Origin of the sequence: Rhizobium sp. X9 (assembly GCF_018873185.1) — a bacterium.
In the GTDB taxonomy this organism is placed as follows: Bacteria; Pseudomonadota; Alphaproteobacteria; order Rhizobiales; family Rhizobiaceae; genus Agrobacterium; species Agrobacterium oryzihabitans.
The window spans coordinates 1,916,182-2,031,524 of sequence record NZ_CP071311.1 but is presented as its reverse complement, the minus strand read 5'-3'; the positions used below and the strand labels follow the sequence as shown (position 1 = coordinate 2,031,524).

Genomic DNA, 115,343 nt, shown 5'->3' with positions numbered 1-115,343 from the left:
TTGTCGGCGCGAGTTCCGGTTTTGCCAGCACGTAACCCTGCATCAAGAGCACGCCGAGTTCTTCGCACAGTTCAACCTGCCAGCTGGTTTCCAGCCCTTCGAAGACTGGCTCTATGCCATCGTTGCGGAACTGGCTGACGATGACGCGCAGAAGGGCGGCGCCCGCCGAATTCTGCATGAAATCGCGCACCCAGCCTGCCTCGAATTTCACGTAGTCCGGCTTGATGAGTTTTACCCGGTCAATGTCGGAATCGCCGGCGCCATAGTCGTCCAGCGCCACGCGAAAGCCGATATCATGCATGTGGTAGGCGAAGTCCGCGACCATCTGGGTGTCGGACGCCTTTTTCTCGGAGATTTCGCAGACGATGCGGTCCGCCGTCATGCCGGCTTCGTGGGCGGCGAGCCGCATGCGTTCCACCTCCTGCCGCATCTTGGCCGGGGTCTGGAACAGGCCCGGATGGAAATTGACGAAGATGCGGGCGCGGGACCGGTTGAGCCTGCCGGTATTGAGGATGTGGATGGTGCGCAGAATGCTGTCGATATTTTCGATATCGTCAGGCGCCACCAGCGAGAAGAATTCACCCGGCGTCACCGGCTCGCCGTTGCGGTGGGGTCGCACCAGACCTTCGAAGGAATCGATGTCGAGCGCGCCACTTGTCGTTCGGCGAAAAATGGGCTGCAGGGCCGATTTCAGGTTGAAGGGGCTATAGGCCGTGGACCATGTGCCATCGACCTCGCGGACAAGACTGGAAAAGATGCTTTTGGGCGCCATTTTTCAACCAGCTCTAGAGACACGTCCTCTAAGCTCGCGATTGTAGAGCATTAAGCGTTACTTCCGGGTTAAGCAGGGTTTAAATTCTCCGCTATGTCACATATGCCGCTTTTGGCCTTGAAAGAGCGTCTGTCTTTCGACATAGAAAATGCCGCAGAAGATGCGGATTTTCTGCCTCTGCCGATGTCAACCACAACAGGACCGATTAAAAATGGCCTTCCTTGCCGACATTCTCTCCCGCGTAAAGCCATCCGCCACCATCGCTGTTACCCAGAAAGCCCGTGAGCTTAAAGCGAAGGGCCGTGATGTAATCAGCCTTGGCGCGGGCGAGCCGGATTTCGATACGCCCGAAAACATCAAGGAAGCGGCCATTGAGGCCATCAAGCGCGGCGAAACGAAATACACGCCTGTTTCCGGTATTCCGGAACTGCGCAAGGCGATTGCCGAAAAGTTCAAGCGCGAAAACGGTCTGGACTACAAGCCGGAGCAGACGATTGTCGGCACGGGCGGCAAGCAGATCCTTTTCAACGCCTTCATGGCCACGCTCAACCCGGGTGATGAAGTCGTCATTCCCGCGCCTTACTGGGTCAGCTATCCGGAAATGGTGGCGATCTGCGGCGGTACACCCGTATTCGTCGACACCACGCTTGAAGACAATTTCAAGCTGAAGCCGGAAGCGCTTGAAAAGGCGATCACGCCGAAGACCAAGTGGTTCGTGTTCAACTCTCCGTCCAACCCCTCTGGTGCTGCCTATTCGCATGACGAGCTGAAGGCGCTGACGGACGTGCTGGTCAAGCATCCGCATGTCTGGGTGCTGACCGACGACATGTATGAGCACCTGACCTATGGCGATTTCAAATTCGTCACGCCGGTCGAAGTGGAGCCTTCGCTCTATGACCGCACGCTGACGATGAACGGCGTCTCCAAGGCCTATGCCATGACCGGCTGGCGTATCGGCTATGCGGCCGGCCCGCTGCCGCTGATCAAGGCCATGGACATGATCCAGGGCCAGCAGACCTCGGGCGCCAGCTCCATCGCGCAATGGGCGGCTGTCGAAGCGCTGAACGGCACGCAGGATTTCATTCCGACCAACAAGAAGATCTTCGAAGGCCGTCGTGACCTCGTCGTCTCCATGCTCAACCAGGCCAAGGGCATCAATTGCCCGGCACCGGAAGGCGCGTTCTACGTCTATCCGTCCTGCGCCGGCATGATCGGTAAGACCGCGCCGTCGGGCAAGGTCATCGAGTCGGACGTGGATTTCGTCTCCGAGCTTCTGGAAGCCGAAGGCGTTGCCGTCGTGCAGGGATCGGCCTTCGGCCTTGGCCCGAACTTCCGCATTTCCTACGCCACGTCGGAAGCGCTGCTGGAAGAGGCCTGCAAGCGCATCCAGCGCTTCTGCGCCGATTGCCGCTGATCGGTCATTGCGATCTTGAAGGAAGCCCGGCAGCGATGCCGGGCTTTTTTGTTTAATAACTAGCGTTTTTGCATTTTACAAAACTATAAATTAGAGCAATTTTGTAATAATCTTAAATAATTACCGATTTTATTTATTGCGGCTACTTATTATTATTTTGTTTATAGTTAAATAATATCGTATTTGTATTTCAATTTTTCTAAAAAAGAGTATTTTGTGATGCTTAACGAGTTAGTTGTTGATGGGCTGCCTGAGAGAGAATTCTGTAAGGAAATTGAAGATTTACTCAGAGGAGACGAAGCGGATGTGGCTGCCGATCGCCTCAAGTTACTGCTTAGCGCAGTTTGCGGCCCAGGCCGCCCGCTTCCTTCACGCTTTCTAAGCGTCAGCCCAAAAAGCATTGAGTTGATCGGGTGGTCAAATTTGCCAGCGCGCATCACGGACTGCGATCGTGGTGACAACAAGATTAGTGCGATCGGAATCGATCTAAGCTGGCCAGGGCATATAGGGCTAGAGCCGAACGACGACGGATTGCTTGATCCCGTCATCGAGACGAACTTCTATTCAGACGACGCATGGCCTTTCTCTACTTCCGACCGCGCCGGCCTTCTTTCGGGATTCGATCAATACTCATGCGCTTGGCAAGGGGGATTTGAGGAGATTGACGACACAGTCCAGATCAATGGCATTTCCGACCTCTATGGCGCCGTTTATTTATTGAAGGGGATCACCGAACCGGAATCGCAAACCGCAAGAGTGTTGGGGGCGTGCTATATCGTCGTTTTGATATATTTGGCATTGCGGGATTGTGCGCCTCGCGATGTACTGCCGCGTCCAGTCGCCGTCATTTTGGGGAGCAATGAGGACTACCCGTATTTTAATGCGCCAGTCTTCGCCGCAAGATAGGTGAGCATGTATCATCGCTGGCCAGTCGAAAACGTCAAAGCTTCGCGGCTGATATTTTTCGATGCCTTTGCTGCTCGCATATCGACCGGTGATCAGACTCTAAAGCCCAAGAAACAGCAGCATGATGAAGGTGGCGAAGAGGATGAAATGGGTCATTCCCTCGATCGCGTTGGTTTCGCCGTCATTGAGATTGATGGCGGCGGCGATGAGGGTGATGAAGACCATGACGGTCTGAACCGGCGTCATCGCCATGATGAAGGGTTGGCCGGTGTAAAGCGCGATGCCTTCCATGACCGGGACGGTGAGGATGACCGTCGACAGTGACGCGCCCATGGCGATATTGACGACGGCCTGCATGCGGTTGCGCAATGCGGAGCGGAGTGCGGTCAGGATTTCCGGTGAGGCGGAGATTGTCGCTACCACAACCGCCATCAATGCCGGTGGCGCGCTCGTGCCTTCGAGGCTCTGGCTCAAGAAGGCCGCCATGAATTCCGCCAGAACACCGATCAGCACCACGCCGGCGATGATGAGGCCGATGGAGAGGGAGACGCTGCCTTCTTCCTCCTCATCCGCATGGCTGTCGGACGGTTGGCCGGTCGGGTGCGCCTTGCGGGGATAGGCGTAGCTGAAGAAATAGCTGTGCGGGCCGACCTGCATTTTCAGGAACAGTGCATAAAGCGCGATCATGGCGACGATGGTGAAGGCGGAATAGACATGCCAGCTTTCGTCGGGAATGAACTCCGGCACGATCATCGAAATACCCATGGCAGTCAGGATCATGACGCCGTAGGTCTTGCCGGAATCGTCATTATAGGGCTGCTCGCCGTGGCGCAGGCCCCCGAGCAGGGCGGCGAGGCCCAGAATGCCGTTGATGTCGATCATCACGGCGGAATAGATCGTGTCGCGCACAAGGGTCGGCGAGCTGGATTCGCTCATGATGATGGCGAGGATCAGCACCTCCACCGCCACCGCCGACAACGTCAGGATCATGGTGCCATAGGGATCGCCGACCTTGGCGGCAAGGATTTCGGCGTGATGGGCAACCCGCATCGACACCAGAATGATCATCCCGATCAGGGCGATCGCAGCAATGAGAGACGCCGTTTTGCCGGCCTCGAATATTGCATGTTCGGCCATATAGGCGACGATCGCCGCCGGTATTGCCAGGAGCAGCATGCGCTCCTGTTTCAGAATAGAACCCGCCATCGATTTCCCTTCCCCGTGCCAGTCCCAGGCTGTGACGTATCGTCTTTCAGATCAAGCAGGATTTGCGCTTGAGTGCTTTTGGTAGGATAGTGGTGTTGCAGGACATGCTGCTCATGCCGTGGTGTCCCCGTCGGATGCAATGCTTGAAACGCGGTTGTGGTTGCCATGTCACCTACCAAAACAGGAGGAACATGCATGACCAAAGTGGTCTATGAAATCGTTGAGCATGACGGAGGCTTCGCCTACCGCATGAATGGCGCTTATTCAGAAACCTTCCCTTCTTATGCCGATGCCGTCGAGGCGGCGCGCATCGTCGCTGCCGAGCAGCAGGTGGGGGGCGATGACGAGGAAATCAGCTATCAGGACGAGCGTGGCCACTGGCATGAGGAATACAGCCAGGGCGGCGACCGGCCGGAAGCAGAAGTGGTCGACAAGACTTCACCCCCCGCCAGACCGTTTTGATGCGTGGAACGGTGCTAGCGCCGTTGCGGCGGAGCGCCCGGATCGGTTTCCTTGAGATGGGCCTTGAGGCCATCGACAAGGGCGCTGAACACGGCACGGCATCGCGGCGAGGTCTTGAGATTTTCGTGCATCGCGACCCAGGTGTGCAGTGGAATGTCGATTTTCGGAAGGACCTGGACGAGACGTGGGTCCTTGCGTGCCAGACCGATCTGACAGACGCCAATGCCTGCGCTGGCGCGGATCATGGCAAGCTGGGCGAGATTGCTGTCGGCGCGGATTTCGAAGGAAATCTCTTCAATATCAGGTATTTCCGGATCGAGCGAACGCATCCGCTGAATAGCCGCCCGGATAAAGGGCGTCTTGCGGTCGAAACCGACCATTCGGTGGTGGTTGAGGTCTTCCATGCTTTCCGGGGCGCCGGCTTTTGCCAGATAATCGCGCGTCGCATGAAATCCCAGGCGAAAATTGCCGATGTAGCGCATGACGATCGCATCCTGCTGCGGTTCGGTCATACGAATGGCTATATCGGCCTCACGCCGTAAAAGGTCTTCCAGCGTATCGGAGAGCGAAAGCTCGATTTCAAGACGCGGATGAACTTCCTGCATGGCTGCGATGATCGGCGGCAGCATTTCCACACCGATAATATCCGATGCGCTGATACGCACGGTGCCTTCGATCTTGCCGACCTCACCCGAGGCCGCGCGCATGAGCGCTGCGGTCGTCGCGGCCAGATTTTCCGCATAGGGCCGGAGAGCAAGGGCCGCCTCGGTGGGCATCAGGCCGTGCGGCGAGCGGATGAAGAGCGGAAAGCCGACAGCCTCTTCCAGCGCGCCGATATGGCGTCCCGCCGTCGGCTGGGTGATGCCGAGTTCGCGGGCGGCGGCGGAAAGTGAACCGTCGCTTAGCACGCTGAGGAAGGTGCGATAGAAATCCCAGCTGATGTCACGGCTTCTGGTCATAATATTTTGTATAGCCGCTCCACTGATTTCGATAATTTCGTATACCGCGGAACGGGACGATACTCCAGCCCATAACAAGGAGTACGGCGATGATATATGAAAACCAGGCAAATGCGGCTGAGAATGCCACGCCACTGGCCCTGATCGTCGGGGCGAATGGCGGTGTCGGCAGCCAGATTTCGAAGATGCTGCTGCAGCGCGGCTGGCGGGTGAGGGCGATGACACGTCAGCCGGCACAGACTGCTGCGGCGGACGGTGTGGAGCGCGTGACTGGCGATGCCATGAACAGGCAGGACGTGGTGGGGGCCGCAAAGGACGCGAAGCTTATCGTCCATGCGGTCAATCCTCCCGGATATCGCAACTGGGACAGGCAGGTGCTGCCAATGCTCGACAATACCATTGCCGCCGCCGAGGCCAGCGGTGCGAGGATCGTATTTCCGGGCAGCGTCTATAATTTCGGTCCGGACGCCTTTCCGCTTCTGACGGAAGACAGCCCGCAAAAGCCGTTTACCCGCAAGGGCACCTTACGTGTCGAAATGGAGCGGCGGCTGAAAATGGCGTCAATGCGCGGCATTCCCGTTCTGATCGTCCGCGCGGGTGATTTTTTCGGCCCGGACGCGAAAAACAACTGGTTTTCGCAGATGCTGGTGCGGCCGGGCAAGCCGGTTCGCAGCGTCCAGAATCCCGCAGCGCCCCATGCCGGGCATCAATGGGCCTATCTGCCTGATGTGGCCGAGACGATCGGGCGGTTGCTTGACCGGGCAGACGAGCTTTCGACCTTTGCGGTCTATCACATGGAGGGTTTCTGGGATTTCGACGGGATGCAATTGACCGGTGCGATCGAACGGGCCGTTGGCCATCCGGTCAAGCGGCGGCGACTATCCTGGTTGGGCATAAAGCTGGCGGCGCCCTTCGTTCCCCTGTTCCGGGAGGTGCTGGAAATGCAATATCTCTGGCAGATGCCGATCCGGATGAGCAACCGTAAGCTTACGGATTTTCTCGGAACGGAACCGAAAACACCCATCGATATAGCGGTATCCACGACATTGGCGAGCCTCGGCTGCCTTGAAGAGGCGCCGAAAGCGGCGGGCCTTCACCATCCGGTCGATGCCGGGGGCAGGGTGTGATGGCGACCGCAGTGAACGGGATGTCCGCTCGGCGCCGGCTATTCGCCGTGATTTCGACGATCGTGCCGGTGCTGATTTTTGCGCAGGTGCTGCTGGCCGGACTGTCGATCTATTATGACGGATCGCTGATTTCGCTGCACAAGGGGCTTGGCATGTTGATCGCCATTCCCATCATGTCGCTGGTGGTCCTTGCCCTGCGTTACGACGAGGTGCGGCCGAACCTTGCCCGTGCGGTCGCGCTGCTGGCTCTCTACTGCCTCCAGGTGGCACTGATGAGCATCGGGCGGGAAACCGGAAATGGCCTGCTGCAGGCGCTGCATGTGGCCAACGCCTTCGTCATGGGGGCGTTTTCTGATTTTGCCGCGCGGCAGGCGCGCAGCCTGTCCTGAAACGGCAAACGCCGCACTGCTTTGAAACAGTGCGGCGTTTTGGATTTGTCGATGATTATCAGCCAAGAGCCGGATAGTCGGTATAGCCTTCAGCCCCGCCACCATAGAAGGTCGGCTGGTTAGGCTCGTTCAGTGGCGCATCATCCTTCAGACGGCGCACGAGATCCGGATTGGCAATAAAGGCCTTGCCGAAGGCCACGGCATCGACCCTGCCGCTTTCCACCGCCTCGATGGCGCTCTGGCGGTCGTAGCCGTTGTTGGCGATCCAGAGGCCCTTGCCGCCGGCATTGCGATAGGCACCCTTGAATGCGGCGTAATCGAAGGGTTTGTCGCCCTGCTTGAAGTCGCGGGGACCACCGGTTGCACCTTCAACGACATGGATGAAGGCGAGGCCCCGCTTGCCAAGCTCTTCCGCCACATAGTTATAAAGCGGCTGCGGATCGGCCTCGAAAATGTCGTTGGCCGGGGTGACGGGAGAAAGGCGGATGCCGGTGCGGCCAGCGCCAATCTCTTCCGCTACCGCGTCGACGACTTCGAGCAGGAAACGGGCGCGATTTTCGATCGAACCGCCATATTCGTCGGTGCGCTGGTTGGTGCTGGATTTCAGGAACTGCTCGATCAGATAACCGTTGGCGGCATGGATTTCGACGCCGTCAAAACCGGCCTCAAGTGCTGCGCGCGCGCCGGTGCGGTAATCTTCAAGGATAAGGCCGATATCGTCGATGGTCAGTGCACGCGGCTCGGAGGTTTCCGCAAAGGCGCCGGTGCCGTCATCATTGATGATATAGGTCTTCGATTTGGCGGGGATGGCCGAAGGGGCGACAGGCTGGCCGCCATGCGGCTGGAGCGACGTGTGGGAAATGCGCCCCACGTGCCATATCTGCGCGACGATCTTACCACCTGCCGAATGGACACCTTCCGTGATCTTTTTCCAGCCTTCGACCGCTTCCTGCTTGTAGAGGCCCGGAACATCCGCATAGCCCTGACCCTGCTGGGAAATCGGCGTGCCTTCCGTAACGATCAGCCCGGCCGTTGCACGCTGCTCGTAATAGGTGGCGTTGAGGTTGTTGGGAATTGCCCCCGGCGAACGGTTGCGGGTAAGGGGAGCCATGACGATACGGTTGGCGAGTGCGATATCGCCGGCCTGTGCCGGTTCGAAAAGACTTGTCATGCGACTTCACTTTCTTGTCGGTTGACGAATTGCGCGGGGGACGCGCTCTCTATTTGGTGCGGGCATCGAACCTTTAGAAAACCGAATGACAGTTTTCGGTTCGATGCCCAGGTCTTGAAGCTTGGGAGGCTCAAAGATTGGCTTGCAGATAATTGCGGAAGGCGTCGATGGTTTCCTCGTTACGTTCGAAAAACACCCATTGCCCAACTTTCTTCGACCTTATCAGGCCAGCCGCCTGCAGAACCGCCAGATGCGACGACACGGTCGATTGCGACAGGCCGCTGATCTGAAACTGGTTGGCGCATACACCCATGCTGAGCGGATGATCCTGGCAGAAGTGATTTTCCGGACACTTCAGCCATTCAAGGAACTTCAGCCTTGCAGGGTGGGAAAGGGCTTTGAGGATTTCCTCCGGGTTCATCTACGCTTCTCTAATATCTGGTGTGATCGATATGTATATCGATGTTTTTCGATATACAATTCACGTATCCGTGAAGGCCGGTCTGTCGCCGCCTTGCGGCTTCCAAAAAAGAAGGCCGCTGGATTTCTCCGCGGCCTGACAAGTTTGAAGGTCAAAACCTCCAGAGGGGAACAGCTGTCGCGTGCATAGGCAAGCGTGACAGCTGATTGAAATATGGGAGTAGCAATAATGCAAAACAAGGTTGCATCATGCGATATTTCGCCAAATTGGGGAAAATTCTTGCGGGTAAAAAAAGAGGGCCGCCGGATAGATCCAGGGCCCTTTAAGTGTGAAGGTCAAAAACCTCCAGAGGGGAACAGCTGATGCGGTGGAACTGGGAGGAAAAGCCACCGTGTGCATCAGCTGAGTGCGATATGGTGCTTTTTTGTGCACGAAACAACTCTTTTTTGTGCAGGTCAGGCATGCGCACCGCGCAGGTCTGCATATTTCCGGTATATTTTCTGTGCAAAGCTGGCGTGGAGCGCGCCCGGCGCATGGCTGCGCCAGACAGGCCAACTCCATGAATTAGTATGATGTTTTGTGGCGTTGGCCTATTTAAACGTCAGAAATTCCAGTTTCGTGCTTTTGCCACGACGAAGTCCCTGAAGGCTTTCAGTTTCGCTGCGTTTTTCATCTCGTCCGGGTAACAGAAGTAGGTATCGAACGAGGGAATATCTGCGGCGAGGGACAACTGAATCAATCCCGGATCGCGCCCGACGATGTAATCCGGCAAACAGGCGATACCGATTCCCAGCAGGCAGGCGCGTTTGATCGACGTCTGGCTGTTGATCTGCAGATGCGGCGTGCGCGTATTGTCGGAGGAACGTCCGGCATTTTCCAGCCAGTTGACATCCAGCAGATAGTTGGGCGCGGGTTCACCGAAAGAGATGATGCGGTGGTTGTCCAGATCCTCGATCGACTGCGGCTCGCCATGGCGGTTGATGTAGGACGGTGCGGCATAGACGTGCATGTGCACCGTGAACAGCTTGCGCTGGATGAGGTCCGACTGTTGCGGCTGGCGCAGGCGGATGGCGCAATCGGCGTGCCGCATGTTCACGTCCAGCTCCTCGTTGTCGAGGATGAGCTGGATCGACATTTCCGGATAGAGTTGCAGGAATTCCTGCACCTTATCCGTGAGCCAGCCCTGGCCGAGACCAACGGTCGTCGTTACGCGCAGCTTGCCGCTCGGCTTCTCCGTCGTCTCCGTCAGTTGCATCTTGACGGTTTCGAGCTTCAGCAGCACGTCATGGGCGGTGCGATACAGCAGTTCGCCCTGCTCGGTGAGGATGAGACCTCTGGCGTGGCGGTGAAACAGCTTCACACCGACATCCTGTTCCAGCGCGCTGACCTGGCGGCTGATGGCCGACTGGGACAAATGCAGCTTGTCGGCAGCGTGGGTAAAAGACCCCGCTTCGGCTGCGGCATGAAAAATGCGCAGTTTATCCCAGTCCAATGGCATTGCCATGCCTATCCTGCCTTTCGGTTATTCCGCTGCGACCGCGAGCGGTTGTTGCGCGGTGAGATAACGTTCGGCCTCCAGGGCGGCCATGCAGCCCATGCCGGCGGCGGTGATCGCCTGACGGTAAATGTCGTCGGTGACGTCGCCGGCCGCGAAGATGCCTTCCACGTCGGTTGCCGTGGAATCGGGGGCGGTCCACATGTAGCCGTTGTCTTTCAGCTTCACCTTGCCCTTGAACAGTTCGACAGCCGGAGCATGGCCGATGGCGATAAAGACGCCGTCGATGGGCGTATCGCTGATCACACCGGTCTTGGTGTCACGCAGCCGCACACCCGAGACGGAGGGCGGCATCGGCGGCTTGGCCGGAGCGCCGGTGATTTCGGCGATTTCCGTGTTCCAGAGGATCTTGACGTTTTCCTTGGCGAAAAGCCGTTCCTGGAGGATCTTCTCCGAGCGGAAGCTGTCGCGGCGGTGCACGACGGTCACGGACTTGGCGATATGGGCGAGATAGAGCGCTTCCTCCACGGCGGAGTTTCCACCGCCGACCACGATCACATCCTTGTTGCGATAGAAGAAACCGTCGCAGGTAGCGCAGGCCGAAACGCCGAAGCCCTGGAAATGTTGTTCGCTCTCGATGCCGAGCCATTTCGCCTTGGCGCCAGTGGCGATGATCAGCGTGTCGGCAGTCCAGACCTCACCGGAATCGGTCTTGACCACGAAAGGCCGTACATCGGTCTCAACTTCGGTGACGAGGTCACTGACGATTTCCGCGCCCACATGGGTCGCCTGCTTCAGCATCTGGTCCATCAGCCACGGACCCTGGATGGGATCGGCGAAACCGGGGTAATTTTCGACATCGGTGGTGATCATCAGCTGGCCGCCCTGTTCCATGCCGGCGATCAGCACGGGTTTCAGCATTGCGCGGGCCGCGTAGATCGCCGCGGTATAACCGGCGGGACCAGAGCCTATGATCAATACCTTCGTATGGCGGGCAGACATGGAAACATTCCTTTCAACAGCGGGGACTTTACGTAACGGTGCCTTTCGGCACCAGGCCTTCCAGCCGCAAGACGGCGGACAGGCCACAACCCCTTCATTGCCCGGTATTTAAGGTTGTCTAGTGTCTTTATTCAAGGGCAGCCTTGCGTTACCAACAAGGCAGTTGTGGATGCGCGCGCAATTTTGTGACCGGCCGGCGGCATATTGTTGCGAATCCTGCGCCGAATAGTACAAGGAAGTTCCCCAGCTTAACGAGGAACGTCTACGTGACCAGCGTCGAACTCGATGCCATCGATCTGAAAATCCTGCGCGAATTGCAGCGCGACGGGCGTATGACCAATGTGGAGCTGGCCGAAAGGGTCGGAATTTCGGCTCCGCCGTGCCTCAGGCGCGTCCGCAAGCTGGAAGAAGCCGGCGTGATCGAGGGTTATCACGCCATGTTGAACGCGCCGAAGCTCGGTTTTGATCTCGTAGCCTTCTGCATGGTCGGCCTCAAGCGCCAGTCGGACAGCAATCTGAAGGCGTTTGCGGCGGCGACAGCCGGGTGGTCGCTGGTGCGTCAGGCCTGGATGGTATCAGGCGAAAGCGATTTCCTGCTGCATTGCGTTGCGAGAAACCTGACCGAGTTCCAGGATTTTGTGATCGAGGTTCTGACGGCCGACGAGAATGTCGATACAGTGCGCACCATGCTCACCATCCGCCAGGTCAAGCGCGTCGGCCTCGTGGAAATCTGACCCTTCCGTCATTCCGGCCTTGAGCCGGAATCCAGCCAGCCCAAGTCCTCGGGCTGAAAAGACTCTCTCCGCCGCGCAGACGCGCGTCGGCTGGATTCCGGCTCAAGGCCGGAATGACGGAAGGAGGGAGATGCCTGCATATGGAATTTTGTTAGGTATCGTGGCGCTCAAAAGCGCGCACGGCGTTTTATCCGCGCCGCAGCGCTTCGTAGACTTCGCCAAGGCTTGTCGCCTCTTTCTCCAGGGGAAAAGTGCTGCGCACATGCACAAGTCCGGCATTTGCGTGGCTTTTGGCCAGAGCCGGATTGGCAAGATAGGTCTTTATCGCATCCCGCAGGGACGTGTAGTCACCGGCTTCGACGACCGCGCCGGTCTCGCCTTGAACGATCATTTCCTCGTATGCGCCGGCATTGCTGGCAACGACGGCGGTTTCGGACGCCATGGCTTCAAGCGGCGTCAATCCGAAACCCTCGTTGCGCGACGGTGCCACATAAAGCGTCAACCGCCGATACCACGGCTTGATGTCGTCGACTTCGCCCTGAAACACGATCCGGTCCGAAAGGCCGGCCGCCGCAACATCGGCGATGAGCTTGTCGGCGAAAGCCTTGTGCTCCGCTGTCACGCGGCCCGAAACGACTGCTGTCCATTCGGGATAGTCGGGCAAAAGCTCGATCATGGCCCGCACGAAGAGGTCAGTGCCCTTCTGGTGGCGTACTCGGCCGAAGCAGCCGATCAGATATTGCCCCGGCAGCCCGGTCGAAGCGATCGTATCCTCGGGGCCGGTTGCCGGATGAAACAGGTCGGTGTCGACGCCATGCATGACGACGCGATGGGGAACCTGCAGAAACGAGCCGGAGCGGCCGTTTGTCGCGACAACCGCATCCATCTTCGAAATCAGAAAGCGGGTATAGGCGGAATGCCGCCTCTGTGCTGCCGAAGTAAACAGCAGCTTGATCTTCATGCGCAGCACGTCACGCATGAGAATGCCGGGCAACATTTCAAGATTGCGACGGGCGTGCCAGATGCGGGGGGTGCCCAGAGGGCCGTTTTGCCAGAGTTGCCACAGATCACCGAAGCGCACATGTGGCAGGTGCTGCGGCAGGCCGGGCCCGATGACCGCCACCTTCTGGCCCAGCCGGTTCTGCACCGGAATAAGCTGCACGATGGTGGAGGTGACGCCGGAAAGCCTGCGCTTGAAGTTCGGCGCAAGCACCTGCACATCTTTCAGACTGGCATGGGGCAAGATGGGCTTCCGTCTTTACGGCTGGAGCGTGATTTGGAAATTCAACACGTCAGAAAGCAATGCGCCCGCAAGGGCGCACCGCATGTCAGGGCAATCAGCCCCACTGTACCGCGAGAATTTCATAGCCCTTTGCGCCGCCCGGCGCGTTGACTTCGATGCTGTCGCCAACTTCCTTGCCGATGAGGGCACGGGCGATGGGTGAGGAAATGGAAATGCGGCCTGCCTTCACATCGGCCTCCTGGTCGCCGACGATCTGGTAGGTCTTTTCCTCGTCGCTATCCTCATCGATCAGCTTTACCGTGGCGCCGAACTTGATCTTGGAACCGGACATCTTGGAAAGGTCGATGACTTCCGCGCGCGCGGTCAGGTCTTCGAGCTCGGTGATGCGGCCTTCATTATGGCTCTGAGCTTCCTTGGCAGCGTGGTATTCGGCGTTTTCCGAAAGGTCGCCATGGGCGCGCGCTTCGGCAATCGCCTCGATGATACGGGGACGTTCCTCCTGCTGGCGAAAGCGCAGCTCCTCCTGCAGCTTGACGAATCCACCCTGAGTCATCGGTACTTTTTCTACCATTTTTTTATCCTTCGCATTCCGGTCGCTTTACTTGCAGACACAAAAAGAAACAGGTTCCGGAGAGGAACTCCGGAACCATGCCAAAATCAGAACTGAGCCGACTATATCAGAAGACGACAGCGAAATGCCAGCAAATTTGAGACGGGCATATTTCTCCATTCATTCAGGGCTTTAACCGATAAGATTGACATTTTTCAATAGAACATATAGTGAACATTGCCATGAAGAAGTCAATCAGGCAACGGCTGGCCATTCTCTCCGATGCGGCCAAATACGATGCGTCCTGTGCCTCCAGCGGCACGACGAAACGCAGCTCTGCCGCATCAGGCGGACTTGGGTCCACAGAGGGGTCCGGCATCTGCCATGCCTATGCACCGGATGGGCGCTGCATTTCGCTCTTGAAGATACTGCTCACCAATTTCTGCATCTATGATTGCGCCTATTGCATCAACCGTTCCTCCAGCAATGTCGAGCGGGCGCGGTTTACCGCCGAGGAGGTGGTGTGGCTGACGCTGGAGTTCTACCGGCGCAATTATATCGAAGGGCTGTTTCTCTCCTCCGGCATCATCCGCTCGTCTGATCACACAATGGAAGAGATGGTGCGGGTGGCGCGGGAACTGCGTGTCACGCATGGTTTTCGCGGCTATATTCATCTGAAATCCATTCCGGAAGCATCGCCAAAGCTGATTGAGGAAGCGGGGCTTTACGCCGACCGGCTGTCGATCAACATCGAATTGCCGACCGATAGCGGCGTCAGCCGTTTTGCGCCGGAAAAGCAACCCGCCAATATTCGCCGCTCGATGGCCGATATCCGCTTGAAGATCGAGGAGGCGGGAGAACCGACTGTCAGGACCCGAAAGACCAAACGCTTTGCGCCTGCCGGACAGAGTACGCAGATGATCGTGGGGGCGGATGGGGCTGATGACAGCACCATTCTTTCCACCAGCGCCCGGCTTTATGGAAGCTATGGTTTGCGGCGTGTCTATTATTCGGCGTTCAGCCCCATTCCGGATTCCTCCAAAAACCTGCCGCTTATCAAGCCGCCCTTGATGCGCGAGCACAGGCTTTATCAGGCGGACTGGCTCTATCGTTTTTACGGCTTCGACATTGGTGAAATAACCGCGATCGGCGGAGACGGCATGCTGGATCTCGATATCGACCCGAAGCTTGCCTGGGCGCTCAAAAATCGCGACCGTTTTCCGATGGACGTCAATGCGGCGGATCGCGAAATGTTGCTGCGCGTGCCCGGCTTCGGCACCAAGACGGTCGCTTCAGTCCTGTCATCGCGCCGGTTTCGGCGGTTGCGGCTGGAGGATATCGCCCGCTTCGGTGTCTCGCTGAAAAAGGTGAAGGCCTTCATTGTTGCCGAAGGCTGGACGCCGGTCAAACTGACCGAGCGCCCGGATCTGCGGGCGATGTTTGCCCCGCAGCCCGAACAATTATCGCTGTTGTGATGTATGGTCCGGTTCTGGAAGGGCGGGGTGATTTCAGCGAGTGGCGTGATGCGGCACGTGCCGCGCTCGCTGCGGATGTGCCGCCGGAAGCGATTGACTGGCGGCTGCGGGATGAGGGGGCCGGGTTTCTCGATTTTGCCGGAGAGCCGTTGCCCGTGTCCGGTGCAGGGGGCGCGCAGGTTTCCGTTCCGGCCTCTTTCGTGGCTTTGGCGCAAGCCATTATCTGTCACAGTGATCCAGGCCGTTTCGCACTGCTTTACCGGCTGCTGTGGCGGCTGAAGCGGGATCGTGCGCTCTTGCAGTTCAAGTCCGATGCGGATGTTTCCGAAGCCCGGCGGCTTGAAAAATCCGTTCGCCGCGATTGTCACAAGATGACGGCCTTCGTTCGCTTCAAGGAAATACCCTTGCCGCAGGGGCAGGGCGGGCGGCGGCGCTTCGTCGCATGGTTTGAGCCGGATCACTTCATCGTCGAGCGCACAGCGCCGTTTTTCCAGCGCCGGTTTACAGATATGGACTGGCTGATCGCCACACCGAACGGCTCCGCGCAGTGGGACGGACACGTGCTGAAGACATCGCGGCAGGCGGCGCCGAAGCCTGAACTGACGGATGAGACGGACGAGCTCTGGCGGACCTATTATGCCAACATATTCAATCCGGCGCGTCTTAAGATAAAGGCGATGACGGCGGAGATGCCGAAGAAATACTGGAAGAACCTGCCCGAAGCCGACCTTATTCCGGGTCTCGTTCTGGGGGCCGAGGCGCGGGTGCTGGAAATGGCGGCAAAGGCGGCAAGCCAGCCGCAACCGTTTCACCACCGCCTGCAGGCCGCAGCCTCTGCGCGGGAAGAGCCGCAACCGGTGCCGGACGGCACGCTCGCCTCTCTGGCGCGGGAGGCTGGCCAATGCACGCGGTGCGCCTTGCATTGCAAGGCAACGCAGACGGTCTTCGGTCAGGGGCCGGAGAATGCGAAGGTCATGATCGTCGGCGAACAGCCGGGGGATCACGAGGATCTGGCCGGACAACCTTTCGTCGGTCCCGCCGGCCAGCTGTTCAACCGGACGCTGGCTGAAACCGGCATTGACCGCAAAAAGCTTTATGTCACCAATGCCGTCAAACACTTCAAATATGAGGCCCGCGGCAAACGGCGCATTCACCAGCGGCCGGATGCGGGCGAAGTGCAGCAATGTCGCTGGTGGCTTAACCAGGAAATTGCGCTGGTGCGACCGAAGCTCATCGTTGCCATGGGCGCCACGGCGCTTTACGCGCTGACCGGCGGCAAGGAAAAGGTCTCTGATGTCCGGGGCCGCCCGATACCGATGCAGGAGGAGCGGACGCTCTTTGTCACGGTGCACCCATCCTATCTTCTTCGCCTTCCCGATTCACAGCAAAAGGATGCGGAAATGCAGAATTTCAGGAAAGAAATTGAGTTTATAAGGTTATTTGAATAGATTATTTTGTATGTTCGTATATTATTATAGATGATCATTTTAATTTGCGTGAATGTAATTTACTTTTTGTTTATTGGTTATTTTTATTGAAATTTTATACTTAATACTATAATTGCATCCGTTCTATTTATTTATTGTGTGGGCGTATGATGCTTGGCGAACTGGATCTTGCAACAGTGATACTGATGCAAAAGTGTTCTTACATTGTTGGGATGCTGAGTTTTATATATCTGAAGATCACAAACCGCGGTTTGCGCGGTCCGACGGCGCTTGCTGCGGGTTTTGCAGCCATGGCGATCGGCTCCACGCTCGCCGGTTACGGTGAGTGGGGCATCATGTCGCCGGCCTTGTGGCAACTCGGCAGCATCATCTTCGGTATTTTGGGTTATGCACTGATCTGGCTCGGCCTTAAAATCCTGAGTAACGGACGCTCTGCCGGCAGGAGGACCATATTTGTCGTCGGCCTCATTGCCCTGCTGGCGATTGTCCTTGCGCAGCAGGTGGCTGACAACAACACATATCGTGCGGCCCTGTTCAACGGTTGTGCCGCTCTGGCCTATCTTGCCGGGGCGGGCGGGCTTTTCGCAAGGTGGCGCAAGGAGCCGCTCCTGTCCCGTCTGGCGCTTGGTGCGATCACCGGTGTTTCGGGCCTGATTTCGCTGTCGGTGGTGAAGAGCGTGCTTTTCCCCGATTACGCCACCATCAATCTGGTCGATGCGTTTTTCTTCATCATCATGTTGAACTTCGCGATCGCCCTGTTCGTGATGATGCTGGTGGCTGAGCGGTCCGAGCGGAAATTGCTGGTTCTCGCCAACACCGATCCGCTGACGGGCGTGAAGAACCGCCGCTTCTTCTTCCAGGCCATGCCGGCGGTGCCCGATCCCACCGATGCGGCCATGTTGCTCGACGTCGATCACTTCAAGTCGATCAACGATCGCTTCGGACACGCCGTCGGCGACAGCGTTCTTCAGGAAGTGGCAAAGCGCATTGGCGGCAGCATTCGCGGCGGCGATGTGCTGGCGCGTTATGGCGGCGAGGAATTCATCATCTTCCTGCCCGGTGCGGGCGTCCAGAAGGCCTGCATGATCGGCGAACGCATTCGCGATGCGGTGTCTGTAACCGACGTCGATTGCGGTGGTTTGCGTGTGGGCGTGACCATCAGCATCGGCGTCGCAACCACCGGCGAAATGCGCTGCGATCTCCAGACATTGGCGGAGATGGCGGATCGCGCGCTTTATCGGGCAAAGACCGAGGGGCGCAATTGCGTTCGCGAGGCGCTCGCGGCCTAGCACAAGCTGCAGCGGCGCATCGCATACACCGGCGTCTCCTCAGCCGCTGGCAGCTCCGTCAGGTCGGGTTGGCGGATCGTTCACTTCATTCGCCGTGGCGCGCTGGCAGAGGGCTTCTTTCAGCAGAATCTCGATCAGCGCGTTGATACTGCGCAATTCATCGCTCGCCGCGTGCCTGATCCTGTTCAATAGAGCGGGTTCGATCCGCAGCGGAAAGGCCACCCGCTCCGGTCCCGGGGGACGCCCTGCCATCGCTCAACTCCGCCGAGCGATGTTGACCACCGACGGAGCGTTCCCGTCGCCCATTGGCATGATCAGCAGGTCCGAGATCACGGTGGTGTCTGGCCGCGGCAGCACGGCGCCGGTGATTTCGCGCACATCGCCATGGCTGCCAATGGCTGAGGGCGGTTTGTCGGCAATGGATAAGGACATCATGGGTCTCGCTGAAGGATGATGTCTTTTTGCTAACGGACCGGGATTGCAGCCCCATTACGCAAAACCAAAACGCCGCAGGCATTTGAATGACCTGCGGCGTTTGTTTTGTTCTCTTGCGATCAGCTTACTGGAAGTAGCTCTGCAGCGGCTTCACTTCCAGATTGCCGGCCTTCAGGGCCTTGATGGCAAGGGCTGCAGCTTCCGCACCGGCCATCGTGGTGTAGTAGGGCACCTTCTGCATCAGCGTTGCGCGGCGAAGCGACTTCGAGTCGGAAATCGCCTTGTTGCTGTCGGTGGTGTTGATGACGAGCTGGACCTGACGGTTACGGATGGCGTCCTCAATATGCGGACGGCCTTCCTGCACCTTGTTGATCTTTTCGGCGTTGATGCCCTGTTCAGCGAGGAAACGCTGGGTGCCGCCGGTTGCCAGCACCTTGAAGCCGCTTTCCACAAGAATGCGGATGGCCGGCAGCACGCCTTCCTTGTCGTCGTCACGCACGGAGACGAAGACCGTGCCGGAGCGCGGCAGGTCGACGCCGGCGCCAAGCTGGCTCTTGGCGAAGGCCAGCGCGAAATCCGTGTCGAGGCCGATGACTTCGCCGGTCGAGCGCATTTCCGGTCCGAGCAGAATGTCGACGCCGGGGAAGCGGGCGAAGGGGAAGACCGCTTCCTTGACGGCGATGTGCTTCAGGTTGCGCGGATCGGGCTTCTGGCCATAGGCGGCAATCGCCGGCTCAAGCTTCTCGCCGGCCATGACGCGCGCGGCGATCTTGGCAATCGGCGCGCCGATGGTCTTCGCCACGAAAGGCACGGTACGCGAGGCGCGCGGATTGACTTCGAGAACGTAGATGGTGCCGTCCTTGATGGCGTATTGAACGTTCATCAGGCCGCCGACATTGAGAGCCTTGGCCAGCGCCGTCGTCTGGCGCTCCAGCTCGTCGAGGGTTTCCTTGCTGAGCGAACGCGACGGCAGAGAGCAGGCCGAGTCGCCCGAATGGATGCCGGCCTCTTCGATATGTTCCATGATGCCGGAGACGAAGACGTTTTCGCCGTCGCACAGCGCATCGACGTCCACTTCGACGGCGTTGGTCAGGTAGCTGTCGAACAGCAGCGGGTTCTTGCCGAGCAGGGTGTTGATCTGGCCGGTCTTGTCGTTCGGATAACGCTGCTTAATGTCCTCGGGCACCAGGCCCGGAACCGTGTCGAGCAGGTAGGTCTGGAGCTGGCCTTCCGAATGGATGATCTGCATGGCGCGGCCACCCAGAACGTAGGAAGGACGCACGACCAGCGGGAAGCCGATTTCGGAGGCGACGAGGCGTGCCTGCTCGACCGAATAGGCGATGCCGTTGTTCGGCTGGGCTAGGTCCAGCTTCATCAGCAGCTTCTGGAAGCGGTCGCGGTCTTCGGCAAGGTCGATCATGTCAGGCGCGGTGCCGAGGATCGGGATACCGTTCTTTTCCAGCGCTTCGGCGAGCTTCAGCGGGGTCTGGCCGCCAAACTGCACGATGACGCCGACCAGTTCGCCCTTTTCCTGCTCGGCGCGCATGATCTCGATCACGTCTTCGGCAGTCAGAGGTTCGAAATAGAGGCGGTCGGAGGTGTCGTAGTCGGTGGAGACGGTTTCCGGGTTGCAGTTGATCATGATCGCTTCGAAGCCGGCATCCTTCAGCGCGAAAGCGGCGTGGCAGCAGCAATAATCGAACTCGATGCCCTGGCCAATACGGTTCGGACCGCCGCCGAGGATGACGACCTTCTTGCGGTCGGAAACCTGCGCTTCAGAGCGGGCAGCACCGACGAAGGGAATTTCGTAGGTCGAATACATGTAGGCGGTCGGCGAAGCGAATTCGGCTGCGCAGGTGTCGATGCGCTTGAAGACCGGACGGACGTTCAGGCTGTTGCGCAGTTCGGCCACTTCCTTAGGGCGCTTGCCGGTGAGGCTTGCGAGGCGGGCATCCGAGAAGCCCATGGCTTTCAGCATACGCAGGTTTTCGGCATCCTTCGGCAGGCCATGTTCGCGGATGCGGGCTTCCGTATCCACGATGGCCTTGAACTGGTCAATGAACCAGGGGTCGATCTTGCTGTTTTCGTGAACTTCTTCCGCCGTCATGCCCATGCGCAGAGCCTGTGCGACCATGCGCAGGCGATCCGGGGTCGGCGTGCCGATGGCGGCGCGGATGGCGTTCTTGGAGCCTTCGCCTTCCTCAAAGCCGGGAATCTCGATTTCATCGAGACCGGTGAGGCCGGTTTCCATGCCGCGCAGGGCCTTCTGCAGCGATTCCGCGAAGGTGCGGCCGATGGCCATGACTTCACCGACCGACTTCATGGCGGTGGTGAGGATCGGCGAGGCGCCGGGGAATTTCTCGAAGGCAAAACGCGGGATCTTGGTGACGACGTAGTCGATCGACGGTTCGAACGAGGCAGGTGTCGCGCCGCCGGTGATGTCGTTTTCCAGCTCGTCCAGCGTGTAGCCGATGGCAAGCTTGGCGGCGATCTTGGCGATAGGGAAGCCGGTTGCCTTGGAGGCGAGAGCAGAGGAGCGCGAGACGCGCGGGTTCATTTCGATGACGACAAGACGGCCGTCCTTCGGGTTGACGGCGAACTGCACGTTCGAGCCGCCGGTTTCCACGCCGATCTCGCGCAGCACCGCGATGGAGGCGTTGCGCATGATCTGGTATTCCTTGTCGGTCAGCGTCAGCGCTGGCGCAACCGTGATCGAGTCGCCGGTGTGGACGCCCATCGGATCGATGTTTTCGATGGAGCAGATGATGATGCAATTGTCCGCCTTGTCGCGGACGACTTCCATCTCATATTCCTTCCAGCCGAGAACCGATTCTTCGACCAGAACTTCCGTCGTCGGCGAGGCGTCGAGGCCGCCCGACACGATATCGAAGAATTCAGAGCGGTTATAGGCAATGCCGCCGCCGGTGCCGCCAAGCGTAAACGACGGGCGGATGATGGCGGGCAGGCCGACATGATCGATGGCCTGGGCGGCAATCGCCATGGCATGCGCCATGTAACGCTGCTTGCGGTCGGTTTCGCCGAGGTTCCACTGGTTTTCGAGGTCGTCCAGCGCCTTGTCGAGATCGGGGCCGGAAAGCTTGCCCTTCAGTTCGGTGCGGGCAGCTTCGTGCTTCTTGCGGTCGGCGTCCTTGATCTCGGTGGCGTTGGCCAGCATCGATTTCGGCGTTTCGAGGCCGATGCGCGCCATGGCTTCGCGGAAGAGCGCGCGGTCTTCGGCCATGTCGATGGCTTCGGGCTTTGCGCCGATCATTTCCACGTTGTAACGGTCGAGAACGCCCATGCGCTTGAGAGAAAGCGCGGTGTTGAGCGCGGTCTGGCCGCCCATGGTCGGCAGAAGCGCGTCCGGACGCTCCTTGGCGATGATCTTGGCGACGACTTCAGGCGTGATCGGCTCGACGTAAGTTGCGTCGGCAAGGCCCGGATCGGTCATGATGGTCGCCGGGTTGGAGTTGACCAGGATGACCCGGTAACCCTCTTCCTTCAGCGCCTTGCAGGCCTGCGTGCCGGAATAATCGAATTCACATGCCTGACCGATGACGATCGGTCCCGCGCCGATGATGAGGATGGACTTGATATCTTGGCGCTTCGGCATGGCTCTCTCGTTCCGCGTTTTGGTTGCGCAAAACACCAGCCAGGGTGGAAGATCACCGGCCGGGGCGCGCAATTCAAATGTTTTCAGGCTAGAAGCGGCTTATAGGCAAATGTTTTTGAGAACGGAACCCCATAAATTCCGGAATCGACAGAAACTCTTAACCGGCAGGGGCATGCGCGGCGAAACGGGCCTGCACTGCCGCATTATGGGAGCGGCTGACGGGGATTTCCGTGCCGTCTCGGGTCATCACATGCAGGCGACCAGCCTGCTTGCGCAGTGAGACGACGTCGGCATCGGCAATCCAGTGCGACCGGTGCACCTGCAAGCCCTGCGTATCGCCAATTTCGTTCATCGCATCGGCAAAACGTAACAGAACCAGCTGACGTCCCCGCGTCGTCACCACCTCGGTGTAGTGATCCCGCACGGAAAGACGCAGCAGATTTCCGCGCCGTTCCGGCCCGAGGCGATCAAGAATGGCGGGACGCTCCTTTTCAGACGGCGGTGGCGCGGTTTCCGCTTCCACCTCTCTTGTCGCGCCGGCCGTGTTTGCGGCGCCGGCTGTCAGGCAACTGAGGAAACAGAATATAAGGCAAAGCGGCAGAGCAGCCTGCGCATCTTCCCCAACCGAGGCGATATCGGAGGATTGTCCGAGGAATAGATGGTTGGCGAGAGTTATCATGGCGCCGACCGGCAGTGCGGCGACGATCGCCCCCACCATTGCCCGCGCAAGCGAGCTTGAAAGTGTCCGTGTCAGCGCGGCATTGGCGAAGGCCGAAAAACTGGTTGTGATGATCCAGCCCGTGGCAAGCAGTAGCGTCCAATAGGCAGCCCTTGGCCAGAAGGTCATTTTCTGGCCCGTGCCATAGGGACCGGTCACGATGAACAGAACGACGATGGCGACGAACATGCTCCACAGCGAGCGGGAGCGTCCCAAGGCTTGCAATTGGCGAAGCGTGGATTGCACGACAGTGCCGTTCACGAAATTCTCCCGCTGTTTGCGCCATTCCGGTTGAGCCGCGTCATGTTTCGCTGAAATTGCCGCCGAGTTCAACCGGGTGAGAAAAATGTCCCTTCAACCTCTTCTTGATGCGCCCTTCGCCGTTCAGCTGCATGTGGCGACAGTCATTCCCGCCGCCATCATCGGCGCGGTGGTTTTGTTTTTTCCGAAAGGGACGCCTCTTCACCGGTTGCTGGGCAAGATCTGGGTGGCGCTGATGGTTGTCACGTCGTTCTCGACATTCTTCATACATGAGCTGAATGTTTTCTACGGCCTCAGCCCGATCCACCTTATGTCGCTTTTCACCATATATGGCTGTCTGCAATCCGTGTATTTCGCACGCCGGGGTGACATCAAGCGCCATATGCGGATTATGCAGGGTGTCTATCTCGGTGGCATCGTCATTGCCGGCGGTTTTACCTTCCTTCCCGGGCGCATCATGAATGGCGTTGTTTTCGGCAATGGCGGGCAGGATTTTCTGACGCTGTCAGTCGGGGGGCTGCTGTTTGTTTTCCTGTTCGTTGTGGTTTTCAGGCAAAGGCGGCGCGCCGCCTGAGACAGGCCAAGCTTTCTTCCGGAACAAGATGTATTATAGTGCCGTTATAAGGCAGCTTGTTGAGGCGACGTTCGCCGGGAGAAAAGTATGGAATGGAGAGGGCGTCGCCAGTCGGACAATATCGAGGACCGGCGCGGCATGTCAGCGGGATCGGGCTCATCGGGTAACGATCCTTTTTCCCGTGGCGGGATGCGTGTGCCGATCGGGCGTCGCGGTGGCGGCATTGGCATCGGTGGTATTCTGGTCATTCTGGTGATCAGCTGGGTGCTTGGCATCAATCCGCTGACGCTGCTTTCCGGCGGCGATATTTCACTGGATGGCGGCGGCACGACGCAGCAATCCGGCACCCAGCAATCCGGTACGCGCCCGCAGGGTCAATCGACCGATGAGACGACGGCGTTCGTGCGGACCGTGCTGGCTGAGACCGAAGATACCTGGAGCGGCATTTTCCAGTCCGCCGGTGAGACCTATCAGAAACCGACGCTGGTGCTGTTTTCGGGCCAGGTATCTTCCGCCTGCGGTTATGCTTCGGCCGCCAGCGGTCCGTTCTATTGCCCGGGTGACCGCAAGGTCTATCTCGACACCAGCTTCTTCAAGGAATTGGACCAGCGTTTCGGCGCGGCCGGCGATTTTGCCCAGGCTTACGTGATTGCGCATGAGGTTGGCCACCACATCCAGAACCTGACCGGCGTTCTGCCGGAGTTCAACCGCCGCCGCCAGTCGATGAGCCAGGTGGATGCCAACAAGATGTCGGTGCGTGTGGAGCTTCAGGCGGATTGTTATGCCGGCATCTGGGGCAAGTTCACCGAACAGAAGGGTATTCTGGAAACCGGCGACCTCGAGGAAGCGCTGAACGCCGCTCACCAGATCGGCGACGACACCCTGCAGAAGCAGACCCAAGGATATGTGGTGCCTGACAGTTTCAACCACGGTACCTCGGCGCAGCGCATGGAATGGTTCAAGCGCGGCTTCCAGAACGGCCGTGTCGAGGATTGCGACACCTTCTCGGCGAATATCTGAGCATACAAAAAGGGGGCTTTTCAGCCCCCTTATTTGTTCAGCGCATCAGCAACGCCACGGCATACATGCCGAGCGCGAAGATCGTGTGTGCAACGAGGTTGAGAATACGAACCTTGGTGGGATTGGGCGTTTTCGACGCTGCCCAGCCGATGCCGAGACCCGGCTGCAGCAGGAACCAGCCCGCGCCGACCGTCACGATGCCGACGATCCATGGCTGAATGAAGGATGGTTCGGCAAACCATGCGGCCGGCACTATCAGTGCCAGAACGATGCCGTAGAGAATGCCGACGGCATAATGCGAAATCCAGCCGAGCGCCAGTTCATGCTCGTAAGGTGTGGCTGTCGCGATGCTGTCGTGAAATATCCTGCCCTTCGGTACGTGCCAGAACCAGCGACCGACCGGCGCCCAGTTGGGCGCAGACTGGCCGAAAAAGCGGTGCAGCACGATTGCCCATATATCCATAAACACGGTGCCGCCAATGCCCATGGCAATGCCGCGCCAAATCAGTTCCAGCATAGATCCCTCCGAAAATCATGATCGATCAAGCTCTATCGGATCGAGCCGGTAGAGAGAACCGCGTATTGTTCGCGCGGCAAATAAAAATGGCCGGATCGCTCCGGCCATAAGAGAGGTTGAAACCTCTCCTCCGTCATCCTCGGGCGTGACCCGAGGATCCATCTCCCGGCGCACTCTGGATCCTCGGGTCAAGCCCGAGGATGACGTCGAGTGTGTAGAGACCTAGCCGATACAGAGATGGTCGGATCGCTCCCGGCCATCTCTGTCCTTGCTATCAAGCAGCACGCCCATATTCCGCCTGCCGGCGCGTTGCCGTGGCGAGCTGGAATTGCGCAAGCAGATCATTAAGCGCCGCCGCTTCCGAGGCGAGGCCATGGCTTGCCGCCGTCTGTTCCTCGACCATGGCGGCATTCTGCTGTGTGCCCTGATCGATGGTGTTGATGGCGGTGTTGATTTCCTGAAGGCCGGTCGACTGTTCGCGCGACGATGTCACAATGGCGTCGATGTGGCGGTTGATCTCCTGGACTTCGCGAACGATGGTTTCCAGCGCCTTGCCGGCATTTCCGACGAGATCGACGCCGGACTGCACCTGCGATGTCGAGGCGTTGATCAGCGTCTTGATCTCCTTCGCCGCATTGGCGGAGCGCTGTGCAAGTTCGCGCACTTCCTGTGCGACGACGGCAAAACCCTTGCCCGCTTCACCGGCGCGCGCGGCCTCCACACCGGCGTTCAGCGCCAGAAGGTTGGTCTGGAAAGCGATTTCATCGATGACGCCGATGATGTTGCTGATCTCGGACGATGATTTTTCGATACCTTCCATCGCGCGGACGGCGTCTCCAACGATGACGCCCGACTGTTCCGCATTGTTTCGCGTGCGATCAACGAGACGGCCGACTTCCTCGGCCCGGCGGGCGGAGTCCTTCACAGTCGTGGTGATTTCCTCAAGTGCCGCCGCAGTCTCCTCCACCGAGGCTGCCTGTTGTTCGGTGCGCCGAGCGAGATCGTCGGCGGACTGGCGGATTTCTCCAGCGCCGGCATCGATTGCCCGCGCATTCTGGCCGACGGTGCTCAAGGCCGCATTCAGCTTGGCGACGGAATTGTTGAAATCGTCGCGCAGCCGGTCGATACGGGCCACAAAAGGTGTGTCGATGCGGTAATTCAGATCGCCATTCGAAAGATGTGTCAGTCCCTTGGCGAGCGAATCCACCGCGAACTGGATGTCTGCCGCATCTTTCGCAGCCAGTCTTTCGCGGTCGTTGCGCTCCTGTTCGGAAAGCGTGCGGTTCTGTTCGGCGTCCCCTTCGAGGCGCAGGCGTTCCACGGCGTTCGACCTGAAAACAGCAACTGCCGCCGCCATCGAGCCGATCTGATCGCTGCGTTCCTGGCCCGGAATGGCAACATTGAGATTGCCGGCGGCCAGACCTTCCATGGCGGCGGTCATCTGCGTGACGGGGCGAACGATGAAACGGCTGAGAACGGTCGCGAGCAGGCCGATCATGATCGCAGCGGCGAGAATCGTGGCGATGGTTGCTGCAAGGCGAAATTGGCCGATTGCGCTATAGGCAATATCGGAATCGACGACGAAACCGAGATACCAGTCGACTGAAGGCAGGCCGGCGACGGGGATGAAACTGGTGATCTTGCCCTTGCCGTCGATCTCGGTTTGCGAAATCGCGGAGGAAATCGCCGGCGGGTTGACCTTGAAGAGATCGGTGAGCGGCTTGTCGACGAATTTCGGATCGGGGTGAATGAGGATCTTGCCGTCCTTGCTGACGAGGAAGGCATATCCGTCCGTGCCGGCATCCACGGCCTTGATCATGGTTACCAGCGAATCCAGCGAAAAGTCGCTCCCCGTCACGCCGGCCAGCTTGCCGTCGACGGAAACGGGAATGGCGGCGGTGATGATGAGGCCGCCGGTCGAGGCGTCGCTATAGGGCTCGGTCAGCACCGGCTTTCCGGCCTTGACGGCATCCAGATACCAGGGGCGCTTGCGCGGATCATAACCTTCCGGCAACGGCAATTTCGGGAAGGTCGTAAAGCTGCCGCTTTCGGCATTGCCGAAATAGGTGGACATGAATTGCGCCGTCAGAACATCGTTCTGCAGGAACTGCACCTTGGCATCGTCGTCGGAAAGCTTGGCAAATGTCTTCGCCACCGTGTCTGTCAGCATGATACGGCCGTTCAGCCAGTTGGCGATGCTCTGCGCCGCCTGCTTGCCAGACGAATCGATGTTTTCCGCCACGGCTTCCGTCGTTACCCGGTGCTGAAGACTGTCGATGTAGAAGGAAAAACCTGCAAAGGCGGCGACGACGAGCGATGACGCCGCAAACAGGATGCGCGTCATGAGATTGGTTTTTTTGGGCAAGCTACACGTCCTTGGGGCCAGATGCGCCCATTCGGCTCATCTTGGAAAATGGTGGGAAAGACATGCCTCAATGGCGGGAATATTCTGCGTCATGCAGCTTATGGTTTGAAAGAACTTCGCGATATTCTAATGGGTAAAGTGAAATGGTAAAATTCGGCTAAATTTGTTTTATGTCATGTCATTTCAGCTGATCTTGAGCCGATGGCGGGCTCAAGGTTCCGGTTTGCGTAAATTTTGATCATTGATCCGCAAAGGTTGCGTGCAGGAAGGGAATATTTTATTCATCAGCCTGCTGCCGTTGCGCAATTCGCGGGCAACGGCCAAAATTCAGGTGAATTACAATGTCTTCGTCGGTTGTTGCAGAAACCGTTCCCTCCGGATCGGGGTCGTGGCTTTCGCATTTCAAGGCTACGCTTGCTCTTGGAATTCCGCTTATCGGTGCGCAGCTCGCGCAGCTTGGCATCCATACCACTGACATGGTCATCGTCGGCCAGCTGGGGGCGGAAAAACTGGCGGCCATGGTGCTGGCCGGGCAGTTCTTCTTCGTCGTTTTCATTTTCGGCTCCGGCTTTTCCGTGGCCGTCGTGCCGATGGTGGCGCAGGCTTACGGGCAGGGGGATGCGACGGCGGCCCGCCGTTCGCTGCGCATGGGCATGTGGGTGGCAATCGCCTACTGGGTCCTTGCTCTGCCGATATTCTTCAATGCCGAGCGCATCCTGATCTATCTCGGGCAGAACCCCAATGTGGCGGCGTTGACCGGCCACTATCTCGCCATCGCCAAATTCGGCCTGCTGCCGGCGCTGCTCTTTTACGTGCTGCGCGGCCTTGTCAGCGCCATCGGGCGTGCGGGCATCATTCTTTATGTCACCATCATCATGCTGGTGATGAACGGCATCTTGGCCTATGCGCTGGTGTTCGGTCATTTCGGATTGCCGGCGATGGGCATGAATGGTGCTGCCGTCGTTGCCGTCATCGTCAATGCTTTCAGCTTCATCTTCATTGTCGCTTATGTGCAGACGCGTGAGGAAACGAAGAAATACGAGTTGTTCGTGCGCTTCTGGCGGCCGGACTGGCATGCGCTTTTCGAAGTGCTGCGCCTTGGCCTGCCTATCGGCATCACGATCCTCGCTGAAGTGACGCTGTTTGCCGCCGCCTCCATCCTGATGGGGCAGATCGGCACCGTGCAGCTGGCGGCACACGGTATCGCGCTCCAGCTTGCGTCCATTGCCTTCATGATCCCGCTTGGTCTCGCCCAGGCGGCAACCGTTCGCGTGGGCATAGCGCGCGGCCAGGGGGATTTCAAAAACCTCATTCGCGCCTCCATCATGATTTACGCGATTGCCTGCGGCATCGCGATCTGCGGCGGCATCCTGTTTGCGGCCATTCCGGAATTTCTGGCGAGCTGGTTTCTGGATGCGAAATTGCCGGAAGCGGCGGAAGTGCTCGCCTATGCCAGCAGCCTCGTTGTCATTGCCGGCATATTCCAGCTGGTTGACGGCATTCAGGCCGTGACGGCAGGCTTGCTCCGCGGATTGAAGGATGCGCGCATTCCCGCGATGCTGGCGCTGATTTCCTACTGGCCGATCGGGCTGGCGCTCGCCTGGACCATGGCCTTTCCGCTCGGGTTTGGCGGGCGCGGCGTCTGGTTCGGCTTTGTAATCGGACTTTCCACGGCGGCGGTTCTGTTGACCGTGCGCTTCGTCATTCTGGTGAAGCGTGAAATGAAAACGGCCCGCTTTTAGCGGGCCGTTATCGTTCTGGTATGTAACTCTGTGTCGTCATCCTCGCCTTTGAGGCGAGGATCCATTCCACCAGATCCCGATGATGGACCCTCGGGTCGAGCCCGAGGATGACGCGGAGTATGGGGATGGTCTATCAGCGCTCGGCGAGCGCTGCCTCGCCTTGTCTCTCGCGCAGCAGGTTGACGAAGCGGCGGAAGAGGTAGTGGCTGTCCTGCGGGCCGGGCGATGCTTCCGGGTGATGCTGGACGGAGAAGACCGGCTTACCGACGATGCGCAGACCGCAATTCGTGCCGTCGAACAGCGAGATGTGGGTTTCCTCGACGCCATCAGGCAGCGACTTGGTGTCGACTGCAAAGCCGTGGTTCATCGAGACGATTTCCACCTTGCCGGTGGTGAAGTCCTTGACCGGATGGTTGGCGCCGTGGTGGCCCTGGTGCATCTTTTCGGTCTTTGCGCCGACGGCGAGGCCGAGCATCTGGTGGCCGAGGCAGATGCCGAAGATCGGCAATTCGCTCTCGATGAGGTTCTTGATGACCGGAACGGCGTATTCGCCTGTCGCGGCCGGGTCGCCCGGGCCGTTGGAGAGGAACACGCCATCCGGCTTCAGCGCCAGAATGTCTTCGGCCGAAGTCTGGGCCGGAACCACCGTCACCTTGCAGTCGAGACCGGCAAACAGGCGCAGGATGTTGCGCTTGACGCCGAAATCCACGCAGACGACGTGATATTTCGCATCGGCTTCGCCGAGCGTGCCGTAACCCTTGTTCCACACCCACGGTGTTTCCGTCCAGGTGGAGGACTGACCGGAGGTCGCTTCAATGGCGAGGTCGAGGCCGACGAGGCCGCTCCATGCCTTTGCTTCCGCCTTCAGCGCCTCGATGTCGAAGACGCCGTTCGGGTCATGGGCGATCACCGCGTTCGGCGCGCCGTTTTCGCGGATCCATGCCGTAAGCGCGCGCGTGTCGATGCCACAAAGGCCGATGACGCCGCGGGCCTTCAACCAGGCGTCCAGATGCTTGACGGCGCGGAAGTTCGAAGGGTCGGTGATGTCGGCCTTGAAGATGACGCCGACGGCGCCGCGGCGGGCTGCGGGCGTCAGGTCTTCGATGTCTTCTTCATTGGTGCCGACATTGCCGATGTGGGGGAAGGTGAAGGTGACGATCTGGCCGAGATAGGAGGGATCGGTCAGGATTTCCTCATAGCCGGTGAGCGCCGTGTTGAAGCAGACTTCGGCCTGTACCTTGCCGGTTGCGCCGATACCTGTTCCCTCGATCACTGTGCCATCGGCAAGAACAAGCATTGCGGTCGGTTTGCGGGTAGTCCAGGGCGCTGTCTCGGTCATCTCGTTCCGTTTCTGCCGCTTCGCACCCCGCCTCTTGAAAGGCAGGGGGTAAGGGGCCATTTTTGTCGCAGGCTTCGTGACATAAAGGGGCGCGCGATAAAGCTCGCGTTCCGACCCTTCGTTAAAATCTCGTGCAGGTGCCGGAAAATAACGAAAGCTGCTTTGGCGGTCAACCGCAGGCTCAAGATTTACGCGGAATTAAACCTTCGTACATTCAAGGGCTTATGCATTTGATTTGCTTGAGCGGGTTTGCTCGGATATGTCGTTTCGAAAAATAAGGTGGAAAGTTTCCGTATCAAGAAGCTGCGGAACGTGCTTTCCCAAGGAGAAGAAGAAATGCTGCGCGACGTGTTCGCTAATACTTTGAAGGAATCGCTGAAGGCTCGTGATGCGCGCCGCACATCGACTGTGCGCCTCATCCAGACGGCCATCAAGGACCGTGACATTGCCAATCGCGGCGTGGGCAAGGATCCCGTCAGCGATGAGGATATCATGCAGATCCTGACCAAGATGGTGAAGCAGCGGGAAGAGTCCGCCAGCATCTATGACGGCGCCGGCCGGCCCGAGCTTGCCGCTCAGGAACGCGAGGAAATCGTCATCATCAAGGAATTCATGCCGGAAGAGATTCCGGCCGAGAAGGTGCGCGAACTGTGCCAGGCCGTCATCAGCGAGACCGGCGCGTCCGGCCTGCGTGACATGGGCAAATGCATGAATGCGCTGAAGGAACGCTATCCCGGCCAGATCGACTTCGCGAAGGCCTCCGGCGTCGTCAAGGATCTGTTGAAGTAAGGATTTGCTGAAGCGGGCTTTTGCCATTCAGAAGAATTAAAGGCGGGGCAGCCACAGGTGCCCCGCCTTTTTTGTGCTGACGACGATATATCGCGGCAGATCAAATGCTGTCATGCGCAGGTATCAAGGGCCGCGTAGAACCCGGTCCGGACGCGTCAAAGGGGCATCGCGATAGCGCCTTCTGCCTGTCACATCCCGTAAGGCCTCCTCGGCGCAGGACATCAATAACGGAGCACTTTTTTTGAATTTCAGCCTCGATGTAGCATCGCCAGCCGATGCATCCGTTTTCCAAAACCTGATGCAGTTATATACGCATGATTTTTCCCAGTTCTGGGCGGGGACGCCGCGTGGGGAACTTGAGCAAAATGGCCGATTTCCCGACTATCCACTCGATGCTTATTTCGATCGTCCTCACTGGTCGGCCTTCTTGTTAAAGGCAGATGAAAGACCTGTTGGCTTTGCACTCATAAATGACGCGAGCCATTCGACGTTGCCTACCGACTATTCCGTCGCCGAGTTCTTCATCGTGCGTAAGTATCGTGGTCAGGGATTTGGGCTGATTGCGGCGCAAAGACTTTTTCAACAGCATCCGGGAGCCTGGGAGGTCGCTGCCGCCAGAAAGAACGTTGCTGCACTGAGATTCTGGCAAGGTGCGATCCGCAAAAGTGCGGTTGAAAACAGCATGTCCGAGTTGGACTGGGATCGTCCCGAATGGAATGGCGCCATCATCCGATTTCATGTCGCGGCATAGGACGGAGCATTGCTAGTCTGGCACCGAAGGACTGCAAACGGATGCTTCCGCATGTTGAGAAAAGTAAAGGCAGGGTAGCCATGGCTACCCTGCCTTTTTTCTGCCGACGAAAGCGCATTCCGGCGGATCAAAATGCGGTCCTTCACAGGCTTTTTTCGGGGGACGTGCCTGCGGGCGTCGGCAGATTTATGCGGAGATCAAGCACTGCCTTCAGGTATGTTTTTACATTGCCGCAGCGGGCGGCTCAAATTACAAAAACATAATTTTTAGTGATGGTGCGCTGCCACAAATTTGCCGAAAGCGGCGGCAATGGCGGCTAGGGTTTCATCGTCATGGCCTGTGAATATCGGGTATTGTCTTTCTTTGGGTTGGTGCTCACGCCTTTCTGCGCTTATATGAAAGACTGGCCTCGAACAGGTAACCCATGCGCTTTTCCAATTCTTTTCTCGATGAGATACGCGACCGCGTGAACATCTCCGATGTGATCGGCCGACGTGTGTCCTGGGACAAGAAGAAGACCAACACGCCGCGGGGCGATTATTGGGCCTGCTGCCCGTTCCATGGCGAGAAGAGCCCGAGCTTTCACTGTGAGGACCGCAAGGGGCGCTACCATTGCTTCGGCTGTGGCGTTTCCGGGGATCATTTCCGGTTTTTGACTGATCTTGAGGGCCTGAGTTTTCCAGAAGCCGTTCAGCAGATCGCCGATATGGCCGGCATCTCCATGCCGCAGCCCGATCCGCAGGCCGAAAAGCGAGAACGCGAACGCACGTCCTTGCAGGATGTCATGGAAATGGCGACGCTGTTCTTTCAGGACCAGTTGCAGACGGCGCTTGGCGCGCGGGCGCGTGCCTATCTGCGCGATCGCGGGCTGACCGGGCGCACCATCGAAACATTCCGGCTCGGCTTTGCACCTGATAGCCGCAACGCTCTCAAAGAACATCTGGCGAGCAAGGGTGTGGCGCGCGAACAGATGGAAGCCTGCGGACTGGTGGTGCATGAGAACGTGCCGGTCTCCTACGACCGGTTTCGTGACCGCATCATGTTTCCGATCCTGTCGTCACGCGAAAAGGTGATCGCTTTCGGCGGCCGCGCCATGGCGGCGGATGCGGTGGCCAAATATCTGAACTCCAACGAGACCGAGCTTTTTCACAAGGGCAACGTCCTTTATAATTTCGCCCGGGCGCGGCGTGCCTCGCAGGCCGCTGGCGGCACGGTCATCGCCGTTGAAGGCTATATGGATGTCATCGCGCTTTATCAGGCGGGCGTTGAAAATGCCGTTGCGCCGCTCGGTACGGCGCTGACGGAAAGCCAGCTCGATCTCCTCTGGAAAATGTCGCCGCAGCCGATCCTCTGCTTTGATGGCGACGGTGCCGGCATTCGCGCCGCCAATCGCGCGGCGGATCTCGCCCTGCCGCATATCAAGCCTGATCGCTCCGTCAGCTTCGCGCTTCTGCCTGATGGCAAGGACCCGGACGATCTCGTGCGGCTGGAAGGCCGCGCGCCTTTCGACAGAGTGCTTTCCGAGGCAAAGCCGCTCGCCGCGATGATCTGGAGCCGCGAGACCTCCGGTGTCAGCTTCGATACGCCGGAGAAACGCGCCCAGCTTGAAAGCCGCCTGCGGCAGATCGTGGCCGTGATCGGCGATGAGGCCGTGCGGCGGTTTTACCAGCAGGATATGCGCGACAGGCTGAATGGTTTCTTCCAGCCGCGTTTCCAGTCATCCGGGTCGCAGGGTGGAAATTTCCGCCGCGATAGCGCTCAGGGAGCCGGTCGCGGTTTTCAGCGCAACACGTCTGGCAGGGGTGGGGCGATGGCCGCGCCGGCGAGCAGCATCTCGGACCGGCTGGCGCAGTCTGGTCTCGTCAAGGGACATCAGACCAAACCCTCGCTCAGGGAAAGCGTTCTCGCCATCACCATTGTCAATCACCCCGAGCTGCTGCTCGAGGAATATGACGAGATCGCCGCGATCGATTACGAAAACCGCGATTTGCAGCGGCTGTGGTCCACGGTGCTGACCTTTGCGGCGGAAAGTGCGGCCGACATATCGCGGGCAGGCCTGATCGAACGCCTGTCGCTGCAGGGTTTCGAGGTGCTTTTGAAGACCATGGATCAGCAGGTGCGCAATGCCCGCCTTTGGACGGCCACCGAACAGGCCGCAATGGAGGATGCGCGGGAAGGATATGTGCAGGCGCTTTCGCTGCATAAAAGGACGAAATCCCTGCTCTGGCAAAAACGGGAGCTGGAACGGGAAATCGCCGAGGCGACGGATGACGAACGCGGTACACTTCTGGTGCGGGCGCTGGCCGAAGTTCAGCTTGAAATCGGCCGTATGGAAAATCAGGAGGCGATCATCGACGGTTTCGGGGTCATGTCCGGGCGGGTAAAGGGGCCTGCATTCGGCCACGGGTAGGTGCGGTCGGGAATAATTGAAAGACGTGTGGGGTTGCCTTTTGCGGCAGGCGTCCTAAATAGGGGGTAGTCTGGTGATAACCCGCAAAATGCGGCCTTTTTTACGAATTTCCGTGGCTGTCTCGCCCGCAAAGGCTTGACGCGACGGGAAATAGCGGGAATCACCATTTCAGGAAAAGTAAGGTGGAATGGGCCTTGGCGGATAGAAATTGCATGAGCAAGCATTTCCGGGTGCACTGTCTTTGCATTCTGCCTGAGGCTGCCGTGGTTAATCGGCAATTAAAGATCACTCCGTTAGGTGTCTGACAGTGATTCGCGGCAATCCGCCGGATGCTCAAGGGGCGGACGGCGATGCGGCGGAACAGGTGTTAGCGTCAGGGAAAGCGACGAGATAGATGGCAACCAAAGTCAAAGAAAACGAAGAAGCAGAAAACGAACGCGACGGTGCGACGGACGGTCCGCTTCTCGATCTTTCGGATGACGCGGTCAAGAAAATGATCAAGGCCGCCAAGAAGCGCGGCTATGTGACGATGGACGAGCTGAATTCCGTTCTTCCGTCCGAAGAGGTGACGTCCGAGCAGATCGAAGACACGATGGCGATGCTGTCCGATATGGGCATCAATGTCATCGAGGACGAGGATGCCGAGGAAGCAACCGCCAGCGACGACGACAGCGATTCCGACGGCGAAGAGTCCGAAGGCGGCGAACTGGCCCCCTCCGGCGGCACAGCACTTGCGACCGCAAAGAAGAAAGAACCGACCGACCGTACCGATGACCCGGTGCGCATGTATCTGCGCGAAATGGGGTCCGTCGAGCTTCTGTCGCGCGAAGGCGAAATCGCCATCGCCAAGCGCATCGAGGCCGGCCGCGAAACGATGATTTCGGGCCTGTGCGAAAGCCCGCTGACGTTCCAGGCGCTGATCATCTGGCGCGACGAACTCAACGAAGGCACGACGCTGCTGCGCGAGATCATCGATCTCGAAACCACCTATTCCGGCCCGGAAGCGAAGGCTGCGCCGCAGTTCCAGAGCCCGGAAAAGATCGAGGCGGATCGCAAGGCTGCCGAAGAAAAGGAAAAGACCCGCAAGCTTCGCGCGCCGACCGGCGACGAGGATGTGACTGACGTGGGCGGTGATGGCCTTCCGCCGGAAGAGGAAGAAGAGGACGACGACGAGTCCAATCTTTCGCTTGCCGCGATGGAAGCCGAACTGCGTCCGCAGGTCATGGAAACACTCGACACCATTGCCGACACCTACAAGAAGCTGCGCAAGCTTCAGGACCAGCAGGTTGAGGCGCGCCTTGCCTGCACCGGTACCCTGTCTTCCGGCCAGGAGCGTCGTTACAAGGAACTGAAGGATCAGCTGATCACGGCCGTCAAGTCGCTGTCGCTGAACCAGAACCGTATCGACAGCCTTGTCGAGCAGCTCTACGACATTTCCAAGCGTCTGATGCAGAACGAAGGCCGTCTGCTGCGCCTTGCCGAATCCTATGGCGTCAAGCGCGACAGCTTCCTGGAGCAATATCACGGTGCGGAACTCGATCCGAACTGGATGAAGTCCATCGCCAATCTGGCCGCGCGCGGCTGGAGGGAATTCGCTCGCGAAGAAAGCAACACGATCCGCGAAATCCGCCAGGAAATCCAGAATCTCTCCACGGAAACCGGCATTTCCATCGCCGAATTCCGCCGCATCGTGTCGATGGTGCAGAAGGGTGAGCGCGAAGCGCGTATCGCCAAGAAGGAGATGGTCGAGGCCAACCTGCGTCTGGTGATCTCGATTGCGAAGAAATACACCAACCGTGGTCTGCAGTTCCTCGATCTCATTCAGGAAGGCAATATCGGCCTGATGAAGGCGGTGGACAAGTTCGAATATCGCCGCGGTTACAAGTTCTCGACCTATGCGACCTGGTGGATCAGGCAGGCGATTACCCGCTCGATCGCCGACCAGGCCCGCACGATCCGTATTCCGGTGCACATGATCGAAACGATCAACAAGATCGTTCGCACTTCGCGCCAGATGCTGCACGAGATCGGCCGTGAGCCGACCCCGGAAGAACTGGCGGAAAAGCTGGCCATGCCGCTTGAAAAGGTGCGCAAGGTTCTGAAAATTGCCAAGGAGCCGATTTCGCTCGAAACCCCCGTGGGTGACGAAGAGGATTCGCATCTCGGTGACTTCATCGAGGACAAGAACGCGCTGTTGCCGATCGACGCCGCCATTCAGGCGAACCTGCGCGAAACGACGACCCGCGTTCTGGCCTCGCTGACGCCGCGTGAAGAGCGCGTTCTGCGCATGCGTTTCGGCATCGGCATGAACACCGACCATACGCTGGAAGAAGTCGGCCAGCAGTTCTCGGTTACGCGCGAACGTATCCGTCAGATCGAGGCGAAGGCGCTGCGCAAGCTGAAGCATCCGAGCCGGTCGAGAAAGCTTCGCAGCTTCCTCGACAGCTAAGCTTTTGCTTCCTTTAAAATCGAACCCGGTCAGTCACCTCTGGCCGGGTTTTTCGTTTCACGCACTGGCGAACTCTGCGACAAGCCTTATGTGTGAAAACAGGCATTCCGCTTTTATCGGAAATGCTCCGGTTCGATTTGGTTCGATGAGATGCAACAGGTGTCTGTAAGTAGATGGCGTGGGAAAGGATGGGCAGTGCCCGTCTCCGTGCTGCTGCATCTTGCCGTTGTTGCGATTTTCCTTTTCGAACTGCCCGAGCGGATAGCCGAGCCGCAGGAGCCGGAAAGCATCAGCGTCGATCTGGTGCCGCCGCCCGAGGAGAAGAAAGCGGAGCAATCTCCGCCGGGCGCAGAGAAAGCGAAAGAGGAAAAGCCACAACCTCCGCCACCACCGCCCGCTCCTCCGGCAGAGGAGGCGAAACCTTTGCCGCCCATGCCGGCGACGCTGCCCGCTATCGCCATGAGGCCTGAGCAGACGCAGGCCGACCCCGAGGATAAGCCGGGCAAGGTGGAGGAAGCGGAAAAGACGGAGCCCTCCGAGCAACCCGAAAGTCAGCCTGAAAAAACGGCCGAGGAGAAGCCAGCGCCGGCTGCCGCCAATAGCGACCTTCAGGCTTCCGCCGAGCAGGGGGAAATAGCGGTCTCACCGGTCAAGGAGGAGACTGATTCAGATCGGGCGCCCGTGCCGCAGGCGAAGCCGACTGAGGAAAAACCTGCAGAAGCGGCGGAGGAAAAACCTGCGAAACTTCCGGCCGCTAAAAATCTCCTGTCCTCAACGGTTCTTTCACCGGCACAGAGACGGCAGATGTTTGGTGATCTGCCGCCGCGTCGCCGCATCGTTCAGCTTTGCAGCACGGAAGCCCTGGCCCAAATTCAGGGGGCGGGCTTTGCCGCCAGAGGGATGATTCCCTATTCGGACACGGGGGGCAGGATTTCGGGAAATTCGATCGATGCGTCCGGCGGCGCGTTCAATACGGGCAATGGCTGGCATGACGTCTCGTTCCAGTGTGAGGTCGATCTGGAAAATTATACGGTGACGGAATTCCGGTTTAAAATCGGCAACGCCATATCGCCTGAAGATGCAAAAAAGCGCGGCTTCACGAGATTTCAGTGAGGGTGGTTCTCAATTCGTCCAAGCCATCGATGAAGTCGTCCAACCTCTCCATTGTCATCCTCGGGCTAGACCCGAGGATCCACAACCCGGCGCAAGATGGATCCTCGGGTCAAGCCCGAGGATGACGTCGAGTGCGGGGAGGCGTTCGGCGAAAGTTACCGACGCCCGCGCGCCTTTATACCCGCTCCGTATCGCCCACCAGCAACCCAATGCCCGCCATCAGCGCATCCTCATCATAGGGCTTCCTGATAACCGGCACGTTGCCGAATTCATCCGGCACCATGCTGCCATCCGCATAACCGGTGGCGAAGAGGAAGGGGATGCCGCGGCGGTGGAGCTCGCGGGCAACGGGAATGGAGGTGTCGGAACCGAGATTGATGTCGAGGATGGCCACATCCGGCACGTAGTTCTTCAGTTTTTCAATGGCCATGGCGGAGGAGGTTGCCGTTTCGATCGTCTTGATGCCGTTGTCTTCCAGCATGTTCTCGACATCCATGGCGATCAGCATCTGGTCTTCGACAAGTAATATTTTCAAACTTTCCTCCCGGTTGTAGCGTCTGGGCTGCGGCGCGGTTTCATCCTCGGTTTTCGCGTCGGAGGCTGTCATCGTTGCCGAAACGTGGCGGGATGGCAGGAGAATTTCCGCCTCCAGCCCATCCGGCAGATATCGCATCGTGCTGCGCCCGCCGAGATCGTAAGGGATGCTGCGGCTGATGAGTGCGGTGCCGAAACCGGCGCGCGACGGTGTCGGGAGTTTGGTGGGCAGAATTTCGCGCCATTGCATGGTGCAGTCGCGGTTCTCGTTGATTTCCCAGTGCACATGCAATTGTCCGCCGGTCTGCGCCAGCGCGCCGTATTTGGCCGCATTCGTCGCCAGCTCATGCAGGACCAGAGCCATGACGGAAAATGCGCGCGAATCGAGCGTTACCTGCGGTCCGGCAAGCTTCACCACGGTTTCGGGCGAACGATGCGGCGACAGTTCGGCATCCAGCAGATCGCGCAGCGAGCCGCCGCCTTCACCGCGAATGATCTGGTCATGGGCAAAGGACAATGCCTGAATGCGGCCCTTCAGCGCACCGACATACTCCTGCAGGGTCTTGCCTTCCTGCGAGGGATTGCCGACCAGCGACTTGATGATGGCGAGAACATTCTTGACGCGGTGGTTGAGTTCCTCGTTCAGCATGCGCTGGCGTACTTCCGCACGCTCCCTTTCGCCGGCCATCAGCTCGCTATGATGGAACGCGACCTCGACGAGCGCAATTCTCGCCGCTTCGGCTATTTCCCGGTCCGCTTCCGACCATGGCTGCGCCTGCAGGCGAACGGTTTCCTTCCAGATCGCAAAACTCTTGCGCGGGGTGAGACGATCGCCCATCGGTCCGGTCTCATATGATTTTTCCGGATTTCCGGCCCAGTTCAGATTTTGCACGATCTCCTTGCGGAAAAACAGGAGATAGTCGTTCTTCACCTGCGATAGCGGAATGGCGAGCATTCCGGCCGCGGTATCCGCATAGATTTCCGCTTCAGGAATGGCTTGCGACAGCGCATGGGTGGCCCAGACCTTTCCTTCCGAAGCCGAGGCGACAAAGCGCGCCAGTCTTGGAATTGCCTCATGCGGGGGCGTCGCGCCGTGGCTGTGCCAATTGTTGCCAACCCAGAGCCCAACACCGTCGCACGGCATCAGATCGGCAAAGTCCTGGAAACTGTCGACGAGCAGTTCTTCTATGTGGGAATGATGCGCGGCAAGCCGCAGAAAACGGTCCAGCGCGGCATGAGCCTGGTTAACCGTATCGAGCCTGCGTTTCTGTTTCAGCACCTGCAAATGCATGGAGAAGAACTCTCCAAACATTTCGGCGGCGATCCTGACCGGCATTGTCAGAACGCGCGGTGAATAGTGGTGGCAGGCGATGAGGCCCCAGAGCGCTCCATCGACAATCACCGAAATCGACATGGAGGCGCCCACGCCCATATTGCGCAGATATTCGCAATGGATGGGCGAGACGCTGCGCAGATGCGCGAAGGACAGATCGAGCGGTTCACCGGATGCATCGAGGGCGGGCAACACCGGAACCCGGGCCCCGCTGGCGTCTGAGATGATGCGCAGCGTATTCTTGAGATAGAGCGCGCGGGCCTGCTGCGGTATGTCGCTGGCGGGAAAATATTGCCCGAGAAAGCTTTCCAGTTCCGGCTGCTTCGCCTCCGACACCACCTTGCCGGCGCCGTCTTCCTCGAAACGGTAGATCATCACCCGGTCGTAACCTAAGGTTGCCTTTATCAGCCGGGTCGTTCTCGAAATCAGGCTTTCGACGCTGTCCGCCTCGCGGATGCGGTCCACCATTTTGCGTGCCGTGCCGAGCGGTTGCGTCTCGCTGCGGGATGGTTCGAATTCGATGATCGTGGTGGATTTGTAGCGGTGGAGGGAAATATCAAAATTGCGCCCATCGCGCATTTCCATGTTCGGCAACATGGCGGGACGCGTGGTCCTGCCTGTCACCGTGAGGGCGTTGCGAAGATCATGGACGACGTCTTTGCCGAGCACCTCTTCGGCGGTCTTGCCGTTGATATCGCCATCGAAGCCTAAAAGATCGAGGCAGTTTTCCGAATGCCGCACGATCATGCGCAAGGCGTTATCACACGCGATCAGACAGCCATGCGGCTGGATATAGCCTGGAATATGAATGGGTTCGCGGTCGCAATTCGTCAGGTCGACATTATAGTCAGTGGGTGCCATGAATCAGTCTTTCGCACCCTGTGCCTGTCTTGCGATGGATATTTCGTGTCCGCGGAAAGATGAACAAGCCTGAATAATTCATTATGATATTGCCAACCCTTCCCCGTTTCTTGCAACCGTGACGTCGGTTTTCCGTTCTGCTGTTATAGGCCGCAGTCATTTGATTGTCGTATTCCTATCGTCATCGGACACAATTTGACATGGCACAACGTTCTCAGTGACGATTTTGTTCCAAATTATTTGAAGGAAAAAATGTGCCGCAGAAGAAAATGACCATCGCCACGCAAGGGCAGGGCCTCTACGAATTTACAGCCGAAGCCAGTCGTTTCGTAAGGGACACCGGTATGGATGAAGGCTTGCTCACCATCTTTGTCCGCCACACATCCTGCTCCCTGCTTATCCAGGAAAATGCCGATCCGGATGTAAGGCGCGATCTCACAATGTTTTTCTCCCGCCTCGTGCCGCCATCGGATGATGCCTCCATGCGCTGGGTGATCCATACGCTTGAGGGTCCCGACGATATGCCCGCCCATATTAAATCGGCGCTCACGGCGGTTTCCATCGGCGTGCCGATCAGCGAGGGCAGGCTCACACTCGGTACCTGGCAGGGTCTTTATCTTTTCGAACACCGCGACCAGCCGCATCGTCGTGAAATCGTGCTGCATATCTCCGCCTGATTTCCCGTTAACATCCATGAACGTATGCTGAATATGCGGTTCGGTCCGTGTTCAGGCGGGCGGGTCTAGGGTCTCATCAATCGCCGGGGGACGTTCCCTGCCGACGCAGAAACAAACGGAGTGAGTTCATGTTCAGCACCTTTGCAAAAGCCGGCCTGGCTGCCCTCATCGCCCTTGGTGGAATTTCGGTCACGGCTCCCGCCGCATCAGCCGGCTCGGATGTTCAGTTCAGAGTTCAGGTTCAGGATGGATATGGCCACGGCCACCGTCCCGGCTGGGGACGCCCGGATCGCCCGCGTTTCGGTTGCTCGCCGCGGTTTGCGGAAGAAAAGGCAAGCCGCATGGGTCTTCGCCGTGCGCGCGTGGTTGACGTATCGCCGCGCCGTGTCGTGGTAGCGGGTTTCGACCGTCACGGCCGTGACCGCATCGTTTTCGCCAATGAGCGCGGCTGCCCGGTAATCCGCCGCTAAAAACGGCCGATATTGATCCGCCGAAATCCCCCGCCCTTCGGGCGGATCAAAAAAATGCCCCTCGCTCGTCCGGAAGGACAGGCGAGGGGCGTTTCTTTTTGTGCATTGCCCACGGCAGCTTTACGCCACCTTGGCGGCAAATGGCGGGCGACGGGTAATGCCGCCGCCCGCTGCGATTTATTCGCCGAGCGCGAAGGTGACGTTAACGACCACGCTGTAGCTGTTCTCGCCCGAAGCGATTGGAACGCTGTCGGCTTCCTTCGCCATTGCGGCGCGCATCATGCCCTGCGGCACCGGCATCGGGCGCTGCATGTTCTCGCTGATCTGGATGACGCGGCCAAGCTTCACGCCTGCTGCTTCCGTCAGCGTTTTCGCCTTGGCCAGCGCATCGGCCACGGCCTGCTTGCGGGCTTCGGTGACGGTTGCTTCCGGCTTGTCATTGGTGAAGCTGATATCGCCGCCCTGGTTGATTCCGAGCTTGACGGATGTATCGAGGATCGTGCCGAGCTTCTTCAGGTCGCGCACGCGCACGGTCAGGCCGTTGGAAACCTGGTAGCCGGTGATCTCAGGCGCGACATAGACACCGTCCTTGGGCTCATAATGCTTGTAAAGCGGCTGCACGGAGAAATTGCTGGTCTGCAGGTCCCGATCTTCGATGGCCGCTTCTTTCAGCGCCTTCAGAACATCGGCAAGCGCCTTGGAATTTTCAGTCAGAGCCGCAGCCGCCGTTTCCGCCTGCTTGACGACGCTGAAGGACAGGATCGCCATATCCGGAGCGATGGCCGCCTGGCCTTCACCGGTAACGCTGATGGTGGCTTCGCGCGGGTTGGCGTCCTGCGCAAGCACCTGGCCGGAGAGCGGTATCATTGCTGCTGCGGCCAAAGCTGTGAGTGCGAAAAGGCGGGCCTGTTTTGTCTTCATGGTGTTTCCTCGTTGATTGTGTCCCTTTAGAGGGTATTGCCTTAGATTGTGTAGCTAATACGGCAGCGCCCACTCGCGATAGCATCAATGGCTTGTCGGGCTCAAAAAATTACGTTAGAGCGTGACCCACCGGATTCGAACCATTGCGAAGCCGGTATTTCGGATCACCTTGTTCCGATAAGGGCCTGTAGCTCAATGGTTAGAGCCGGCGGCTCATAACCGCTTGGTTGGGAGTTCGAGTCTCTCCGGGCCCACCATTTTCCTCATATTTCGAGTGAATTAAGCCGATTCGGCACGGCAAGCCGGTGCTCTTCGGGATTTCTCTCTCGCGCATCCCACAAAAAAATCCGACCAGTCATTCAGACTGATCGGATCATCCATTTCGAATTTTCAGCTATGCGGTCAGTTGCAGACCCGCATGCTTTCGGTGTGCCAGCCGCCGTCATAGGAATTGGGAACGCGGCGGTCTTCGAACCAGCAGCGCGGGCGGGGCGGTGGTGGCGGTTCGTAGTAGCGGGGGCCGTTATTGCTGTTGGCGATGGCGCCGCCGATCAGGCCGCCGATGACGCCTGCGGCGAGGCCGCCGGCAATCGCTGCGCCATCATTGTGGCGGCGATGTTCGCGGTAGGGCGGCGGGGGTGGGCCGCCACGGTCGTAACCACGGTCATAGCGCGGACGATAGGGATAGTCCTGAGCCGAGGCTGTGCCGTAGGATGCGAAGACGCTGCCGGTGGCGACCAGCGCGGCAATGGTGGAAAGAATTATCTTTTTCATCGAGGGCTACTCCATAAGCCTGCCTTGGGAATAGAGGCTCATTATGCCCGCATGATGGCATGGGCCTGCTGAACGGTCCGTGAATGTTTCATTTCTGCGGGGTTCATATTTTTCGTCCCGCTAAAATCAATATGTCTGAAACAATACGAGCTTCCAGGCGTGAAAAAGCCCGGCGAATGGCCGGGCTTTTGGGGATGATATTGCTTGGTCGGGATCAAAATTTCACGCCGAGACCCACCTTGACGGTATGCTGGTCGAAATCGGTGTTGACGCCGAAGATGTCCTTGTCGCCATAGTCATTGTAGCGATATTCCAGCCTGCCGAACACATTGTCGGTGAAGGCATAGTCCAGACCCGCGCCGACCGTATAGCCGTTGAACGTGGTGCTGTCCTTGCCGGCGCCGGGCGTTTCGATGAAACCGCGCGTGGCTGTCCAGCCGGCTGTGCCATAGAGCAGCGCACGGTCGAAGGCATAGCCAACGCGGCCGCGAACGGAGCCCTGCCAGTCGGTGCCGATCTGCACGCCGGCATAGTCATTGTCGTTCCAGTTATAATCGACGTCGCCCTCGATACCGAGGACCAGATTATTGTCGAACTGGTAATTGTAACCGGCAAAGGCGCCCAGAACGCCGCCGTCGAAACTATCCGACGCGACGGGGCCGCCCGCCGAAAAATCGCCATTCGCCCAGCCCGCGCCGCCCTGGATACCAAGATAGGGACCAGACCAGGTGAAGACCGGCAGGGTTTCCTGCGCAACCGGCGGAGCCGGCGTTTCGTAGACGGCATCCGCAGCCATTGCGGTGCTGGCCGAAAGGGCCAAGAGTGACGTTACGATCAGCGTTTTCATTGTGTTTCTCCCTGAGCTGATTGACCTTCATAGCATATATTAGGTGCATTTAATATGGGTTGGGGTTCAGCGGTTCCAAGAGGTGTCCTGTCCTCGTTGAATGCCGGCCAATCCCGCCTTGATCGCGGCGTTTTTTATCGCCCCGCCATGGTGTTCTGATGCGGCGAACGTGTTGAGCGGTGTTTGGTTCCCTTTGCGGTTTCGCCGAATATCCGTCGGCGTGGTGAGTTGGTGTCACGCTTGGTTGTCTTGACAGAGGGGGGCACGACCATAGAGTTGTGCACGTCTGCCGCGATGCGGTTGCTTCGGCGCGGCAATTGCGCCGTACCCGAAACGGCATTTTGCCGGGCAGACGCGCAAGGGAGGACAGGATCGCATGAGGGTTAGTTTTTACCGGGGAGGGACGACGTGATCGTCGGAGCCGTTCTCAGTGCCATTCTTCTTCTTACTCTCATCGCATTTCCGCGGCATCTCAAACCCGTCGTCATCTGCCTGCTGCTGATCTGGGCGACCACGGCCGCTTTCGTCATTTATGACTGGTGGCGCGGCAGCCAGCGGCTCGATCATGTCGTTGCAACAGCCAGTTTCGATGCGGCTTGCCCGGATGCGGCGTTGCCCATTCGCGTCAGCTTTCGCAATGACAATGATGTCGCCGTGCAGCGCCTGACTTACACGCTGGAAGGGTTCGAACCGGCCTTCCGCGCTTCCGTCGCCTTCGATCCCTATCAGGTAAGCGAAAGGCGGATCGAGGCTGGCGAAACATTTGCCGCATGCCGTGCATTCCGGCTGCGCAACAATGAAAGGGTGGAACCGCAACGTCTGGAATGGCGCGTCACCGTCATTTCCGCCGAGTTCGACTGAGCGGGGCCACCCGGCGTCCGGCCATCACGGTATTTTGAGAATTTCCGCGCTATCGCGCACCTTTCTGATAAGCCCTGCAATGCAAAGGTTTCATGCGGCAGGCGGGTCTCCCGTCTGCCGCATCAGGGCGGTGGTGGCCGCTGCCTGACTTGTTTTCGCCCGTTTGCGATGCCATCTGCCACCCCGTCCGATGAATATCGCGGGTTGACGTTTTGCGTATTGTTCTGAAGTTTTTGAAAATCACGGCCATCGGCCTTGTCGCCCTGCCGGTTCTGGCCGGCGCGCATATGGGCATCGGTCAGCTGACCGGAAATTTTCACGAAGTCATACCCGGTGAGCTCTACCGTTCGGCTCAGCCGAGCGGCAAGGACATCACGGCCTATGCCAAGGCCTATGGCATCAAGACCATCATCAATCTGCGCGATGAGAAACGCGAAGGCTGGTATGACGCTGAAAGCCAGGCGGCAAAGAATAACGGCATCCGGCTGGTGGATTATCCGCTGAGTTCAAGCGAAAAGGTCTCGGTGGAAGATTCCGAAACGCTGGCGGCCGTGCTGCGCAACGCGGAAAAGCCGATCCTCATTCACTGCGAACACGGCGCCAACCGCACCGGACTTGCGTCGGCGATCTATGTGGGTGCCGTTGCCGGAAAGAGCGAGGCCGCCGCCGAGTTTCAGCTTTCGCCCTATTACGGGCATGTGCCGATCCCCGGCATCGGGCGTTATGAAATGTACCAGTCGTGGGACGATTTCGAGGAAACCATCGGTTTTTGAGGGTTTTGCGATACGCCTGCTTACCCCGTCACCCTGGACTTGATCCGGGGTCCAGCGTGATCAAGTCTTTGATCACGTAAGGCTTTTTTTCACGGCGCAGACGCGCCGTGGCTGGATGCCGGATCAAGTCCGGCATGACGGAGGCGTCAGGCGCTTCAATAAGCCCCGCCACTTTCCTTGATCACCTTCGTCAGACTTCCCGTTGCCGGGAAAAGCGGGATAAGGCACGCCTGAAGCGCGTGGTAGATATCGCCCTTGCCGGGGAACAGCGTATGGGCGGGAACCAGATCTTCCGTCAGTTCCTCATGCCACCCGCCATTGTCGTGATCGATGAAGTTGTTGGCGATCGTGCTCCAGATACGGCGGTAGCTGTCTTCGTAGAATTCGTCCGCCGGCAGGTTTTCGTTGAGGAAGTGGGCTGCACCCGCCGCCTCGCACATGGGCCACCAGAGCTTTGCCGTCTTGTCCGGATTGTCGTTCCAGTCGAGCGTGTAAAAGAAGCCGCCCTTTTCCCGGTCCCAGCCGAGCGTCATTGATTGCACGAAGAGCGATTTGGCCGCCACCGGCATCCAGTCGTGGCGACGTTCACCCAGCATCCATAATTGCAGGATGAGACGCGCCCATTCCAGCCAGTGGCCGGGGGTGGAGCCGGAGGGGCGGAACATTTCGTTGCCGCGATAGTCCTTGTCGAGCGTCCAGTTTTCGTCGAAGTGCTCCGGCACGCGGAAATCCAACTCACCGGCGCGGCGGCGGATGACGAGGTCGGCGATGCGTTCGGCCTTGGTCAGATAATTGCTGTCGCCCGTCGCCTCATAGGCGGCCATCAGCGCCTCTGTCAGGTGCATGTTGGAGTTCTGGCCGCGATAATTGTCGATGGGCGACCAGTCGCGATTGAATTCCTCGGCAATCGCGCCGTGTTTTTCTTCCCAGAAACGGGTTTCGAGCACCTCGGTAATGTCGGCCAGCATCTTGTCGGCAAGGGGGTGGCCGACGGTCTTGGCGGAAGAGGCGGCCAGAAGCACGAAGGCGTGGCCGTAACCCTGCTTGGTGGAATCGAACGGGCCGCCATCATTGACCTGCCAGAAATAGCCGCCGTGCTCGCTGTCGCGATGTTTGTTCCAGAGATAGGTCATGCCATGGTCGACAATATCGCCGCAGCCGGGCCGGCCGAGCAGGTGGCCGATGGAGAAGCAGTGCACCATGCGCGCCGAGGCGTGGATGCCGCGCACGGGATCTTTTCTCTGCAACGGTGCGCCCCTGGCGTCGAGATCGAAGAAGCCGCCGGCGGCATTAACGGCGCGGTACTGGAAGAAATCGAAAAGGCCCTCGGCCTGTTTGACCAGCCATTGGCGATGCCACGGCAGGGCATTCCAGTTCCGGTTGTTATGGTCGTCCTCGGGCATTTCGTCCTCCATACGGTTTGCTGCTTCGGCTTATATCCTTGCCGTATAAACCTGTCATCTGTCAGTGAAATTTCGTAGTCTGCCGCAACGACGCAAAGCCATGTCTGTCCCTTGAAGATATATTGACATAAACATATCTTTATGTGACTTGACGGTTTGCGATCTTGCAAATCGAAATGAGGAGTGTGCCCGTGTTTGACGATCTGTTTGGTCCCGAAGGGGCAAAGCGCGACGGCGCGGAAATTTTCAAGGCGCTGCGCGATGCCGCGAGCGAACGCATCCTCATTCTCGACGGTGCCATGGGCACGCAGATCCAGGGTCTCGGTTTTGACGAAGACCATTTTCGTGGCGATCGTTTTATCGGCTGCGCCTGTCACCAGAAGGGCAATAACGACCTTCTGATCCTGACCCAGCCGGACGCTATCGAGGATATCCATTACCGCTACGCTATGGCGGGTGCGGATATTCTCGAAACCAACACGTTTTCGTCGACGCGTATCGCGCAGGCCGATTACGAGATGGAGAATGCCGTCTACGACCTCAACCGCGAGGGCGCGGCGATTGTTCGCCGGGCGGCCCAGCGCGCCGAGCGGGAAGATGGCCGCCGCCGTTTCGTGGCGGGCGCCATCGGCCCGACCAATCGCACGGCCTCCATTTCGCCTGACGTCAACAATCCCGGTTATCGAGCCGTCACCTTTGACGATCTGCGTATCGCTTATGGCGAGCAGATCGACGGCCTGATCGACGGCGGCGCCGATATCATCCTGATCGAGACGATCTTCGATACGCTGAACGCCAAGGCGGCGATCTTCGCCTGCGAGGAGCGTTTCGAGGCCAAGGGCATCCGCCTGCCGGTGATGATCTCGGGCACGATTACCGATCTTTCCGGCCGCACGCTTTCCGGCCAGACGCCGTCTGCTTTCTGGAACTCGGTGCGCCACGCCAATCCCTTCACCATCGGCCTGAACTGCGCGCTGGGTGCCGACGCCATGCGTCCGCATCTTCAGGAACTGTCTGACGTGGCTGATACCTTCGTCTGCGCCTATCCGAATGCCGGCCTGCCGAATGAATTCGGCCAATATGACGAAACGCCGGAGATGATGGCGCGTCAGGTGCAGGGTTTTGTCCGCGATGGGCTCGTCAACATCGTCGGTGGCTGCTGCGGCTCCACGCCGGAGCATATCCGGGCGATTGCGGAGGCTGTCAAAGGCTACAAGCCGCGCGAAATTCCCGAGCACAAGCCCTTCATGTCGCTTTCGGGCCTCGAGCCTTTCGTGCTGACCAAGGACATTCCCTTCGTCAACGTGGGCGAACGTACCAACGTCACCGGCTCGGCCCGCTTCCGCAAGCTCATCACCGCCGGCGATTACACGGCGGCGCTGGCTGTTGCCCGCGATCAGGTGGAAAACGGCGCGCAGATTATCGACATCAACATGGATGAGGGCCTGATCGATTCGCAAAAGGCGATGGTCGAGTTCCTGAACCTCATCGCCGCCGAGCCGGATATTGCCCGCGTGCCTGTGATGATCGACTCATCCAAGTTCGAGATCATCGAAGCCGGTCTGAAATGCGTTCAGGGCAAGTCGATCGTCAATTCGATTTCGCTGAAGGAAGGCGAGGAGAAGTTTCTCCAACAGGCGCGGCTCGTCCACAATTACGGTGCGGCGGTCGTGGTCATGGCCTTTGACGAGGTCGGACAGGCGGACACCTATCAGCGCAAGGTGGAGATCTGCTCGCGCGCCTACAAGCTTTTGACCGAAAAGGCAGGCCTCTCGCCGGAAGACATCATCTTCGACCCGAACGTGTTTGCGGTGGCGACGGGTATCGAGGAGCACAATAATTACGGGGTGGACTTCATCGAAGCCACCAAGACCATCCGCGAAACCATGCCGCTGACGCATATTTCCGGCGGCGTTTCCAACCTGTCCTTCTCCTTCCGCGGCAATGAGCCGGTGCGTGAGGCGATGCATGCCGTGTTCCTCTACCATGCCATTCAGGTCGGCATGGATATGGGCATCGTTAATGCCGGGCAGCTTGCCGTTTACGACAACATCGATGCCGAACTGCGCGAGGCCTGCGAAGACGTGGTGCTGAACCGCCGTGACGATGCGACGGAGCGGCTGCTTGAGGTGGCCGAGCGTTTCCGTGGAACGGGTGAAAAACAGGCGAAGGTGCAGGATCTCTCCTGGCGCGAGTTTTCCGTTGAAAAGCGGCTGGAGCATGCACTGGTCAACGGCATTACCGAATTCATCGACGCCGATACGGAAGAGGCGCGCCAGAAGGCCGCCCGTCCGCTGCACGTTATCGAAGGGCCGCTGATGGCGGGCATGAACGTGGTTGGCGACCTGTTCGGCTCGGGCAAGATGTTCCTGCCGCAGGTGGTGAAATCCGCACGTGTGATGAAGCAGGCGGTTGCCGTGCTGCTTCCTTACATGGAAGAGGAAAAGCGCCTGAATGGTGGCTCCGAGCGCAGTGCCGCCGGCAAGGTGCTGATGGCGACCGTAAAGGGTGACGTGCACGATATCGGCAAGAACATCGTCGGTGTCGTTCTCGCCTGCAACAATTACGAGATCATCGATCTCGGCGTGATGGTGCCGACGACGAAAATCCTTGAAACGGCGATTGCTGAAAAGGTCGATGTTATCGGTCTTTCCGGTCTCATCACGCCTTCGCTTGACGAGATGGTGCATGTGGCGGCGGAAATGGAGCGGCAGGGTTTCAACATTCCGCTGCTGATCGGCGGCGCAACGACGAGCCGTGTGCATACGGCGGTGAAAATCCATCCGCGTTACGAGCAGGGGCAGGCGATCTATGTCACCGATGCCTCGCGCGCGGTGGGCGTCGTCTCAGCACTTCTCTCCGCCGAGCAGAAGCCCGCTTATATCGATGGTATTCGCAGCGAATATGCCAAGGTAGCGGAAGCCCATGCCCGCAACGAGCGCGAAAAGCAGCGCCTGCCGCTTTCCCGTGCCCGTGAGAATGCGCACAAGATCGACTGGTCGAGCTATAGCGTCGTCAAGCCGCAATTCTTCGGCACCAGGGTTTTCGAGACCTATGACCTTGAGGAGCTGTCCCGTTACATCGACTGGACGCCGTTCTTCCAGACCTGGGAGCTGAAGGGCCGCTATCCGGCGATCCTCGAAGACGAGAAACAGGGCGAGGCCGCGCGGCAGCTTTACAGCGACGCGCAGGCGATGCTGAAGAAGATCATCGAGGAAAAGTGGTTCCGGCCGCGTGCGGTGATCGGCTTCTGGCCTGCCAATGCGGTGGGCGATGATATCCGGCTGTTTACGGATGAGAGCCGCCGCGAAGAACTGGCGACCTTCTTCACGCTTCGCCAACAGCTTTCCAAGCGCGATGGACGCCCAAATGTGGCGCTTTCCGATTTCGTGGCGCCGGTCGATAGCGGCGTTGCCGATTATGTCGGTGGCTTTGTCGTGACGGCGGGCATCGAGGAGGTGGCGATTGCCGAGCGCTTCGAGCGGGCCAATGACGACTACTCGTCCATTCTCGTGAAAGCGCTGGCCGACCGTTTCGCGGAAGCCTTTGCCGAGCGCATGCATGAGCGGGTGCGCAAGGAATTCTGGGGCTATGCGCCTGAAGAGTCTCTTGCCGGCGAAGAGCTGATTGGCGAGGCCTATGCCGGTATCCGCCCTGCGCCTGGCTATCCGGCGCAGCCCGATCACACTGAAAAGAAAACCCTGTTCTCCCTGCTTGACGCCACCAATGCGGCGGGCGTGGAACTGACGGAGAGCTACGCCATGTGGCCGGGCTCCTCCGTCTCCGGCCTCTATATCGGCCATCCCGAGAGTTATTATTTCGGTGTCGCCAAGGTGGAGCGCGATCAGGTTCTCGATTATGCGCGGCGCAAGGACATGCCGGTGGAAGAGGTGGAGCGCTGGCTTGGGCCGGTGCTGAACTATGTGCCGACGAATGGCGCCGAGGAAATAGACAGCGCGGCGTGATGCTCCGGCCACCGTTGTTGCAATAAAAAAGCGCGGGTCTTGCCCGCGCTTTTTTTATTTCGTCGTTGGGCTTACGACCTCAAGGCCGCCAGTTCTTCGATGCCGACGTGACTTTCGATCTCGCTGCCGCGCAGATAGAGATAGAGGCCGATGCAAAAGGCGAGGACGGCGATGAACACCAGATACCATGCATGCGCCATCGGATTGACCGCGAGCGCCGTCGTCACCGCAATCGGCGTCAGCCCGCCGAAGATGGCATAGGAGACGTTGTAGGCGAAGGAGAGGCCCGAGAAGCGGACCGATGCCGGGAAGGCGCGCACCATGACATAGGGCACCGCACCCGCCATGCCCACGGACAGGCCCATGACGCCATAAAGCACGAACATGGTCTCGAGCGATTCGCCGGCATAGCTGTAGAAGGTAAAGGTGGCGATGCCGAAGAAGATGCTGGCGGCCATGAAGAAGATGCCGGAGCCGACACGATCGATCAATGCGCCGGCGATGATGACGCCGAAGATCAGGAACAGCGTGCCGAAGCTGGTGCCGGCCAGCGCCTGTGTCGGGGTATAACCGTAGAGCTTCTGCAGGAAGGTGGCCGTCATCAGCGTCGTGACGACGATGGCCGCCGACAGAACCCAGGTCAGCAGGGCGGAAATGACCACGCCGCGCATATGGTGCTTCAGGACGAGACCGAGCGGCAGCTTGTCCGTCAGCGACTTCGATTTCTTCATCTCGGTGAAAACAGGTGTTTCTTCCAGCCACCGGCGCAGATAGACGGCGATCAGGCCGAAGATGCCGCCGAGCAGGAAGGGAATGCGCCATGCATAGGCCGCCACATCTTCTGCCGAGAAGAGGGAATTGATGGCGAAAGCGATCAGCGAGCCGAGCATGATGCCGAAGGAGAGGCCCGACGTCAGAAAACCGCAGGCGAGCCCGACGCGGCGAAAGGGCACGTGCTCTGCAACGAAGGTCCAGGCCCCCGGCACTTCGCCGCCGATGGCCGCGCCCTGCAGCATACGCAGGATGATGAGCAGGATGGGTGCCGCCACGCCGATCATGGCATAGGTCGGCATCAGCGCCATGCCGAGGGTCGATAGCGCCATCAGCAAAATCGAGAAGGCAAAGACGCGCTTGCGGCCATAGCGGTCGCCATAATGCGCAAGAATGATGCCGCCGAGCGGCCGCACCAGATAACCGGCGGCGAAGATGCCGAAGGTCTGGATCATCACCAGCCAGTCGGGCATTTCCGGCGGGAAGAACAGATGGCCGATGACGGTGGCGAAAAACACGAAAATGATGAAATCGTAAAATTCCAGCGCGCCGCCGAGGGCCGAAAGGCCAAGAGTTCTGTAATCCTGACCGTTGAGGGGCCGGGCTGCCGCCGGTGTGGTGGTGGGAGACATGAGGCTGCTTCTTTTCTAAATTACGTATTACTTATGGGCATGCGGCAAGCGCGGCGCGATTTCAAGCCTTATCGACGCTCAATCGCTCAGGTATTTCGAGGGACGATCAAGAAAGCGGCGCAGGAAACTGATGTTTTCCAGCTCGTCATAGAGGCGCTCGGTGATGCCGTCTGCGTCGAAATGATAGATGGTCGCCTCGGGAATGGCCAAAAGCACCGGCGAATGGGTAGCGATGATCAATTGCCCACCGCTATCGGCGGCGTCGCGGATAAGGGCTGCCAGTTCGAGCTGCTTTTGCGGCGAAAGCGGGCTTTCCGGTTCGTCGAGAAAATAGAGGCCGGCGCCATGCAGCCGCTGTTGCATGATATCGAGAAATCCTTCGCCATGCGAACGCCGGTCGATGACATTGTTCCTGACGATCCTGCGAAACGTATCCGGGGTTTCTTCCGGAAAGTCTTCGCCCTTCTTGAGCGCCTTTTCCCGCTCCCAGCGAAAATCGTCCAGCGCGTCCTCGTTCTGCCGGCGTATATAACCAAGCACGTCTTCCGCGCGCATGAACATGCGGATTTTCGGATATTTCTTGCGGGCGAAATAGAAGGACTTCGCCACGGTCTCGGCATGCTGAAGGTAAAGGTCGCCGGCAACCTGGCCGTGATTGCCGATGGCATAGGCCGTCATTCCCGCTGCCAGCCCTTCCAGCAGCGTCGATTTGCCAGAGCCGTTATTGCCGGCAAAAAAGGTGATAGGCGTCTTGAATTCGAGGCGTTCCAGATGGCGCAGCGCCGGAACGGAGAAGGGATATCCATCCCCTCCATCCGGGGTTTCTTTCATGGTTACGCTATCGAGAAACAGCATGTCGCGTTCCTTTATCTAATCCGTCATGTTCGCCGACGTTGCGCTCTGTCGCATCATCGCGGTGCTATGCTCAAAGCAATTGCGTGTGATTGCGGTTTAACGTGGGGCGCTGTTCGCGCCAATGGTTTGCAGCGTCGGCGGAGATACGTCATGCCGCATCGTTCGAAGTTCATTTTATTATAAATTAGCGCAGTTAATTATTGTAATAAATCGAACAATATTAGATATATGCAATATATATCTCAAATTTAAGATGTTAAAGTAAGTATAAACTTCAAATTAATTCAGTAATGCCAGTTGTTATCATTCTCGTTGTTGTTGGAGAGAGTGAATGAAGCATATTGCGCTTTTTTCGGTTGGGTTTCTATTTTCCGCGATATTCGTGAGCGAAGCTGAGGCGCGGAAGTCTCGGTTTTTTGCCATCCCCGGATTCGGCGGCGGCGAGACAATCGATCTCGTTTATGATCTGCCGGATAACACGCCTTTTCTTCGCGACGGGGAAGCATTCGACATTGGCTATCTCAACAGCGGGGATAGGAGCGGTTACGTGCTGTATCGTGGCGAGCGGTACAGCAGGCTCAGCGATGCGGATATCGCCAGGCTGAAGGCGACGCTTGGTTTTGATCCGACGACAAAAGACCGCATGGAGCGGGCGGCGAGGGACAGCGACGCGCCCTGGAACCTCGTGATTATCATAGCGGTCGCAATTGTTGGTATCTTTGTGCTTGTTCACAAGGGCATGCAGCTAGTGCGATGGATTTCGCGATTGGCGACGACCTCCGCAGTTGCGGGAAGTAAGCGGCAGGAGGAGGAGGACACCCCCGACCCGCTGGAGGTCCGCAAGAAACAGCTGATAAACCGTCAATGGAGCGATAGCCAGACGGATCACGCGGCGCGTATCCCGGCGGCATCGCCGGCCCATGCGTCTGCCCTCGGAACCACTCCGGTCCGGACATTCGGACGCAGGAGCGCCTGAGCGGTGCGCAATCCCTAAACCTCAAACGGTATCAGGAGCCTGCACTATTCGAACCGATCAATAATGCTGATGCCACTTTCCTGGAAGCTGTTCATGGCGGGCAGGGCGGTGGCGGCTTCTGTCAGGGAGATGTGGCGGCCGATCAGTTTTTCAGGCGCAAGCTTGCCGCTTTCGATCATCGCCAGCATGTCTTCGTAGCGCCATGCCTGCATGCCGTGGCTGCCGTAAATCTCCAGTTCGTGGGCAATCACCCTAGCCATGGGGATGGCGGGCATGGCGTGATCGGCCAGCATCAGCCCCACCTGCACATGGCGGCCGCGCCGGCGCAGGTTGCTGATGGAGTTGCAGCAGGTCTGCGGGTGACCGAGCGCATCAATCGAGACATGCGCGCCGCCACCCGTCACGTCGCGTACCGCCTCGGCAACATCGGCAACGGAGCGGCTGTTGATGGTGGCGGTCGCGCCGAGCTGCCGCGCAAGTTTGAGCTTGTCTTCGGCAATGTCGATGGCGACGACCTGCGCGCCAAGGCCTGCGCCGATCATGATGGCGGAGAGACCCACACCGCCGCAGCCGTGCACCGCCAGCCATTCGCCGCCCTTCAGGCGGCCCTGATCGGTGACGGCGCGAAAGGAGGTGGCGAAACGGCAGCCGAGACCGGCGGCGGTGGCATAGCTCATCGTATCAGGCAGATGCACGAGGTTTTGATCGGCATAGTCGATGGCGACATATTCGGCGAAGGAACCCCAATGGGTGAAGCCGGGCTGGAATTGCGTTTCACAGACCTGCTGGTTGCCGGAGCGGCATTCATGGCAATGGCCGCAGCCGGAAACGAAGGGCACGGTAACGCGGTCGCCGGTCTTGAAGCGGGTGACGTTTTTGCCGACTGCGGCGATGACGCCGGCAAATTCGTGGCCGGGAACATGCGGAAGGCGAATATCCGTGTCATGCCCCATCCAGCCGTGCCAGTCGCTCCGGCAGAGGCCGGTTGCCTTTACTTCGATGACCACGCCGCCATCGGTCGGTTCCGGATCGGGCAGGGATGCGACAATAGGGGGCTCGCCGAACAGTTCGTAAAAAAGCGCGCGCATCATGGCCTCACATAGTTGGTATGCAGGTTCGAAGTCATACCTGCTCTACCATGTCCCGCAAATGGGCGAAGCGGTTTTGCGTCTGGAAAAGCGCTTTAGTCCTTGATCACCATAAGATCGCCCGCTGCGAATTTGAGCGTTACCTGTTCGCCAAGGGCGGGTGGTGCTGTGCCGGGATCATTGAACATGTCGAAAGACAGGGTCGAACCACCGAGATCAAGACGGGTGCGGATGACGGAGCCGAGGAACTGGCTTGAGGTGACGACGCCCGAAATAGCGACATCGCCCTTCGCATCGGCTCCGAGCGCGCCTGCTTCCGGGCGAAGCGCGAGGGTGATTTTTTCACCGTTTGCGGCATCGACAGGTTTGTGGAGGGTGATCTGCTGCTCTCCGACACGGATGGCGTTGGTCGAGGAATCGATGACGGTTGCGTCAATCAGGTTCAGCGTGCCGACGAAGGAAGCGACAAAGCGGGTTGCGGGTTTGTTGTAGATTTCAAAGGGCGAACCGATCTGGTCGGCGCGGCCGGAATTCATGACGACGATGCGGTCAGAGATCGACAGGGCCTCTTCCTGATCGTGGGTCACGAAAATGGTGGTGATGCCGAGCTTCTGCTGGATCTGACGGATTTCCTCGCGCAGCGACACGCGGATCTTGGCGTCGAGCGCGGAGAGCGGCTCATCCAGCAGAAGCACTTCCGGCTTCGGTGCCAGGGCACGGGCGAGTGCCACGCGCTGCTGTTGGCCACCCGACATCTGATAGGGGTAGCGGTCCGCGAGATGCTCCAGATGGATAAGCTGGAGCATTTCCTTCACGCGCGCATCGATCTCGGCTTTCGGCTTGCCGGCGACTTTGAGCCCGAAGGCGACATTCTCGTAGACATTCATGTTGGGGAACAGCGCATAGGCCTGAAACACCATGCCGATATTGCGCTGGTTTGGTCTGAGCGTCGTCTGGTTCTTGCCATTGATGACGATCGATCCGCCAGTCGGGATTTCAAAACCGGCGATCATGCGCAGCACGGTGGTCTTGCCGCAGCCCGACGGGCCGAGAAAGGAGACGAACTCGCCCTTTTCGATGGCCATGTCGAAATCATGCACGACCTGCACGGAACCGAAGGATTTCTTGATGTTGCTAAGTGTCAAAAAGCTCATGAAAATCTTGTCCTCAGGCCTTGGGAGGCGCGCCCTTCTGGTAGCGTGAAACGAGTTGGATCAGACCGAGGCAACCCCAGGTGATGCCGAAGGAAATCACGGCAAGTGCCGCCGGTTCATAGGCGCGGTTGGCGCCGAGCAGCTGCATGTAGGGGCCGAAGGCCGGGCGGTTCAAAAGGGCCGCCATGGTGAATTCACCGATGACGATGGCGAAGGTCAAAAATGCGCCTGACAGCACGGCGACCAGAACATTCGGCAGGATGATGCGCGACAGGATGGTGGTCCAGCCCGCGCCGAGGCTCTGCGCCGCTTCTGTCAGCGTCGCCACATCGATGGTTCGGAGGCCGGTATCGACGGCGCGGTACATATAGGGCAAGGCGAGCGTGGCGTAACCGAACATCAGCAGAAGGTTGGTGCCGAAGGTCGTGCCGGTCAGCGGCAGCCAGCTGGAGGTGTTGTAAAGCCTGATGTAACCGAACACGATGACGATGGCCGGGATGACCAGCGGCAGGAGCGTGATGAACTCGATATAGGGGCGCAGGTGCGGCAGTTTCAGGCGCACCCAATAGGCGGTGGGCACGACCAGCAAAACCCCGAAGACGATGGTGAACAGCGCCATAACCACCGAATAGCTGAAGGTTTCCTGAAATCGCGGGTCGGTGAGCACCTTGCCATAGGCGTCGAAGGAATATTCTCCGCGCCGCATCTTCAGCGAGAAGTTGGTCATGCCGATCAGCGGCAGGGCGAAATAAAGAAGGCCGAAGACCAGCGCGCCCCAGGCGAAGAAACGCTTCATTTCAGCCACCTTTCGCTGCGGGCGCGCAGCCAGATATAAAGCGCATTGGCAATGCCGGTGACGACGATCATGCCGAAGGCGAGCGCGTAACCGAGATGCGGATTGCCGAGAACATCGCCGCGGATCTGCGCGAAGAGCAGGATCGGCACGATGTTGAGCGAGGAGCCGGTGAGCGCGATTGCGGTGGCCACCGCGCCGAAGGCATTGGCAAACAGAAGAGACATGGTGCCGAGCAGCGACGGCAGCAGGATGGGGAAGGCCACCATGCGCCAATATTGCAGGCCGGTGGCGCCAAGGATTTCCGCCGCCTCGCGCCATTCGCGCTTCAGCCCGTCCAGCGCAGGCGTGATGATGAGGATCATCAGCGGTATCTGGAAGAACAGATAGGTGACGGTCAGGCCCCAGAAGGACAGGATGTTGAAGCCGAGCAGTCGGAGATCGATGCCGATCTGCGTCTTCAGAAACACGGTGAGCAGGCCGACCGGGCCGAGCGTCGCGATAAAGGCGAAGGCGAGCGGCACGCCGGCGAATTGCGAGGCGACGCCCGAAAAGGTCAGGAGCGGTCCACGAATGCGCTGCGGCAGGCCACCAAGCACCACGGCAGCGGCGACGGCAAAGCCGATCAGGCAGCCGAGAGCCGCCGAGGCGAGGCTGATCTTGATCGAAATCCAGTAGGCCGCGAGAATGGAAGAGGTGAAAAGTCCGGCAATGTTTTCCAGCGTGAAGCTGCCATCGGTACGCTGAAATGCGCCGATGACGATCTTCATCGTCGGCATAATCAGAAACAGCAGAACAAAAACGGCAAAAGGTACGACGCCAATCCAGTGCAGCGGCAGTTTCCTGCCCGCGTCGGATGGTCCGCCGGTGTTGGTTGATGGCATCCTTGTCCCCAAACGCCGTTTTCAAACGGTCTGTATATAAAGGTCTACATCATAAAAGAAGCACCCCGGCTTTTGACCGGCCGGGGTGCGTTTTCAACAGTTTACTTCACGTTTGCGCCGACGACGCTGTCCCAGCCGCCGGTAACGGCAGCCTTGTTGGCATCGACTTCCTCGAGCGTCGGGAAGATTGCCTTTTCATAGGCTGCTGCCGGCGGCAGGCTGTCGATCAGCTCCTGCGGAACCTTGCCGGCCTTGACCATGGCGTTGAAGCGGATCGGGTGGCAATAGCCCTTCAGCCAGCCAAGCTGACCGTCGTCGGAGTAGAGGTGTTCCATCCAGAGCTTGGCAGCATTCGGATGCGGGGCGTAAGCGGAAATGCCCTGAACATAAACGCCGGCTAGAACGCCCTTCTCAGGAACGACAACTTCTGTCGGCGGGTTGTCGTTCAGCGTCTTCTTCCAGGACAGCGCGTTATAGTCCCAGGCAACGATGATCGGGGTCGCGCCCTGCGCCAGCGTGCCAGCCTTGCCGATGACCGGCAGGAAGTTGCCAGCCTTGTTGAGATCGGCAAAATATTTCAGGCCGGCTTCACCGGCTTCCTTGCCGGACTTCGCGCCAGTGGCAAGACCGGCGGCGAGAACGCCGAGGATAGCCTGGTTGGAAGCGCGCGGGTCACCGGCGAGCGCTACCTGACCGGAATATTCCGGCTTCAGCAGGTCGGCCCAGTCCTTCGGCGTGTTCTTGACGAGGTCCTTGTTCACGAACATCGACATGACGCCGTAATAGTCGCCGTACCAGTAACCGTCGGCATCCTTGACGTTGTCAGGAATTTCCGACCAGGTGGAGACCTTGTAGGGCTGCAGCAGGCCTTCGGCCTTCATCTGCGGACCGAAGGCGAGACCGACGTCGACGACGTCAGGAGCCTGCGGACCCTTATTGTCCTTGTTTGCCTTCACTGCTTCCACTTCGTCGGCGGAGCCGGCGTCGGGGTTCAGTTCGTTGACGGTGATTTCCGGATACTTCGCCTTGAAGGAGGCGATCACGTCACCGTAACCGCACCAGTCGTGCGGTAGCGCGATGGTCGTCAGCATGCCTTCCTTCTTGGCGGCAGCGATCAGTTCGGCGCTCGGCTCAGCAGCAGCGATCGCGGTGGAGGCGATGACCAGTGCGGTGGTGGTAGCAAGCAGTCGGCGGCAGTGAGAGATCACTTTTTTCTCCTCTTCGTGTTCTCATATTGCGGACGCTGATACGGATTGTAGATGAAGCTAATGTGACGGTTGGATTGCAATTTATTTATCCGGATTCCGTCACTTTACGCCCATTTTCCGCCATCGTCAGGCTTTATGCCTGCAATTGCGGGAGAATCCCCTCATCATCCTATTGGTCAGATATGTTCCCCAGCTTGGTTTATTATCCTGTTTTATCGTGCTGGTAGCGATTACAGGTATCCAATCAGCGAGTGGCATCCGCGTCAAGCAAGATGCCGGCTATATAGTTTTCAACTTCGGTCCGGCCTGCGGAAGAGGCGTGTCTGCTCAAACAGACCCTCCAGCGCATTCATGCGCTCCTTCGTTTCGTCCCATGTGCCGCTCTGCACCGCTTCGATCAGCGCTTCGACGACAAACAAGGTGACAACAGAGGAATCCCATGCCGACGGCGCCTCGATCTTTACACGGAAGGTGTGAAGCGCGTGACGCGCCACCGGCGATGTCCATTGATCGGTGAAGAGGATGATCTGCACGCCGTTTGCTTTCGCCACTTCGGCAAGCGTCGTCATGTCGTGTTCGTAACGGCGGATGTCGAAGATGACCAGCACGTCGCCAGCGCTCATATTCAGCATATATTGCGGCCAGGCGCTGGAATTCGACGACATGAGCGTCGTTTTCGGGCGGATCACCTGCATATGGGTGAAGAAATATTCGGCGAGCGCGCCGGTGATGCGCCCGCCGACGAAATAAATGCTGCGCTTGCGGTCAGAAAGCAGTGCCGCGGCATTGTCAAAGACGGCGGTGTCGAGATCACCAAGCGTATCGCGCAGATTGCCGGTGATGGCGTCGGCGAAGCGGTTGAGAATATGCAGGCCGGGTGCATTGGTCGCCCAGCGGTCGTGTTTGGCAATCGGGCCCGATATCGTTGCTTCCAGTTCCTGGTGCAGATGCGCCTGAAATTCCGGATAGCCCTTGTAACCGAGCTTCTGCACCATGCGCGCCACCGTCGGCGTCGAGACGCCGGCATTTTCCGCGATGGTGGTAATGCTACCGAGACCCGAAACGGGGTAGTTGCCGAGCAGGCTCTCCGCCAGCCGTTTTTCCGAACGGGTCAGCGCGTCGTAATGGGCATGGATGACATCCGACACGGTCGCCGTCGCGTTGCGCAAATCTTTCCCCTTCCGGTCTTTCTGCCGGTGTATCGGCTAAAATAAACATCTGCGCCAGCTATCGAGTCAATGGCAAAATGAAGAGAAAATTTCAAAATTCCATTTGACACTCGCAATAATGTGAAGAATTCTTTTCGTCATTGGTGGAACGACGGGGTTCCGGGTGGGGTTCGTGCATGACGGTGCGTTCACGGTTTTTCACAGAAGCGGAAGGGCAGGCGGTTGGCGTCGAGAACGCCGCAGCGAAGGGCGACGTCCTTCTCGTCTGCGAGCACGCATCCGCCACCATTCCGGAAAAATTCGGCACACTCGGTCTTTCGCAGGAGGTTCTCTCCAGCCATGCGGCGTGGGATCCGGGGGCTCTGGCTGTCGCGAGGCTGCTGTCGCAAAGCCTTGATGCAACACTCGTGCATCAAAGGTTTTCGCGGCTCGTCTATGATTGCAATCGTCCGCCCGAATCACCTTCCGCCATGCCGGTGAAAAGCGAAATCTATGACATTCCCGGTAATTTCGATCTGAGCGAAGCGGAGCGTTTCGCCCGTACCTCCGCGCTTTACGTGCCGTTTCACGACCGTGTCAGCGAGATCATCGCCGAACGGCAGGCGGCCGGTCGCCGAGTGGTGGTGGTGACCATTCATAGTTTTACGCCGGTCTATCACGGTAAATTCCGCGAGGTTCAAATCGGTGTCCTGCACGATACCGACAGCCGGCTGGCCGATGCGATGCTTTCGGATGCTGAAGGCTCCGCGCTCACGGTCAGACGCAACGATCCCTATGGTCCGGAAGACGGGGTGACGCATACGCTGCGGTTGCACGCGCTGCCGGACGGACTTTTGAATGTCATGATCGAAATCCGCAACGATCTGGTCGCCAACGAGCAGGACCAGTCGGCGATTGCCGGCTTTCTACACGAACTTATGGGGAAGGCGCTCTCATCAATCGATGAGTGAGGGAGCAAGGGTCGGCCGACGGTGAAAACACCGCGGCCGGCCGTCAAAACGAGACTGCCGCCATCGAATAAAAGCCGGCCATGAAGCCGAAAAGACATGCAGCGGCAAGGGAACAGCAAGTGCGTGCGGCACAGTGCGGGAAACCTCGCGAAGGTGCTGAAAACTGGGGCACAATCGGCCAATAATGGCTGACTGGCTTGTTTTTTTCTTATCAGGAGAGAAGGGCATGGACAGTTCATCATCAGGCGTCAGCTACAAGAAGGCTGACGCATCCTATTTCGAAAAACGCGGACTTTCCCGTTATGCGGGCGTGTGGTCGCTCTGGTCGCTCGGCGTCGGCGCGGTTATTTCCGGGCATTTTTCCGGATGGAATTTCGGCTTTTCCACCGGCGGCTGGGGCGGCATGCTGGTGGCGGGCATCATCATCGCCATCATGTATCTCGGGCTGACATTTTCGATTGCGGAAATGAGCCCGGCATTGCCGCATACCGGTGCGGCCTATTCCTTCGCCCGCACGGCCATGGGTCCCTGGGGCGGCTTCATTACCGGGCTTTGCGAGAATGTCGAATATGTGCTGACGCCGGCGGTCGTCGTCACCTTCATCACGGCCTATGTGAACTCCATTCTCGGGCTCGATCCGGCCTATTCACCTTTCGTGTGGATAGTCTTTTATGCAATTTTCCTTGCGCTTAACGTCTTCGGGCTTGAGCTTTCCTTCAAGGTCACATTGGTCATCACGCTGATTTCGCTCACGGTTCTGGTATTCTTCTGGATCAGCGCCATTCCGAATATCGATTTTTCGCGTTTTGCTCTCAATATCGGTGTCGGCCCTGACGGCAAGGCGGTGGAGCTGCCAGAAGGCGGCGGTTCCTTCTTCCCCTTCGGGTTCTCGGGCGTCCTCGCCACGCTGCCCTTTGCGGTCTGGCTGTTCCTTGCCATCGAGCAGCTGCCGCTCGCGGCGGAAGAATCGGTCGATCCGAAACGTGACATGCCGAAGGGTATCATTCTCGGCATGGTGACGCTGATGGTTTCGGCCTTCATGATCGTATTGCTCAACCCGTCCCTGCCGGGCGTCGGCGCCTTCCATCTCAGCTCCTCGCTCGAGCCGCTGCTTGATGGCTTCAAGGCGATCTATGGCGATGGCGGCGTGGTGGTGCTGGGTCTCGTTGCCTTGACCGGCCTGATCGCCAGCTTCCATACGATCCTCTATGCACAGGGTCGGCAGATCTATTCGCTGTCGCGTGCGGGTTACTTCCCGACCTTGCTGTCGATCACCCATTCCAAATACCGCACGCCATACGTTGCCAATATCACCGGCGCGATTGTGGGTCTCGCGGTCATGCTGGTCATCTGGTTCTCGCTGGGTGCGGAAGAGGGCGGCAGCATCATCGGCAGCGTGCTTTTGAACATGGCCGTGTTCGGCGCCATGTTCTCCTACATCATGCAGGCGATTTCCTTCATTCTGCTCCGGAAGAACCTGCCGCATATCGAGCGGCCGTTCCGCTCGCCCTTCGGCATTCCGGGCGCGGTTCTGACGGTCATCATCGCCATCGTCACGCTGCTTTACCAGATCCAGGATCCGAACTTCACCAAGGGCGTGCTCTGGGTCGCCGTCTGGTTCGCCGTGGCGATCGCCTATTTCGCCTTTGTCGGACGCCATCGCCTCATCCTGTCGCCGGAAGAGGAATTCGCGCTGGAGCACAAGCAGGCTGCGGTTGCCGCAGCGGCTGCAAAGGCCTGATGCTCAAACGAAACGGGCGGCCGCATCCCGGCCGCCCGGTCGCCACAATAAGAGGGAACGGACAAAATGACGAGCTACACATTCGACGCGCTTAAAATGGATGTCGCCGAGGGGCGCATCGACACGGTTCTGGCCTGCCTTGTCGACATGCAGGGGCGTCTGATGGGCAAACGGTTCCAGGCGGAATTCTTCGTTGAAAGCGCCTTTGAGGAAACCCATAGCTGCAATTACGTGCTTGCCACCGACATGGAGATGGAAACCGTTCCCGGCTACAAATCCTCCAGTTGGGAAAAAGGCTATGGCGACTATGTGCTGAAGCCCGATCTTTCGACGCTGCGGCGCGTGCCCTGGCTGGAAGGCACGGCGCTGGTGCTGTGCGATGTGCTCGATCATCACACCCATGAAGAAGTGCCGCATTCGCCGCGCGCGCTCCTGAAAAAGCAGGTGGCGCGGTTGGAGGCTATGGGGCTGAAGGCCTATATGGCGACCGAACTGGAATTCTTCCTGTTCGACCAGACTTTCGATGCGGCGCGCGCCAACGGTTACAAGGGACTGAACCTCGCCAGCGGTTATAATGAGGATTACCATATCTTCCAGACGACCAAGGAAGAGGATGTCATGCGGGCGCTGCGCAAGGGCCTGCAGGGCGCCGGCATTCCGGTCGAGAATTCCAAGGGCGAAGCGTCCGCAGGTCAGGCGGAAATCAACGTGCGTTATGCCGATGCGCTGACCATGGCCGACCGGCATGCCATCATCAAGAACGCCACCAAGGAGATCGCCTGGTCCAAGGGCAAAGCGGTGACGTTCCTCGCCAAGTGGAATTACAACGCCGCCGGCAGTTCCTCGCATATTCACCAGTCTCTCTGGAGCGCCGATGGCAAGACGCCTGCTTTTCTCGACAAGGACGCCAAGCACGGCATGTCGGAGCTGATGCGGCATTATGTTGCCGGGCTTCTCGCCCATGCCAGCGAGATCACCTATTTCCTCGCGCCCTATATCAATTCCTACAAGCGGTTCATGGCCGGCACCTTTGCGCCCACCAAGGCGATCTGGAGCCTCGACAACCGCACGGCGGGATATCGCCTCTGCGGCGAAGGCACCAAGGGTATCCGCATCGAATGCCGCGTCGGCGGCTCCGATCTCAATCCCTATCTCGCCATGGCGGCTTTGCTTGCGGCAGGCATTGACGGCATCGAAAATAAACTCGAACTTGAGCCCGCTTTTGTCGGCGATGCCTATGGCGGCAAGGACGTGCGCGAGATACCCAAGACGTTGCGTGACGCCACTGCCTTTCTGGACGGATCGAAAATGCTGCGCAACGCCTTTGGCGACGATGTGATCGATCATTACGTCCATGCCGGACGGTGGGAGCAGGAAGAATACGACCGCCGAGTGACCGACTGGGAAGTGGCGCGCGGTTTCGAACGAGCCTAATCATTACGGGAAAACATCATGACCATGATCCAGAATATCTCGCCCATCGATGGCTCGGTTTATGCCGAGCGGGAGGCGATGTCGCTGGAGGCGGCGCGGGCCGCCGTTTCGAAGGCGCGCAAGGCGCAAAAGGACTGGGCGCGACGTCCGCTTGAGGACCGCGTTCAGCTGGTTCTGAAGGGTGTCGCCCGCCTCAATGAAATGGTGGCGGAGGTGGTGCCGGAACTGGCGCATATGATGGGCCGTCCGGTTCGTTACGGCGGCGAGTTCAAGGGCTTCAACGAACGCTCCAACTACGTCGCCTCCATCGCCGCCGATGCGCTGGCGCCGCTCGTCATCGAGGAAAGCGGCAATTTCGAACGCCGCATCGAGCGCGAGGCGCATGGGGTGGTCTTCGTCATCGCGCCGTGGAACTATCCTTACATGACGGCGATCAACACCGTCGCGCCCGCCTTGATGGCCGGCAATACGGTCGTCATCAAACATGCGGCGCAGACGCTGCTGGTGGGCGAGCGCATGGTGCGGGCTTTTGTCGAGGCTGGCGTGCCTGACGATGTCTTCATCAACGTCTTCCTCGACCACGGCACGACTTCGGCGCTGATTTCCGAAGGTCTGTTCAATTTCGTCAACTTCACCGGTTCGGTGGAAGGCGGCCGTGCCATAGAGCGCGCCGCCGCCGGCACTTTCACCGGCCTCGGGCTTGAACTCGGCGGCAAAGACCCCGGTTATGTGATGGAGGATGCCGATCTCGACGCCGCCGTCGATACGCTGATGGATGGCGCCACCTATAATTCCGGGCAGTGCTGCTGCGGTATCGAACGCATCTATGTCAACGAGAACCTCTATGACGCATTCGTCGAGAAGTCCGTGGCGTGGGTTTCCAACTACAAGCTTGGCAATCCGCTGGAGCAGGAAACGACGCTCGGGCCGATGGCCAACAAGCGTTTCGCCAAGGTGGTGCGCGCGCAGCTCGCCGATGCCGTTGCCAAAGGTGCGAAGGCATTGGTCGATCCCAAGCTTTTCCCCGCCGATGACGGCGAGAGCGCTTATGTCGCTCCGCAAGTGCTCGTCAATGTCGATCATTCCATGGAGTTCATGACCGAAGAGACTTTCGGCCCCGCCGTCGGCATCATGAAGGTGAAGAATGACGATGAAGCCATCGCGCTGATGAATGACAGCAAATACGGCCTCACTGCCTCGCTCTGGACGCAGGATGCCGCCCGCGCCGGGCGCATCGGCCGCGAAATCGAAACCGGCACCGTGTTCATGAACCGCGCGGATTACCTCGACCCTGCCCTTTGCTGGACTGGCGTGAAGGAAACCGGCCGTGGCGGCTCGCTTTCCGTGCTTGGTTTCCAGAACCTGACCCGACCGAAATCCTACCATCTGAAGAAAGTCACGAAATGAATATCGTCGCCAACTGGAGCTATCCCACCGCCGTCAAGCTTGGCCGCGGCCGGATCAAGGAACTGGCGGAAGCCTGCAAGACGCTCGGGATCAAAAAGCCGCTGCTCGTGACGGATCGCGGCCTTGCCAATATGGCGATCACCGCGCATGCGCTCGATGTGCTGGAAGAGGCTGGCCTTGGCCGCGCAATTTTCGCCGAGGTCGATCCTAACCCCAACGAAATCAACATGGAAGCGGGCGTGAAAGCCTATCGCGATGGCGGCCATGACGGTGTCGTCGCCTTCGGCGGCGGTTCGGGCCTCGATCTCGGCAAAACAATCGCCTTCATGGCCGGGCAGACACGCCCGGTCTGGGATTTCGAGGATATCGGCGACTGGTGGACACGGGCGGATGCCGCCAAGATCGCGCCCATCGTCGCCGTGCCGACGACGGCCGGTACCGGCTCCGAAGTCGGTCGCGCCAGCGTCATCACCAATTCGCAGACCCATGTGAAGAAAATCATCTTCCATCCGAAGCTCTTGCCCGGCGTCGTCATCTGCGATCCGGAACTGACGGTCGGCATGCCGAAGGTCATCACGGCGGGCACGGGCATGGATGCCTTTGCCCATTGCCTGGAAGCCTATTCCTCGCCCTTCTATCATCCGATGAGCGCTGGTGTGGCGCTGGAGGGCCTGCGTCTCGTCAAGGAATTCCTGCCGCGCGCCTATAAGGATGGCACGGATATCGAAGCGCGCACCAATATGATGGCAGCGGCAGCGATGGGGGCGGTTGCCTTCCAGAAGGGTCTCGGGGCCATTCACTCGCTCTCGCACCCGATCGGGGCAGTCTACAACACCCATCACGGCATGACCAATGCCGTCGTCATGCCGGCGGTGCTGCGCTTCAACCGCCCGGCCATCGAAGACAAGATTGCCCGTGCGGCCGCCTATCTCGGCATAGCGGGCGGTTTCGACGGCTTCTATGACTATGTGCTCGAGCTTCGCAAGGAACTCGGCGTGCCGGAAAACCTGACCGCCATGGGCATCAAGCCTGATCGTATCGACGAACTGACGGCGGAAGCTATCAAGGATCCGAGCTGCGGCGGCAATCCGGTGCCGATGACGCTGGAGAATACCAGGAAATTGTTTGAGGACTGCTTTTAAAGGGTCGTTATGGCAACGATGAGAGTTTCAGTCTTTTCGCCATTGCTTGCAGTGGCGTTTTTAAGCCTACCCCTTGTGGCGCAGGCCGCTTCTTTCAAGGAGCTTTCCGGTCAGGGTTACAAAGTCGGAGCTCTGTCGAGCAATAAAGCAGGAATCCGGGGATGGAATTTGTCCAAGGGCTCAGACCGCTATTTCTGTGAAATGCGCGCGACTATGGCGTATTCCGGAAAGAATGGCATGGTGTCCTTCACCAGTGCCGGACGCATGATCACGCTTGATCGTGCAACCGTTGAGAAAAGGCTGGGCAGCTCCCTGAATTTGCCGAAGTACGAAGATCTCAAAGCCGGCCGCCTTAGGACGGATGATGTGGGGTCGTGCCGAAAGCTGGTGTGATCAATCAGATGTCAGAAGCCCGCGATTTATCGCGGGCTTTTTTGTTGTCCCCAAAAACGATCTTAGTCTTTTCTTAACCATGTTCGTTAAGGTTATAGAAAGCACCATGATCGGCTCGGTGCGTGAATGAGCATGAAATGGCTCTGATCAACAGGGGATATCATGCCTGTCATTACTTTTGCCAACACCAAGGGCGGCGCGGGAAAAACCACTGCCGTGCTGCTTCTGGCAACCGAACTGGCCCGCAGCGGCCACCGCGTGACGGTTCTGGATGCCGATCCGCAATTGTGGATTTCCCGCTGGCACGATCTGTCCGGCGAGATCGAAAATCTCTCGGTGATTTCGCATGTAACGATGGCTTCGCTTGAAGGCCATATTCGCGAGAATAAAACCAATACCGACTGTTTCATCATTGATCTGCCGGGCGCGAAAAGCCCGCTGCTGACCATGGCGCTCGGTATTTCAGATCACGTGTTGATCCCGGTGCAGGGCTCTGCCATGGATGCGCGCGGCGCTGCCGAGGTTCTGGATCACATCGAATTTCTGAACCGCAAGATGGGCAAGGCTATCGCCCATTCCATCGTGTTGACACGGGTCAACGCCATGGTGGCGACGCGTTCGCTGCTGCTGGTCAAAATGCTGCTGGCGGAAAAGAATGTCTCGGTGCTCAATACGCCGATTGTCGAGAGAGCGGCCTATCGCGATATTTTCGACTATGGCGGCACGCTTCTCTGTCTTGATAAGGACAAGGTCAGCAATATTGACAAGGCGGTGGAGAACGCGAAGGCCTTCGCAGGCGAGGTGCTCGGCCTTCTGCCGAAGCGACCGTTGAGGCTCGGCGCGCAACCTGCACGCCTTCTTACGCGCAAGGCCGCCTGAACGGCACTCCCAATGCCTGGGCCGTTTGCGGTGCGGGCATTATTTTCGCTTGATTTGGAAATGATCGTTTCCTATATTGCCGCCATGACCAATATTCACCAGCCCAACTCCCCGGAACAGCGCCATCGCGGCAGGCCGCGCGAATTCGATATTGATCGTGCGCTCGACGGCGCGATCCGCATTTTTTCGAGGCGAGGATATCACGCCACCTCCGTCGGTGATCTCACCGATGCGATGGAACTGGCGCAGGGCAGTCTTTACAAGGCTTTCAAGGACAAGAAGGCCGTGTTCATCGCCACGATGGAGCGTTACCGGATCATACAGACCGAGCGCTTCGAAGCTGCCGTTGCCGGTTACGCGACTGGTCGTGAGCGACTGCGGGCCGGCCTGATGTTCTATGCGGAGCGGTCGCATGGCGGCTCGGGTTCCGATGGATGTTTGGTTGTCGGCGCCGCTGCCGATCTGGCGGCCCTGGACGACGGCATCGCAGTCGTGGTCGAGCGGGCGGTGAAGGCGAGGGAGCGCATCGTCGCCCGGCTTGTGGCCGAGGGGCAAAAGGATGGTTCCGTCCAGTCGAAAACCGACCCCGATGATCTGGCCCGGGCAATGTTGTGCATGATGTACGGCATGCGCGTTGTGGGAAAGACGGGGCGGAGTTTGGAAGAAATGACGGCTGTGGTGACTATCGCCATGAAGCTCGCCGAATGATTTTGTGACTATTTAGGAAACATTCGTTTCCATTTTGGAGAAAATGATGACGACGCGTGTAGTTGAAGGGGAGGATGTTTTCGAGACATCCATTTCCCCGGCCCTGACTTTTTTGCTGGCGACCGCCTGCGGATTGATCGTGGCCAATCTTTATTATGGCCAGCCACTTGCCGGCATTATCGGGGCGGAGCTTGGCCTGTCTGCAGGCGCAACCGGTCTGATCGTGACCCTGACGCAGATCGGTTACGGCGTCGGCCTGTTGTTCGTCGTGCCGCTCGGCGATCTGGTTGAAAATCGCAAGCTGGTGGTCAGCACGGTTTCCATGGCGGTGCTCTCGCTTCTGGCGGCGGCATTCGCACCGCATGCGGCACCGTTTCTGATTGCCGCATTCCTGGTTGGCGTCAGTTCCGTGGCGGTGCAGGTCATTGTTCCCTATGCGGCCCATATGGCGCCACATGCCTCCCGTGGGCGAGTGGTCGGCAATGTCATGAGCGGTTTGATGGCTGGCATCATGCTGGCAAGGCCGGTCTCCAGTCTTTTGTCCGAAGTGGTGTCCTGGCGCGGTGTCTTCATGATATCGGCGGGCGTCATGGCCGTCCTTGCCGTCGTGCTCTTTCGGCTTTTGCCGCCTCGTGTGCCTGAGGCGAGGCTTGGTTATGGCGCGCTGATGGCCTCGATGGGCAGGCTGGCTGTGCATACGCCGCTCCTGCGGCGGCGGGCGATCTATCATGCCTTCCTGTTTGCCGCGTTCAGCCTGTTCTGGACCACGACGCCGCTTTATCTGAGCGGGCCGCATTTCAACCTCAGCCAGGGTGAGATCGCGCTGTTTGCGCTTGCTGGTGCGGCGGGCACCGTCGCCGCGCCGATTGCGGGGCGCATGGCCGACCGGGGCTGGACCTATGCGGCCACGTTCCTGGCATTGGTGGCGGTGGCGCTGTCATTTGCCGTCACCCATCTTGCGCCCGAAGGATCACATCTTGCGCTTGGGATATTGGTGATTGCGGCCATCGTTCTGGATTTCGGCGTGACCACCAATCTGGTGCTCGGTCAGCGCGCCATCTTCACGCTCGGAGCAGAATTCCGCAGCCGCCTGAACGGCATCTATATGGCGACATTCTTCATGGGCGGGGCGATCGGCTCCGCCGTGGGCGGCTGGGCCTATGCGGTCGGCGAGTGGCAAGCCGCCTCGTGGATCGGTTTTGCCTTGCCGGTGGCCGCCCTTCTATATTTTCTCACGGAAAAGCGCGGCTGAAATTCCAACAAGGAAAAGCCCGGCGGACCCAACCGCCGGGCTTTTTCTTTTTTATTCTGGTCGATCCTATTCCGCGAATTCGACCACAACGCCGGGGCGGACCATTTTTGCCAGCTCGGTTGCGTCCCAGTTGGTGAGGCGGATACAGCCGTGGCTATTGGTCTTGCCGATCTTGGACGGCTCCGGCGTTCCATGGATGCCGTAGGTCGGCTTCGACAGGGCGATCCAGACCGTACCGACCGGGCCGTTCGGACCCGGCGGGATCTGCAGGATCTTGTCGTTCTGACCCTGCTTGAAGTTGATCTTCGGATTGTACGTGTAGCCCGGATTGAGCGCGATGCGCTCGACCGTGTGCGTGCCGCTCGGCGAGGGCGTATCCGTGGAACCAATGGTGGCCGGGTAGGCGGCGATCAGATTGCCGTCCTGACCGTAAGCGAAGACCTGCTTGATGCCCTTGTGGGCGACGATGCGGGCGACCTGGCCTTTTTTCGCCTCACCCGGATTGACGACCTTGATGATGGTGCCGGGCACGGAGAAATCGATGCCAGGGTTTAGTTCCTTCAGATAGTTTTCGTCCATATGGAAACGTTCGGCGAGCGCCTCCGAGGTCTTCGTGAAGGAGAGCGCGGGCAGCTGCGATTTCTCGGCATAGTCATCCGGAATGGAGGCGACATAGGGACCTGCGGCATCGGCCGCGGTGATCGTGTAGTCCACGATCGGCATGCCGCCAGAGGCGCGCAGGCGCTCCAGAATGTCTTCGGAATTGTTGGGGTCGAGCTTTTCGCCCGTCATGTCCTGCCAGGCGGCAATGGCCTTGTTGACGTTGTCACCCATCTTGCCGTCGATGACGCCGGGCGAGATGCCCTCGCGATCGAGGAAGGTCTGGAGCGCGACGATTTCCTGGCGGGAACGGTTGACCGGCGTGGTCACCGGTGTGTGGCGCTCGATCAGGTGCTCCGGCTGCGGAACGGCGGCCGTGGTGCTTTCGCCGGGCATCGGCTGGCCGAGCGGGCCGCTTTCCACCGCACCGGGTGCGGGAACGGAGCCGGTGTAGACATTGTCGTCGGAACCATTGCCGCGATATTCGCGATAGTCGCGTACGCTGCCATTGTCCTGATAACCGTAGTCGCGTTGCGGCTCACGATACTGGCCGCCGGGGGCGGGCGGGTAATAGGTGGTGTCGCGCTGGCGCGCCTGCTGGCGCCGTTGCTGCTGGTAACCCGAGGGCATTTCGGTGGCCAGCAGATTGCCGTACTGGTCGTAGAAGACAGTACGGCCCATCGCGTCGCGGCTGATGACGATATCACCGCGTTCGGGCACGAAATCGAGAACGCGGCCATCCGGCGTCACCAGAACCGGCTGCTCATAACCATAACGCTGCTGCGCGCCAGCCTGTAGCGGCGCGAAAACCGACGCCACGGCGACCGTCAGACCCAGAGCTGCGTTAAGAAACTGTTTCACGATTCTGCTATCCCTTACTTCGTTCACCGATAAACACACCGCAATCTTGACCCTATTGTGAAAAAGGTGAATTCGCGGTTAATGCAATCTTAATTTCCGTCACGGTTAGTAGCGTTTCCGTGAGTTATGCGTTTTTACTGCCATAGGGAGGTTGTCTTGCGCTCGTTTCAGGCTGGCAAATCGCCACGCATTTTCCTCGATGAAACCTCCGTTTTCGATATTGGCTCCTGTGTCGTCGACGGCATCGATATCGCGCCCGGCCGCGCCATTCCCGACGATGGCGATGCGCGCATCGACCACTCGCTGGAAGGCTTCCTGTTCACCTGCGGTCCCGATCATATCCGCCATCCCGAGCCGATTGACGGTGACGGAGAGGGGCGTCGATATCCGTTGCATGGGTCCTTCTCCTCCCATCCCGCAATGATCATCGCGTTCGATGTTCATCAGTCCAATGCATTGGCGCGCGTAGAGGTTCCCGTGAAGCTTGCCGATGGCGGCACGGCCCTTCTGGAGCGGACATGGCGTATCGACGGGGAAAGCGGCGAAGTCAGCCTCGATGACAGGATCGTCAACACGAGTGCGCGGCCGATGCCGGTCTTTCTCATGTACCACATGAATGTCGGCGCACGCCTTTTTGACGACGCCGTTCGCCTTGAAGGTGCGATGCTAGATGACGGTGGCCATGGCTGGCGTTTCGGCGAGGAGCCGGGCACGGTATTCTGCGTGCCCGCCGGCAAGGACGAGTGGGCGTCACTTACGCTTGGTCCGATTGCGGCCATTGGCGGCAGGACGCTGACCGTGCGTTTTCGCACGGAGACGCTGCCCTATCTCCAGATGTGGCGCAACCAGAAGGAGCCAGCCAATGTGCTCGGCATCGAGCCGGTTTCGCATCGCTGGGTCGGGCGCGGGGAGCTGGAGGCTTCCGGCGAGTTCAACATGCTGCAGCCGGGCGAAAGCCGCTCCTATGGGCTGCGCTTTTCCATCCTCTGAATGGCGTACCGAATGAAGACGCCGTATCATTGACGCAGGGGTTTTGACCGCTTACATCGGATGCGGATTTCAGACGGTGGCGAGAGCGTGCCAGCGGCACGCAGGCGCCGGTTTCAGCGGAGGCATTAAGATGGATATCAGGCGTATAGACGACGAATATTCGGTCACGGGACAGATCAGCGTTGCCGATCTCGACGAGGTGAAGGCACTCGGCTTCAAGTCGATCGTCTGCCATCGCCCGGATGGCGAAGAAGAGGGCCAGCCGCTTTTCGCCGATATTGCCGAGCGTGCCGAACAGCTGGGCCTCACCATCATGCATGTGCCGGTCGGCCGCTATGGCGTCGATGCCGATGCCGTTACCGGCATGGTGGATGCGCTCGATGAATTGCAGCGCCCGATGCTCGGCTATTGCCGTTCCGGCGCCCGCTCAACGGCGATCTACGAAAAGACCCATCACCTGCGCGGCTGATTTTCCGCGCGTCATTCTATTTTAAATGCCAATCAACAGGAGTTTTCCATGACCATCAAGCGTATCGAGCCCGGCAAGCGCATGAGCGGCGCCGTCGTTCACGGCAACACCGTTTATCTGGCCGGCCAGGTTGGCGAAGGCACGAGCGTTACGGAACAGAGCAAGTCTGCTCTCGCTGAAGTCGACCGCCTGCTGGCCGCTGCCGGTTCGGACAAGTCGAAGATCCTGCAGACGATCATCTATCTCTCCGACATGTCTACCTTCGGCGAAATGAACGCCGTCTGGGAAGGCTGGATCGACCCGGCAAACCCACCGGCCCGCGCCACCAGCGGTGCACCATTGGCAACGCCGGACTACAAGGTTGAGTTCATCGTGACCGCTGCTCTCTGAGCATCCGTCTGAGTTTTTAAGAAAGGGCCGGGTCGCGGAAAGCGGCCCGGCCTTTTTTGATGGGAAATTCGAAACGTTCGTTTCGTCATCCTCGGGCTTGTCCCGAGGCTCCAATCACCTATCGCAATTTGATAGGTAGCAGATGCTCGGGACAGGCCCGAGCATGACGGAGGAGAGGGGATTGTCCCAGGTTTGTGAATCGCTTGGAAACGTCACTTCAAAAGCTAAGCAAGCGCCTTCTCAAACTGCTTCAACGTCGTCACCCGCTCCGCAAACCACAGCCGTGCCAGATCGCTGGCCGAGGCGAGATCGATGCCATCCGGGTCAATGGAGGTAGTCGTCCAGCGGCCAGTCTTTGCGCCGGCGAGAACGGCGAGCCGGGCCGCTTCGCCCTTGATTGCGTTGAGGCGGATGGCTTCGCTTTCCGCCGCCGCCATCAGTTCGTCTGCGCCTGACAGATCGGTGCGCAGATCGGCCGGGGTGATGTTGCTGGCATTGCGGGCCGGGCCGCCATTGATCTGCACGCCTTCCGTCCGCAGCCGGTAAAGCCGCGTGTCGGGAAGGGAGAGATAAAGTTTCGCTTTGGGATAACGGTCGATGTAGCGCTGTCTGGCGAGCGGCACTTCCTCGGCACCCAGCAGTTCAGCCTTGCCCACCAGTGTCAGCCGCGGCAACGTCAGCGCGTCGCCCTTGCCGAAGGGGGCAAGTGTCAGCGAGATGCGCGTATCGGCCTCCATGTTGCGGGCATGCAGCGTCAAGCCCGCCGCGAAGAAGAACGGGGTGCCATCAGGCTCGATGCCGATATTGGTGGCGGTCGTATAGGGGTAACCGCTGAGCGGATCGAGGGTTGCAAGCGCCGCCGTACGGGACGTGTGCAGGACATCCCGGGCCACGCGCACGGCTTCGAAAGGCGCGCCGGCCGAGGGTTCGATCCTTGCGCCGCGTGGGGTGATGACGGGAGTGGCTGCATCCGGCATGTTATTTCCTAACCTGTATGTTCCAGTCAGGATTTACACCATGCCGGAGCCGTGTCCATCATCAAAATCGGAGTGATATCAGGTCCGCGTTCTGATCTGGGTCAGCGTGCGGGTGGGTGTGATCGCTTCCGCATCCAGCTTCACCTCGATGATGGCCGGCTTGCCGCTTGCCCGCGCCCGTTCGAAGGCGGCGGCGAAGTCTTGCGTCTTTTCGACCGTTTCACCGTGGCCGCCATAGGCTTTGGCAAAGGCTTCGAAATCCGGGTTGACGAGATCGGTGCCGCTGACGCGGCCGGGATATTCCCGCTCCTGATGCATGCGGATTGTGCCGTAGGTGCTATTATTGACCAGGACGGTGATGATCGGCAGGCCGTACCGCACGGCGGTGATGAATTCCTGCCCGTGCATCATGAAGCAGCCGTCGCCGGCAAAGCAGATCACCTCGCGCTCTGGGAAGAGGTGCTTGGCGGCCACCGCCGCCGGCAGGCCATATCCCATCGAGCCGGAGGTCGGGGCCGATTGCGTGTTGAAGCGACGGAAACGGTGGAAGCGGTGTACCCAGGTAGCATAGTTGCCTGCGCCATTGGTGAAGATGGCATCGTCAGGCACGTTGGCCTCGATCCAGTCCATGATCGGACCCATCTGCACCGCGCCGGGGCCGGTCTGCGGTGGGGTTGACCAGGTGAGGTAAGCCGAATGCATGCTGGTCGTGCGGTCCGCCCAGGCGGCATTGGCCGAAAGCGTGACGGAGGAAAGGGCGGCGACGAAATCATCGGGCGAGGCGCAGATTGCGAGATCGGGACGATAGACGCGACCAAGTTCTTCGGCTTCCGGATAGATGTGGACGAGTTTCTGCGACGGGTAAGGAATGTCGAGCAGCGTATAGCCGGAGGAGGGCATTTCCGAGAGGCGGCCGCCGAGCAACACCACGAGATCGGCTTCCTTGATCTCCTTCGCCAAGGCCGGGTTGATGCCGATGCCGACATCGCCCGCATATGATGGGCTCAAATGATCGAACAGCATCTGGCGGCGGAAGGAACAGCCAACGGGCAGTTTGTTCTTTTCCACAAATGCCTTGAAGCCTGCGACGCTTTCCTCGGACCAGCGCGTGCCGCCGATGATGAAGATGGGCCGCTTGGCCTCGCCCAGCATTTTCGAGAAGGCGGCGATCTGCGACGGACCGGGATGCGCTTCCACAGGCGTATAGGGCTTTGCTTCCGGCGCCTCGACCTCTTCCACCAGCATGTCTTCGGGCAGCGTCAGCACCACGGGGCCGGGGCGGCCGGAGGTGGCGACGGCAAAGGCGCGGGTAACGAATTCCGGAATGCGGCGCGCATCATCGATTTCACCCACCCATTTGGCAAATTCGGTGAAGGCGCGGCGATATTCCACTTCCTGAAACGCCTCGCGCTCGCGGGCCTCGCGCTGCACCTGGCCGATGAACAGGATCATCGGAATGGAATCCTGCCTTGCGATATGCAGCCCGGCCGAGGCGTTGGTGGCGCCCGGTCCGCGGGTCACCATGCAGATGCCGGGTTCGCCGGTCAGCCGACCCCAGGTGTCGGCCATCATGGCGGCGCCGCCTTCCTGGCGGCAGACCACGGTTTCGATGCCGCTTTCATAAAGCGCATCCAGCACGGCTAGATAGCTTTCGCCCGGAACGCAGGAAACGCGGGAGACGCCATTGGCTTTCAGCGCTTCGACGATCAGTTCTCCGCCGGTTCTTTTCATTCCGGTTCCTTTCATGGCGTCGTGGTCCTTTGGATGTTTTCCAGTTCGGCCAGCACCTGTGCCTGATGCTCACCGAGCTTCGGGCTCGGGCGTTCGTAATGCAACGGGGTCTGGGACATGATAATGGGTGTCCGCACGCCGGGGATGACGGTGCCATCCTGTGCCTCGAGATCGACGCGAAGGCCTCGGGCCTTCACCTGTGGGTCAGCGAACATTTCCTCGATGGAATTGATTGGTCCGGCCGGCACGGCATTTTTCTCGCAGGCGGTCAGAAGATCGCGCTTCTGCCATTTCAGCGTCTCGGTGGACACGATCTGTCGCACGTCCTGCTTGTGCGCCACGCGGGCCTTGTTGGTTGTAAAACGCTCGTCATCGGCAATCACGCCGATGCCGAGGATGTTGCAGAGGCGGCGGAACTGGCCGTCATTGCCAACCGCAAGGATGAGAAAACCATCGGCCGTCGGCACCACTTCATAGGGGGAAATATTCGGGTGAGCGTTACCGAGCCGGACGGGAGGCCTGCCGGAAATCAGGTAATTCATGTTCTGGTTGGCGAGCACGGCCGATTGCACATCGAGAAGCGCCATATCGATATGCTGGCCTTCGCCGGTACGGATGGCGTGGATCAGTGCGGCCTGAATGGCTGACACGGAATAGATGCCGGTGAAGATATCGGCAACCGCCACACCTGCCTTCATCGGCTGGCCGTCGGGCTCGCCGGTGATCGACATGAAACCGGACATGCCCTGCACGATATAATCGTATCCGGCGAAATCGGCATAGGGCCCGGTCTGGCCGAAGCCGGTGATCGAACAATAGATCAGCTTCGGATTGAGCGCTCTCAGGCTCTCATAATCGAGGCCGTATTTGGCAAGTCCGCCGCGCTTGAAGTTCTCGATGACGACATCGGCTGTGCGCACGAGCCGACGCACCAGCTCGCAGCCTTCCGGTGTCTTCAGATCGGCGACGATGGAGCGTTTGCCGCGATTGGTGGCGTGATAATAGGCGGCGGAGAGGTTCTCGCCATCCGTACTTTCGACAAAGGGCGGTCCCCATGTGCGGGTGTCGTCGCCACCCTCGGGGTTTTCGACCTTGATGACGTCGGCACCCATATCGGCCAGCATCTGCCCTGCCCAGGGACCGGCCAGAACCCGCGCCAGCTCGATGACGCGAATGCCTGATAGCGGCGGTTTCCTGTTCGGCATGTCGGTCATCGGTCCCCCGGTATTTTGTGTCTGCCGGTTTATAGACCGCTGCTTGCCGCGTCGCATGTGATTTTATCTCATGGACTTATTCCGTTTCGGCAAAGGCCCCTCAATCGCCGACGATGCGGCCGCACCAGGCGGCAAAGTCCGCCGCGACGGCCTGCCAGCCGATCTCGTTCAGCGTCTCGTGCCGCATGCCCCGGTAGATCGTATGTTCGACATGGCTGAAACCCGCCTGGCGAAAGCGCTCGGCAAGCCAGACGATTTCCCTGCCATCATTGGTGGCTGCGTCCTGATCACCGCTGACGAGCAGCAGCGGCAGGGTTTTCGGCAGGCGTTCGATGAGTTTTGGCCCGCGATAGGAAAGTTGGAAAACATCCTGCCAGAGAGAGACGCTGGCCTCGAACTGGCAAAGTGGATCCTCCGCATAGGCGTCCACCGCCGCCTTGTCGTGGCTCAGCCAGTCCGCATGGGTGCGTTTTTCCGGCATTCTGGCATTCCATGCGCGGAAGGTCGCCTTCGGCAGGATGGCGCTCGGCACGTCCGAGCCTTTCAGCATCTTTTCAAGCCGCAGCAAAACCTGCGCAACGCGGCCCATGAGGCCGGGATTGAGGTTGGAATTCCAGATGGAGAGGCCATCGAAGGCATCCGGGTGGCTGACGGCGGTGTTGAGGGCCACTAGGCCGCCCATGGAATGGCCGAACAGGATCGTGGCCAAGCCGGGATGTCTTTCGCCGACCATGCGGCGCATGGCCATGACATCGGCGACGACCTTGTCCGCTCCGTCCTTCCAGGCGAAGCGACCGAGAGGCGCGTCGGCAGCCTTCGTGCGGCCATGGCCGCGGTGATCGTGCGCATAGACTTCGAAACCCTGCTTCGACATGACGTCGGCAAGACGGCGATAACGCCCGGCATGGTCGACAAGGCCATGGCAGATCATCAGCACGCCGCGCGCCGGGGAAAGAAGGGAGGGCTGGTGGCGAAAGGCGATGGATGCGCCAGAGGGGGCCTCCAGCCTTTCAATCCGGCCGAAGGCGAAGTCGTCCGTCGTGTCGTTCGTTATCGCGCCTGCCATAATGTCCCTTGTCATAATCATGGGGTCATAATCGTGCCAGAGGTTGCCCCAAGGTCCTATTTACCCTACATAGCGGCAAATTTCCCGATACGTACTCTTAAAAATCCGATGTGGAGCATTCGCTACAATGGCACGTCAATTCATCTATCACATGGCCGGGCTGAACAAGGCCTATGGCGCGAAGAAGGTTCTGGAGAACGTTCACCTCTCCTTCTACCCCGACGCCAAGATCGGTATCCTCGGCCCTAACGGCGCCGGTAAGTCGACTGTTCTGAAAATCATGGCCGGTCTCGACAAGGAATATACCGGTGAGGCCTGGCTCGCCGAAGGTGCTACGCTCGGTTATCTCGAGCAGGAGCCGAAGCTCGACGAAAACAAGACCGTGATGGAAAACGTCATGGAAGGCGTGGCCAGCAAGACTGCGATCGTCGACCGCTACAACGAATTGATGATGAACTATTCCGACGAAACGGCGGATGAGGGCGCGAAGCTTCAGGACATCATTGACAGCCAGAACCTGTGGGATCTGGAAAACCAGGTTGAAATGGCCATGGACGCCCTGCGTTGCCCGCCCGGCGACTCGGCCGTTACAGGTCTTTCGGGCGGTGAACGCCGCCGTGTGGCGCTCTGCCGTCTGCTGCTGTCGCAGCCGGACCTGCTGCTGCTCGACGAACCGACCAACCACCTCGACGCGGAAACCATTGCGTGGCTTGAAAAGCACCTGCGCGATTATCCCGGCGCCGTGATGATGATCACCCACGACCGCTACTTCCTCGACAACGTTACGGGCTGGATTCTCGAGCTCGACCGTGGCCGCGGCATCCCTTACGAAGGCAACTACTCCGCTTACCTGCAGGCGAAAGCCAAGCGCATGCAGCAGGAAGCCCGCGAGGACGCCTCGCGCCAGAAGGCAATCAGCCGCGAAAGCGAATGGATTGCCTCCAGCCCCAAGGCCCGCCAGACGAAGTCCAAGGCGCGTATCAAGGCCTATGACGAGCTCGTTGAAGCGGCGGAAAACCGCCGTCCCGGTGATGCGCAGATCGTCATTCCGGTTGCAGAGCGTCTCGGCCGCGTGGTTATCGAGGCCGAGAACCTCACCAAGTCCTATGGCGACCGCGTGCTGATCGAAAACCTTTCCTTCAAGCTGCCGCCCGGCGGCATCGTCGGCGTCATCGGTCCGAACGGTGCGGGTAAGTCCACGCTGTTCAAGATGATCACCGGTCAGGAAAAGCCGGATAGCGGTTCGGTCACGGTTGGTGAGACGGTTCAGCTCGGTTATGTCGACCAGAGCCGCGATACGCTGGCGGGTGACAAGACCGTCTGGGAGGAAATCTCCGGCGGCAACGACATCATCAAGCTCGGCAAGTTCGAAGTGAATTCGCGCGCCTATTGCGGCGCCTTCAACTTCAAGGGCGGCGATCAGCAGCAGAAGGTCGGCAACCTCTCGGGTGGTCAGCGTAACCGCGTGCACCTCGCCAAGATGCTGAAGGCCGGCGGCAACGTGCTGCTGCTCGACGAACCGACCAACGACCTTGATACGGAAACGCTGGCAGCGCTCGAAGAAGCGCTGGAAGCCTTCGCCGGTTGCGCCGTTATCATCAGCCACGACCGCATGTTCCTCGACCGTCTGGCCACCCACATCCTTTCTTTCGAGGGTGACAGCCACGTGGAATGGTTCGAAGGCAACTTCGAAGACTACGAAAAGGACAAGGTCCGCCGCCTCGGCCCGGAAAGCATCAAGCCCGGCCGGGTGAGCTACAAGCGCCTGACGCGCTGATCCCCTTTACGCATTCGATTAAAAAAGGCCCGCCCCAAAGCGGGCCTTTTCTCATGCAATAAATGGGGCCGAAGGAAAGCGAGCAGCAAAATGCGCTTGCATCCGAAGTCGCATCGACATAAAGATATCTTTATATGTTGATTAGCTTGCGAGGTGCGGCAGACGTGGCGTTCGGTTTGGACAAATTGGTGGATCTCTTGAAGGCGGCCGGAGAGCCGACGCGCTTTCGCTTGCTGGCGCTTCTGGCGGCCGGCGATCTGACAGTCACCGATCTTACCGAAATTCTCGGCCAGTCGCAGCCGCGCATCTCCCGTCATCTCAAGCTCTTGACGGAAGAAGGGCTGATCGAGCGTTATCAGGAAGGGGCCTGGGCGTACTTCCGCTTGCGGCAGGATGGCGAGCCAGCCGTCGTCGTCAGGCAGCTGCTTGGCGCTACATCGCCTTCCGACGCCGTGCTCCAGCGCGATGGCGAGCGCCTTGCTGCCGTCAAGCGGGTGCGGGCGGAGCGGGCGCAGGATTATTTCAGCCGCAATGCATCCGCCTGGGACGAGCTGCGCCGCCTGCATGTGAGCGACGAAGCCGTGGAAGGCGCGCTCTTGAAGCTGGTGGGCACCACGCCCATCGATTCGCTTCTCGATCTCGGCACCGGCACCGGCCGCATCCTCCAGCTTCTGAGCGGCATCTATCGCCGGGCAATCGGCGTGGATGCCAGCCGTGACATGCTGTCGGTGGCGCGCGCCAATCTCGACAAGGCGGGCGTGATCAATGCATCCGTTCGCCATGGCGATATTCTCAACCTGCCGCTGGAGGGCCAGGATTTTGATCTTATCGTCATCCATCAGGTTCTGCATTTTCTCGACCAGCCGGAGATCGCGCTTTCCGAGGCAGCACGCATGCTGCGTCCCGGTGGCCGGCTGATCGTCATCGATCTTGCGCCGCATTCCTTCGAATATCTGCGCGATGAACATGCGCATGTGCGGCTCGGTTTTTCGCATCCATTGATGGAAGAATGGCTGAAAAAGGCCGGGCTTTCTCTGGAGCGCGCCGTTGATCTTCATTCTGAACGAGCGTCCGATGAATCTCTGGACGTGACAATATGGGTTGCCCGCGACCAGCGGCTGCTGATGGCAGACGATGTGGTGCAAGAGGTGGTTTTACTTGGCTCCGGGAGGGCATGATATGTTGAGGTCGGAAACCGCGCGCCACAATGGCGAGATCCGGGGCGATATCCGGTTGTCTTTCGAATTTTTCCCGCCCAAGAATCCCGAGATGGAAACCCACCTCTGGGAGACGGTTGAAGAGCTGAAAAAATGGAACCCGGATTTCGTCTCCGTCACCTATGGCGCTGGCGGCTCCACCAAGGCGCCGACGCTGGATGCGGTGCGTCGGATGATCGGGGACAGCCATCTGCCGACCGCCGCGCATCTGACCTGCGTGGATGCCAGCCGTGACGATGTGCATCAGGTTGTCGAGGAGTTTCGCAATGCCGGCGTTCGCCATTTCGTGGCGCTGCGCGGCGATCCCTCGACCGGCATCGGCACGGCCTACAAGCCGCATCCGGAAGGTTACGAGAATGCTGCCGCATTGGTGAAGGGGCTGCGCGAGATCGGCGATTTCGAGGTCTCCGTTTCCGCCTATCCGGAAAAGCACCCTGAAAGCGCGAGCGAGGCAGTCGATATCGATATGCTGAAGCGCAAGGCGGATAATGGCGCTACCCGTGCGCTGACACAGTTCTTCTTCGACAATGACGTGTTCGAGCGTTATATGGAGCGGGTGACAGCGGCTGGCATCACCATTCCGGTGGTGCCGGGCATTATGCCGATACAGAACCTCACCCAGCTCAAGCGTTTCGCCGGCCGTTGCGGCACCAGCGTTCCCGGTTTTCTGGATGAGCGTTTTGCCGGCTATGACGACGACCTCGAAGGACGCGCCCGCGTGGCTGCGGAAGTTGCCGCCGAGCAGATCGCCGACTTGCAGCGGCGGGGTGTCAGCGAATTCCACCTCTACACCATGAACCGTGCGCCGCTGGTTGATGCGGTGCTTGAAAATCTCGGGCTGGAGCGTCTGCGCCGCAGCGCCGCCTGATGTCGATCAGCGGATTTCCGCCATGAAAAAAGCGCAGGTCCCTCAGGGCCTGCGCTTTTTAAATTCGTGTCATCTACGGTTCTTAACTGCGTTTGGTCTTCACGTCTCGTCAGATGAAAAGCATCATCGCTACGAACAAAAACGCCAAACCGACTGCCAAGGCATTGAGAGATTTTGTAAGTCCCATGGGTGCCTCCTGTTGTTGACAGGTTCGATAATATGACCGTTTTGTGGCAGTTGAAAAGCGGTTTCTGTGACGCAGTGCAGCACGCTTTGGCGCGGCGTAAAAAGGATACTCGCGTAACAAATTGAAATTAAATGATTATTTTCTTATCACGCAGTGCTTCATATCTTTAAAAAAAGTAAATGACCGGGGTGTTATCCCCAGTCATCCGGTCGAGATTAACGATTTCCGCCTTGATTCCGGCCCACAGATTAAAGGCCTGACAGCGCCGTTAAGATTGCTTAAAGCGCCTGCAGAAGTGCTGCAGACGGCCAGCCATCTGCGGGTATTCCGAGACGCTGCTGTTCCTTCTGGATAGCGACGCGGGTGCCGGAACCGAGAATGCCATCCACCTTGCCGACATTGTGTCCGCGCGCTTCAAGCTTGGTCTGAAGCTCCTTCATGGTCGCGTCATCGAAGCCCGGCTCGGGGTTCCCCTTGTTGTAGACGGGGGCGCCCATCAGGCGGGTGGCAAAATAGGCGGCTGAGGTCGTGTAGATGAACGACTGGTTCCATTCCAGATAGATGTTGAAGTTGGGGTAGGTGATGAAGGTCGGTCCCTTGCGGCCCTGCGGCATGATGAGGGCTGCGGGCAGGGAAGCGAAATTCCTGTTGCCGTCGCGCGGCGTCACGCCAAGCGCAAACCAGTCGCCGGCGGTGAGCGAGCCACCGAGGCCGGATTTTTCCCACGGCAGGTTTTCCGGCACGGAGACTTCCTGGATCCAGGGTTCGCCCTTCTTGAAGCCGAGATGCTGGATGAACTTTGCAGCCGTCAGGATCGCATCCGGGCCGCTGCTCTTGACGTTGATATGGCCATCGCCGTCGCCATCGACGCCGAAAGCGATGATATCTTTCGGCAGCATCTGTACCTGGCCGATTTCACCGGCCCATGCGCCAGTATTGGCGGCGGGGTCGAGATCGCCGTGCTGGACCATTTCGATGAGCGCCAGCAATTGCGGCCGGAAGAGTTCCGGGCGGCGGCAATCATGGGAGAGGGTCACCAGCGCGTTGCGGGTGTTGAAATCACCCTGGACGGCGCCGAAATCGGTTTCCATGGCCCAGAAGGCGGCGATGACGCCAGCCGGTACGCCGAATTCATTTTCAGCGCGGGCAAAGGTGGAGGACAGTTCCTGAAGCTTCTTGCGGCCGATATCGAGACGGGCCTGGCTGACGGTACGCTGGGAGAATTCCAGGAAGGTCTGGCGGAAGACGCCCTGGGCGCGGTCACGCGACAGCACCTTGGGGTCGATCTGCGCGCCGGCGAGCGCCTTCTGGATCGCATCGGCTGGAACGCCCTTGGCTGCGGCATCGGCTTTCACGCCCTCAAGAAATGCGCCGAGATCGCCGCCGCAGGCCACCTGCTTGGGATCCTCAGGCGAGGCCACGGGTGGCGTGGCGAAAGCCGAGCTGGAAGACAAAAGGGAGAGAGCGGCGGCAAAAATGATGCTGCGCGACCGGAACGTGGGCATGGGAATTTCCTCAATAGGTTGTTGGCCCGCTTTACCCATATGTTTGCGACAAAAAAACGGACCGAGCGATCTGACGTTGCAGAACAACGCCGATTTTTCGAAAGTGTTGCTTCTTGGCCGTCTTATTTGGCGGAAGCGATCCATTGACGCCAATTTTTCTCCGTACCGGCAAAGACATTGATGTCCGTTGGGCCGTTGACGCCGGGCACGACGCCGGTTGCCGTATATTGCCAGAAGGCCCATTTCCGGTCCTCGTAAATCTTGCCCGGATGGGCGGCGACGGAGCGCACCCAGAAATGGTAATCCTTGAACTGGCCGACGAGATTGTCGCGGTGGAAGTCGACCGAGGTATAGATGATCGGGCGCTTGCCGTAGTGGGCTTCGATGCGGTCGAGGAAACGCTGCATCTCCGCGCGAACGATGCCAGGTGCCGGGCGCGTCTTGCAGGTGGGCGAGGAGGGGTTCCACTCCACGTCGAGAACCGGGGGCAGGGTGACGGCATCTTTCGGCACGTTGCGAATGAACCAGTCGGCCTGAGCGTCTGCCGTCGAGCAGAAATAATAGAAATGATAGGGCGCGTGCAGAATATCCGCAGCTGCCGCGCTGCGCCAATGGTCGCCGAATTTGGGATCGATGCGGTCTGACCCTTCCGTCGCCTTGATGAAGACGAAGGAAACGCCGGATTTGCGCACGGTACGCCAATCGACATCACCGTTCCACTTGGACACGTCGATGCCGTGCACCTCGTGGCGATGCGGGTTGTTCATGCCGAAATCCTGCGGATCGGTATCGGAAAATTTCGGCTTGGACACGGACGCGGTTTCAAGCAGGTCGTAACTCGTGGACGTGCAGCCGCCGATCAACAGCAAAGCCGACAGTAGTGCCGATAAACGCAGCCGCATTGGAACCCTGAATGAAAGTGTTGCCCATCCCGCAGCCGCAAATGGCGCGCTGCATCTCCCGATTTACCCATAACATGGTAAACAAGCGGTTATGGCAAGGGGTAACCGCTTTTTTCGACCGCGCAAGCCGCTGTATTTGAAGCGATTTGCAGTCATAAGGCTGGGATGACGGCAAGAATTCCCGAGTGGAAAGCCCTGGTCGCAGCACCACACCTGCCTTTGCCGAGACGCCGGAAGCTCTTCGAGGATCAGGCGTCGGCGAGGATGCGACTGATTTTCGGCTGTGTTTCGGTTACCGGGAGCGTGATGACGGCACGCCAGGCATAACCCCGAGCGATCTCTTCGAATTCGAGATTGCCATCAAAGCGGCCGGCCATATTGGCGAGGACGTAGCGAAGATTGGCACGGGGCGTGACGTGAAAACGGGTGAGCCATGCCTGCAGAAGTGTGCGGAACCACTTCGGCAATTGTTCCTGCTGGCCGAAATCGACAATATGCAGGGAGCCGCCGGGCTTGAGCGCGGAAAGGGCCTGTTCGATCGCCTTTTCCCAATCCGGTATCATCGACAGCGCATAGGGGATCATGACGCGGTCGAAACCGTCGGGCTGGCCGAATTCGGCGGCGCGGAAAGCGGTGGCGTCGGCCACACGAAGAATGGGTCGCTCTGCCTTGCCGGCAAAATTCTCGGACGCGGTCAGCAACATTTCGGAGGAGATATCGAGGCCGAACAATCTTGCCTGCGGAAACTTCCGGCTGGCCAGAAGCAGGTTGCGGCCGGTGCCGCAGCCGATTTCAAGCAGCGTGCCGTCTTTCGGCACGTCCAGGCCGGAAATGGTCCTGTCACGGCCGAGAAGGTAATATTTGCGGGTAATATCGTAGATGTGCCGCTGGTGGCGATACATGCGGTCCATCAGGCCCGCATGGGCTTCATCTGCAAGACCCACATTCTCGCCGACGGTTTTCATGCCATAGCCCTCTGATAGATATGGAAGCCGCCATAGATGGCTGAGCGGTCCATGGCGTTCAGTTCCTGGGAACGCTCCTCGAGATAGACCCACTGGTTGCGGATATCAGTGGAGAGCCTGCCTTCGATGACGCTCTTTTCGGCGGCGGTGCGGAAGATGACACGCGCACCGGGAGCGGCGGTGCGGCTGATCTGCGACCACAATTCGTTGAGCTGCACATCCGTCATCCAGTCCTGCGCGTCGAGGAGGATATAACGGTCGACGCCGTTTGCCGGCTTCTTGGAAAGAAGCTCGGTATAGGTGGCGTGATGCACGGCGACGCGGGCGGTGTTGTTGCGGATCGTCTCGTAATATTCCGGCTTGAGATAGGCGGGCAGGGCACCCTCGTGCGGCTCGGGATAACGGCGCGCGAAGGCCTGCCAGGCGAAATAATTGTCGCTGAGCGGGAAGTTGCAGGCGAGCTTTTCCAGCCGCTCCTTGAGCACGGAGGCAACCGTGCCGTCGTTCGAAAGGCTTGCCAGTTCGTCATATTGCCGGGGCGGAATGCCAAGGCCGAAAAGCGAGCTTTTGCGCTTCGTCAGCCAGCGTACCACGGGCTTGTCGAATAGCGGCGCGACCTTGCTGTCGAAAAACTGGCGCTGTTCGGCAATTGAGCGGCTTTGAGCCATTTCCGTCAACTTGACGCCGTGCAGGCGGGCCATGAGATGGCCGGCACCGATGAAACGGCCGAGCAGGCCGGTGCGGTAGATGTTCCGGTCAAAGACCGAGATGCGACGACGGCCGGACAGCGTACGCTTCGACCAGTAGGCCTTGGTCGTGTCATCGAGATGGTCGGCGATGAAGCGGTCATAACCATGGCTGTTGCTGCGCGTATTGGCGCGGCCGAACTGGCGAACAACGTCCTGATGGGCGGGCAGATGGCGGAAGGCGGCCAGCTTCAGCTTGTTGAGAGCGATGTGATGCGGGTTCAAATCCACCACATCGATGCTGGCCGGATTGCGGGAGAGATAGGCCAGCATGTTGCAGCCGCCCGAGCCGATGGTGACGATGCGGTGGCCTTCGCCAAGCTCCATCGCTTCCATGTCGATTTCCGGGTCTTCCCAGATCTGCGGATAAACGAGGCCGGAAAACAGGACGCCGAAGAACCGTTCGGAAAGACCGCTTTTCGAGAGTGCCTTGTGCTGGAGCAGCGCGGACTTCAGTTTTGTGTTTTTGCTGAAGCCGGTCTTGGGTGCCGCACTCGTCATATGTTCACCTCTCAGTCGATTGAGAGGCGTCTACAGCCGTGACGCTACAGTTTGATGACAGGGGCTGTGGCTGACGCAAGGAATCGAAAAGACGATGGGAGCTAATCCGTGCCGCCCCGAACCGGACAGCGAAGAAGAGCGGCTTCGTCAGATGGAAGGCGAGTGACACCAATCACGCGGGCGTCATCCTCGGGCTTGTCCCGAGGATCTGCAGCGGATTGATTTTTCGACGTGCTTAGATCCTCGGGACAAGTCCGAGGATGACGAAAGAAAAGTGCCCGGCGTGTTTTCAGAAAAGCCGCTTAGCCTCAGGGTTCCGAGCATAGTCGGAGGCAATCACTTGCGCAGAACGTGCAGCATGCCCTTGCGCTTGGCGTCGTAATAATAACCGCGTGCATAAAGACGGACTGCGTTGTCACGGTTGCTATCGGCTACAAGCCATGCGCCACGCAGATATTTGACGGCGTATTTGAGGTTTGTTTCGGCGTCGAACAGGCCGGAGGCGGGGCCATCAAAGCCCATGGAGCGGGCCGTTGCGTGCTTGATCTGCATCAGACCGAAGTGGCCGCCATTATAGGCGCCGGGATTGTACATGCTTTCACGCTGGACAACACGGTGCACCAGATCTTCCGGCACATTATACATGACCGCATATTTCGAAATCAGCCCACTCAGCTTTTCGCGCCCGGCAGGTGCCGACTTGAGAGGAGCCGTCACGGTTTCATTCTGCCGGATGGCGGCAAGGGCGGCGTTGGTCGGGCCCGCGGCATAGGCGAGAACCGTGCTGTCAGGCTTCGGCAGCGGAATGACCTTGCGCTCGGCCGTCAGTTCGGTGCCGATCGATGGGGTGCCGGGTGGCGGCGGTGCGGGTGGGAAGCTGCCCTTGACGGCAACCACCTGCGGCAGATCGGCGGCGGCGTTGTGGGTGGACGATTGTGCTGCGGCTCCAGCTGTCTCGATCGCGGTTGCTGCCGGCGTTGCGGCATGGGGTGCGAGAGCAGTAGCGGTGGCCGGCGCGGATGTCGCCACGGTCGCCTGCGCCATCTCTGCCGGTTGCTGCATCTGGGCGCTGATGGCCGCTGCTGCGGCGATTTCAGAGGCTGGCGGCAGGGCCACACGGCCACCCTTGACGGCGACGGCGGTAGGAAGCGTTGCAGGTTGCGAAGCGGTGGCGGCGTCTGTCGCCGGTGCGGCCGGCGTTACGCCTGCTGCGGTTTCAGCCGTTGCGGGCTGTGTCGATGCCTGCGCAGGAGCGGCAGTGGGGTTTACTGCCGCAATTTTCGGGCCGTCCGGCCCTTCCTTGGCGGTATATTCGACACTTGTGCATCCAGCCAATGCCAGTGCGAGGCCCACGGTGGAAGACAGAAGAACTGCACTTCTTCCGCGGAATTTGCCCGAATTTCGCATGTTGCCGCCTTCGTTATGCCTGTCTCTCGATACCCCCGCGTCAAGCGAAGCAGGCAGTGTCCCGTCGAGCCTTCATTAACCTATTGTAAGGATAGCGGCAAGCCGGGACGTGGCTCCCCGGCTTTCAGGCGGTTTTTCAGGCCGCGATGCGCCTGTAGCCGGCGCTGACGGCGCGGCCGGAAATGAAGTGGGTGCGGTATTTCGGCCGGATTTTTTTGTTGCCGGACATGCGGCGCACCAGCGAAAGCGTGGCGCTGAAAAACAGCGCCTGCAGGGTGAGAACGGCAAGCGCCACCAGCATGATTGCGGCCTGAGCCGTGGCGAATGTTTCGATGGCATTGCCGGAGGCGGAAACAAACTGCGGTAACAGCGCCAGGAAGAACGCGAAATAGCGCGGGCGCAACGCGGCCATGGCGTAGCAGTCGCGGAAAATGCCGCTCGATGATTTGCCCGGGAGATTGTCGTTATCCGCATTGGCCGCCTGGGCGGCGGGCGTGGCAAAGGTCCACAGCAGGAACAGCATGAGCCAGCCAAGGCCGGCCCATTGAACGATCTCCGTGAAGGATTGCGGCAAATAGGTAAGCCCGGCCACCGGAATGGCCGAAATCGTCATGGCCGTGACAATACCGAGCGCTCCGCCGCTGACGGAGGCGAAGACCGTTTTCCTGCCGCGAATGCCGGCATAGGAAGCCACGGAGAATACAAGGGGAGAGGGAAGTGCGAACACAACGGCACATGCTGCACAAAAAATCAGCCAGGCCTGTCCAGACATTCTCTTCCTCCTTGCCCTCCCTGTCACCGCATTAATTAGCCTATCGTAAAATTAGGCCGCTGTGAACGGTTGACCGACGTGTTCCATCACTTCGGTAAACCATTTTGCAGAAAGGTCGAAATGCTTTCCGCCCTTGATACGCGGAAACTCGATGGTCCGCAATTTGCCGTTCTGATCTTCGTCATGGCCGGTGACGCCCGAGACCTTGTTGAGCGCGCTTTCGACGGCGAGATCAACCATGCCCTGGATGAGGCGCAGATCGTCGCCATTGGCGGGCGCGGAGCGCGCGAAATAGCCAGACTTCTGCACCATGGAGCGTTCGGCGCCGATGAGGCCGGCAAACTGCTTCTGGAACCAGCCGCCGACATTGATGGTGTCGATCTTCACATGACCGAAGGCATCGCGCTTGACGGCCTCGCCGGAGGCTTCACGCTCGGCAACGATGGAATCGAGGCCAGCACCTTCGGAAACGAACAGCGTGACATAGCCGTGCCTGTCCATGATGGCCTTCAGGCGCTCGGCTTCCGCCTCGATGTCGAAGGCCATTTCCGGCAGGTAGATGCCGTCGATATTCTTCATCTGCGTGTTCATCATCAGGCCTTCGACATATTCATTGCCGCTGGTCTTCTGGATATAGGCGCGCGCGGTCGCGGCCGTCAGCCAGCCGCAGTGACGGCCCATGACTTCGTGGATGACAAAGGTCTTCGGGGCAGCGCTCTGTTCGTTGCTGACATTGTCGAAGAAGGAAGCGCCGACTTCGGCGGCGGTCCAGGCGCCCAGCGACTGCTTGATCGGTACGACGTCATTGTCCACCGTCTTCGGCAGGCCGACGACGGTCAGGTCATAGCCGTTCGCGCCGAGATAGGCGGCAAGGTCGGCGGCCGTCGTGTTGGTGTCATCGCCACCGATGGTGTGGAGAATGGTGATGCCGTCTGCGGCCAGCCGTTCGGCGGCGACGCGCAGCGGGTTGTCACCCTCTTTCACCAGTCCGCGCTTGGCGCAATCGGCGGCATTGGTGAGCTTGACGCGGCTGTTGCCGATCGGCGATCCGCCGTAACGGTGCAGCAGCGGGGCCTTTTCGCGCATGTCCTTGGTGATCTCGATGCGGTCACCCAGAAGCACGCCCTGGTAACCGGAGCGATAGGCCACGATGTCGATCTCAGGCGCAATGTCGCTGTAGCGTTCGATCAGGCCGCCAACGGCGGAAGAGAGACAGGGCGCAAGGCCACCCGCGGTCAGCATTGCGACTTTCTGTTTGGCCATCGTGGCTCTCCTTTTGCGTATATTCAAAGACATGTCTGGCAAATGGATGCGACAGCCACGTGTAGGTGTAAAGTGAATTTATCAAGAAAAACGCCGATTTCTCGCGGTTTTTCAGCGGCTTGAGGAAGGAGTCCGAATATAATCGTTTCAATCCGTATCGTCTGTCCCGTGTTCGCGCAGCCTGTGGAAAACTGCAGTCGTGTCGGTTGCCGCGCTCTTGTTCCTGAAGCAAAACTGTCGCAAAGATGAATAAAAGTTAATGCCGCAGCGTTGCCGGGCATATTGCATTCGCTGCAATATCCCGTCATGCTTGCTGCATGATGTTCGATTTCGCCTGTCTGCAAATTTCATCCCTGTGGGAGCGGCTGCTCGGCGCAATCGGCGACGCGGCAGGCGGTGCGCTCGGGCGCGTGGTGGAAGCAATCCGCACGCTGTTCGAGGGAGATCCGGAAACCCGCCGCAAGGTTTCCTTTTCGGTTGCGATCATCGCGCTGTCCGCCAAGATGGCCAAGGCCGATGGTGTCGTCAACGATGCCGAGGTTCGCGCCTTCCGGCAGATTTTCGATTTTCCCGAAGAAGAAGCGAGAAACGTCGCCCGTCTTTATAACCTTGCGCGTCAGGACGTTGCCGGTTTTGAGGCCTATGCCGAGCGTCTTGCCGGTCTTTGCGGTTCCGGCCATGACAATTGCGAGATGCTGGAAAGCGTCATTGACGGTCTGTTCCACATCGCCAAGGCTGACGGGTTGATCCACGAGCGGGAGTTGGCTTTCCTTGGCCGTATCGCGGAAATCTTCCATATTACCGAAGATCACTTCGAAACGATCATGGCGCGACACGTTCACATGAATGGGCGCGATCCGTACCGCGTGCTCGGCGTTTCGCCCTCGGACGACTTTCTGGATATTCGCAAGCGTTACCGTTCGCTGGTCGCCGAACATCATCCGGACAAGCTCATCGCACGCGGCGTGCCGATGGAATTGCATGCCGCCGCGAATGAGCGTATGGCGGCCCTCAATGCCGCCTATGCGGCCATCGAGAAAGAACGCCGCGTCGCATGAGTGAATTTCTGCCGGACTTCAAGGGCGCAGCCGTTGCGCCTTCGCCCAACCATGGCGAAAGACAGGGCGTGGCAGGCCCGGATATCATCCTCCTGCATTATACCGGTATGACGACCGCTGATGGCGCTCTTTCGTGGCTCTGCAATCCCGAAAGCCAGGTCTCCAGCCATTACTTCGTCTTCGAGGACGGGCGCGTCATTCAGATGGTTCCTGAAACCCGCCGCGCCTGGCATGCGGGCAAAAGCACCTGGGCGGGCGATGAAGACATCAATTCCCGCTCCATCGGCATCGAAATCGCCAATCAGGGCCATCCCGGCGGACTGCCTGAATTTCCGGAAAAACAGGTAGCCGCCGTCATCGAATTGTGTCGCGATTGCGGCCAGCGCTGGAATATCGCCCCTGAAAGGGTACTTGCGCATTCGGATGTAGCGCCGATCCGCAAGGTCGATCCGGGTGAAAAGTTTCCGTGGGACATCCTGTCGCAGCACGGTGTCGGCCATTGGGTTGAACCCGCGCCGATCCGCGGCGGACGCTTTTTCCAGCGCGGCGATCATGGCCAGCCGGTGGAAGCGTTGCAATCGATGCTGTCCATATACGGATACGGCGTTGAAATAACAGGCGCTTATTGTGAGAAGACGGAGGGCGCCATCGCCGCCTTCCAGCGGCATTTCCGCCCGGCGCTGGTGGATGGCATAGCGGATTTTTCCACTATTGACACGCTGCATCGGCTGATTGCCAGCCTGCCGAAATTTTCGGCCGCTTAAACGCGAATTCTGGAAAATAGTTCCCCGTTTTCGGGGTGTTCAAGTCGCTTTTTTTGATGTGCCACAGTTAATCCGCATTGAGGAAGTCTAAGAACGGCACTGGACGCGGTGCTGTTCTTCAGGGGAACTTACCGTCAATATCAATCAAGGAGACTGGACTGTGGAAGGTCGTGATCGACTTTCCACGCGCTGGACATTTGTATCGTTTCATTGTTCCGGTTATCCGATCTGGAGACTTTTTCAGCATATGAACAGAGTTTTTGTTGCTGTCGCAGCGGGCGTTGCTATGCTCGTTTCGCAGGCGGGGATTGCTTTTGCCAAAGACGAGGACGTCAAGACCAAGACCGTGACGCTGGAGACCTTCTTCCGCAAACCCGGTTATCCCATTCCGGAAAAGAACCTGCCTTCGTCGCTCAAGAATGATTATTCCGATCTGATCGTCAAATATGCCAAGCGGTACGGCGTTCCCACCAATCTGGCACATGCGGTCGTTTCTGTGGAAAGCAAGTTCAATCCCAAGGCCCGCGGCAGCGCAGGCGAGGTCGGGCTGATGCAGATCAAGCCGGCAACGGCGCGCATGATGGGCTTTCGCGGCACGACCAAGGCTCTTTATGATCCCGAGACCAATATTCGCTGGGGCATGCAATATCTGGCGACCGCCCATCAGCTTGGCGGCGGCGAGGTTTGCAGCACGATCCTGCGTTACAATGCCGGCCATGGCGCCACCCGCATGAACCCGGTGTCCAAGCGTTATTGCGGCAAGGTGCAGGCGCTTCTGGCCAGCTGAGGCCTTTCGCCAAGGCGTGCGAATCTTTCAGATTCGCGCGCCACATGCTTCGGACGTCACGGAAATCGATTCCGGTTCATGCCCGCATGCTGTAGTCAGGAATAAATCTGATACGGAGCATGGCATGCCGGATTTCAAATATATCGTCGTCGGGGCTGGAATGATGGGTGCGGCGGCGGCGCGGCACCTTTCGGCGCAAACGGATGGCGTGGCGCTGATCGGACCCGCCGAGCCCGTCAATCGCAGGACCCATACCGGTGTATTTTCAAGCCACTACGATGAAGCACGCATCACCCGTGGTTTCGACGGCGATCCGGTCTGGGCGGAATTGGCGCAACGCTCCATCCGGCGCTATGCGGAGATCGAGGCAAAAAGCGGCATCCGTTTCTTCACCGAAGCGGGCTGCCTGTTTACCGGAAATGGCAAGGGGCTTGCCGGAGACTATGTGTCGCGCGCGCTTTCCTCAGCGGGCCGTCTCGGTCTTGGCGTGGAAACGATCGGCAGCGACAGGCTTGTCGGCCGCTTCGCGATGTTTTCCCTGCCTGCCGATCACAACGGTTATTTCGAGGCGCGCAATGCCGGGCACGTCAATCCACGCGCCCTGGTGAAGGCGCAATGCACCGTTGCCGCGGCGCAGGGCGCGCGGCTGGTGCGCGAGACGGCGGCGCATATTCGCGATACCTCGAACGGCGTGGAGGTTTCGACCCGGGAAGGGGCCGTGCACACAGCTGAAAAGGTCATCGTCGCAGCGGGCGGTTTCACCAACATGGCCGATCTTCTGCCGTCGCCGGTCGATATGGCGGCGACCGGCCGCACCATTGCCTTTTTCGAGCTTGATGAAGCAAGGCAGGCCCTTTTCGGTGCCATGCCCTCGACCATCGTGCTGGCGGAGACTGAGGACGATATCGTCTATATTCTTCCGCCCGTGCGTTACCCCGACGGCAAGGTCTATCTGAAGATCGGCGGCGAAAGTGAAAAGGGCAGGCTCGAAACGCTTGCCGAGGCTATCGACTGGTTCCATTCGGACGGCACACCTGGCGAGGTCGAGTTCCTGAAAAAGCGGGCGCTGTCGCTGATGCCGGAACTTGCGGGTTGCCCGGTGACATCGGGCTCCTGCGTCGCCTCCATCACCCGCAGCGGCTATCCCTATATCGGCTATACGCAATCTTCCAACATCGCGGTTCTGACCGGCGGCAATTTCGTTTCCGCCAAGTCGTCGGACGAGATCGGCCGGCTGGGTGCGATGCTGCTTCTGGACGGCCAGCTGACCGAGAATGATTTTGCTGCCGAAATGTCGCCGGTTTTTATCTGACATCCTTCTGTGGAGCGGCTACAAGGTTGGGACTGAACAGAGCGGATGAAGAGGGCGGCATGTCGGGGCATTTCAAATATATCGTCGTCGGTCGCGGCATGATGGGTGCCGCCGCCGCCCGCCATCTGGCGGAAAAGGTGGATGGCGTCGCGCTGATCGGCCCCGGCGAGCCTGCCGATATCACGTCGCATCAGGGCGTTTTTGCCAGCCATTACGATGAAGCGCGTATTACCCGCACCATTGACGGCGATGCGGACTGGGCTTTGCTCGCCAATCGCTCGATTGCGCGTTACGCCGATATAACGGCAAGGAGCGGGGTGGAGTTTTACGCGCCTGTCGGCTGCCTGATCGTCGGGCCGGGACGGGGCGGCGACAATCCTTTTATCGGCAATGTCCTCAAGGCGGCGGAACGGCTTGGCGTCTCCACGGAACTCATGAATGATGAGAGCCTGAGAAATGACTTTCCCTATTTCTCCTTCGAGCCGGGCAGCGAGGGCGTGTTCGAAAAGGACAATGCGGGTTACGTCAATCCGCGCGCGCTGGTGAAGGCGCAGAGCGTTCTGGCAGATAAAGCCGGTGTCACGCTCATCGACGATGTCGTCGTATCGACGCGGGAAGAGGCTGGCAGGGCAATAGTGGAGACGGCCTCGGGTGCGGTCTACGCGGCGGACCGGGTGCTGGTCGCGGCTGGCGGTTTTTCGATCACGAAGGATTTTCTGCCGCAGCCGGTTGCTCTCAATGTGTATGCGCGCACTGTCGCTTTCTTCGAGATCGATGAAGCGGATCTGGAGCAATATGCGGGCATGCCGTCGCTGATCTATGAGCCTCGCGACACGACGAAACATATCTATCTGCTGCCGCCCGTGCGGTATCCCGACGGCAAGTTCTACCTGAAGATCGGCGGCGATCCCGACGACAAGCTCGTCGGCAGCGATCCCGAGATCCGCGCATGGTTCCGCTCCGGCGGGCGTGAAAGCGCGCGTGACCATCTCTCGGACATCGTCGCGACTTTGGTGCCGTCCATCGACCGCTCGCGCATTTCCATGGCTGCCTGCGTGGTTTCCAAAACGCCAGGCGGTTATCCGGCCATCGGCTTTACGACGTCACCGCGCATTGCGGTTCTGACCGGTGGCAACGGCACGGCGGCGAAGAGTTCCGATGAGATCGGGCGGCTCGGCGCTGCGCTGCTGCTAGACGGAAAAATCGGCGACGGGGCTTATGCCGCGGATTTCAAGCCGGCATTTCTTTGATCTTTCATTGCGCTTTTCGGTGGCTTTCGCCCCGGAACATGGTTATGCAGCCCAAGCCAGTTGGCCGGGCAGCCGCGCTTTACCAATGTCGAAAGACGGTAAGGTGAGGAAAGTCCGGGCTCCACGGAAATACGGTGCCGGATAACGTCCGGCGGGGGCGACCCCAGGGAAAGTGCCACAGAGAGCAAACCGCCATGCTTTGCATGGTAAGGGTGAAAGGGTGGGGTAAGAGCCCACCGCGCCGCTGGTGACAGTGGCGGCAAGGTAAACCCCACCGGGAGCAAGACCGAATAGGGATGACATGGAACGGGCGAAAGCCCGTTTACAGCCGGTTTCCGGGCCCGTCATCCGGGTGGGTTGCGAGAGGCGGCATGCAAATGCCGTCCCAGATGAATGGCTGCCACGTTCCGGGTCAAACCGGGGCCATACAGAACCCGGCTTACAGGCCAACTGGCGAATTTTCCTTCCGATCCGTAGGCGGGTGCCACGGTATCGTACAATCATTTCATTGTTTTAAAACAGAAAAGCCGCGGCTTCACCGTGCCTTCCTGTGCGGTGAAAAAGCATCATGCTGTGTGAAGTAAACCATTCGTTAAACTTAACGGCTTATGAATTTCCGATGCGAAGTCGGCATCGTGCGGGCTTCTCCCATTGACGCCCATAGTGTCCCATGGTATCCCAAATGCACACCACATTGGGTCGTGTTTTTGACCCGCAATCGCTGAAACGAGTGAGGAGCCTGCGAGGGGCTGCTGCAGGGCATGTCGCCCTGGCGCTTGGCGATGTGTCGTGCGTACCGGTGTCGTCTGCGAAGTGGATGGTTTGCTTTGCGGAATGCGGTTTTGGCGAGTTGAGTAATGGACCGCTTTTTATCGAACGTGACGAACAGGATCGACGCCAAGGGGCGCGTTTCGGTTCCGTCTCCGTTTCGTTCGGTACTGGCCAGGCGCGGCATTCAGGAGCTTTATTGCCTTCAGGATTTCGCCTTTCCGGCAATCAGCGTCGGCGGTCCGGATTTGCTGGAGCGCTACGAGCGGCAGATAGCGTCCATGGATGCCTTCTCGCCGGAGGCGAACGCAATGTCGCTGCTGGTTCACGGCGGCGGCGTTTTCATGAAGCTCGACCAGGAAGGTCGGTTGATGGTGACGGATTTCGTGCGGGAATTTACCGGCATATCCACCGACGTCACCTTCGTTGGACGGGCGGATCATTTTCAGCTTTGGCAACCGAATGCGTTTTTGGCGGCGCAGGCGGAAGCAAGAGCGGGGCGCGGTTTTTCGGCTGCTCGCCCCGCATAGGACGGGGACACGGGATGGCGGCGAATTCTGGCGGACGATCTTCTGATGCCGGTGGCGGACCTCAACGCCACATCCCGGTTCTTCTTCGTGAAGTGATCGCCGCGCTTGAGCCCACATCCGGAAAGGTCATTCTTGACGGCACCTTCGGGGCCGGCGGTTATACCCAGGCGATTCTGGATGAGGGCGCGAGCGTGATCGCGCTTGACCGCGATCCGACAGCGATTGCCGGCGGTCAGGCCATGGTGGCCGCCAATGGCGGCAGGCTTTCGCTTATTCAATCGCAATTTTCCGATCTGGCCAAACACGCGCCGCAAGGTGGCCTTGACGGTGTGGTTCTCGATATTGGCGTCTCCTCCATGCAGATCGACGAGGCTGAACGCGGTTTTTCCTTCCAGAAGAACGGCCCTCTCGACATGCGTATGTCGAGTTCGGGCGTTTCCGCGGCGGATGTCGTCAATCGCGCCAAGGTCGGCGATCTCATCCGCATCTTCGGCTTTCTCGGTGAGGAAAAACAGCCGGGCCGCATCGCCCGCGCCATCGAGAAGAAAAGGGCGGAAGAGCCTTTCCGCACGACGCGCGATCTGGCCGGTCTGATCGAGATCGTCACGCCGCGCAAGGCGAAGGACAAGATTCATCCTGCAACACGCGTGTTTCAGGCGCTTCGCGTTTTCGTCAATGACGAACTGGGTGAGCTGGCGCAGGCGCTGTTTGCCGCCGAACAGGCGTTGAAACCCGGCGGCCGGCTTGTCGTCGTCACGTTCCATTCGCTCGAAGACCGTATCGTCAAGAAATTTTTCGCGGATCGGTCGGGTAAAGCCGCCGGTTCCCGGCATCTGCCGATGGTGGAGGACAGGCCCGCCATTTTCGACACTATCGGCAAGCCGATGATCGCCGCCAGTGACGAGGAGGCGGAACTCAATCCGCGTGCCCGTTCAGCCAAGCTGCGCGCCGGTCTGCGGACCTCAGCGCCGGCGCGTGCTGCGGATTTTTCGATTTTCGAGCTTCCTGATCTCGCCAGCCTTGAAAAGATGGGAGGCTGATATGCTGCGTACATTCGATATCGTCTTGGTGGGAGTCATGGTCGCGGCGGCTGTCGTGACCTATTCGATCAAGCACAAGGCCGATCTGAAGCTGGAAGAGGTCCGCAAGCTCGAGGCCGAAATCAAGCTCGAGAAGGATACGATCGACCTTCTCAGGGCCGACTGGGCGTTGCTGACGCAGCCCAATCGCCTCCATCGTCTCGTCAATGCCTATCAGAATGAGCTCGGCCTTTCACCGACGATGCCCACGCAGCTGGCGCAGCCGCGCGAACTTCCGATGCTGCGGTCGCAATTGCCGCAGCCGCCCGAGCCTGAAGGCATGAGCGTGGAAGATGTCATCGCCGCGGCCGTCAACGGTTCGAAGCCGGGCGCCACGCTTGGTGGAGCATCCAAGCCGAAATCGCCGCCGGCCGGCCAGATTGCCGCCAATGGTGCGCCTATACCGACGCCCAGGGCGCGTGTTTCCCGTCCCCCGGCGGCTCCGGCCGTTTCCGCCGTCGCGGGCGATGAAGCCGACGATATGGATGACACGATAACAGGATCGGTGAACCGCTAATGTCTTTTCTCTCCCGTGTCATGGTTTTGAAGAGCAAGGCTCACTTTTCCGCCAGCACCACCGGCGTCTATACGGACCATGCCGCATTTGAGGGCGCCCGCAAGAAAAGGGCGGCCCAGGCGAAGAGCCGTGTCGGCCTCATCATCTTCGGTTTTGTCGCCTTTTATGGTGTCGTCGGCGGGCGTCTCGTACAATATGGCATGGCGGAACAGGAAACGGTTTCGAGCATCGCGCCCGCAGACCGGCTGATGGCGTCGCGTCCCGACCTTCTCGACCGTAACGGTGAGGTTCTGGCCACCGATATCCGCACCGTCTCGCTGTTTGCCGAACCGCATCGCATCGTGGATATCGATGAAGCCATCGAGAAGCTGCGCACCGTCCTGCCGGACCTCGACCAGCGCGGGACCTATCAGAAGCTTACGTCCAATTCGCGCTTCCAGTGGCTGCGCCGCCAGCTGACGCCGAAACAGCAGAGCCAGATTCTGGCGCTCGGCATTCCCGGCGTCGGTTTCCGCCCGGAAAAGCGTCGCTTTTATCCCGGTGGGCCGACGGCCGCCCATATTGTCGGTCACGTCAACATCGACAATCGTGGCGTTGCCGGCATGGAACGTTACGTCGACAATCAGGGGCTTGCCGACCTGACGGCGCTCGGCATGACCAGCGACCAGCCGCTGGAGCCGATAAAGCTGTCGATCGATCTGCGTGTACAGTCCATCGTGCGCGAAGTCGTGACTTCGGCGATCGCCAAGTTCCAGGCGATTGGCGCGGGCGCCGTGGTGATGGATGTGCATACCGGCGAAATTCTCGCCATGGCCTCGGTTCCGGATTACGATCCGAACAATCCGGCCGAGGGTGCGAAAGAGGGCTGGCTCAACCGCATGTCGAACGGCACGTTCGAAATGGGCTCCACCTTCAAGTCCTTCACAATCGCCATGGGCCTTGATTCGGGCCGCGTGCGTCTGGGCGACAGTTTCGATGCCCGTTATCCGATCCGGATCGGCGGTTTCACCATCAAGGATTTCCACGGCAAGAACCGCGTTCTGTCGGTGCCGGAAATCTTCCAATATTCGTCCAACATCGGTACGGCCAAGATCGCCGATACGGTAGGCACCGAAGGTCACAAGGAATTTCTGACGAAGCTCGGGCTTCTGACCCGCATGCAGACGGAACTGCCGGAAGTGGCAATGCCTTCGCAGCCGCGCGAATGGAAGAAGATCAACTCGATTACAATTTCCTTCGGTCACGGTGTTTCGACGACGCCGCTGCAGACGGCGGTTGCCGGTGCGGCGCTTGTCAATGGCGGCAAGCTGATCGAGCCGACCTTCCTGCCACGCACCCGCGAGCAGGCGGATCTGGTGGCCAAGCAGGTTCTGAAGCCCACCACAAGCAAGGATATGCGCTTCCTGTTCGAATGGAACGGGGTCAATGGCTCCGGCCGTAATGCGCGTGTCGATGGTTTCAACGTCGGCGGCAAGACCGGCACGGCGGACAAGGTCGTTAACGGCCGTTATGTGCGGGACAAGAACTTCAACGCCTTCCTGTCTGCATTTCCGATCGACGATCCGCAATATGTGGTGTTGACCTTTATCGATGAACCGAAGACGGACAAGGGCAATGGCGCGGCACTCGCCGGCACCTCCGCGGCGCCGATGGTGCACGATATCATCACCCGCACGGCGGCGGTGCTGGGCGTGAAGCCGAAGTTCGGCAAGGATGGCTCGGCCTTGCTCGTGTCTTATTGATTGTTAGAGCTTATGATGTTCCGGCGATTCGCGCCGGGGGGACAAGACGGACACAGTCGATGAATTTGCGAGATATATCCGGAAACGCGTTTCCGGAATTGAATGAATTGCTCCTGTCTGAGATCGGGGCGATCGAAATCGGGGGGATAACCGCAGACAGCCGCAGGGCGCAGCCCGGCAGCCTGTTCGTGGCGGTTGCCGGCACCAAGGCGGATGGCGCGGCCTATGTGAAGGATGCGGTTGCCAAGGGTGCGGTCGCCGTCGTTTCCGGGCATCCCGTGGATGCCGACGTGCCGGTGCTTTCGGTGACTGATCCGCGCCTTTATCTCTCCCTTGCCGCTTCCCGTTTTTACGGAAAACAGCCCGAGACCATGGTTGCCGTCACCGGCACGGCGGGAAAGACCTCCGTTGCCTCTTTCGTCCGGCAAATCTGGGCTTTCGCGGGCCATGCTGCAGCACAGATCGGCACGACAGGTGTGATTGCACCCGGCCGCGAAGACTACGGCGCGCTCACCACGCCTGATCCGGTGACGCTGCATGCGCTTCTCGCCGAGCTTGCGGCCGAAGGCGTGACCCATGCGGCCATGGAGGCTTCGAGCCACGGCCTCGATCAGCGCCGCCTCGACGGCGTGAAGCTTGCAGCGGCCGGTTTCACCAATCTCGGCCGCGACCACATGGATTATCATCCGACCGTCGAGGACTATATGGCCGCGAAGATGCGGCTGTTCGATACGCTGATGGAAAAGGGCGCGCCCGCCATTATCTTTGCGGACGATCCGTGGTCGGAAAAAGCAATCCGCGCGGCGCGCGAAGCGGGTCTCGATGTTCGTACGGTCGGCCGCAAGGGCGATTATCTGGCCCTGAAGCGTGTTGAGCACTTCCGTCACAAGCAGATGATCGAAGTGCACCATGACGGCGAGATTTATGAAGTCGACATCCCCTTAGCGGGTGATTTTCAGGTTGCGAACGCTCTCGTCGCCGCTGGTCTTGCCATGTCCACCGGCGTTCCCGCGGCAACCGCGCTGAAGGCGCTCGAAAAGCTGATCGGCGCTGCCGGTCGTCTGGAACTGGTGGGCCAGACGAAGAACGGCGCGCTTGCCTATGTGGATTATGCCCATAAGCCGGATGCGCTGGAAAACGTGCTCACTTCGGTCCGGCCCTTCACCTCGGGCCGCATCATCACCGTCTTCGGCTGCGGCGGCGACCGCGACAAGGGCAAGCGCCCGATCATGGGCGAGGTTGCGACGCGGCTTTCCGACATCGTCATCGTTACCGACGACAATCCGCGCTCGGAAGATGCCGCAACGATCCGTTCCGAGGTCATGGCGGCGGCGCCGGGTGCAGTGGAAATCGGCGACAGGTCGCAGGCGATCCACCATGCGGTTTCGCTGCTTTCCAACGGCGATACGCTGATCGTCGCAGGCAAGGGGCATGAAGAGGGGCAGATCGTCGGTTCCGTGACGCTGCCGTTTTCCGATCATGAACAGGTGCGCGCTGCGCTGGCAGGGCTGGAAGGATTGAAGATTTGAGCTGGTTATGGACAGTCGCCGACATGATCGCCATCACGGCAGGACGCCCCGTTGGCAACCTGCCGACAGGAATCACCGGCATTTCCATCGACAGCCGGACCGTCAAGGCGGGCGAAGCCTTTTTTGCCATCAAGGGTGATCGGGTCGACGGCCATGATTACACCAGTTTCGCGGTTGCCAATGGAGCCGGTCTCCTGGTCGTTGCCGAAGCCAAGCTGCCGGCGCTCGGCCGGCTCACCGTGCCCATGATCGTGGTCGAGGACGTGCTTGCCGCACTCGGCAAACTCGCCATTGCGGCGCGCGAGAGAACTTCGGCACGCATCATCGCGGTGACTGGTTCCGTCGGCAAGACGACCACCAAGGAAATGCTGCGGCAGGCTCTGGAGCCGTCGGGCCGGGTTCATGCGGCGGTCGCATCCTTTAACAATCACTGGGGTGTGCCACTGACGCTGGCGCGTATGCCGGCGGATACCGAGTTCGGCGTTTTCGAAATCGGCATGAACCACTCCGGCGAAATTCGCCCGCTGGTCAAGATGGTGCGTCCGCATGTGGCGATCATCACGACCATCGCTCCCGCCCATCTCGGCAATTTCAAGAATATTGAAGAGATCGCCGCGGCCAAGGCGGAAATATTCGAAGGGCTTGAGGAGGGTGGCTCCGTCATCCTCAACCGCGACAATGCCCAGTTCGAGCAGCTTGAAGAGGCCGCACAGGAACAGGGCATAGAGCACATCCTGACCTTCGGGCAGCACGCCAAGGCCGATTTCCGGCTCGCCGACTTTGAAAGCACGCCTGCGGGTTCGACCATCTGGGCGATCCTGAACGGCGAGACCAGCGAATTGCATCTCAATGTTCCCGGACGTCACATCGCCGACAACGCCATGGCGGTGCTTGGTGCCGTCGCCGTGACGGGCGCCAATCTTGACCGCGCTTTTGAAGCGCTCGGAACGCTCGAGGCGGTGAAAGGGCGCGGCCAGCGCCACCGCCTGACGATTGAAAGCGGTTCGTTCCTGCTGATCGATGAAAGCTATAACGCCAACCCCGCTTCCATGCGCGCGGCGATTGCCGTGCTGGCGGAAACGGAAACGCAGGGCCACGGCCGGCGCGTTGCCGTTCTTGGCGACATGCTTGAGATGGGCGAATTTTCCGCGCAGCTGCATGAAGAGCTGGCCGGGCCGCTGCTTGCGGCCGGCATCGAGCATGTCTGGCTCGCGGGGGAGGCGATGGCGGCGCTGCGCGATGCGCTGCCGGACAGCGTCACCGTCATCTGGTTCCCGACGACGGCGGAACTCACCGATTTCGCCCTGCAATGGGTGCAACCGGGAGACGCGCTGATGGTAAAATCGTCACTTGGCCTCGGTTTCGGCAAGATTGTCGCCGCCCTGCTTGACAAGTATCCGGCATTCCCCGAGACGGAACGCCAAGTCTGAAATAGCCTTTTGAAAGGGCAATTATGCTGATCTGGCTCGTCGAACTGTCGGATAAAGTTCAAGTCTTCAACCTCTTCCGCTACATCACCTTCCGGGCGGGTGCGGCGATGTTCACCTCTGCGTTGATCGTCTTCCTGTTTGGACCGGCGATCATCAACTCGTTGCGCGTGCGCCAGGGCAAGGGCCAGCCGATCCGCGCCGACGGGCCGCAGACCCATTTCAAGAAGGCCGGCACGCCGACCATGGGCGGGCTCATGATCCTTGCGGGTATTCTCGGCGGCTCGCTGCTGTGGGGTGACCTGTCGAACGTCTACGTCGTTGCCGTGCTGATGGTGACACTCGGTTTCGGAGCCATCGGCTTCTACGATGATTACCTGAAGGTAACGAAGCAGAGCGACAAGGGCTTTTCCGGCAAGGCGCGTCTTGGCATCGAATTCCTGATCGCGGCGATTGCCGTGTTCTTCATGATGAAGATGGCGCTCGCTTCCGCCCCGCATGGCGGCACGCTCGGCAGCTCTATCGCGTTTCCGTTCTTCAAGGAATTCGTGATCAATCTCGGTTATTTCTTTGTGCTGTTCGGTGCTTTTGTCATCGTCGGTGCGGGCAATGCCGTGAACCTGACGGATGGTCTCGATGGTCTCGCCATCGTGCCCGTTATGATCGCGGCTGCTACCTTTGGCGTGATCGCCTATCTTGCCGGTAACGCGGTTTTCGCCAATTACCTGCAGATCAATTTCGTGCCCGGCACGGGTGAACTCGCCGTCATTGTCGGCGCGGTCATCGGCGCGGGCCTCGGCTTCCTGTGGTTCAACGCGCCGCCTGCCGCCATCTTCATGGGCGATACGGGTTCGCTGGCGCTCGGCGGCCTCATCGGCTCCATCGCTGTCGCCACCAAGCACGAGATCGTCATGGTCATCGTCGGCGGTCTCTTCGTCATGGAAACGCTGTCGGTTATCATCCAGGTTTTCTGGTTCAAGCGAACCGGCAGGCGTGTGTTCCTGATGGCGCCGATCCACCACCATTTCGAGAAAAAGGGCTGGACGGAAAGCCAGGTGGTGATCCGTTTCTGGATCATCTCCGTTGGCCTCGCGCTGCTCGGCCTCGCCACCCTGAAGCTGAGGTGAGCGATGATCCCGGTCACGTCGTTCAGAGGTAAGAAGGTCGCGCTTTTCGGGCTTGGCGGTTCGGGTCTCGTCACCGCCCGCGCACTGGTCGCGGGTGGGGCGGAGGTCGTCGCCTTCGACGACAATCCCGATAGCGTCGCCAAGGCTGAAGCCGAAGGCATTACGACGGCGGACCTGCGGACGATAGACTGGCCCTCCTTTTCCTCCTTCGTGCTGGCGCCCGGCGTGCCCTTGACGCATCCGAAACCGCACTGGTCGGTGGACCTTGCCAAGGCAGCGGGTGTCGAGATCATCGGCGATATCGAGCTTTTCATCCGTGAGCGCCGCGCTCATGCGCCGGATTGCCCTTTCATCGCGATTACCGGCACCAACGGCAAGTCCACAACGACGGCGCTAATCGCGCATATTCTCAAGGCATCCGGCCGCGATACGCAGCTGGGCGGCAATATCGGTACGGCGGTGCTGAGCCTCGATCCGCCGAAGGCGCAACGTTTCTATGTTGTCGAGTGCTCGTCCTACCAGATCGATCTCGCGCCAACGATTAATCCGACCGCCGGAATTCTTCTCAATCTGACGCCCGATCATCTCGACCGGCATGGCACGATGCAGCACTATGCTGACGTCAAGGAGCGATTGGTGGCTGGCAGCGGCACGGCAATTGTCGGTGTGGATGACAGTCATTCGACACTGATCGCCGACCGTATCGAGCGTGCCGGGGTAAAGGTCGAGCGCATTTCCAAACGCAATGTCGTTTCCGAAGGTCTTTATGCTGAGGGCAGCCGCATCCTGCGGGCGCATGGTGGCACGTCCGCGCTGCTGGTCGATCTCGACGGCATCCAGACCCTTCGCGGCAGCCACAATGCGCAGAATGCGGCGGCGGCAATTGCCGCCTGCCTTGCGGTCGGTGTTACCGAAGACGAGATTCGGGCCGGTCTCAAATCCTTCCCGGGCCTCAAGCATCGCATGCAGCCTGTCGGACGCCGTGGCAACGTCACCTTCGTCAACGACAGCAAGGCTACCAATGCCGATGCTGCTGCACCGGCGCTTTCAAGCTTCGACCGCATCTACTGGATCGCCGGCGGCCTGCCAAAAGCGGGTGGCATCACCAGCCTCTCGCCGCTCTTCCCCCGCATCGCCAAGGCCTATCTGATCGGCGAGGCGGCAGCGGAATTTGCCGCGACGCTTGGCGAGGCTGTGCCGTATGAAATATCCGGCACGCTGGACAAGGCTTTACAACATGCGGCCGCGGATGCGGAAAAAGATGCGACGGCCGGCAATATCGTGATGTTATCCCCGGCTTGCGCAAGCTTCGATCAATATAAGAACTTTGAGATCAGAGGTGATTCGTTCGTCGCGCAGGTTGCGGCGCTCGATGGCATGACGATGCTGGTTGACTCTGGAAAAGGGGGCTGAAGGCCATGGTAAGCCGAGTTGATCGCGGTCCGGTCGCGGAATGGTTCTGGACCATCGACCGTTTCTTTCTGGCGGCGTTCATCGCATTGATGGGCATCGGACTGATGCTGTCCTTTGCGGCGTCACCGGCGGTTGCCGAGCGTATCGGTCTCAACAGCTTCTTCTTCGTCGAGCGTCAGGCGATGTTCATGGTGCCGTCGCTGGCGATCATGGTCGGCCTGTCCTTCCTGTCGCCGCGTCAGGTGCGGCGCGTGGCGGTCATCATGCTTATCGCTTCGCTGCTGATGATGATCTTCGCGCTATTCTTCGGCATCGAGGTCAAGGGTGCGAGACGCTGGATTTCCATCGGCACCTTTTCCATCCAGCCATCGGAATTCATGAAGCCTGCTTTCGTCATCGTCTGCGCCTGGCTTTTCGCCGAGCGGGCACGCCATCCTGAAATTCCGGGTAACCTCTTTGCGATCATCACCTTCGGCATTGTGGCGGCGCTCCTGATCGCCCAGCCCGACTTCGGCCAGACGATCCTGACCTCCGTGGTCTGGGGCGGCATGTTCTTCATGGCCGGGGTGCCGTGGTTCTGGATCATCATGCTCGGCGGTCTCGGCGTCGGCGGCATCATCTCCGCCTATCTGCTGCTGCCGCACGTTGCCGGCCGTATCGACCGTTTCTGGACGGGCGAAGGCGATACGTTCCAGGTGGATACGGCGCGCGAGGCGATCATTCGCGGCGACTGGTTCGGACGCGGACCGGGCGAGGGCATCGTCAAGCGCATCATTCCGGACAGTCATACCGACTTCATCTTCTCGGTGGCGGCGGAAGAATTCGGCATCGTTTTCTGCATGTTCCTGGTGGCGATCTTCGCCTTCATCGTGCTGCGCGGCCTGTCGCACGCCTTCAAGGAAAAGGACGATTTCTGCCGCTTCGCCGTGGCCGGCCTCGTTTTGCAGATCGGCATGCAGTCGATGATCAATATCGGCGTCAATCTGGAACTGATGCCCGCCAAGGGCATGACTCTACCGCTGATTTCCTATGGCGGTTCGTCGATGATGGCGATCTGCGTGACCGCCGGCTTCCTTCTGGCGCTGACACGCCACAGACCCGAAAAGCGGGCGCAGGAGCGGAGTTTCTTCCGCGTCGGTTCCGGCGTTCCCGCGGAGTAAAGTATCATGAGCAAGGGTATTGTTCTTCTTGCCGCCGGGGGAACCGGCGGTCACGTGTTTCCAGCTGAGGCTTTGGCGCATACGCTGAAAGAACGCGGTTATCAGGTGCATCTCGTCACCGACAGCCGCGCCGAGCGTTATGCCGGCAAGTTCCCGGCGGATGAAATTCATGTGGTGCCATCTGCCACCATCGGTTCGAAGAACCCGATTTCCGTGGCGCGTTCGCTGTGGAAATTATGGACAGGGTTGCGTTCAGCGCGCCGGCTGGTCACGAAGCTGAAGCCGGTCGCGGTTGTCGGCTTCGGTGGTTATCCCACCGTGCCGCCGCTTCTGGCATCGACCGGGCTTGGCGTGCCGTCGATCATTCACGAGCAGAATGCGGTTATGGGCCGCGCCAACAAAGCGCTGGCCGGCCGGGTGAAAGCAATTGCCGGCGGTTTCCTGCCGCCCGCCAACGGCCAATATTCAGACAAGACCGTGGCCACCGGCAACCCCGTTCGCCCGGCGGTGCTGGCGGCGTCGGAGATACCCTATACACCCTCGCAGACGGATGAACCGTTCCAGCTCGTCGTTTTTGGCGGCAGCCAGGGCGCGCAGTTCTTTTCCAGCGCCGTGCCGGCAGCGATCTGCCTTTTGAAGAACGAGCAGCGCAAGCGCATCGTCGTCACCCAGCAGGCTCGCCCCGAAGACAAGGACAGCGTGATCGCCTCCTATCAGAAGCTCGGCGTGAAAGCGGATGTTTCGCCCTTCTTCGGCGACATGGCTTCACGTATTGGCGAGGCCGATCTGGTCATCAGCCGTTCCGGCGCTTCGACGGTGTCGGAACTGTCGGTCATCGGCCGTCCGTCGATCCTCGTGCCTTATCCGCATGCGCTGGATCACGATCAGGCCGCCAATGCGGCAGCGCTTTCAGCAGCCGGCGGCGCAAACGTCATCAAGCAGGCGGAACTATCGCCGCAGAAGCTTTCCAGCCTTTTGTCGTCGGCGCTTTCCGAGCCTGACCGTTTGAGCGCGACGGCGGCGGCGGCAAAGGCGACCGGTAAACCGCATGCGGCTGATGTGCTGGCCGATCTGGTCGAGGCAATTGCTTCCGGCCAGTCCGTACAGGAATTCAAGAAGAAGAATGAAGGAGTTGGGGCATGAAGATGCCGAAAGCCATAGGCCTTGTCCATTTCATCGGCATAGGCGGGATCGGCATGAGCGGCATTGCCGAAGTGCTTCACAATCTCGGCCATCGCGTTCAGGGGTCGGATCAGGCCGATAGCGCCAATGTGCAGCGCCTGCGCGACAAGGGTATCGAGGTTTTTGTCGGCCATACGGCGGATAATATCGGTGATGCCGAGGTCGTGGTGGTTTCCACCGCCATCAAGAAAAGCAATCCGGAACTCATCGCCGCGCGGGAAAAACACCTGCCGATCGTTCGCCGTGCCGAAATGCTGGCGGAGCTGATGCGTTTCCGCAATGCCATCGCCATCGGCGGTACGCACGGCAAGACCACGACCACCTCCATGGTCGCGACGCTGCTGGAAGCCGGCAATCTTGACCCGACCGTCATCAATGGCGGCATCATCAACGCCTACGGCACCAATGCCCGGATGGGCGAGGGCGAGTGGATGGTGGTCGAGGCCGATGAATCCGACGGCACCTTCCTGAAGCTGCCGGCCGATGTGGCCGTCATCACCAATATCGATCCCGAGCATCTGGACCATTACGGCAATTTCGATGCCGTGCGCGCCGCGTTCCGCCAGTTTGTCGAGAACGTGCCGTTCTACGGTTTTGGCGTCATGTGCCTCGACCATCCGGAAGTGCAGGCGCTGGTCGGCCGGATCGAGGACCGCAAGGTCATCACCTATGGCGAGAACCCGCAGGCCGACGTGCGTTTTTCGAATGTACGCATCGACGGCACGCGGTCGATCTTCGACGTGGAAATCCGCCGCCGCCGCACCGGCAAGATATTCTCCTTCAAGGACCTCGTCCTGCCGATGCCCGGTCGCCACAATGTGTCGAATGCCACGGCCGCGATTGCGGTCGCCAATCGTCTCGGCATTTCGGAAGCCGACATCAAGAAGGGGCTTGCCTCCTTTGCCGGCGTCAAGCGCCGCTTCACGCTGACGGGTGAAGCCAACGGCGTACAGGTCTTCGATGATTACGGCCACCATCCGGTCGAGATCAAGGCCGTGCTGGCGGCGGCGCGCGAAGCCTGCAAGGGCCGCATCGTCGCCGTGCACCAGCCGCACCGCTACAGCCGGCTTTCCAGCCTGTTTGACGATTTCGCGCATTGTTTTAACGATGCCGACACGATTATCCTTGCTCCGGTCTATGCCGCGGGCGAAGATCCGATCGAAGGCGCGAGCTCGGAAGCGCTGGTTTCGGCCATCAAGGCCGCCGGTCACCGCGACGCCCGTTTTCTCGAAAAACGGGAAGATCTCGCCTCCGTGGTTGCAGGCATTGCGAATCCGGGTGATTTCGTGGTTCTCTTGGGGGCTGGGAATATCACGCAATGGGCAGCAGCGCTGCCTTCGGAATTGAAGAGCATATCAGGAAAGTCTGAATGAGACAGGTCGATGGGGTTAAATTGCTGGGGAGGCTCGGCGACGGGGTAAATGAATTGCGGGGACGTCTGACACCGGATGCGCCCATGGACCGCGTGACGTGGTTCAGAGCCGGCGGTCTTGCGGAGGTGATGTTTCAGCCGCACGATGCCGACGATCTGATTACCTTCCTGAAAATTCTGCCGGAAGACGTGCCGTTGACCGTGGTCGGCGTCGGCTCGAACCTTCTGGTGCGCGATGGTGGCATTCCTGGCGTCGTCGTCCGTCTGTCGGCCAAGGGCTTCGGCCAGGTAGAGCTTGCCGGTGAAAACCGCATCAAGGCCGGCGCGATCTGCCCGGACAAGCATATTGCGGCCATGGCCATGGATAATGGCATTGGCGGTTTCCATTTCTATTACGGCATTCCCGGCTCCATCGGCGGTGCGCTGCGCATGAATGCGGGCGCCAATGGCGGTGAAACGCGCGAGCGTGTCGTGGAGGTCTATGCGGTCGACCGCCAGGGCAACCAGCATGTGCTTTCCAATGCCGACATGGGTTACAGCTATCGCCATTCCGGCGCGGATGCGGGCCTGATCTTTACCGGCGCGCTGTTTGAGGGTTATCCCGAAGACCGTGCGAAGATCCGCGCGGATATGGACGCCGTGCGGCATCACCGCGAAACCGTGCAGCCGATCCGCGAACAGACCGGCGGATCGACCTTCAAGAACCCCGAAGGTCATTCCGCCTGGGAACTGATCGACGAAGCCGGTGGCCGTGGTCTGGTCATTGGCGGCGCGCAAATGTCGTCGCTGCACTGCAATTTCATGATAAATACCGGCCATGCGACCGGTTACGATCTGGAATATCTGGGCGAGACCATTCGCAAGCGTGTATTCGAAAAATCCGGCATCCGGCTGGAATGGGAAATCAAGCGCCTTGGCTTGTTCATGCCGGGTCGGGAAGTGGAGCCTTTCCTGGGGGCTTGAGGGTGAATGGCCGGCGACGGGGCAACGGTTGAGGATGAGCGGGAGCGGCGTCGGTTGGATATCGTTTCCAACGAGCGCCGCAAACTCTTGGCCAATGCGCTGGACCGGCTTTCCACGGCCTTTATTGCCCTGGGTGTAGTCGGTCAGGCGTTATCATTGACGCCGACCTCTACGAGTATTTTCAGCGTTGTCGTCATGACTGGTTGGATTTTAGGGGCCGTTATACTACATTTGATTGCAAGACGTGTGCTTGGAGGCTTGAGATTATGACCTCGCAAATATTCATCTGGTATGTATTTCCCTGGCTGGTCTCGGCAATAGGATTATGCTGGTTGGCATACGACCACTACAAACATCCGGGACGCTGATTGGTAGCGAAAATAAAAGCCCGCGAAACAGGTGTTTCGCGGGCTTTTTGCTGTCGAGATTTTATGTGGTTCAGACTTCGTCCTTGCGGGAAAGCAGGATGCACGCCAGCGTGATGATGGCGGAGACGCAGAGGTAATAACCAACATATCCCATGCCGTAATTCACCTGCAGCCACGTGGCGATGTAAGGCGCCAGCGATGCGCCGAAGATGCCGGCCATATTGAAGGTGATGGACGAGCCGGTGTAGCGTACGCGGGTCGGGAAGGGGGCGGCGAGCGCCGTTCCGATCAGACCGTAGGTCATGCCCATCAGCGTCATGGCAAGGGCCGCGAAGATGAAGATCGAGCCCTCGCCGCCAGTCATCAGGCTGGGCAGCAGGAAGGAGAACAGGCCGATCAGCACCGTCGTCAGGATCAGGATCTCACGACGGCCGAATTTCTCGGCGAGCTTGCCGGCGATCGGGATGAAGATACCGAAGACGATGGAGCCGACGATCTGCACTTCCAGGGCGTCGAGAAACGGGATTTTCAGGACCTTGACGTTGTAGGAAAGCAGATAGGCAGTGCCGATATAGAACAGAACGAAGGTGGCCAGCGCCACGAAAGTGCCGAGCACGAGGCTGCGCTTGTGGTTGCGGAACAGTTCCGCGACCGGCACGGCCACACGCTCTTCCTTTTCGATAGCCTTCTGGAAGTCGGGCGTTTCGGTGATCGACAGGCGAACCCACATACCGACTGCGATCAGGATGATCGAGGCGACGAAGGGAATGCGCCAGCCCCAGCTCAAAAGGGCCTCCTGCGACATGAAGTGGAGGAGAATCCAGAAGACGCCGGAGGAGAGGAACAGGCCGACAGGTGCGCCGAGCTGCGGGAACATGCCGTACCAGCTGCGTTTGCCGGGAGGAGCGTTTTCCGTAGCGAGAAGAACTGCACCGCCCCATTCGCCGCCAAGGCCGAAGCCTTGACCGAAACGGCAAAGCGCCAGGAACAGCGGCGCCAGAACGCCTGCCGTCTCATAGGTCGGCAGAAGGCCGATCACGACCGTCGACACGCCCATCGTCAGAAGGGCTGCAACAAGCGTGGTCTTGCGGCCGACACGGTCACCGTAGTGACCGAACACGACCGCGCCGAGCGGACGGGCGAAAAAGGCGATGGAGAAGGTGGCGAAGGATGCCAGAAGCGCCGTCATCGGATCGTTGTTCGGGAAGAACAATGCCGGGAACACGAGCACTGCGGCCGTGGCATAAACGTAGAAATCGAAAAACTCGATGGTCGTGCCGACCAGGCTGGCAGTGAGAACTCGTGCAGGCGAATTTGTCTTTACAACGTTCGAATTGCCAGCTGTCGACGATACCGAAGATATCGCGTCAGTCATGGTTTGGTTCCATTTCAGAGGAGTGGAATGTAGTGCCTTGGGAGGCGATGACTGCGTTAACGCAATTTTTGTTCCTATGGAATGCTAAAAAAGAAATATTGCAAATAATGTGATCTATGAATGCGACAGTTGCTGTTGTGCCTTCCTGAAGCGCGATCCGGCGATTGAGAGACTGATTCAGGCCATCGTTTTAAAATGCTGAAACGGCAGATTATTTTCGCTGGGGAAAAGCGCCTCCCGTTAACGTTTCGGTCTTGCCTTCATCGGTTAAAAGCGGGCGCAGCGCTGCCATTTTATTTCCGATCATTGAAAAGCTGCATGTTGCAATCCGTGCAACTCTCTGATTCCAAGGAGGGAATCCGGATCGATGCTGATTCTTTAACGGAACTCGGCATGTTGGGCGCGGCGGTTAACGAAAGTAAACGATTCATTAACCTTAATGGCGTTTAACTGATCTCAAGGATCATGTGCCAGAATCACCGTTCGTAAATTCGGTCGGTCTGGGCGTGGTTTGTAACGGAGAGTTGGTGTCAGAGGTATCGATGAGCGGCAAGCACGTAGCTGTTCTTATGGGTGGGTTTTCTTCGGAGCGGCCGGTTAGCCTGTCGTCGGGGAACGCTTGCGCGCTCGCCCTTGAGGGTGAGGGGTACAAGGTTACCCGTGTCGACGTGGGCCGCGATGTCGCCGCCGTGCTCGATGAATTGCGTCCCGACGTCGCCTTCAATGCCCTGCATGGGCCTTTCGGTGAAGATGGCACCATTCAGGGCATTCTCGAATATCTTGCCATTCCCTATACCCATTCCGGCGTGCTTGCTTCGGCGCTCGCCATGGACAAGGCGCAGGCGAAGAAAGTGGCCGCGGCTGCCGGTGTTCCGGTTGCTGTCGAGCGCGTCATGAACCGCTTCGATTTCACCAGCGAGCATCCGCTTTCGCCTCCCTATGTGGTGAAGCCGGTGCGCGAAGGTTCGAGCTTCGGTGTTGTCATCGTCAAGGAAGACCAGTCGCATCCGCCGCAGATTCTTACCTCGTCGGAATGGCGTTACGGCGATCAGGTGATGGTCGAGCGCTATATTCATGGCCGCGAACTGACCTGCGGTGTGCTTGACGGCGAGGCGCTTGGCGTCACGGAAGTGGTGCCGCTCGGTCACAATTTCTATGATTATGACGCTAAATACGCTGCCGGTGGCTCAAAGCATGTCATTCCGGCAGAAATTTCACCGAAAATTTACCAAAAAATTCAAACACTGGCGGTTATGGCACATCAGGCGATCGGGTGCCGTGGCGTAAGCCGTTCAGACTTTCGTTACGACGACCGCTTCTCAGAAGATGGCGAAGTTATCTGGCTTGAAGTGAATACGCAGCCGGGCATGACGCCGACCTCCCTGGTGCCGGAAATGGCGGCTCATGCTGGCCGCTCCTTTGGTAACCTTGTCAGCTGGATGGTGGAGGACGCTTCGTGTTTGCGGTGATCGGCAAAAAGTCGACGGCAAAAAAGCGCGAGCAATATGCGGCGGCGGCCAATGCCGACGATCGCAGGGTGCTGCCGCGTCCGATGCGTCGCGTCGTGCGCTTCTGCGTCAGCCTCGCGACCGGGCGCATTCACATTCCGGCCCATACCGGCACCATTTCTGCCGTCGCCTTCTACGCGGTGACCGGGCTTTACGGCATGTCGCTCGGCGGACACACCAATATCGTTACCCAGACCACGACATCGGCCGCTGGTTTTGCCGTTGAAGACGTCAAGGTTTCCGGCAATTTGCAGACTTCCGAAATCGAGGTCTTCCAGCTTCTCGGCCTCGACGGCAGCACCTCGCTGATTGCGCTCGATATCGATGCTGCGCGTCGCAAGCTCGTCCAGCTTCCCTGGGTGGAAGATGTCGATATCCGTAAGGTCTATCCGAAGACGGTTGAGGTTCGGTTGAAGGAGCGTGAGGCCTTCGGCATCTGGCAGCACGGTTCGGAACTGTCGCTGATCGAAAAAAGCGGCAGCGTGATCGCGCCGCTGCGCGACAATAAATTCGCCGCCCTGCCGCTTTTCGTCGGACGTGATGCGGAAACGGGCGCTGCCGGCTTTGTCCAGCAGCTGGCCGACTGGCCGGAAATCCGCACCCGTGTCCGCGCCTATGTGCGCATTGCCGGGCGCCGCTGGGATCTGCATCTCGACAACGGCATCGTCGTCAAGCTGCCGGAAGAAAACC

At 59.3% G+C, this 115,343-nt stretch carries 100 protein-coding genes, 1 tRNA gene and 1 other RNA gene (2 of these 102 only partly in view); 60 read left to right on the top strand and 42 right to left on the bottom strand.

The annotated features are described in order from the left end of the window. A protein-coding gene (locus JZY08_RS09965) for an EAL domain-containing protein (RefSeq protein WP_216330049.1) crosses the window boundary here: on the bottom strand, positions 1–772 show its 5' portion. It extends 155 nt beyond the left edge of the window; 772 of the gene's 927 nt are visible here — the first part of the coding sequence; it begins with the start codon at positions 770–772; its stop codon lies off the left edge, out of view. Between the two features lie 211 nt (positions 773–983). Between JZY08_RS09965 and JZY08_RS09960 the strand changes: the two genes are divergently transcribed. Then, positions 984–2,186 (top strand): pyridoxal phosphate-dependent aminotransferase, encoded by a 1,203-nt coding sequence (locus JZY08_RS09960; RefSeq protein WP_216330048.1) that lies wholly within the window; start codon positions 984–986, stop codon positions 2,184–2,186. A 183-nt stretch (positions 2,187–2,369) separates the two neighbouring features. Then, positions 2,370–3,092, top strand: coding sequence for a hypothetical protein (locus tag JZY08_RS09955; RefSeq protein WP_216330047.1), 723 nt, complete (start codon positions 2,370–2,372; stop codon positions 3,090–3,092). Between the two features lie 99 nt (positions 3,093–3,191). Here JZY08_RS09955 and JZY08_RS09950 read toward each other — a convergent pair whose 3' ends face one another. Then, complete coding sequence (locus tag JZY08_RS09950) at positions 3,192–4,298, bottom strand: calcium:proton antiporter (RefSeq protein WP_137038011.1); 1,107 nt, start codon at positions 4,296–4,298, stop codon at positions 3,192–3,194. A gap of 195 nt (positions 4,299–4,493) precedes the next feature. Between JZY08_RS09950 and JZY08_RS09945 the strand changes: the two genes are divergently transcribed. Next, complete coding sequence (locus tag JZY08_RS09945; RefSeq protein ID WP_003494712.1) at positions 4,494–4,760, top strand: DUF2188 domain-containing protein; 267 nt, start codon at positions 4,494–4,496, stop codon at positions 4,758–4,760. 14 nt (positions 4,761–4,774) lie between these two features. Here JZY08_RS09945 and JZY08_RS09940 read toward each other — a convergent pair whose 3' ends face one another. Then, positions 4,775–5,719 (bottom strand): LysR family transcriptional regulator, encoded by a 945-nt coding sequence (locus tag JZY08_RS09940; RefSeq protein ID WP_003494713.1) that lies wholly within the window; start codon positions 5,717–5,719, stop codon positions 4,775–4,777. Between the two features lie 89 nt (positions 5,720–5,808). Between JZY08_RS09940 and JZY08_RS09935 the strand changes: the two genes are divergently transcribed. Both JZY08_RS09935 and JZY08_RS09930 read left to right on the top strand, forming a co-directional pair. Next, on the top strand, positions 5,809–6,846 hold the full coding sequence (locus JZY08_RS09935; protein WP_216330046.1) for an NAD(P)H-binding protein: 1,038 nt from the start codon (positions 5,809–5,811) through the stop codon (positions 6,844–6,846). Continuing rightward, complete coding sequence (locus tag JZY08_RS09930; RefSeq protein WP_216330045.1) at positions 6,846–7,235, top strand: DUF6220 domain-containing protein; 390 nt, start codon at positions 6,846–6,848, stop codon at positions 7,233–7,235. Before JZY08_RS09935 ends, JZY08_RS09930 begins: the two co-directional genes overlap by 1 nt. A 58-nt stretch (positions 7,236–7,293) precedes the next feature. On the opposite strand, the gene JZY08_RS09925 is transcribed toward JZY08_RS09930, so the two are convergent. From JZY08_RS09925 to trxB, 4 genes are all read right to left on the bottom strand, one after another. Then, a complete protein-coding gene (locus JZY08_RS09925) occupies positions 7,294–8,406 on the bottom strand; it encodes an alkene reductase (protein ID WP_216330044.1) in 1,113 nt (370 codons plus the stop codon). Positions 8,407–8,536: 130 nt separating this feature from the next. Beyond that, on the bottom strand, positions 8,537–8,827 hold the full coding sequence (locus JZY08_RS09920) for a helix-turn-helix transcriptional regulator (protein WP_003494718.1): 291 nt from the start codon (positions 8,825–8,827) through the stop codon (positions 8,537–8,539). A gap of 601 nt (positions 8,828–9,428) precedes the next feature. Beyond that, positions 9,429–10,325: a LysR family transcriptional regulator VtlR gene (locus JZY08_RS09915; RefSeq protein ID WP_035242757.1), complete on the bottom strand. Its 897-nt coding sequence runs from the start codon at positions 10,323–10,325 to the stop codon at positions 9,429–9,431. 24 nt (positions 10,326–10,349) lie between these two features. Beyond that, a complete protein-coding gene (gene trxB, locus JZY08_RS09910) occupies positions 10,350–11,324 on the bottom strand; it encodes a thioredoxin-disulfide reductase (RefSeq protein WP_216330043.1) in 975 nt (324 codons plus the stop codon). Positions 11,325–11,590: 266 nt separating this feature from the next. On the opposite strand from trxB, the gene JZY08_RS09905 reads away from it, so the two are divergent. Beyond that, positions 11,591–12,058: an Lrp/AsnC family transcriptional regulator gene (locus JZY08_RS09905; protein WP_003494724.1), complete on the top strand. Its 468-nt coding sequence runs from the start codon at positions 11,591–11,593 to the stop codon at positions 12,056–12,058. 187 nt (positions 12,059–12,245) lie between these two features. On the opposite strand, the gene JZY08_RS09900 is transcribed toward JZY08_RS09905, so the two are convergent. Both JZY08_RS09900 and greA read right to left on the bottom strand, forming a co-directional pair. Next, positions 12,246–13,301 carry a glycosyltransferase family 4 protein gene (locus JZY08_RS09900; RefSeq protein ID WP_216330042.1) on the bottom strand — a complete coding sequence of 352 codons (1,056 nt, stop codon included), beginning with the start codon at positions 13,299–13,301 and terminating at the stop codon, positions 12,246–12,248. Positions 13,302–13,395: 94 nt separating this feature from the next. Then, the gene (greA, locus tag JZY08_RS09895; RefSeq protein WP_010972123.1) at positions 13,396–13,872 is read right to left on the bottom strand and encodes a transcription elongation factor GreA; all 477 of its coding nucleotides are present in this window, start codon (positions 13,870–13,872) and stop codon (positions 13,396–13,398) included. 221 nt (positions 13,873–14,093) lie between these two features. Between greA and JZY08_RS09890 the strand changes: the two genes are divergently transcribed. The 3 genes from JZY08_RS09890 (at position 14,094) to JZY08_RS09880 (ending at position 18,063) form a co-directional block, all read left to right on the top strand. Continuing rightward, complete coding sequence (locus JZY08_RS09890) at positions 14,094–15,326, top strand: putative DNA modification/repair radical SAM protein (protein ID WP_216330041.1); 1,233 nt, start codon at positions 14,094–14,096, stop codon at positions 15,324–15,326. After that, positions 15,326–16,774, top strand: a complete 1,449-nt coding sequence (locus JZY08_RS09885) for a UdgX family uracil-DNA binding protein (protein ID WP_216330040.1) — start codon at positions 15,326–15,328, stop codon at positions 16,772–16,774. The genes JZY08_RS09890 and JZY08_RS09885 overlap by 1 nt, the downstream gene beginning before the upstream one ends. A gap of 149 nt (positions 16,775–16,923) precedes the next feature. Further along, a complete protein-coding gene (locus JZY08_RS09880; protein ID WP_216331537.1) occupies positions 16,924–18,063 on the top strand; it encodes a GGDEF domain-containing protein in 1,140 nt (379 codons plus the stop codon). A 39-nt stretch (positions 18,064–18,102) separates the two neighbouring features. Here the strand turns inward: JZY08_RS09880 and JZY08_RS09875 are convergent, their stop codons facing one another. From JZY08_RS09875 to JZY08_RS09860, 4 genes are all read right to left on the bottom strand, one after another. Further along, positions 18,103–18,315 carry a hypothetical protein gene (locus JZY08_RS09875; protein ID WP_216330039.1) on the bottom strand — a complete coding sequence of 71 codons (213 nt, stop codon included), beginning with the start codon at positions 18,313–18,315 and terminating at the stop codon, positions 18,103–18,105. Between the two features lie 3 nt (positions 18,316–18,318). Then, positions 18,319–18,498, bottom strand: coding sequence for a hypothetical protein (locus tag JZY08_RS09870; RefSeq protein ID WP_216330038.1), 180 nt, complete (start codon positions 18,496–18,498; stop codon positions 18,319–18,321). Between the two features lie 124 nt (positions 18,499–18,622). Next, the gene (carB, locus tag JZY08_RS09865; RefSeq protein WP_216330037.1) at positions 18,623–22,111 is read right to left on the bottom strand and encodes a carbamoyl-phosphate synthase large subunit; all 3,489 of its coding nucleotides are present in this window, start codon (positions 22,109–22,111) and stop codon (positions 18,623–18,625) included. A 157-nt stretch (positions 22,112–22,268) separates the two neighbouring features. Beyond that, positions 22,269–23,090, bottom strand: coding sequence for a LytTR family DNA-binding domain-containing protein (locus JZY08_RS09860; RefSeq protein ID WP_253204009.1), 822 nt, complete (start codon positions 23,088–23,090; stop codon positions 22,269–22,271). Between the two features lie 85 nt (positions 23,091–23,175). Between JZY08_RS09860 and JZY08_RS09855 the strand changes: the two genes are divergently transcribed. Further along, on the top strand, positions 23,176–23,664 hold the full coding sequence (locus tag JZY08_RS09855) for a DUF2306 domain-containing protein (protein WP_216330036.1): 489 nt from the start codon (positions 23,176–23,178) through the stop codon (positions 23,662–23,664). 87 nt (positions 23,665–23,751) lie between these two features. Further along, on the top strand, positions 23,752–24,684 hold the full coding sequence (locus JZY08_RS09850) for a neutral zinc metallopeptidase (protein ID WP_003494747.1): 933 nt from the start codon (positions 23,752–23,754) through the stop codon (positions 24,682–24,684). Between the two features lie 37 nt (positions 24,685–24,721). On the opposite strand, the gene JZY08_RS09845 is transcribed toward JZY08_RS09850, so the two are convergent. After that, entirely contained in the window at positions 24,722–25,201 is a 480-nt protein-coding gene (locus tag JZY08_RS09845) for a DUF2938 domain-containing protein (RefSeq protein ID WP_216330035.1), read from the bottom strand. 274 nt (positions 25,202–25,475) lie between these two features. After that, a complete protein-coding gene (locus tag JZY08_RS09840; RefSeq protein WP_301183730.1) occupies positions 25,476–27,566 on the bottom strand; it encodes a methyl-accepting chemotaxis protein in 2,091 nt (696 codons plus the stop codon). Between the two features lie 341 nt (positions 27,567–27,907). Here JZY08_RS09840 and JZY08_RS09835 point away from each other — a divergent pair, with 341 nt between their 5' ends. Beyond that, positions 27,908–29,308: an MATE family efflux transporter gene (locus JZY08_RS09835; protein WP_003494753.1), complete on the top strand. Its 1,401-nt coding sequence runs from the start codon at positions 27,908–27,910 to the stop codon at positions 29,306–29,308. A gap of 133 nt (positions 29,309–29,441) precedes the next feature. Here JZY08_RS09835 and carA read toward each other — a convergent pair whose 3' ends face one another. Further along, positions 29,442–30,647: a glutamine-hydrolyzing carbamoyl-phosphate synthase small subunit gene (carA, locus tag JZY08_RS09830; RefSeq protein ID WP_035242183.1), complete on the bottom strand. Its 1,206-nt coding sequence runs from the start codon at positions 30,645–30,647 to the stop codon at positions 29,442–29,444. Positions 30,648–30,983: 336 nt separating this feature from the next. Here carA and JZY08_RS09825 point away from each other — a divergent pair, with 336 nt between their 5' ends. The 5 genes from JZY08_RS09825 (at position 30,984) to JZY08_RS09805 (ending at position 38,159) form a co-directional block, all read left to right on the top strand. Beyond that, a complete protein-coding gene (locus JZY08_RS09825; RefSeq protein WP_035242758.1) occupies positions 30,984–31,436 on the top strand; it encodes a GatB/YqeY domain-containing protein in 453 nt (150 codons plus the stop codon). Between the two features lie 241 nt (positions 31,437–31,677). Continuing rightward, the gene (locus JZY08_RS09820) at positions 31,678–32,187 is read left to right on the top strand and encodes a GNAT family N-acetyltransferase (protein WP_216330034.1); all 510 of its coding nucleotides are present in this window, start codon (positions 31,678–31,680) and stop codon (positions 32,185–32,187) included. A gap of 424 nt (positions 32,188–32,611) precedes the next feature. Beyond that, positions 32,612–34,597 (top strand): DNA primase, encoded by a 1,986-nt coding sequence (gene dnaG, locus JZY08_RS09815; protein WP_216330033.1) that lies wholly within the window; start codon positions 32,612–32,614, stop codon positions 34,595–34,597. A 394-nt stretch (positions 34,598–34,991) separates the two neighbouring features. Beyond that, positions 34,992–37,046: an RNA polymerase sigma factor RpoD gene (gene rpoD / locus JZY08_RS09810; RefSeq protein ID WP_216330032.1), complete on the top strand. Its 2,055-nt coding sequence runs from the start codon at positions 34,992–34,994 to the stop codon at positions 37,044–37,046. 195 nt (positions 37,047–37,241) lie between these two features. Then, complete coding sequence (locus JZY08_RS09805) at positions 37,242–38,159, top strand: DUF930 domain-containing protein (RefSeq protein ID WP_216330031.1); 918 nt, start codon at positions 37,242–37,244, stop codon at positions 38,157–38,159. 175 nt (positions 38,160–38,334) lie between these two features. Here the strand turns inward: JZY08_RS09805 and JZY08_RS09800 are convergent, their stop codons facing one another. Then, positions 38,335–40,887 (bottom strand): HWE histidine kinase domain-containing protein, encoded by a 2,553-nt coding sequence (locus JZY08_RS09800; RefSeq protein ID WP_216330030.1) that lies wholly within the window; start codon positions 40,885–40,887, stop codon positions 38,335–38,337. Positions 40,888–41,141: 254 nt separating this feature from the next. Between JZY08_RS09800 and JZY08_RS09795 the strand changes: the two genes are divergently transcribed. Continuing rightward, the gene (locus JZY08_RS09795; RefSeq protein WP_216330029.1) at positions 41,142–41,564 is read left to right on the top strand and encodes a secondary thiamine-phosphate synthase enzyme YjbQ; all 423 of its coding nucleotides are present in this window, start codon (positions 41,142–41,144) and stop codon (positions 41,562–41,564) included. A gap of 128 nt (positions 41,565–41,692) precedes the next feature. Continuing rightward, positions 41,693–42,034 carry a hypothetical protein gene (locus JZY08_RS09790; protein ID WP_003494768.1) on the top strand — a complete coding sequence of 114 codons (342 nt, stop codon included), beginning with the start codon at positions 41,693–41,695 and terminating at the stop codon, positions 42,032–42,034. A 177-nt stretch (positions 42,035–42,211) separates the two neighbouring features. Here JZY08_RS09790 and JZY08_RS09785 read toward each other — a convergent pair whose 3' ends face one another. After that, positions 42,212–42,955 (bottom strand): SIMPL domain-containing protein, encoded by a 744-nt coding sequence (locus JZY08_RS09785; protein ID WP_003494770.1) that lies wholly within the window; start codon positions 42,953–42,955, stop codon positions 42,212–42,214. Between the two features lie 181 nt (positions 42,956–43,136). Between JZY08_RS09785 and JZY08_RS09780 the strand changes: the two genes are divergently transcribed. Next, positions 43,137–43,212 (top strand) — tRNA-Ile (locus JZY08_RS09780). A gap of 145 nt (positions 43,213–43,357) precedes the next feature. On the opposite strand, the gene JZY08_RS09775 is transcribed toward JZY08_RS09780, so the two are convergent. After that, complete coding sequence (locus JZY08_RS09775; protein WP_003494773.1) at positions 43,358–43,729, bottom strand: hypothetical protein; 372 nt, start codon at positions 43,727–43,729, stop codon at positions 43,358–43,360. Positions 43,730–43,943: 214 nt separating this feature from the next. Next, complete coding sequence (locus JZY08_RS09770) at positions 43,944–44,576, bottom strand: outer membrane protein (RefSeq protein WP_003494775.1); 633 nt, start codon at positions 44,574–44,576, stop codon at positions 43,944–43,946. Between the two features lie 408 nt (positions 44,577–44,984). Between JZY08_RS09770 and JZY08_RS09765 the strand changes: the two genes are divergently transcribed. Continuing rightward, complete coding sequence (locus JZY08_RS09765) at positions 44,985–45,437, top strand: hypothetical protein (RefSeq protein ID WP_137037992.1); 453 nt, start codon at positions 44,985–44,987, stop codon at positions 45,435–45,437. Positions 45,438–45,649: 212 nt separating this feature from the next. Further along, positions 45,650–46,210, top strand: coding sequence for a dual specificity protein phosphatase family protein (locus JZY08_RS09760; RefSeq protein ID WP_003494778.1), 561 nt, complete (start codon positions 45,650–45,652; stop codon positions 46,208–46,210). Between the two features lie 155 nt (positions 46,211–46,365). On the opposite strand, the gene JZY08_RS09755 is transcribed toward JZY08_RS09760, so the two are convergent. Next, on the bottom strand, positions 46,366–47,625 hold the full coding sequence (locus JZY08_RS09755) for an AGE family epimerase/isomerase (RefSeq protein WP_003494780.1): 1,260 nt from the start codon (positions 47,623–47,625) through the stop codon (positions 46,366–46,368). A gap of 179 nt (positions 47,626–47,804) precedes the next feature. On the opposite strand from JZY08_RS09755, the gene metH reads away from it, so the two are divergent. Continuing rightward, complete coding sequence (gene metH / locus JZY08_RS09750; protein ID WP_216330028.1) at positions 47,805–51,578, top strand: methionine synthase; 3,774 nt, start codon at positions 47,805–47,807, stop codon at positions 51,576–51,578. A 71-nt stretch (positions 51,579–51,649) separates the two neighbouring features. Here metH and JZY08_RS09745 read toward each other — a convergent pair whose 3' ends face one another. Continuing rightward, on the bottom strand, positions 51,650–52,981 hold the full coding sequence (locus JZY08_RS09745; RefSeq protein ID WP_216330027.1) for an MFS transporter: 1,332 nt from the start codon (positions 52,979–52,981) through the stop codon (positions 51,650–51,652). A gap of 78 nt (positions 52,982–53,059) precedes the next feature. Beyond that, entirely contained in the window at positions 53,060–53,836 is a 777-nt protein-coding gene (locus JZY08_RS09740; RefSeq protein WP_216330026.1) for an AAA family ATPase, read from the bottom strand. A 331-nt stretch (positions 53,837–54,167) separates the two neighbouring features. Between JZY08_RS09740 and JZY08_RS09735 the strand changes: the two genes are divergently transcribed. Continuing rightward, on the top strand, positions 54,168–54,812 hold the full coding sequence (locus JZY08_RS09735) for a hypothetical protein (protein ID WP_216330025.1): 645 nt from the start codon (positions 54,168–54,170) through the stop codon (positions 54,810–54,812). Positions 54,813–54,856: 44 nt separating this feature from the next. Here the strand turns inward: JZY08_RS09735 and JZY08_RS09730 are convergent, their stop codons facing one another. From JZY08_RS09730 to JZY08_RS09705, 6 genes are all read right to left on the bottom strand, one after another. Beyond that, a complete protein-coding gene (locus JZY08_RS09730; protein WP_216331534.1) occupies positions 54,857–55,900 on the bottom strand; it encodes a zinc-dependent alcohol dehydrogenase family protein in 1,044 nt (347 codons plus the stop codon). Positions 55,901–55,995: 95 nt separating this feature from the next. After that, positions 55,996–57,054 (bottom strand): ABC transporter ATP-binding protein, encoded by a 1,059-nt coding sequence (locus tag JZY08_RS09725; RefSeq protein WP_216330024.1) that lies wholly within the window; start codon positions 57,052–57,054, stop codon positions 55,996–55,998. Between the two features lie 13 nt (positions 57,055–57,067). Beyond that, complete coding sequence (locus tag JZY08_RS09720) at positions 57,068–57,850, bottom strand: iron ABC transporter permease (protein WP_003494794.1); 783 nt, start codon at positions 57,848–57,850, stop codon at positions 57,068–57,070. Beyond that, complete coding sequence (locus JZY08_RS09715) at positions 57,847–58,731, bottom strand: ABC transporter permease subunit (RefSeq protein WP_003494796.1); 885 nt, start codon at positions 58,729–58,731, stop codon at positions 57,847–57,849. Before JZY08_RS09715 ends, JZY08_RS09720 begins: the two co-directional genes overlap by 4 nt. 101 nt (positions 58,732–58,832) lie before the next feature. Beyond that, on the bottom strand, positions 58,833–59,939 hold the full coding sequence (locus JZY08_RS09710) for an ABC transporter substrate-binding protein (protein ID WP_003494798.1): 1,107 nt from the start codon (positions 59,937–59,939) through the stop codon (positions 58,833–58,835). Between the two features lie 290 nt (positions 59,940–60,229). After that, on the bottom strand, positions 60,230–61,108 hold the full coding sequence (locus JZY08_RS09705) for a MurR/RpiR family transcriptional regulator (RefSeq protein WP_003494800.1): 879 nt from the start codon (positions 61,106–61,108) through the stop codon (positions 60,230–60,232). 176 nt (positions 61,109–61,284) lie between these two features. Here JZY08_RS09705 and JZY08_RS09700 point away from each other — a divergent pair, with 176 nt between their 5' ends. The 9 genes from JZY08_RS09700 (at position 61,285) to JZY08_RS09660 (ending at position 71,014) form a co-directional block, all read left to right on the top strand. After that, positions 61,285–62,058 (top strand): N-formylglutamate amidohydrolase, encoded by a 774-nt coding sequence (locus JZY08_RS09700; protein WP_216330023.1) that lies wholly within the window; start codon positions 61,285–61,287, stop codon positions 62,056–62,058. Positions 62,059–62,284: 226 nt separating this feature from the next. After that, complete coding sequence (locus JZY08_RS09695) at positions 62,285–63,799, top strand: amino acid permease (protein WP_082182671.1); 1,515 nt, start codon at positions 62,285–62,287, stop codon at positions 63,797–63,799. Between the two features lie 66 nt (positions 63,800–63,865). Further along, entirely contained in the window at positions 63,866–65,233 is a 1,368-nt protein-coding gene (locus JZY08_RS09690; RefSeq protein ID WP_003494807.1) for a glutamine synthetase family protein, read from the top strand. A gap of 18 nt (positions 65,234–65,251) precedes the next feature. Next, the gene (locus JZY08_RS09685) at positions 65,252–66,640 is read left to right on the top strand and encodes an aldehyde dehydrogenase family protein (protein WP_137037982.1); all 1,389 of its coding nucleotides are present in this window, start codon (positions 65,252–65,254) and stop codon (positions 66,638–66,640) included. Continuing rightward, on the top strand, positions 66,637–67,782 hold the full coding sequence (locus tag JZY08_RS09680; RefSeq protein WP_216330022.1) for an iron-containing alcohol dehydrogenase: 1,146 nt from the start codon (positions 66,637–66,639) through the stop codon (positions 67,780–67,782). Before JZY08_RS09685 ends, JZY08_RS09680 begins: the two co-directional genes overlap by 4 nt. A 9-nt stretch (positions 67,783–67,791) precedes the next feature. Further along, on the top strand, positions 67,792–68,175 hold the full coding sequence (locus JZY08_RS09675; protein ID WP_137037980.1) for a hypothetical protein: 384 nt from the start codon (positions 67,792–67,794) through the stop codon (positions 68,173–68,175). Between the two features lie 162 nt (positions 68,176–68,337). Continuing rightward, positions 68,338–69,054, top strand: coding sequence for a ParA family protein (locus tag JZY08_RS09670; RefSeq protein WP_082182667.1), 717 nt, complete (start codon positions 68,338–68,340; stop codon positions 69,052–69,054). A 60-nt stretch (positions 69,055–69,114) separates the two neighbouring features. Then, positions 69,115–69,762: a TetR/AcrR family transcriptional regulator gene (locus tag JZY08_RS09665; RefSeq protein WP_253204008.1), complete on the top strand. Its 648-nt coding sequence runs from the start codon at positions 69,115–69,117 to the stop codon at positions 69,760–69,762. A 46-nt stretch (positions 69,763–69,808) separates the two neighbouring features. Further along, positions 69,809–71,014: an MFS transporter gene (locus JZY08_RS09660; protein WP_175414378.1), complete on the top strand. Its 1,206-nt coding sequence runs from the start codon at positions 69,809–69,811 to the stop codon at positions 71,012–71,014. Positions 71,015–71,080: 66 nt separating this feature from the next. On the opposite strand, the gene JZY08_RS09655 is transcribed toward JZY08_RS09660, so the two are convergent. After that, positions 71,081–72,475, bottom strand: coding sequence for a L,D-transpeptidase (locus JZY08_RS09655; RefSeq protein WP_216330020.1), 1,395 nt, complete (start codon positions 72,473–72,475; stop codon positions 71,081–71,083). Positions 72,476–72,631: 156 nt separating this feature from the next. Between JZY08_RS09655 and JZY08_RS09650 the strand changes: the two genes are divergently transcribed. The 3 genes from JZY08_RS09650 to JZY08_RS09640 all read left to right on the top strand — a co-directional run bounded on the left by JZY08_RS09650 (position 72,632) and on the right by JZY08_RS09640 (position 74,324). After that, positions 72,632–73,465, top strand: coding sequence for an aldose 1-epimerase family protein (locus tag JZY08_RS09650; protein WP_216330019.1), 834 nt, complete (start codon positions 72,632–72,634; stop codon positions 73,463–73,465). Between the two features lie 130 nt (positions 73,466–73,595). Next, positions 73,596–73,934, top strand: coding sequence for a TIGR01244 family sulfur transferase (locus JZY08_RS09645; protein WP_082182662.1), 339 nt, complete (start codon positions 73,596–73,598; stop codon positions 73,932–73,934). A gap of 48 nt (positions 73,935–73,982) precedes the next feature. Further along, positions 73,983–74,324 carry a RidA family protein gene (locus JZY08_RS09640; RefSeq protein ID WP_003494829.1) on the top strand — a complete coding sequence of 114 codons (342 nt, stop codon included), beginning with the start codon at positions 73,983–73,985 and terminating at the stop codon, positions 74,322–74,324. A 224-nt stretch (positions 74,325–74,548) separates the two neighbouring features. Here JZY08_RS09640 and JZY08_RS09635 read toward each other — a convergent pair whose 3' ends face one another. From JZY08_RS09635 to JZY08_RS09620, 4 genes are all read right to left on the bottom strand, one after another. Beyond that, a complete protein-coding gene (locus JZY08_RS09635; protein ID WP_216330018.1) occupies positions 74,549–75,301 on the bottom strand; it encodes a HugZ family protein in 753 nt (250 codons plus the stop codon). Between the two features lie 78 nt (positions 75,302–75,379). Further along, positions 75,380–77,047: a thiamine pyrophosphate-binding protein gene (locus JZY08_RS09630; RefSeq protein ID WP_216330017.1), complete on the bottom strand. Its 1,668-nt coding sequence runs from the start codon at positions 77,045–77,047 to the stop codon at positions 75,380–75,382. Continuing rightward, positions 77,044–78,246 (bottom strand): CaiB/BaiF CoA-transferase family protein, encoded by a 1,203-nt coding sequence (locus JZY08_RS09625; protein WP_216330016.1) that lies wholly within the window; start codon positions 78,244–78,246, stop codon positions 77,044–77,046. Before JZY08_RS09625 ends, JZY08_RS09630 begins: the two co-directional genes overlap by 4 nt. Positions 78,247–78,346: 100 nt before the next feature. Beyond that, positions 78,347–79,312: an alpha/beta fold hydrolase gene (locus JZY08_RS09620; protein ID WP_216330015.1), complete on the bottom strand. Its 966-nt coding sequence runs from the start codon at positions 79,310–79,312 to the stop codon at positions 78,347–78,349. A 127-nt stretch (positions 79,313–79,439) separates the two neighbouring features. Between JZY08_RS09620 and ettA the strand changes: the two genes are divergently transcribed. The 3 genes from ettA (at position 79,440) to metF (ending at position 83,174) form a co-directional block, all read left to right on the top strand. Next, positions 79,440–81,089, top strand: coding sequence for an energy-dependent translational throttle protein EttA (gene ettA, locus JZY08_RS09615; RefSeq protein ID WP_216330014.1), 1,650 nt, complete (start codon positions 79,440–79,442; stop codon positions 81,087–81,089). Positions 81,090–81,253: 164 nt separating this feature from the next. After that, positions 81,254–82,267, top strand: coding sequence for a metalloregulator ArsR/SmtB family transcription factor (locus JZY08_RS09610; RefSeq protein ID WP_035242208.1), 1,014 nt, complete (start codon positions 81,254–81,256; stop codon positions 82,265–82,267). A gap of 1 nt (position 82,268) precedes the next feature. Continuing rightward, a complete protein-coding gene (gene metF, locus JZY08_RS09605) occupies positions 82,269–83,174 on the top strand; it encodes a methylenetetrahydrofolate reductase [NAD(P)H] (RefSeq protein ID WP_216330013.1) in 906 nt (301 codons plus the stop codon). A 465-nt stretch (positions 83,175–83,639) separates the two neighbouring features. Here the strand turns inward: metF and JZY08_RS09600 are convergent, their stop codons facing one another. The 7 genes from JZY08_RS09600 to JZY08_RS09570 form a co-directional block, all read right to left on the bottom strand. Continuing rightward, the gene (locus tag JZY08_RS09600) at positions 83,640–84,866 is read right to left on the bottom strand and encodes a lytic murein transglycosylase (RefSeq protein ID WP_216330012.1); all 1,227 of its coding nucleotides are present in this window, start codon (positions 84,864–84,866) and stop codon (positions 83,640–83,642) included. A gap of 122 nt (positions 84,867–84,988) precedes the next feature. Further along, entirely contained in the window at positions 84,989–85,768 is a 780-nt protein-coding gene (locus JZY08_RS09595) for a GH25 family lysozyme (protein WP_216330011.1), read from the bottom strand. A 248-nt stretch (positions 85,769–86,016) separates the two neighbouring features. Then, complete coding sequence (locus JZY08_RS09590; RefSeq protein WP_216330010.1) at positions 86,017–86,733, bottom strand: class I SAM-dependent methyltransferase; 717 nt, start codon at positions 86,731–86,733, stop codon at positions 86,017–86,019. Further along, positions 86,730–87,980 (bottom strand): DUF3419 family protein, encoded by a 1,251-nt coding sequence (locus JZY08_RS09585; protein ID WP_082182658.1) that lies wholly within the window; start codon positions 87,978–87,980, stop codon positions 86,730–86,732. The genes JZY08_RS09590 and JZY08_RS09585 overlap by 4 nt, the downstream gene beginning before the upstream one ends. A gap of 336 nt (positions 87,981–88,316) precedes the next feature. Continuing rightward, on the bottom strand, positions 88,317–89,387 hold the full coding sequence (locus JZY08_RS09580) for a lytic transglycosylase domain-containing protein (RefSeq protein WP_137037970.1): 1,071 nt from the start codon (positions 89,385–89,387) through the stop codon (positions 88,317–88,319). 136 nt (positions 89,388–89,523) lie between these two features. Continuing rightward, the gene (locus JZY08_RS09575; protein WP_216330009.1) at positions 89,524–90,159 is read right to left on the bottom strand and encodes a LysE family translocator; all 636 of its coding nucleotides are present in this window, start codon (positions 90,157–90,159) and stop codon (positions 89,524–89,526) included. Between the two features lie 51 nt (positions 90,160–90,210). Further along, the gene (locus tag JZY08_RS09570; protein WP_003494859.1) at positions 90,211–91,422 is read right to left on the bottom strand and encodes a pyrophosphate--fructose-6-phosphate 1-phosphotransferase; all 1,212 of its coding nucleotides are present in this window, start codon (positions 91,420–91,422) and stop codon (positions 90,211–90,213) included. A gap of 317 nt (positions 91,423–91,739) precedes the next feature. On the opposite strand from JZY08_RS09570, the gene JZY08_RS09565 reads away from it, so the two are divergent. The 19 genes from JZY08_RS09565 (at position 91,740) to JZY08_RS09475 (ending at position 111,672) form a co-directional block, all read left to right on the top strand. After that, positions 91,740–92,480 (top strand): DnaJ family molecular chaperone, encoded by a 741-nt coding sequence (locus JZY08_RS09565; RefSeq protein ID WP_216330008.1) that lies wholly within the window; start codon positions 91,740–91,742, stop codon positions 92,478–92,480. Further along, the gene (locus JZY08_RS09560; RefSeq protein ID WP_137037968.1) at positions 92,477–93,244 is read left to right on the top strand and encodes an N-acetylmuramoyl-L-alanine amidase; all 768 of its coding nucleotides are present in this window, start codon (positions 92,477–92,479) and stop codon (positions 93,242–93,244) included. Before JZY08_RS09565 ends, JZY08_RS09560 begins: the two co-directional genes overlap by 4 nt. 247 nt (positions 93,245–93,491) lie before the next feature. Beyond that, positions 93,492–94,031, top strand: a complete 540-nt coding sequence (locus tag JZY08_RS09555) for a lytic transglycosylase domain-containing protein (RefSeq protein ID WP_137037967.1) — start codon at positions 93,492–93,494, stop codon at positions 94,029–94,031. Between the two features lie 124 nt (positions 94,032–94,155). Continuing rightward, on the top strand, positions 94,156–95,343 hold the full coding sequence (locus JZY08_RS09550; protein WP_216330007.1) for an FAD-dependent oxidoreductase: 1,188 nt from the start codon (positions 94,156–94,158) through the stop codon (positions 95,341–95,343). A gap of 59 nt (positions 95,344–95,402) precedes the next feature. After that, a complete protein-coding gene (locus JZY08_RS09545) occupies positions 95,403–96,593 on the top strand; it encodes an FAD-binding oxidoreductase (RefSeq protein WP_216330006.1) in 1,191 nt (396 codons plus the stop codon). A 56-nt stretch (positions 96,594–96,649) separates the two neighbouring features. Then, positions 96,650–97,051: RNase P RNA component class A (gene rnpB, locus JZY08_RS09540), an RNA gene on the top strand. A gap of 399 nt (positions 97,052–97,450) precedes the next feature. Continuing rightward, positions 97,451–97,891: a division/cell wall cluster transcriptional repressor MraZ gene (gene mraZ, locus JZY08_RS09535; protein ID WP_080835188.1), complete on the top strand. Its 441-nt coding sequence runs from the start codon at positions 97,451–97,453 to the stop codon at positions 97,889–97,891. Positions 97,892–97,905: 14 nt separating this feature from the next. Beyond that, complete coding sequence (gene rsmH / locus JZY08_RS09530) at positions 97,906–98,931, top strand: 16S rRNA (cytosine(1402)-N(4))-methyltransferase RsmH (protein WP_216330005.1); 1,026 nt, start codon at positions 97,906–97,908, stop codon at positions 98,929–98,931. Position 98,932: 1 nt separating this feature from the next. Then, positions 98,933–99,487 carry a hypothetical protein gene (locus JZY08_RS09525; protein WP_035220451.1) on the top strand — a complete coding sequence of 185 codons (555 nt, stop codon included), beginning with the start codon at positions 98,933–98,935 and terminating at the stop codon, positions 99,485–99,487. Then, entirely contained in the window at positions 99,487–101,229 is a 1,743-nt protein-coding gene (locus JZY08_RS09520; RefSeq protein WP_035220454.1) for a penicillin-binding protein 2, read from the top strand. Before JZY08_RS09525 ends, JZY08_RS09520 begins: the two co-directional genes overlap by 1 nt. A 59-nt stretch (positions 101,230–101,288) precedes the next feature. Continuing rightward, positions 101,289–102,758 (top strand): UDP-N-acetylmuramoyl-L-alanyl-D-glutamate--2,6-diaminopimelate ligase, encoded by a 1,470-nt coding sequence (locus JZY08_RS09515; protein WP_216330004.1) that lies wholly within the window; start codon positions 101,289–101,291, stop codon positions 102,756–102,758. Beyond that, a complete protein-coding gene (locus tag JZY08_RS09510; RefSeq protein WP_080835182.1) occupies positions 102,755–104,188 on the top strand; it encodes a UDP-N-acetylmuramoylalanyl-D-glutamyl-2,6-diaminopimelate--D-alanyl-D-alanine ligase in 1,434 nt (477 codons plus the stop codon). The genes JZY08_RS09515 and JZY08_RS09510 overlap by 4 nt, the downstream gene beginning before the upstream one ends. A gap of 23 nt (positions 104,189–104,211) precedes the next feature. Next, a complete protein-coding gene (gene mraY / locus JZY08_RS09505) occupies positions 104,212–105,312 on the top strand; it encodes a phospho-N-acetylmuramoyl-pentapeptide-transferase (RefSeq protein WP_003494882.1) in 1,101 nt (366 codons plus the stop codon). A 3-nt stretch (positions 105,313–105,315) separates the two neighbouring features. Then, positions 105,316–106,725 (top strand): UDP-N-acetylmuramoyl-L-alanine--D-glutamate ligase, encoded by a 1,410-nt coding sequence (murD, locus tag JZY08_RS09500; RefSeq protein ID WP_216330003.1) that lies wholly within the window; start codon positions 105,316–105,318, stop codon positions 106,723–106,725. A gap of 5 nt (positions 106,726–106,730) precedes the next feature. Further along, the gene (gene ftsW, locus JZY08_RS09495) at positions 106,731–107,885 is read left to right on the top strand and encodes a putative lipid II flippase FtsW (RefSeq protein WP_003494886.1); all 1,155 of its coding nucleotides are present in this window, start codon (positions 106,731–106,733) and stop codon (positions 107,883–107,885) included. A gap of 6 nt (positions 107,886–107,891) precedes the next feature. Next, the gene (gene murG, locus JZY08_RS09490) at positions 107,892–109,028 is read left to right on the top strand and encodes an undecaprenyldiphospho-muramoylpentapeptide beta-N-acetylglucosaminyltransferase (protein ID WP_216330002.1); all 1,137 of its coding nucleotides are present in this window, start codon (positions 107,892–107,894) and stop codon (positions 109,026–109,028) included. Next, a complete protein-coding gene (gene murC, locus JZY08_RS09485; RefSeq protein ID WP_216330001.1) occupies positions 109,025–110,440 on the top strand; it encodes a UDP-N-acetylmuramate--L-alanine ligase in 1,416 nt (471 codons plus the stop codon). Before murG ends, murC begins: the two co-directional genes overlap by 4 nt. Continuing rightward, positions 110,437–111,402, top strand: coding sequence for a UDP-N-acetylmuramate dehydrogenase (murB, locus tag JZY08_RS09480; RefSeq protein ID WP_216330000.1), 966 nt, complete (start codon positions 110,437–110,439; stop codon positions 111,400–111,402). Before murC ends, murB begins: the two co-directional genes overlap by 4 nt. A gap of 54 nt (positions 111,403–111,456) precedes the next feature. Next, a complete protein-coding gene (locus tag JZY08_RS09475; protein ID WP_253204007.1) occupies positions 111,457–111,672 on the top strand; it encodes a hypothetical protein in 216 nt (71 codons plus the stop codon). 168 nt (positions 111,673–111,840) lie between these two features. Here JZY08_RS09475 and JZY08_RS09470 read toward each other — a convergent pair whose 3' ends face one another. After that, positions 111,841–113,145 carry an MFS transporter gene (locus tag JZY08_RS09470; protein ID WP_216329998.1) on the bottom strand — a complete coding sequence of 435 codons (1,305 nt, stop codon included), beginning with the start codon at positions 113,143–113,145 and terminating at the stop codon, positions 111,841–111,843. A gap of 542 nt (positions 113,146–113,687) precedes the next feature. Here JZY08_RS09470 and JZY08_RS09465 point away from each other — a divergent pair. Continuing rightward, positions 113,688–114,614, top strand: a complete 927-nt coding sequence (locus tag JZY08_RS09465) for a D-alanine--D-alanine ligase (protein ID WP_035242234.1) — start codon at positions 113,688–113,690, stop codon at positions 114,612–114,614. Beyond that, positions 114,611–115,343: the 5' portion of a cell division protein FtsQ/DivIB gene (locus JZY08_RS09460; protein ID WP_281357772.1), read on the top strand. The gene runs 191 nt beyond the window's last position; the window shows 733 of its 924 coding nt (coding positions 1–733); it begins with the start codon at positions 114,611–114,613; the stop codon falls past the right edge of the window. Before JZY08_RS09465 ends, JZY08_RS09460 begins: the two co-directional genes overlap by 4 nt.

Coding starts and splice junctions, on each gene's coding strand:
- JZY08_RS09935 (WP_216330046.1), top strand. CDS start 5,809: ATGATATATGAAAACCAGGCAAATGCGGCTGAGAATGCCACGCCACTG.
- JZY08_RS09745 (WP_216330027.1), bottom strand. CDS start 52,981: ATGTCTCCCACCACCACACCGGCGGCAGCCCGGCCCCTCAACGGTCAG.
- JZY08_RS09825 (WP_035242758.1), top strand. CDS start 30,984: ATGCTGCGCGACGTGTTCGCTAATACTTTGAAGGAATCGCTGAAGGCT.
- JZY08_RS09465 (WP_035242234.1), top strand. CDS start 113,688: ATGAGCGGCAAGCACGTAGCTGTTCTTATGGGTGGGTTTTCTTCGGAG.
- JZY08_RS09950 (WP_137038011.1), bottom strand. CDS start 4,298: ATGGCGGGTTCTATTCTGAAACAGGAGCGCATGCTGCTCCTGGCAATA.
- JZY08_RS09680 (WP_216330022.1), top strand. CDS start 66,637: ATGAATATCGTCGCCAACTGGAGCTATCCCACCGCCGTCAAGCTTGGC.
- murD (WP_216330003.1), top strand. CDS start 105,316: ATGATCCCGGTCACGTCGTTCAGAGGTAAGAAGGTCGCGCTTTTCGGG.
- JZY08_RS09870 (WP_216330038.1), bottom strand. CDS start 18,498: ATGATGTCCTTATCCATTGCCGACAAACCGCCCTCAGCCATTGGCAGC.
- JZY08_RS09720 (WP_003494794.1), bottom strand. CDS start 57,850: ATGAAGCGTTTCTTCGCCTGGGGCGCGCTGGTCTTCGGCCTTCTTTAT.
- JZY08_RS09800 (WP_216330030.1), bottom strand. CDS start 40,887: ATGGCACCCACTGACTATAATGTCGACCTGACGAATTGCGACCGCGAA.
- JZY08_RS09595 (WP_216330011.1), bottom strand. CDS start 85,768: ATGCGGCTGCGTTTATCGGCACTACTGTCGGCTTTGCTGTTGATCGGC.
- JZY08_RS09770 (WP_003494775.1), bottom strand. CDS start 44,576: ATGAAAACGCTGATCGTAACGTCACTCTTGGCCCTTTCGGCCAGCACC.
- JZY08_RS09925 (WP_216330044.1), bottom strand. CDS start 8,406: ATGACAAGTCTTTTCGAACCGGCACAGGCCGGCGATATCGCACTCGCC.
- trxB (WP_216330043.1), bottom strand. CDS start 11,324: ATGTCTGCCCGCCATACGAAGGTATTGATCATAGGCTCTGGTCCCGCC.
- JZY08_RS09885 (WP_216330040.1), top strand. CDS start 15,326: ATGTATGGTCCGGTTCTGGAAGGGCGGGGTGATTTCAGCGAGTGGCGT.
- JZY08_RS09730 (WP_216331534.1), bottom strand. CDS start 55,900: ATGCGCGCGCTTTTTTACGAACTGTTCGGCGAGCCCCCTATTGTCGCA.
- JZY08_RS09625 (WP_216330016.1), bottom strand. CDS start 78,246: ATGACCGACATGCCGAACAGGAAACCGCCGCTATCAGGCATTCGCGTC.
- JZY08_RS09945 (WP_003494712.1), top strand. CDS start 4,494: ATGACCAAAGTGGTCTATGAAATCGTTGAGCATGACGGAGGCTTCGCC.
- JZY08_RS09790 (WP_003494768.1), top strand. CDS start 41,693: ATGTTCAGCACCTTTGCAAAAGCCGGCCTGGCTGCCCTCATCGCCCTT.
- JZY08_RS09855 (WP_216330036.1), top strand. CDS start 23,176: ATGTCCCTTCAACCTCTTCTTGATGCGCCCTTCGCCGTTCAGCTGCAT.
- JZY08_RS09695 (WP_082182671.1), top strand. CDS start 62,285: ATGGACAGTTCATCATCAGGCGTCAGCTACAAGAAGGCTGACGCATCC.
- murC (WP_216330001.1), top strand. CDS start 109,025: ATGAAGATGCCGAAAGCCATAGGCCTTGTCCATTTCATCGGCATAGGC.
- ettA (WP_216330014.1), top strand. CDS start 79,440: ATGGCACGTCAATTCATCTATCACATGGCCGGGCTGAACAAGGCCTAT.
- JZY08_RS09590 (WP_216330010.1), bottom strand. CDS start 86,733: ATGAAAACCGTCGGCGAGAATGTGGGTCTTGCAGATGAAGCCCATGCG.
- JZY08_RS09550 (WP_216330007.1), top strand. CDS start 94,156: ATGCCGGATTTCAAATATATCGTCGTCGGGGCTGGAATGATGGGTGCG.
- JZY08_RS09675 (WP_137037980.1), top strand. CDS start 67,792: ATGGCAACGATGAGAGTTTCAGTCTTTTCGCCATTGCTTGCAGTGGCG.
- JZY08_RS09660 (WP_175414378.1), top strand. CDS start 69,809: ATGACGACGCGTGTAGTTGAAGGGGAGGATGTTTTCGAGACATCCATT.
- JZY08_RS09715 (WP_003494796.1), bottom strand. CDS start 58,731: ATGCCATCAACCAACACCGGCGGACCATCCGACGCGGGCAGGAAACTG.
- JZY08_RS09525 (WP_035220451.1), top strand. CDS start 98,933: ATGCTGCGTACATTCGATATCGTCTTGGTGGGAGTCATGGTCGCGGCG.
- JZY08_RS09620 (WP_216330015.1), bottom strand. CDS start 79,312: ATGGCAGGCGCGATAACGAACGACACGACGGACGACTTCGCCTTCGGC.
- JZY08_RS09725 (WP_216330024.1), bottom strand. CDS start 57,054: ATGAGCTTTTTGACACTTAGCAACATCAAGAAATCCTTCGGTTCCGTG.
- JZY08_RS09785 (WP_003494770.1), bottom strand. CDS start 42,955: ATGAAGACAAAACAGGCCCGCCTTTTCGCACTCACAGCTTTGGCCGCA.
- JZY08_RS09560 (WP_137037968.1), top strand. CDS start 92,477: ATGAGTGAATTTCTGCCGGACTTCAAGGGCGCAGCCGTTGCGCCTTCG.
- JZY08_RS09520 (WP_035220454.1), top strand. CDS start 99,487: ATGTCTTTTCTCTCCCGTGTCATGGTTTTGAAGAGCAAGGCTCACTTT.
- greA (WP_010972123.1), bottom strand. CDS start 13,872: ATGGTAGAAAAAGTACCGATGACTCAGGGTGGATTCGTCAAGCTGCAG.
- rpoD (WP_216330032.1), top strand. CDS start 34,992: ATGGCAACCAAAGTCAAAGAAAACGAAGAAGCAGAAAACGAACGCGAC.
- carA (WP_035242183.1), bottom strand. CDS start 30,647: ATGACCGAGACAGCGCCCTGGACTACCCGCAAACCGACCGCAATGCTT.
- JZY08_RS09880 (WP_216331537.1), top strand. CDS start 16,924: ATGCTTGGCGAACTGGATCTTGCAACAGTGATACTGATGCAAAAGTGT.
- JZY08_RS09700 (WP_216330023.1), top strand. CDS start 61,285: ATGACGGTGCGTTCACGGTTTTTCACAGAAGCGGAAGGGCAGGCGGTT.
- JZY08_RS09850 (WP_003494747.1), top strand. CDS start 23,752: ATGGAATGGAGAGGGCGTCGCCAGTCGGACAATATCGAGGACCGGCGC.
- JZY08_RS09755 (WP_003494780.1), bottom strand. CDS start 47,625: ATGGAGGACGAAATGCCCGAGGACGACCATAACAACCGGAACTGGAAT.
- JZY08_RS09515 (WP_216330004.1), top strand. CDS start 101,289: ATGAATTTGCGAGATATATCCGGAAACGCGTTTCCGGAATTGAATGAA.
- carB (WP_216330037.1), bottom strand. CDS start 22,111: ATGCCGAAGCGCCAAGATATCAAGTCCATCCTCATCATCGGCGCGGGA.
- JZY08_RS09920 (WP_003494718.1), bottom strand. CDS start 8,827: ATGAACCCGGAGGAAATCCTCAAAGCCCTTTCCCACCCTGCAAGGCTG.
- JZY08_RS09640 (WP_003494829.1), top strand. CDS start 73,983: ATGACCATCAAGCGTATCGAGCCCGGCAAGCGCATGAGCGGCGCCGTC.
- JZY08_RS09665 (WP_253204008.1), top strand. CDS start 69,115: ATGATCGTTTCCTATATTGCCGCCATGACCAATATTCACCAGCCCAAC.
- JZY08_RS09940 (WP_003494713.1), bottom strand. CDS start 5,719: ATGACCAGAAGCCGTGACATCAGCTGGGATTTCTATCGCACCTTCCTC.
- JZY08_RS09470 (WP_216329998.1), bottom strand. CDS start 113,145: ATGACTGACGCGATATCTTCGGTATCGTCGACAGCTGGCAATTCGAAC.
- JZY08_RS09635 (WP_216330018.1), bottom strand. CDS start 75,301: ATGCCGGATGCAGCCACTCCCGTCATCACCCCACGCGGCGCAAGGATC.
- JZY08_RS09645 (WP_082182662.1), top strand. CDS start 73,596: ATGGATATCAGGCGTATAGACGACGAATATTCGGTCACGGGACAGATC.
- ftsW (WP_003494886.1), top strand. CDS start 106,731: ATGGTAAGCCGAGTTGATCGCGGTCCGGTCGCGGAATGGTTCTGGACC.
- JZY08_RS09735 (WP_216330025.1), top strand. CDS start 54,168: ATGAAGCATATTGCGCTTTTTTCGGTTGGGTTTCTATTTTCCGCGATA.
- JZY08_RS09960 (WP_216330048.1), top strand. CDS start 984: ATGGCCTTCCTTGCCGACATTCTCTCCCGCGTAAAGCCATCCGCCACC.
- rsmH (WP_216330005.1), top strand. CDS start 97,906: ATGGCGGCGAATTCTGGCGGACGATCTTCTGATGCCGGTGGCGGACCT.
- JZY08_RS09585 (WP_082182658.1), bottom strand. CDS start 87,980: ATGACGAGTGCGGCACCCAAGACCGGCTTCAGCAAAAACACAAAACTG.
- JZY08_RS09740 (WP_216330026.1), bottom strand. CDS start 53,836: ATGCTGTTTCTCGATAGCGTAACCATGAAAGAAACCCCGGATGGAGGG.
- JZY08_RS09690 (WP_003494807.1), top strand. CDS start 63,866: ATGACGAGCTACACATTCGACGCGCTTAAAATGGATGTCGCCGAGGGG.
- JZY08_RS09575 (WP_216330009.1), bottom strand. CDS start 90,159: ATGTCTGGACAGGCCTGGCTGATTTTTTGTGCAGCATGTGCCGTTGTG.
- JZY08_RS09565 (WP_216330008.1), top strand. CDS start 91,740: ATGATGTTCGATTTCGCCTGTCTGCAAATTTCATCCCTGTGGGAGCGG.
- JZY08_RS09845 (WP_216330035.1), bottom strand. CDS start 25,201: ATGCTGGAACTGATTTGGCGCGGCATTGCCATGGGCATTGGCGGCACC.
- dnaG (WP_216330033.1), top strand. CDS start 32,612: ATGCGCTTTTCCAATTCTTTTCTCGATGAGATACGCGACCGCGTGAAC.
- JZY08_RS09555 (WP_137037967.1), top strand. CDS start 93,492: ATGAACAGAGTTTTTGTTGCTGTCGCAGCGGGCGTTGCTATGCTCGTT.
- JZY08_RS09890 (WP_216330041.1), top strand. CDS start 14,094: ATGAAGAAGTCAATCAGGCAACGGCTGGCCATTCTCTCCGATGCGGCC.
- JZY08_RS09930 (WP_216330045.1), top strand. CDS start 6,846: ATGGCGACCGCAGTGAACGGGATGTCCGCTCGGCGCCGGCTATTCGCC.
- murG (WP_216330002.1), top strand. CDS start 107,892: ATGAGCAAGGGTATTGTTCTTCTTGCCGCCGGGGGAACCGGCGGTCAC.
- JZY08_RS09580 (WP_137037970.1), bottom strand. CDS start 89,387: ATGCGAAATTCGGGCAAATTCCGCGGAAGAAGTGCAGTTCTTCTGTCT.
- JZY08_RS09600 (WP_216330012.1), bottom strand. CDS start 84,866: ATGCCCACGTTCCGGTCGCGCAGCATCATTTTTGCCGCCGCTCTCTCC.
- JZY08_RS09685 (WP_137037982.1), top strand. CDS start 65,252: ATGACCATGATCCAGAATATCTCGCCCATCGATGGCTCGGTTTATGCC.
- metF (WP_216330013.1), top strand. CDS start 82,269: ATGTTGAGGTCGGAAACCGCGCGCCACAATGGCGAGATCCGGGGCGAT.
- mraZ (WP_080835188.1), top strand. CDS start 97,451: ATGGACCGCTTTTTATCGAACGTGACGAACAGGATCGACGCCAAGGGG.
- JZY08_RS09545 (WP_216330006.1), top strand. CDS start 95,403: ATGTCGGGGCATTTCAAATATATCGTCGTCGGTCGCGGCATGATGGGT.
- JZY08_RS09670 (WP_082182667.1), top strand. CDS start 68,338: ATGCCTGTCATTACTTTTGCCAACACCAAGGGCGGCGCGGGAAAAACC.
- JZY08_RS09775 (WP_003494773.1), bottom strand. CDS start 43,729: ATGAAAAAGATAATTCTTTCCACCATTGCCGCGCTGGTCGCCACCGGC.
- JZY08_RS09915 (WP_035242757.1), bottom strand. CDS start 10,325: ATGCCATTGGACTGGGATAAACTGCGCATTTTTCATGCCGCAGCCGAA.
- JZY08_RS09875 (WP_216330039.1), bottom strand. CDS start 18,315: ATGGCAGGGCGTCCCCCGGGACCGGAGCGGGTGGCCTTTCCGCTGCGG.
- JZY08_RS09835 (WP_003494753.1), top strand. CDS start 27,908: ATGTCTTCGTCGGTTGTTGCAGAAACCGTTCCCTCCGGATCGGGGTCG.
- murB (WP_216330000.1), top strand. CDS start 110,437: ATGAGACAGGTCGATGGGGTTAAATTGCTGGGGAGGCTCGGCGACGGG.
- mraY (WP_003494882.1), top strand. CDS start 104,212: ATGCTGATCTGGCTCGTCGAACTGTCGGATAAAGTTCAAGTCTTCAAC.
- JZY08_RS09570 (WP_003494859.1), bottom strand. CDS start 91,422: ATGGCCAAACAGAAAGTCGCAATGCTGACCGCGGGTGGCCTTGCGCCC.
- JZY08_RS09630 (WP_216330017.1), bottom strand. CDS start 77,047: ATGAAAGGAACCGGAATGAAAAGAACCGGCGGAGAACTGATCGTCGAA.